Raw genomic sequence first — 115,343 nt, 5'->3', positions numbered from 1 at the left:
CAGCAGAGCTTTCTGCCCTGGCCATGGAAAAACTCGTGCAGCACTACGCTGAGCTGGGTGCCATGGGGGAGCGGGCATGAAAAGCCAGGACCGCGTCGCACTGATTGTCGGAGGCGGACGCGGGATCGCGGCCGCAACTATCCGGGCCTTGGCGGCGGACGGATTCCGGGTTGCCGCCATGTCCCCGTCCGGAAGTGCCATGGAACTGGCCCGCAGCCTGGGCGGGGTGGGGCTGGAAGGTTCCAACCGCTCCGTTGCGGATCTTGAGGCAATCACGGAGCTGGCGCTGTCCGCAGGTGGGCGTATCGACGTCGTCATCAACAGCTCCGGCCACGCTGCCAGGAAGCCGGTGCTGGAGATCAGCGATGACGAATGGACCGAAGGTTACGAGCTGTACCTTTTGAACGTCATTCGGATCGCGCGAATCGTGACTCCCCATTTGCTTGCTGCCGGCGGGGGATCGATTGTCAATGTCTCCACGAGTTCACCCTATGAACCGAACCCTAAATACCCGGTCTCCGGGACTTTTCGTGCCGCCCTGGGTTCCTTTACCAAGCTGTATGCGGACGAGTACGGGCCGTCCGGGATCCGGATGAACAACGTCCTCCCTGGCTTCACCAAGGAAGACCCCGATGCTGTGCCGTCTGAATGGACTTCCCGGATACCACTGCGCAGGGCTGCCGGCACCGAAGAAGTGGCCAGCGTCATCCGTTTCCTCGCCAGCGGGGAATCCAGCTACATCACAGGCCAGAACATCCGCGTGGATGGTGGCGCGTCACGCTCCGTCTAGGTGCCGGCACCTGAAAGAAAGGCTTTTTAAGGACTTCCCGGGTGGCGTTCTTCGGCTTCAAGGTTTCGGACGTCATCGGCCAGGATTTTGCATACGTCCTGCGGTGCCAACCGGACCATCATGGCATTGCCCCCATCAATGGTCGTGGTTCCCTGCACCACCACGCCTGGCAGGCGCAGTTTGTCGCGGGTCCTGGATGGCTGGGCGACAGGCTGTCGCACGGACCGCAGGCTGATCTGAGGCCCGGTGCGGCACGGCGCCGGGCATCACATCGCGGCTTATTACGTCGAGCCGAATGGCAGGGTGGTGGAGTTGTACACCGATCTGGAGCACATCCATGAGGTTGACCGTCCTCCCATCGGATGGGACCAGGGCGACCGGAGGTTCGACCGGTGGGGCGTCTGCAACGGCGAAGATTTTCGTTTCCACGGAGCCTTTCCCATCGCAGTGAAGTAGAACCGGACCGGGCTGCCCCTACTCCCTCGGCAGCCCGGCTTCGGGAGGCCGGATGGAGGCTTCGATGTGTCCCGGGACGGCTGGCCGGCTCAATGGCAAGAGTGAGGCCGTATTCCTCCACACTGCACGCAAGTGCGCCCCGACAGCGGAGTTCTTCCCGTGTCCGTAATCAGGAAGCCCGGGGGCCTGGAGCGGCACTTGGTGCAGTAAAAGTGCATACACACTTACCCTAGCTATACATTCATGGTTTAATAATGCATTATCAATCTTGATTCCAAATACAGGTACGGCCGGGAGGAATGACCCCGGTCGCAGAAAGGATAAACATGCGCTACGCGAGTTACCTCAATCAGGACGGACAGACCACGTGGGGCCTTGAAGCCGATGGAGAGCTTCTGGACCTGGGGCCCAGCGGTGCCAACCTCAGCCCGTCCCTGCAGACGGCGATCGTGGAAGGCTTGCTGTCGGCCCCCTTGGCGTCGGACAACGCGCCGTCGCAACCGGTTGAGGGGACCACATTCCTGCCGCTTCTGTCCACCCCCGGGAAGGTGATCTGCATCGGCGTCAACTACAGGAGCCACCAAGAAGAAACCGGACGCGACTCGGTCGGCAAGCCCACCGTCTTCGCACGTTTCTCAGATACCCTGGCTGCCCACGGCGCAGACCTGCCGATCCCCGCCGAAAGCTCCATGTACGACTACGAAGGCGAAGTCGCACTGGTAATCGGAGCCCACGCGGATCACGTCAAGCCGGAAGAGGCTTGGAACTACATTGCCGGCTACGCAGCGTTCAACGACTTCAGCGCCCGCGACTGGCAGCGCCACACGGGTCAGTGGACCCCTGGCAAGAACTTCCCGCTGAGCGGAGCCTTCGGCCCATACTTCATGTCCGCCGAGGAAGTCGGTGACGTCACCGAACTCGTGGTGGAAACCCGCGTCAACGGTGAGGTGAGGCAGCGTGCCGCCGTGGCCGACCTCATCTTCGACATCCCCGCCATCATGGAGTACGTCACCGCGTTCACTCCGCTGGCTCCGGGCGACGTCATTGTCACCGGTACGCCCGGCGGTGTGGGGCTGTTCATGGAGCCGCCAACATTCCTGGTCCCCGGTGACGTGGTTGAGGTCGAGGTCGGCAAGCTCGGCACCCTTCGCAACGTCCTCGTTGCTTAGGGATGCGTGGAGGTAACACCATGGAGGACTTCGAAGTTGCGGTCGTGGGGGCCGGTCCGGTGGGACTTACGGCGGCCCTGTTGCTTGCCGACGGCGGTGCACGCGTTGTGCTGCTCGAAACCGCCACGGCGCCGATGGATCTGCCGCGAGCTATCAGCATCGCTGACGAAACCTTCCGGACGATGGACCGCTTGGGCCTCGCGGACGCGCTGAAGGCGGAATCGCTGCTGGGAACCGGCAGCCGCTACTTTGGGCTGAATGACAGGCCACTTGCTTCGTCCACGCCCGTTCCCTCCCGTATCGGGCATCCTGCGAAGTCGCAGTTCGACCAGCCCGTGCTGGAAGAGCTGTTGTGGAACAAGGCCCGGAACCACCAAGGGATTGAGTTCCTCGCCGGTGCGCAGGTAACTTCCATCAACCGGAAATCCGACGGCGTGTGCCTCGGATTCGAATCCGACGCCGGCGCCGGCACCGTGACGGCCTCCTGGCTTGTTGGGGCAGATGGCGGTCGCAGCTTTGTCCGCGAGAGCCTGGGCATCGACCTGGTAGGTTCCACCCAGCAGGAACGATGGATTGTGGTGGACTTGATCAACGTCCCCGGGACACGCGAACCTTTCGCCGAGTTCCACGGCAACGGGACTCGTCCCTACGTCCTGGTTCCTGGAATCAAGGGCCGCCTGCGGCTTGAGTTCATGCTTTTCGATCACGAAGACGCGGATGAAATGACGTCCCCGGAAAAGATCCTGGAGCTGTCCAGACCCTTCCACCCGGAGCTCCGCACCGAAGACGTCCGGCGTGCTGTGGTTTATGTAGCGCACCAGCGCCTGGCACGCACATACCGTTCGGGGCGCGCTTTCCTGATCGGGGATGCGGCACACTTGATGCCTCCCTTTTCCGGACAAGGGTTGAACGCAGGCCTGCGTGATGCCCTCAACCTGAGTTGGAAGCTGCTTGAGGTGCTTCGCGGCGTTGGCACGGATCGGCTGCTGTCCACCTACGAATCTGAACGTCGCACCCACGCGGCGAAGATGGTCAGGGTTTCGCGCAGGACCGGCGCGGTGGTCATGGCAGTCGGTGCGTTCCGAACCAACCTCCGGGACATTGCCTTCCGTACGGTCAGCCTGATTCCCGCTGTCCACCGCTACCTGGGATCGATGCGGTTCATCACTCCACCGGACTACCGCAACGGCGTGGCGATCAAATCAGGTCGCGACGTTGACCGCCGAGTAGCGGCCTGGGTGGGCCGTGCCCTGAGTCAGCCTTCAGCAACCGATGAGGACGGCCTCACAGCCCCGCTGGACTCCCTTTTGGGTAGCGGCTGGGCACTCATCACCCTCGAAGCCGAAAGCACCCGAGCAGTTGTGGGAAACGAGTTCTGGTCCTTGCTCGGTGCCCGCCGGCTTCGACTGGTGGGACATCCCCCCGCATCACCCGGAAACGGCAACGAGCCACTCCTGATTGACAGCGGACGGGTCCTCGCATTACCGGGGCTGACGAAACCCCACACAGTCGTGGTTCGACCGGACCGTTACGTCGCTGCCGTGTTCACAGAGCATAGCGAGCAGGCTGTCATCAACAAACTGCGGTCGTACGTCGACCCGCTCGCGCCGCGCTGAACAACCAAGGAGGAAAGAATGCCCAGCATGCAGGGAACGAGGTCTGGAACAACGCGGTTTGACGACCTCTACTGGGAGGCAAACGCGGAGCCCATTGTCGACGACGACGGCGAACTGGAAAAGATCGTTGCGCAGGCCGAACTTCCCGTCCTGTTGGCCGCCATTGCGGCGGCACTGGGCGACACCTCGTTCCTCACGAGCGACTTGCAGCCTCCCCTGACCTTGGTGGATACCCAGCCTCATCCACATGGAGGCATGTCACCGGATCAGCAGGAACGCGCCAAGGCGCTGGCCTTGGAGGGCTTGCGCCAGCTGCGGGACAAGGCAATCACCAGCGTTGACATGCTGGAGGGCAACGCCGTGACGGACCTCCTCGGGTTCCTCACAGGTGGCCGCGAACACTGGCACCCGTCGCTGAAGCATGAGCTCGATCTCGCTCCTGACAAGGGCGGGGCCCCTGGCTGGCAGTTTGAGGAGGTGGCTGATGGTCGTGACTTTCCCGTCCTGATCATCGGCGCTGGGATTGCCGGAATTGCTGCAGCTTATCGCTATTCGCAGGCGGGCGTGCCTTTCACCGTGGTGGAAGACGCACCCGCCCTAGGCGGGACCTGGGCGAAGAACACCTACCCCGGTGTGCGCCTCGATACGCCCACGTTCGGCTATTCTTATTCCTTCGCCCAGCGAGGGGACTGGCCGCATCAGTTCGCCGAAGGCGGAGATGTCCTGGACTACGTCCGGGATGTGGCCGAGCGTGCAGGGCTGGTGGAATCCATCGAGTTAAACACCCGTCTTGTCCGCTTGGTGTGGGACGAAGAATCCCGCGCGTGGCAGGCGACCACCCGCCACGGCGGGCAGGAGCAGGTCCGGACTTTTGCCGCCGTAGTCAGCGCGCTTGGGCAACTGGACCGGCCCAACATTCCCGATTTCCCCGGCGTTGAGGTGTACCGCGGGGTGACCATGCATTCGCAGGAGTGGTCGCACGACGCCGACTACCGCGGCAAGCGCGTGGCGGTCATCGGCACCGGTGCCAGCGCGTATCAGATTGTGCCCGCGCTGGCGGACGAGGTCGACGGGCTGGTGCTGTTCCAGCGCAGCGCGCCGTGGATGCTGCCGGCTCCCAATTATCACGACACCGTCAGTGACACCTTTGACTGGTTGCGGCGCAAGGTGCCCCACTACGCCCAGTGGTACCGCCTGTGGGTGACACTTCAGGGCATCCCGGGCCGCATGCACACCGTGACGGCCGAGGATGGGTGGCAAGGGGCGCCCTTGAGTGTCTCCGCCAAGAACCAGGACGTTCGGGAGGTGCTGATCGAGCGCCTCAAGGAGCAGTTCGCAGACCGCCCTGAACTGCTGGAGAACGCTATTCCCAACTACCCGCCCGGTGCCAAGCGGATGCTGCGTGACAACGGTGTGTGGGCTGCGGCCCTTAAGTCCGAGCGCACCACGGTGATCACCGCGGGGATCGACCGGTTCACTGAAAGCGGCATTGTTGACAACGACGGCGTTGACCACGAGGTGGACATCGTGGTTTTCGCCACTGGGTTCAAACCCTCCGATTACCTCGACGAGGTGGAGGTTGTTGGCCGCGAGGGCGTGGAGATCCACGACTTCTGGAAGGGCGACGCCAGGGCCTACAACGGTGTCACTGTGCCCGGGTTCCCCAACTTCTTCCTGATCTATGGCCCCAACGTTGGAGGAGTGGTGGCGGGAAGCCTGCACTTCATGATCGAGCGGGCCGTTGAATTCTCCCTGAAGGCGGTCCACGAGGTCCTGCAGCGTGGCGCCTCCGCGATCGACGTCACGCCAGCCGCTCTGGACCGGTTTGTGGAATGGGTCGACGCCGGAAACCGCCGGATGGCTTGGGGGCAGCCTTACGTGCGCAGTTGGTATCAGAACTCGCACGGCCGGGTGTCGCAAGTATGGCCCTACACCAATGTTGAGTACTGGGAAGCGACGGAGACGGTCAAGGCCGACGATCACGAGTTCCTTGCGTAACGTCGCTGGCTTGCTTGGCACTGGCTGAGCGAACTTGTACAGCGTGAAGACGCGCTGACGGGGCGAGTCCAGGAGGCAGTCGGGTGCCCATGGATTCCCAGTACTTTTCTTCATCCCCAGAGGTTTTACGACCGTCCCGGACACGAGCCGCGCTGGCGGAAGGCCAGGGGGCCCGGTTGGCGCGAATATCACATCGACAGCGCGCCGCCCTCACCCTCGGCCGTAGAACCCCTAGTGACCCAGATAGGAGACAACCCTCCAATGCACAAAATTGCGGACATTGAAGTTCAGGAAAAAGCTGGGCTGAATGAAAAGCTCGACGCCGCAGTCGCAGCCGCTCATTCTGACCCACGGGCAAAGGGGGGAATGGGGGTTCTTATAACCCGTCATAAACTTCACCACTTCACCGTGACCCTGTCACCCGACGTCCCATTCGGCCTAACCCAAGAAAAAGATCAGGCGTGACGCGGAGTCTCGAAGGAGCAACCGATGGCTCCCGCTAAGGACAGCATCCCGACCACGGGAAACACTTCCGGATCCAAGGCTATGCATCCACTGCTGGCCTGGACCAACATCCGCACCGGAGCTGCCATTGCTCTCCGGCTACGCGGGGGCCGGAAGCTGGTGGGCGTAGTGGAAACAGGAACAGCCGACGGCCTCATCATCTGGATCAGAACCGACATGAACGAGCGCAAAATGGTTCACTTCCATGATTGCGAATCCGTACAGATCCTAGACGATGAATGGTAAAGGACGGCTCGACGCTTGGGCAGGATAACGAAGTGAACCTTCAGCTGAACCAGTCCGGCTTGTCATCCCAGGAACACGTAGTCGTCGGCCTCAATCCTGTCAGTGATCCGCCAATATTCGGTGGTTTTAAAAGGCCACACCTGGGAGACCCTGTTGAAGCGGTTCTTGTACCAGTTGGTCACATAGGGCTGCCCCCACGTCATGCGGCGGTTCTCGGCGTCCACCCACTCGATGTGCCGGTCAAGTGCTTCCTGTTTTAGGTCGAGCGCAGCCTTGTCCCGCAGGAGGAGCTGGTGGATTGCCTCGACGACGTACTCGGCGGCGCGCTCCATCATGATGTGCAGGCCGCCCGCCGCCACTCCTGTGGTGTTGGGTCCCAGCATCATGAACAGGTTGGGGAAATTGGGCACGGTGATTCCTGCAAATCCCTTTGCATCGCCCTGCCAGTAGTCGTGGATTTCAAGTCCTCCGCGTCCAACGATTTCAATGGGGTCCAGGTAGTCGGAGGGGCGGAACCCGGTCGCGTAGATCACCACGTCCACATCGATGTGTTTTCCGGCGCCGGTAACCAGTCCCGTCGGGGTGAACGATTCCAGCCCGTCGGAAATCACGGTGGTGACTGGTGCCATGAGCGCGGCCGCCCAGACGCCGTTGTCGCGGAGCATACGCTTGGCCGACGGTGGGTAGTTGGGGATTGCTTTTTCGAGGAGGTCCGGACGGCCTTCGTATTGGAGCTCCATGCGGCGGATGACCTCCTGGCGGAAGGCCTCGTTTCTGGGGCCGACGCTCAGGGGAGCCTTGTCCCAGCCCTCTGCGACAGTTGCGACGTTAATGCGTCCTTCGATGCCGAGGGCAGTGACCCAGAGACGGAACCACTTGCCGTAGTGGGGAACCTTCGAATGCAGCCAATTGGCGGTTTCCGACATCGGCTCGTGGTAGCTCTCGGCGGGCAGCATCCAGGGCGCGCTGCGCTGGAAGACGTGAAGGCTCTCGACCTGGTCAACGATTGCCGGGATGATTTGGTAGGCGCTTGCGCCAGTACCGATCACGGCCACCTTCTTGCCGAGAAGGTCCACGGAGTGGTCCCACTCCTGGGAGTGCATCTGCGCGCCCGTGAAGTGCTCCTGCCCGGGCCACGTTGGAATGTGGGGATGATCGAGCTGGCCTACGCAGGTGATGATGGCGTTGAAGCGGCGGGTTTGCCGGGTCCCGTCTGCGGATCCTGTGGTGGCTGCCCACGTTCTGGTTACCTCATCGAACTCGGCCTTCTCCAGCCACGTATGGAGTTCGAGTTCGTCGGCAAGCTCCGCGCGGGCCACCACCGTTTCCAGGTAGTCAAGGACTTCCTCGCCCTTGGCGTACTGATGAGGCCAATCGTCGCGCTGCGCGAAGGAAAAGCTGTAACCATAGGTTGGGGTGTCCAGTCGGACTCCGGGGTAGTGGTTCTTCCACCACGTTCCTCCAATCCGGTGGGAGGATTCAATCCAGGTGTAGGGGAGTCCGGCTTCCTTGAGTCTGTACGCTGCAGCGATGCCGGAGACACCCGCGCCCACAATCAGCGTCTCGAAGGTTCGTCCCTGGGAAAGCTCCTCGAAAGACCAGTTGGCCGAACCGTTCCTTTTGGGGCTGATGAGTAATTCATGCTGCATTTCTCCCGCCCAGCCAGGATCGGAGCTGGTGCGTCCGCCGGTGAACCAGTCGAGGATGTAGTCGGCCTGCTCCGCGGTAAGTTCGGCTACGGTCCGGATGTCTTCATCGCGTAGGCGCCTGAGCCCTTCGAAGGCAATCTGCCGTCCGCGGGCGATCTCGTCCTCGTTCAGGCCTCCGTGGGGCTGTGTGGTGGCGCCCATGGGTGGCAACGGTGGGGAGAGGTCCGGCTCCAGCAGGGACATATCCTTCAGCGCCGCGGCCAGCGCGACCATGAGGACCGGCAGTTCCGCACCTTCAACGAAGGTCCATAGCTCCTGGTCGGTCTCCGTCACCTGGGCGTAGGCGTCCCTGGCGTAGAGGTCTCCGAAGCGGACGGGCGAGGTCAGGTCGGCGGTGGTCGCGGGCGAGGTCAAGGCATTCATGAGTTTCCTCCTGCGCGCCTTTACGGCGCGGGTTATGACGACGTTGTCTTGGTCAGGAAATAGCGCGTTATCGGCGCGGTTACTCGGGAACTGAGAGAAGTACTGTCAGCCCCTGTGAAGGCGGAAATCGTCCGTGGCGGTCCGTACGGCTGCCACGATTTCCGTGATCCGCGGTCGCATACGCTCAGCCGGCCCGGAGACTGTCACAGCGCCCAGGACTTCCCCTTGACCGTCACGGACAACAGAACTGACGCCGATGACTCCCGGTTCGCTTTCTTCATTGTTCAGGGCCCAGCCCCGGTTGGAGATTTGGGCGAGTTCGGCAAGCAAGTGGTCGCGGTCGTGGATCGCCAGATCGGTGCCGGTGGTCCAGCTCCGTTCGCCGGAAAACATGCGATCCACTTCTTCCGGGGGAAGGGCTGCCAGAAGGCATTTCCCAGCGGAAGTTATGTGGGCCGGTAGGCGATGTCCCACCCGGGAGACGGCGCGGATGATGTGCGGGCTTTCTACGCACGCAAGGAACAACGCCTGGTCTTCCTTGAGCACCAGATAGTGGGCTGTCTCACCGGTCTGCTTCGCCAACCAGGCAAGGGTCGGCTCGATCTCGGTCCGGATGTCGCCCTTGTTGGTCAGGGCCTGCGCCAGTTGCATCAGCGCCGGACCCGCAACGAATGACTTGTCCGTCGGGTGGCGTTCCAGTAACCCGGCTTGGGCAAGGGTGGACACCATTCGATGCGCCGTTGATCGTGCCGCACCAAGTTCCTCAGCAACGTCGACGATGCGGATGCTGGCCCTTGAACGCAGCATGAGGAGGGTGCGGGCGGCGTTCTCAACCGACTCGATCGGATACCGGTAGGCCGGATCCGTCGAGGACTCCTCGGGGACGGTGACGTTCATGGCGCTCAGCCTCTTCGTATGCGGGTGGTCTGTAGCCAGCATAGACATACCGTGGACCGCGCCGGCACTACGCATGGGCAGAACCTCCCACCAGCATGGCGGCCTCTTCATCTCCGGCCAACATCCGTGCCTCCCGGGTTATGTACGCCCGAAGCTGGTCAATGGATTCCTCCAAAGCCCCTGCGCCCTTGCCGGCGTCGAACACGTAAGCATCCGGCCGGACCAGCACCCATTCGGCGTCAGCGGCACCCAACCAATCCGCGAAGCGGCTTCCTTGCTCAACAAAGCGTCTCGGGGTGGCGCCAGCCGGCCCCGCACAGATGGCGGCTACTGAGACGTCCAGCAGTTCCAGATGACTCTTGGCGGTGGCAGACAAGCTGTCCAACACCTCCGGCTGAACCGTCAGCAGCGTCAGGGAGGACCCGAGGAGATCGTCCAAAAGGACGTCCTGGGCACCTGCAATGCGCGGTTGAACGGCCAGTCGACCGCCCAGGGGACCGTCAACGAAACCGGCTCCGAGTCGGGGCTGGAACGGCGGTTTTGCCTCCGTTTGGGCCTCCAGTTTACGGTCCCGTTCGGCCGCTTTGGCCGGATCCGTCTCGCAGACCATCTGGCCCACGCGGACAGATTCGGCGATGTACTCCGTCACGTGGGGTCGTCGGCTGTCGGTATAGGCGTCCAGGAATTCGATCGGAGCGGTACCCGTTAGCACCTTGTTGAGCGTCCAGGACAGCGTCATGGCATCGCGCATTCCGCTGATCATCCCTTGGCCCATGAACGGCGGCATGAGGTGCGCAGCGTCGCCGGCCAGCAATACGCGGCCCCGGTTGAAGGTCGAGGCCACCAAGGACTGGAACGTGTACGTGGTGGACCGGAGGAGAGTGGCTGTCTCTGGAGTGATCCACCGACGCAGCTTGGACCAGACGTTCTCCGGCTTGGCTGCTTCCACGGGATCGTCGCCATCGACGATCATGAACTCCCAGCGGTAGTGGTCGCCACCCAGCCAGGCCATGTGCGAGGGCTGCGCGGGATCAAGCACCTGACCGGTGTCCGGGACCTTGGGGGCTTTGGCACCCGCTTTCATTTCCACGTCGATAACCACCCAGGTCGCCTCGAATCCGAGGTCATCCCTCGCTATCCCCGCCTGCTCACGGACCAGGCTGTTGGCACCGTCCGCCCCCACAACGAAACGCGCACGGATTGGTTCGGTCCCGCCGTCGACCTTTAACTCAATCCGGTCACCGAGGTCGGAAACGGTCCGCACGTTAGTGGCCTGGCGAACGGTCACGCCTGGCGTTGACTTGGCCGTCGCATCGAAGATGCCCTCGATGTCCGGCTGGTAGAAGTGGTACGAAGATTCCCAGCCGCTTGGAGTTTCCCAGCCACGTGGCAGGTTGGACAGGACGCTAAGGTCGGCGCGGAGCAACAGGTATTCGCGCGCAGGGACAATTGCGTCATTGATCTCCTTGGAGATCGCCATCGCCTGCAGGATCCGCATCGCCTCATGGTCCAGGTGGCAAGCGCGGGGGAGGGGATACAGGCCGGCTTGCTTGTCCAGGACCAATACCGACCATCCTTGACGTCCGAGCAGCGTGGCCAAAGTCTGGCCAACCGGGCCATAGCCGACGATCGCGACGTCATAGTTCGTGGCTGCTTCCATCTCCTACTCCAGCCCCTGGCGGCGGAAGGACGCCGGCTCCGGGGTCTTGGTCATTGTGGTGCGCTGGGTCCCGAGGCCCTCGATTTCGATCAGCACCTCGTCGCCGGCCTGCAGCCACGGAAACTCGCCTTCGCCGTGGGTGCGGCTCAGTTCAAGGATGCAGCCCGTGCCGCAGGTGCCTGAACCAAAGACGTCCCCCGGGCGGACTTCGGTGCCGCGGCTCGCGTAGGAAACCATCTCCCCGAACGAGTAGTGGACGTCAGCCCAGTTGGCCCGCGAGTATTCGACGCCGTTGACCTTAAGGGACATGGCGCGGTCAAAGCCCGTCACCGTCTTGTACGGCTCCAGTTCTTCCTTGGTGACCAGCCATGGGCCGAGCGAAGTGGCGGTATCCTTGCCCTTCACGGGGCCCATCGACAGGAGCATTTCCTCATGCTGGATGTCGCGGCCGCTCCAGTCGCACAGGATGCTGTAGCCGATGACGGCGTCTTCGCCCTCCTCGGCCGTGAGGTCCTGCCCGCCCTTGCCAAGAACAGCGGCAACCTCGAGCTCGAAGTCGAAGCGCTCCGAGCCCGGGGTCATGGGGATTTCGCCTTCGCCCTTGAAGTTGTAGGGGTTGGAGAAGTAGAACACCGGGATCTTGTACCAGAGCGGGTTCATCTCGAGGCCGCGCGATTCCCGGCCGGCCTTGACGTGCTGTTCGAAGGCATAGAAGTCGCGGAACGTGGGCGGCGTGGCAATCGGTGAGAGGTTACGGACCGTTGAAGGATCGACGACGGCGCCGTCACGGGTCGCTTGTTCGCCCGCCTCCCGCAGGGCTTCTTCGCCCTGCTGGATCAGGCCGAGCAGGTCATGGTGGCCCTCGATGACCCGGTAAGTGCCGTCGACAACGACGCCGACGCGGGGCAGTTCGCCTTCGCTGGTGAATCGAACGAACTTCATGGCTTAGCGTCCTCCCACAAGCAGGGTGTTCTGGCGGTACTTGGACGGGGTGGGGGCCAATCCCAGGGCGCGGAAGCCTTCGGGGAGGTAGTCGTTCCACTGGTTCCACCAGACTTCGCCGTCTTCCCACACCACTGGTTCGCGGTTGTCGTCATAAATCTGTTCGATGTCGGTGTAGAGCTCCACCACATTGCCGGAGTGCTCTTTGTAGTAGCAGGCGATGTTGTTGCCGGCGCCGTGCCGGACGGGACCCCACAGCAGTTCCCGGCCCAGGGCATGGAGCCGGTCTCCGGCTTTAGTAAGGTCGCTGACGCCCTGGACCTCCCAGGCGTGGTGGTGGAAGGTGCCGCGTCCCTGCAGGACGGCGATGCCGTGGTGTTCGGTGTTGCAGCGAAGGAAGTAGCCCCTTGAACCGCCGGTGCCAATCACATCTGAAACCCGGAAGTCCAGGACCTTGGTCAGGAATTGCACCATCCCGTAATGGTCCTGCGGATGGAAGTTGAAGTGGCCGTAACGGTTGGGGCCGAAACCCTTGGGGGCGATGCCGGCCTTTTGCAGGCCCAGGGAAATTTCGAAGGCGAAGCCTTCCGGGCCGATGAACGTGAAGCCGTCCTCTACGCCTTCTCCGGTGGGCTTCTCGGAGACGACCAGCAAGCCCTCGTCCTCTACCCGCCGTCGTATTTCCCTGAGCGCGTCACCGTTCGCGGCGATGAGTCCCAAGGCCTCCAGGCCGTCGACGTCGGACTCGACGTACGTCAGTTCGTGGTGCACGTCTGCGGCGGCCAAGTATGAGACGCCATCGGCTCGCTTGGTTTCGCGCAGTCCAAGAATCTGCGTGGCATCAAAGACGGACTGTTCAAGGTTGGAGGTCCGGATTGATACCGGTCCCATTTCGGAAATTGCGCCCCAGGACATTGGTACTCCACTTCTGGATGAGTTTGCATGTTCTGCTAAGTAGAACGTGTTCTGCTTTGCGGATGTTATGAGGACGCTAGCAGCTTTGGCTCAGCCCCCGCAACCCCCTTTTTCAGCTTAAACTTGGGGCTTGTGCTGCAACTCTCACCTCCAGTAGCGTGTGGTCATTCCCGCATAGCAGAACATGTTCTGGTATGCGAAACTGCAAATTTCCCCTCTACAAAGGTGTGACTTGGGAAAGGACATGACATGACAGAACGGACATTTACGCGGAGCCCGGAGTTGCGCAGCAGCTCCCGGGAACGCCGACGCGTGGTCTTTGCGACCGTCGCCGGCACCACCATCGAGTGGTACGACTTCTTCCTTTACGCCACCGCCGCGGGCCTGATCTTCACCAAGGTCTACTTCGAGCCCGCGGGATCAGCCGCCGCACCGCTTCTGGCATTCCTGACGGTTGGCATCAGCTTCCTATTCCGTCCGCTCGGTGCGTTCCTGGCCGGGCATTTCGGTGACCGATACGGCCGCCGCGTTGTTCTGATGGCCACCCTGGTGTTGATGGGTGCTTCGACCGCACTGATCGGCCTGTTGCCGACCTACGATTCCATCGGACTGGTGGCTCCGATCCTTCTGGTCGTGCTGAGGATCCTGCAGGGTATCTCGGCTGGAGGCGAGTGGGGAGGCGCCGCGCTCCTGGCCGTTGAACACGCCCCCACCCGCCGACGCGGAATCTTCGGAGCATCACCGCAAATCGGCACTCCACTGGGTCTGCTTCTCGCGTCGGGCATGTTGGCCACGATGACCATGATGGCACCTGGTGACGCCTTCCTTGAGTGGGGATGGCGCGTGCCGTTCATCCTTTCCGTAGCGCTGATCGTCATCGGCTACTACATTCGGCGGCGGGTGGACGAGAGCCCGGTGTTCAGTGAACTGGCCGAACGCAAGAAGGAAGCCCGCGCGCCGATCGTCGAGCTTTTCCGGAAGCACTGGCGCCTCGTGCTGCTGGCGGCTTTGATTCCTTCCGCAAGCCAGGCTGCCGGGTACATGACTACCGGCGGCTACATCCAGCGCTACGCCACCGATCCCGCGGGCCCTGTTGGTTTGAACGCCGGGGAAGTCCTCTGGGTGGTCACTGCCTCGGCCGTTTCCTGGCTGATATTCACCCTTGTTGGCGGATGGCTCTCTGACAAGTTCGGACGCCAAAAGACGATGCTCCTCGGATGGTTGCTGCTCTCCGCGGCGCTGCTTGGGCTCTTCCCGCTGGTGAACACCGCGTCGATCGCCGGCCTGTTCGCCGGACTGACCCTGGTCACCGTTGGCCTTGGAATGGTCATTGGCCCGTTGTCGGCGCACTACACAGAGATATTCCCTGCGACAGTGCGCTTCTCCGGGGTTTCGATTGCCTACGCACTGGGCGCAATCGTTGGTGGTGCTTTCGCTCCGACTATTGCCCAGGCCTTGGTTCAAGCCACTGGCTCCACCGGCGCCGTGACTGTCTACCTGGAAGTGATGGTGGTGGTGTCCATCGTCGCCACCCTCCTGGTCCGCGACCGCACGGGCGTGCCGCTGGGCGCAGAAGCGGCGGAACGGGTTGAAAGCCCCATCCACGGAGTCAACGCTTGACATGCTGCGGCGCACGGACAGCCCGCGGCCGGATCAGATGGAGCCGGACCAGAAGAAACTGTACGAAGCTATCACGCAAGGCGCCCGGGCCCAAGGCCCGCAGCACTTTGCCCTGACGGATCAGCAAGGCCGTCTCAACGGGCCGTTCGGCGACTTCCTGTTGTCGCCGTCGGTCGGGATGGCGCTCCAAGGGCTTGGTTCCGCGCTGCGCTACGAAACCAAATTGACCGGGCGGGCGCGTGAACTCGCCATTCTCCTCGTCGCGGCCCGCCATCACTCAACCTTCGAGCGGGAGTCGCATGAGGCCATAGCGCGGGCCCTCGGGTTCACCCGGGATGAGTTGGAAGCCATACGGCGGGAAGATGTGACCTCTTTCGAGGGCGTTGAGTCCCTGGTCGGCCGGACGGTCCTGGCGCTGCTCGACGGAGACCTCGGTGATTGGGCTTGGAGCGAGGCGCAGGATGTCCTCGGCCAGCGCACGGTCTTCGAACTGGTGACTTTGGTGGGTTACTACTCAACCCTGGCATTGCAGCTCCGCGTGTTCCGGGTGGATCCCCATGGGCCTGCCGGAACGCCATCGAGGGGGCTGACGCCGGCCACTGACTGAGCATCACCGGCTGCCCTTGAGCGTTTCGTTCAGGTATCGAAGCTGACGGACCCAGTGGTGCTCTTGACCACCCTCATGGTTGCTAAAGGGATAAACGTCAATGGATTTGGCTGACCCTTTTTCTAACTTCGAGACGCTTCTGGCTCCGTAGCTGTTGTACGAGGCGAAGACTGTCGATGGCGGGCAGACATCGTCAAGCAGGGCTACCGAGTACAAGGCGGGTGCGATAGCCCTGCTGGCGAGGTGGACTCCGTCGAAGTAGTTGAGGACCGCGAACGTTTGTTCGTGGCGGTCGCGGTGGCGGGCCAGGAAGGCGGTGATTTCCGGGTAGGGACCCCGTTGTGCGAGGTTGATCGCGCGGGGGAAGTCTTGGAGGAAGGGCACATCTGCGAGCACCGCCCGAATCCCATCGAGCCTGCCGGCTGCAAGCCCGGCGGCCGCGAGGGCGAGCCCGCCGCCTTGGCTTATCCCTGTCAGGATGATGTTGCTTGGATCCACCTCCGGGAGGTTTTGAACTGTCTCTATCGCCCGGAACGCATCCACATACAGCCTGCGGTAGTAGTAGTCCTCCTTTGAGCCGAGCCCCCGCGTCATGAGGCCGGGGTAGGCAACTCCTCCGGCCGAGGGGTGGGGGTCCGGGGTGTCGCCGGTGATCCCGCCGTAGCCCTGGCCACGTGTGTCCATGATGAAGTGCGCATATCCTGCCTGCGCCCACTTTGTGTCCTGTTGCACCAGGCCTCTGCCACCGGAGTATCCGATGTACTGGACCACTGCGGGCAGCTGCCGGTCACGCGCCCGGCGAGCTGGCAGGTGCAACCAACCATTGATCCGTGCCCCTCCATAACCCGAGAAGGAAACGTTGTAGCTGTCGATGACTGGCAGCAGATTATCAACGGGTGTTACGAGCGGTGCCAGTGGGAGTGTCCTGGCCTCAGCGAGGGTGTCCTTCCAGAACCGGTCGAAGTCCTCCGGCTCAGTTGCTGCTGACTTATAACTGCGCAATTGCTCAAGCGGTATATCGGCGGTCGGCATACGGGATCTCCACTATCTGGGCTTGTCTCTCCACCTCTGGAAGCGGCGGATTGTAGGATCTGGAAATGATTCACTAGAAATAGGACAGAGGACGTCCCATCTCCTGTATCATCAGTGTAAACGAATGGTCGCCGCCGGAGTGTGACCGAAGGAGATGACGTGACAGCAACACCCGCCTCGGTATCGTCTGCAAGGTTCAGCGCGCAGATCCGCTCCCAGGCTTTGCAGACAAGGATCATGGATCTGATCCTGGAGAGGGGCCTTGACGTTGGCGATGCGCTTCCGACCGAGAGCGAGCTGTCCGCTGAACTGGGTGTAGGCCGAAATACGGTCCGCGAGTCATTAAAGGTCCTGCAGGCCTTGGGCGTCATTGAGATCCGTCATGGTTTCGGCATGTTTGTTGCGCCGAATAACTTCAGCGCCTTGGTGTCGGGACTGACATTCCGCGGCCGCCTCTCACTCCGCCATAAGGGCGAGGAGGCGCGGGAGCTGATTGATGTGCGTCAGGCCCTGGAATCGGGCCTGATCGGATCGGCCATTGATCTTCTGACGGACGAACACCTTGCTGATCTTCGCGCCACCATGGAAGCAATGGAGGCCGCGGCGGGGCAGAGTGAACCCCTTGCCCAGCATGATGCGGAGTTTCACCGCCGTCTTTACGCACCCCTGAACAACGACCTGCTGATCAACCTGATGGACGTGTTTTGGCAGGTGTACCGCCAAATCCATGAGGCGCTGGGTTCAGGCCCGGTCAACCTTAAGGAACAAGTTCAGATTCATTGGGACATTTACGACGCCGTCGCCAAAAGGGATAAGGCTTTGGCTTCGGAACGCCTCCAGCGCCACTTCGACGGGATCCGCCGGAAGCTCAAAGAAGTCGCGTCCTCCTAGCCTCACGGCACCGGGGTGGAAGAAAAACGCCCTGCCGTCCCGAATCGGCGTGTTGATTGTTCCGCGCCTTTTTCGTTTCCAGCATCTGCCGCAGAACGGCCCGATGCCGCCACCTTAGTAGAGAGCGCCCTTTTGCAATGGAAATTTATGTCGTTCCTGATGCCCCCGCGACAGGAGTCGTTGCCGCCGGTATCCTCGCTGCCGTCGTGCGCAGCAAACCGAATGCAATCCTGGGTGTCGCAACCGGCAGCTCACCTATTCCGGTCTATGAGGCGTTGGCCGCCCATGACCTGGACATGTCACAGCTACGGACGTTCGCCTTGGATGAATACGTCGGCCTCCCGGCGGGGCATCCGCAAAGCTACGCGGAAGTAGTCCGGCGTGAAGTGACCGAACGCCTGGGCTTGGACCCGGCACGTGTTGCCGTCCCTGATGGCGGTGCCGGCGATCCGCATGAGGCGGCAGTCAATTACGATTCAGCGATCCGGGAGGCGGGGGGCATTGACGTGCAGCTGCTGGGGATAGGTCATAACGGCCACATCGCGTTCAATGAGCCGGGCTCGGAGCTGGATTCGCGAACGCGGGTGGAGGTCCTGGCGGACCGAACCCGGCAGGCCAACGCTCGTTACTTTCGTTCCCTTGATGACGTCCCGACCAGGTGCATCACCCAAGGGCTGGGAACGATCCTGGAAGCCCGGCAGCTGTTGATGGTGGTCCGTGGGGCCGACAAGGCCGAGGTTCTGGCCGCGGCGCTGTCTGGTCCGGTTTCGCCCGAGTGCCCCGGGTCCGTGCTGCAGCTGCACCCGCACGTGACCGTGGTGGCGGACCAAGCTGCAGCAACTCACTTGGATGCGTTTAGGCAGGTGACCCTGCAGGTCGCCACTCCCAGCGCCTGACTAAGAGGAAAGACCCCCAGCAGCAAGCTGCAGGGGGTCTCGCTCTTAATGGCGAAATGACAGATCGTCAGCCATGCCGAGGACTGTCCGCGAAAGCGGACGGCCACGGCGGAACACTTTGATGGGGCGGAAGTCATGGTCCACGACGACGATGTCGGCCTGCAGCCCGGAACGGAGGCTTCCGACGTCGTCGTTGAGGCCAAGGATCATGGCGGGGACAGCCGTGGCCGACAGCACGGCCGCCGCGGGGTCCGCACCGGACGTAATCGTCCTCCGTACAACGTCAAGCAGCGTAGCTGTACCGCCAGCGAGTGAACCGTTACTGCGAAGCCGGGCCTCACCACTGGTGACGACGACCTGCGCGGGCCCGAGGTCGTAGTCGCCATCGGGCAGGCCGGTGGCAGCCATCGAATCGGTCACCAGAAGGATGTTCGCGCTGCCCACCGATGCGAAGACCATCCGGACGGTTTCCGGGTCCAGATGTACGCCATCGGCCACCAGTTCCACCGCCACCGTGCCCGCTGCTGCCAGGCGCAGACACGCGGCAACGGGCCCGGGCTGGCGGTGGTGCAGCGGCGGCATCCCATTGAACAAGTGGGTGACGGTGGGCCGGGCGCCGGCTCCACGCGGGGATGAGCCGAGCAGGTCGGCTGCTTGTGACAGTGACTCCGCTGTTATTTGGGCACTCGCGTCGGTGTGGCCAAGGGATGGGGTGACGCCGAGTTCCGCCATTGTTTGCACCAGGGCTTGGGCGCCTGGAAGTTCGGGTGCGTAGGTCATGGTCCTCAGGTGGCCCCCGGACCTGGCGGTAAGGTCACGGAGCAGCGGGAGGTCCGGTTCGAGGAGGAACCTCGGGTCTTGGGCGCCGCAGCGGGCGTGGGACAGGAAGGGGCCCTCGGCATGGATGCCTGCGATGAGTCCCTCATCTGCGAGGACTCGTAGGGCTGCCGCGGCCCCAAGCAGGTCCTCGCGTGACCCTGTGACCAGACTGGCCAGAAGGGTGGTGGTGCCGCTTGCGTGCAGGAAGTCCACAGCAGAACGGGCCAATGCCGGATCGCCGCCGGGGAAGTCACCTCCTGCCGCGCCGTGGCAGTGCAGATCGACCATGCCGGGAAGGAGCATGCTGCCGGGCGGCAGCAGCACCTCCTCCAACTTCGAAAGCGTGTCGGGATCGAAGCCGGTTCGCGGCCCGGCGTAGGTGATGCGTTCCCCGGAAACGGCGACCACCCCATCCTCAAGAACGAGCCCGTCGCTGATTATGGTGCCGGAAAGCAGGTATGGGGACTGTGCCTGGGTCATCACTTTAGGGCGTCCGTGAACCAGCCGGTGATGGTGGCGGGGTGGGTGATGGCCGTTCCCACCACTACTGCATAGGCGCCGGCGTCCAGTGCCTGGCGGGCTTGGGCAGGGGTGCGCAGCCGTCCTTCGGCGATGAGCGGAACACCGAAGCCTGCTGCGGCTATCTGCTCGAGAAGTTCCAGGTCCGGGCCATGGGTCTTGGGCCGTTCGCCGGTGTAGCCGGCCAACGTGGTTCCGATCAGGTCTGCGCCGGCTGCGGCTGCGGCAGCGGCGTCTTCAAGTGAGCCGCAGTCAGCCATGACCAGTGCGTGGGCATTAGCGTGGATTCCCTTTACGGTCTCGGCGAGGGTGAGCCCATCAGGGCGGGCCCGCCGGGTCCCGTCGATTGCCACGATGTGCGCGCCGGCATTGGCTACAGCCAGTGCGTGCCGGAGGGTGGGAGTGATGAAGACGCCCTCGTGTCCGTCTTTCCACAGGCCGATGACCGGGACCTCCACCGCGGAACGCGTGTGCTGGATGTCCGCCAGACCCTGGACCCGGACGGCCACGGCGCCCCCGAGGACCGCGGATGCCGCGACCTGGGCAGTGGTGCGGGGATCGCGCATCGGCTCGCCCGGGTACGCCTGGCAGGACACGATGAGCCGGCCCCGAAGGGATTCGAGGGCTTCGGAGGTCAGGAGCATGGCCAAATCCTTTGGGACGTTTGGGCGGATTCGTGAACGGCGGATTCAAAGGCGAACCGGGCGGCGCCGGTAATGGCGGCGGCATTGCCCAAGGCAGCGGGCCGAACCGGAAGACCGTCCAGGGCCGGAAGGAGTTCGGCGCGCAGTGCTGCCTCCATGGGCCTCCACCAGCGGTCCCCGGCGTCGGCCAGCCCGCCGGACACCAGCACCACCTCGGGGTCCAGGATGTTGGCGAGGCCCCCGACAGCCTGACCGGCAGCGGCAGCGGCAATACGTACGGCTTCGGCGGCGGTGGCATCGCCGGCTTCGGCCAAAGCAAAGACAGCCCGGGTGTCAGGCACGGAAGACTGTCCGGTCCGGCGGACGTAGGACTCCAGGATGGCAGGACCGGACGCGACGGCCTCCACGTGCCCGGAGCGGCCGCAGACACAAGGGAGGGGTGTGCCGCCGTCGTAGGCGTACGGGGAGGCGAAATGCCCAACGTGCCCACCGGCATGGCGGTGTCCCAGTACGGGTCTGCCGTTTACCACGAAACTGCCCCCAACGCCGGTTCCGAACGCCACCAACAGCGAGCTTGAGCTCGCCTCTGCGGCTCCGATCCATGCCTCGCCGAGCGAATGGGCATGGACATCGTTGACCGCCCGGACGGACGACGGCGGAAGGTCCAGCCGCGCGGCCAAGCCTGCAGTGAGTGCAGTGCCGGCCCAGCCGCGGATGGCATCAGTTGCGGAAACCACCACGCCGCGGGCGGCATCGATGACCCCGGCTGAGCCGACGCCTACCCCGGCAAGGTCCAGGCCCTCTGCATGTGCCCGGGACATAAGGGAAGAGACCAGTGCGGCCGTGGCATCGAGGATGGCCTCGCCGCCGTCGCGGTTCAGCGTGGGGATGGTCTCCGAGAAGAGCACCTGACCGTCCGCGGAAACAACCCCGGCAGCCGTCTTGGTTCCGCCGAGATCAACACCAACGGCATACACGCGGGCCTAGACCAGCCCATTGCGTTCGAGGATGACCTTGATGGCGGTCGTTTCCTCCTCGTTCAGCGCCGGCATGGGGAGACTCATGGTGTTGGATTCGATGATGCCCATGATTTGCAGCGCGGTCTTGAACGCACCCAACCCGGCCGCCCCCCCGGAAACCCGTCCGTTGGGGGTGTAGACGATCTCGAAGAGGTCGGCCAGGCGGTCTTGCTCGGCGGCGGCCTTCGCCCAGTCACCGGCGGCGGCAGCATCCACCAGGTTGCGGTAGCCGCGCGGGTCCACGTTGCCCAGCCCCGGGACCACGCCCTGCGCGCCGCCGAGCAGCGCGCCGTCCACCACCACTTCGTGGCCGGTGAAGATATCGAAGTCCTCGATGTCCTTGGCGGCGAGCAACAGCTGGCGGAAGGAGACGTCGTCGCCGGAGGAGTCCTTGACACCGGCAATCACGCCATCGCGGCCCAGGCGGACCAGCAGGTCGGTGGGGAGCTTGTAGTGGGTGCGGACGGGAACATCGTAGGCGAAGACCGGCACATCAACCGCTGCGTGGATGTTGCGGAAGTGGGTCTCGGTTTCCGCTGTGTTGCCGATCGCGTAGTACATGGAGGTCACCACGATGGCGTCTGCGCCCTGGTCGATGACCTTCCTTGCCTCGTTGATGACGCGGTTGGTGGTCTGCTCGTTGGCGCCAACGATCAAAGGCACTGCCCCTGCGTTGGCGTCAGCGATGGTGCTGACCACCTGGGCACGTTCGGCATCGGTCATGTACGGCACTTCGCCGGAGGAACCCAGGACGAAAAGACCGGACACACCGCCGTCGAGCAGGTGCTTGGTCAGGTTCCGCAGCGAGGCAGTGTCAATGCTGCCGTCTGCGTGGCGGGGTGTGACAACGGGCGGGATGACGCCCGAGAACTGGGAAGACACGGAAAACTCCAATGTGAAGGTTGAAAGGTGGGTGGAAAAATCAGGTGTGAAGCAAGCTTGGAGCGGCGCCGAGGAGTTTGCGGGTGTAGTCGTTCCGGGGGTTGTCGAACACCTGGGCAGCCGGTCCTTCCTCCACGATTTCGCCGAAGTACATGACGCAGATGCGGTCGGAGACATAGCGGACGGTCTGGATGTCATGGGAGATGAACACCATGCCGAGGTTCAGCTGGGTCTTCAGGTCCGAAAGCAGGTTCAGGACCTGTGCGCGGACGGAAACGTCCAGGGCGGAGGTGGGTTCGTCCGCAACGATGATGTCCGGGTCGAGTGCCAGGGCCCTGGCGATGGCCACGCGCTGGCGCTGGCCGCCGGAAACCTGCGACGGCGTCACTTCGGTTGCGGAGGCCGGCAGGCCAACCAGCGCAAGGAGTTCCTTGACCTTGGCGGCCCTGGTGGTGGCGTTGCCGATACCGTGTATCTGCAGCGGGTCGGTGAGGATGTCCTGGATGGTCATGCGCGGGTTCAGGGCGGTGGCGGGGTCCTGGAACACCACGGAGACGGCCCGGCCGAATTCCTTGCGCATGGTTGCGTTCCGCTTGATGGCGGGTTTGCCGTGGAAGAGCACCTGGCCGGAGGTTGGGGTCTGCAGGCCGACCAGCACGGAGGCGAGGGTGGATTTGCCGCAGCCGGATTCGCCCACGATGCCCACGGTTTCGCCGCGGCTGATGGTGAAGTCCACGCCGTTGACGGCCTTGACGATGTTCGGCCGGAAGAGGCCGCCGGTCCTGGCCCGGTGGTGGACTTTCACGTTCTTGAGTTCAATGACCGGCTTGCCGGTGGATACGCTCACTTGGCGTCCTCCTCAAGGTGGCTGGCCCAGTAGTGGTCCGCGCCGCCGCCCACGGCGGTGAGGACCAGTCGCTGGTTGGGGTCGGCGTCAGCGCGGAGGGACCGGGGCGCGAAGCGGTCACCGGGGGCAAAATCCTGCGGTGACGGCACGGTCCCCGGGATCTGGTGCAGCCGTGTTGCGTCCGCTTCGATGGACAGCACGGCGCCCAGCAGGCCCCTGGTGTATTCGTGCTTCGGGTTCTGCAGCAGTTCGGAAGCCTGGGCCGATTCCACCACTTGGCCGGCGTACATCACCGTGATCCGGTGGGCCAGTGATGCCACCAGGGCGAGGTCGTGGCTGACGAACACCATGGCGAAACCCAGCTCCTCGCGCAGTTCGTTGAGCAGGTCCACCACCTGTTTCTGCACGGTGACGTCCAGGGCTGTGGTGGGCTCGTCCGCCACCACGATCTTGGGCGAACGGGACAGTGCCATGGCGATCAGGACGCGCTGGCGCTGGCCGCCGGAAAGTTCGTGCGGGTAGCTGGCCAGGGTCCGGACCGGGTCCAGCTTCACCATTTCCAGCAGCTCTCCCGGCGTTTTGCGGCCGCCGCGGCGGGTCAGCTGGAGCATCTGGTCCTTGATCTTCATGGACGGGTTCAGCGAACTGAGGGCGTCCTGGTAGACCATGGCAATCTGCTCACCGCGAAGGCCCTGGTAGGCCTTGATGTTGCTGTGGCTGGTGTTCGGGTCAAGGAGCTCCTTGCTGTCGAACCGGATGGAGCCGGTGATCCGTGCCGTCTTGGGCAGCAGGCCCATGATGGCGAGTGAAGTGATGGACTTGCCGCAGCCGGATTCGCCCACCAGGCCCATGGTCTCGCCTTCGCGGACCGTGAATGAGACGTTGTCCACGATGGCCGTCTCGCCGAAGCGGCCGGGGAAGCGGATGGACAGGTTCTTCACTTCCAGCACCGTCCGGGCACCCGCGGGCACCTGCGGGAGCCGGTCAGTGCGCTGGGCTTCGACGGCGGCGAGCAGTTCCAGCTCGCGGTCCAGCAGGGCATGCGGATTGGCTGCGGTCTGAACATCGGTGAGCAGGGCTGAAGTGTCCTGCCGGCTTTCGGTGGGGGTTGTTCCGGAGGCTGGCAGGACGCCGTCGAGCTCGTGCTGTTCTACGACCGACGGCTGGGCAACCGAGGTGGCCACTTCCGTGTCCACCGCGGAGCCGGTGACAGCGGCGCCGGCTACGGAGGCGGCAGCACCGTCGTCGTCCTTCACTGCCGGTGCGCGGCGCAGCCGGGGGTTGACCATGGCGTCGGTGAGTCCCTCAGCGAGGATGTTCAGCGCCAGGACGGTGAGGAGGATGGTGAGGCCGGCGAAGGTGGTGGCCCACCAGCCGCCGGACAAAACGAGGTTGCGGCCGTAGGAGATCACATTGCCCCAGGACGGCGCGGGGTCCTGGACGCCGGCGCCGAGGAAGGAGAGCGAAGCCTCAAGGATGATTGCGTCCGCCACCATCACGGTGGCGAACACCAGGACGGGGGCGGCGGTGTTGCGCACGATGTGCTTGGCCAGGATGTAGAAGCGGCCGGCGCCGATGACGCGTTCGGCACGGACGTAGTCCTCGCCGTACTGCGCCAGCACGTTGGCCCGGACCACCCGGGCCAGCTGCGGGGTGTAGATGATTGCGATCGCGACGATGATGGTGGGCACCGAGTTGCCGAAGGCGGCAAGCAGCACCGCTGCCAGGGCGATGCCGGGGAAGGCCATCAGGATGTCCATGATCCGCATGATGAGCTCGTTCACGGGCTTGCTGGACGTTGCCGCCAGCGAGCCTAGGAGGGCGCCCGCCAGGACGGCCAGTCCGACGGCGCCGAGGCCGATCATCAGGGAGGACTGCGATCCGTACAGGAGACGGGAGAAGATGTCCCGGCCAAGGCGGTCGGTGCCGAAGAAGTGCTCGGCGCCGGGCGGGGTGGCCGGCATGAAGGTTTCCAGAGGGTCGTGCGGCGCCAGCGTCGGGGCGAACACGGCGGCGAAGGCGATCAACGCCAGGAAGGCGAGGGCCAGCCGGGAGCCCCAGGGCAGGGCCTTGAAGCGGAGTCCGGGGGCGCTCAGACGTTCAGCGAGTTTGCTGCGCATGGTCACACGGTCCTGATTCGGGGGTTGATGAGCAGGTAGAGAAGGTCCACGGCGATGTTCACCAGGACGAAGGTGACGGAGATGGTCAGCACCACGCCCTGCACCAAGTTCACGTCCAGGTTGGTGATGCCGTTGAGGATCAGTTGGCCCATGCCGGGCAGCGCGAAGATCATTTCAATCACGACGGCGCCGCCCAGCAGGTAGCCGATCCGCAGTCCAAGGACGGTTACCGGGGTAACCAGCGCGTTGCGGAGCACGTTCTTGGAGACCACTTCACGGTAGGGGACACCGTTGCCGATGGCTGTCCGCACGTAGTCCCGGTCCAGCTCCTCGACCATGGAGGTGCGCACCACCCTGATGAGGGAAGCCGAGACCGGGATGCCGAGTGCCAGTGCGGGCAGGGCCATGGAGTTGAGCCAGCCGCCAAAGCCGGACTCGGGGGTGGCGATGCCGCCGGACGGGAACATCGGTGCCGGGCCCAGTGCGAACCATTGGATCAGCAGGATGCCTAGCCAGAATGACGGCGTCGCCACTGCGGCGATGGAGAAAACCCGCACCAGCTGGTCCTGCCACTTGTCCCGGTACAGTGCGCCGATGATGCCGAAGACCAAGGAGACCACGACGGCGATGATGACGCCCAGGAACGTCAGCTGCAGCGTCAGGGGGAACGCTGAGCCGATCATGCTTGCCACGGACTTGGCCGGGGGAGTAGTAACCCCCAAGTCGAACTGGAGGAGCTTGCCGAGGAAGCGGAAGTACTGCAGCAGCAGGGGATCGTTCAGGCCGTTGGCCTGGCGGTACTGCTCTTTGGCTTCCTCGCTTGCCCCTTCGCCCAGGGCGCTGCTCGCCTGGTCTCCGGGGGCGGCCTGCAGCACGAGGAACACGAGCAAGGTAATGCCCAGGACCATCAGTGGCAGGGCTGCCAGCCTCCGGCCCAGGAGGCGCAAAATCGTGGTCAATGTAGTCTCCGGTTGGTGTGGCTAAGCGGTACGGCCCACACCAACGAAGGACACTCCGGTGGTGGGAAGGGGCTTGAAGCCGCTGAGCTTCTTGGCATCCCAGGCGCTGGGAAGCTGGCGGTGGAACAACGGGTAGAGGGGGACTTCCTCGGAGACGAGATCCACGATCTCGCCCGTGAGCTTCTTGGCCTCTTCCCTTGTGGCCTGGCCCGCCTTGGCCATCAAGTCCACCAGCTGTGCCCGTTCCGGGGTGTCGCCCCAAAAGGCACGGTTCTTCATCCAGGTGTCACCGGCGTAGAACCAGCTCAGCAGCAGGTCAGCGTCATTGCCGAAGACGGAAGGATCGCCCGGAGCGGCAACAACCGTGTAGTCACCCTTACCCACGCGGTCCGTGTACAAGGCGCCGGACTGCAGGTTCTTCAGGGTCACCTTGACGCCGGGGATCTTGTTCCAGGACTCGAGCATCAGGGGTGCCACGTCCTTGACCCAGGCGGTGTCCGTGGTGAGGAGTTCAAACTCGAGGCTGGTCACGCCGGCCTGCTTGAGGAGGTCGGCTGCCTTGTTGGGATCGTAGGTGTAGACGTTCTTGGCCTTGACGTAGTCCGGGTGGCCTTCCTGGAAGTACGAACTGGCTGGCTTGGCGTTGCCGAACAGGGCCTTCTTGATAATGGAGTCCTTGTCCAGGCCGTAGTGCAGGGCCTGGCGGACCAGCTTGTTGTTGAAGGGGGCGGCGTTGCAGTTGAACATCAGGAACAGCAAGCCGAAGGACTGCACGGATTCAACGGTGGCAGCGGACTTAAGCCCCTGCATGTCCAGGTAGGGGACGTCTTCGATGGCCTGGACGCGGCCGGACTGCATGGCGGTGACCCGGGCGGCGGCGTCCGATAGAAGGAGCCAGGTCATGCCTTTGGCCAGTGCCGGCATGGGTCCGTTGTAGGCCTGGTTGGCCTCGAAGATGATCTTGTCGTCCTTGACGGCCGAGATCAGTTTGTAGGGGCCGGTTCCAACAGGCTTGGCATCGAAGGACTTCAGCTGGTCTGAGCCCACCGGGAAGTTGGTGAGGGCCTTCGGTACTACCTTTACTACGGAGATGCGCGGTCCGAAGCCGGGGAAGGCGTACTTGAGGATGAACTCCACCGTCTTGGCATCGAGCGCCTTGACTTCCTTGATGAACGGGATGAACTGCGAGAACAGGGACTTATTTGCGGGGTCCATGACGCGGGTGAACGAAAACACCACATCGTCAGCGGTCACCGGGCTCCCGTCATGGAACGTCGCTCCGTCCCTAATGGCCACCTGGTAAGTGGTGTCATTGACCATCTTGGGGTCGGCAGCGGCCAGGGCGTTGTAGGGCTCGCGGGTTGCCGGATGCAGCTCGATCAGGCCCTCGAAGATGTGCAGGTTAGCGGCCATGGGGGTGGCGCCGGAGGAGGAGATGGGGTCGAAACCTGTGGAGAGGGCGTAGGAGATGCCGGCCTCAATAGTGAGGTCCTTGTTGATGGGGGAGGTGTTCTCAGCTGCGCCGGTGGTGGTGGCCGCGGGTCCCCCACAGGCGGACAGGGAGCTGGCGAAGGCTGCAGCAAGGCCCATGGCCCCGCCGAGCTTCAGGAAGTTCCGGCGGCTGGCGTCATTGACCAGCGGCAGGTTCTTGATGTTGTTCATATGCCTCACCGTTCAGAAGATGTTTATCGGATGTAGGATGTCCTAGCTCGTAGTGAAAACTGTAAGTGCGATCACAGCGAGCGTCAAGTGGACTAAAACACCTCAGCGGCGTGCGTCTGCCAAGTACCTCTTTTTCGAATGGAGTTCCAATGTCTTTGATCATCGGTGCCTACGCCGCCCAGCCAAGTGAACTGCGGGAGCAGTTCTACGAAGGCCTCGGAGCGCTTCCCTCGATCCGCGGGCTGGAGCTCCCCTTTGGTCCCTACGGTGGCGGGGGATGGCCGGCGGGGGCGCCGCGGGGCTGGTCCGCGGTGGTGACCTCCATCCCCGGCACCATGCAGCGGCTGGGTGGGTCGCCAACCTTCGGCCTGGCTTCCCCGGACGCCGCTGGCAGGCGGGAAGCCCTCGACTTCGTGGCCGGAATCCATGCATACGTACGGAGCCTCGAAGGTGAGGGACATGCGGTGGAGGCCGTCGAGTTGCACTCGGCGCCGTATCCCGGGGCGTCCGCACCGATGTTCAGGGAGTCCCTCAAGGAGGTCCTCGACTGGGACTGGGGCTCCACACGGGTGCTGGTGGAGCACTGCGACGCGCCCAGGTCCGACAGCAGGCCGGAGAAAGGGTTCCTCGCCTTCGCCGAAGAGGTGGATGTGCTTCATTCCCTCCAGCTCGATGCAGCGGTCCCGGCTGGCCTGGTCGTCAACTGGGCCCGGTCGGTCATTGAAACCCGGAATCCCGGCACTGCCGCGGAGCACATCGCGCAGGCCCGTGCGGCGGGCGTCCTGGCAGGGGTCATGTTTTCGGGGTGTTCATCCGTAGAGACGGAGTTCGGCTATCCGTGGATCGACGCGCACCTCCCGCCGGTGGAGGTGGACGGCACGCCGCAGAGCTCACTGCTCAACCGCGCTGAGATCCAGCGGTGCCTCGCGGCTGCCGGTCCGGTTCCCGTGCTTGGTTTCAAGATCGGCCTGCCGCCCGTTGGGCTTACCGCCAGCCAGCGGGTGGACCGCCTCAGGCAGATGTGCACCCTGGTGGAGGGGAATCAACCACGGTGACGTCACCGGTGGCGACGTCGAACCGGAAGATCCGCGACAGCCGCACCAGGGAACCGGTGCACTGCCACTCCATCGCGTAGACGAGTTCCAGGACGTCCTTCTCCATGTCCGCAGCCGTGACTGTGTACGAGGGGTTGAAGTAGAGTGCCTCTCCGCCCGGTGGCAGATCGGTGGCGGGAAAAGCCTCGGCCCCGGGCCCGGCGAGCCGGACCTGCGTGACTGCTGTGCCGCCGTCGTTCCTCGCCCTGCCGGTGAACGCCAGGATGTCGCCCGCCTTGTAGCCCGGGACGATAGGACCGTAGTTGAGGTCCTGCGCCTCCCGGGTGCCAAGGACCTGGACCTGCCCGGCTGAGTAGCCCTGGCCGATCTCCTTCGACGCCGGCCCCCAGTCGCCCCCATCTTCTGCCATGACATGGAACTCGCCCACGTTCTGCCATTCGGACGGCAGGCCCGGCGTGACGGAGCGGAGTTCCATGTCGAACGCGAGGCCGCGCTCCGGCTCTGTGTCTGCCTGGACGGGGACTGCGGCAAGCTGTTCCGTCAACTGCCCCGGCGGAACCGAGGCAAACACGATCTCCCGGTATCCCTGGCGCTCGTACAGTACGCCGATGTTGCCGTCCGGCAATCGGGTGGCCGTGGAGTAGGCGGAACTGCCCGCGCACAGGACCAGCCCGGCGCGCCAGGTCTTGCCGTTGTCGGTGGAGAGACTGAGCACCGTGTTCCGCCGGAGGGCGGTGTCCTGGTTGTTGGTGGCCACCAGCCACCCGTCCGTGGGCGGTATGGCGAGGCCCTTCACCGCCGGCAAGCCGTCAAAACGGGCTAGCGATCCATTGTCACTCGGGTCCGGGAGGTCCGCAACGGGAACCAACGCGCTCCAGCTCTGCCCGCCGTCGCTGGAGGTGGCAGCTAGCCGGCGCGGCATGGCCCGGCTGTGCAGGAGCAGGCTCCCGTCGGCCAGGGCCGCCACCTTGTTCTCGTTCGGCGCGGCGCCATGGGTCCCGGCGCCGATGAGCTCCCCGAACCTCCAGCTGTCCCCGTGGTCGTCGCTGTAGGCGGAGGCGGCCATGATTTTGCCCCCGCACAGCAGCACGAACTGCTGGACCAGGCGGCCCCGGAGCGGGCCGGTGTGGATCTGGATCCCCTGCCCGGCTGCGGCGAACATGCCAGTGATGTCCCGACCCGCGGGGATGCTGCCCTTCAGCTCCGCGGTGAGCCGCCGGTGATGCCAGGTGACTCCGTCGTCGTCGGACCAGCTGAGGTCGCAGTGCTGGACGGACTCGTCGTCTGCGTCCATTCCCGTGGTCGACTCGAAGAACCCGGCGCGGGTGCCGGCGGCATGGAACAGGAAGATGCAGCCTGTTTCGGCGTCCACCAGCAGGCTGGGATCGCCGAAACCTTCCAAACCGGTCCCGCGCCGGACCACCTCCTGGCCGCCCCAGGTGGCTCCGCTGTCCGTGCTGCGCCGGACCAGCAGGTCGATGGGGCTGGGCAGGTCGTCCAGATTGGGCCTGCCGTCATAGGCGGCAAGGAGCGTTCCCTCTGCGGTGACGGCGAGCGCCGGAATGCGGTATTGCCGGTATCCGCCGCGGCCTCGGGTGGCCAGGACGTGCTCAACAGTGGGGCGGGCAGGGGCTAACCGGGGTGATAGGTAGGACGTCACATCTTCAGTCTAGCTTTCCTGAGGAGTGTGCCATATGGTCGTAGGACGTCGTATGTAGCAAGAATCACAGTGCGGACATCCGCGGCGGCGTTCACCTCCACTTGAGCCGCACTGCGGCGTCCAGAAAGGGCATGGGTTTGCGAATCAGCACCAAGAGAACCAGGAAAAGATCAGTGGGACAGGCAACGGGCACAGGCGCCCTGGTCCTGGCCCTACTCGCTGGAACCGGGCTGCCGGCCCAGGCGGCCCCCATCCCGTCCACGAGCCCGACCGCGCCGCCGGGCAGCTTCCAGGAGACCAACCTCGCAGCGGACCGAACCGCCGCCAATTTCTTCTACCGGATCCCCGCCCTGGCATACCTGGGCAATGGCGTGGTCCTCGCCGCATGGGACGGCAGGCCAGGCAGCGCGGCCGACGCCCCCAACCCCAACTCGATCGTGCAGCGCCGCAGCACCGATGGCGGCCGGACCTGGGGACCCGTGCAGGTCATCGCCGCCGGGCACGTGGCCGATGCCACCGGCCCGAAATACGGCTACAGCGATCCGTCCTACATTTACGACGCCGAGGCCGGGAAGGTCTTCGCGTTCTTCGTCTACTCGAAAGACCAGGGCTTCGGCGGCAGCCAGTTCGGAAATGGTGATGCGGACAGGAACGTCATTTCGTCCCCAGTCATTGAATCGTCCGACGGCGGCGCCACCTGGAGCCAGCCCCGCCTGATCACCGAGGTCACCAAGCCGGGCACCAGCAAGACCAGTCCCGTGGCGGGCGACGTCCGCTCCAACTTCGCCTCCTCCGGCGAAGGGATCCAGCTCAAGTACGGTCCCTACAAGGGCCGCCTGATCCAGCAGTACGCCGGCGACGTCCGCCAGGCTGACGGCAGCAACCTCATCCAGGCCTACAGCGTCTACTCCGACGACCACGGCGCCACCTGGCACAAGGGCGCCAACGTGGGCGACCGGATGGATGAGAACAAGACCGTGGAACTTTCCGACGGGCGGGTCCTGCTCAACTCCCGGGACAACGCCAACCAGGGCTACCGGAAGGTGGCGGTTTCCACCGACGGCGGCGCCACCTACGGGCCGGTAACGCAGGACACCGAACTGCCGGACCCCGCCAACAACGGTTCCATCGCCCGGATGTTCCCCCACGCCCCGCAGGGATCGGCAGACGCCAAGAAACTGATCTTCACCAACGCCAACTCCAAGACCGCGCGGGAGAACGTCTCCGCCCGGGTGTCCTGCGACGACGGCGCCACCTGGCCGGGCGTGCGCACCATCCGCTCCGGCTTCTCCGCTTACTCCACAGTGACCCGGCTCGACGACGGCCGGTTCGGCGTCCTGTACGAAGCCAACTACACGGACAACATGCCCTTCGCCACGTTCGACGACGCATGGCTGAACTACGCCTGCGCCCCGCTAAGCGTTCCCGCAGTCACCACCGCACCCGGGGCCACCAAACAGGTGGCCGTCACCCCAGTGCCAGCGGCCCGCAAAACCTCAACGCCGCATTCACGACGGCGGACGGCCGGGTTTCGCAGGCCACCTTCACGGCCACCGTCCCGGTCGCACCGCAGGTGGGCCTCACCATCAGCGGTTCCGCACAGGACCGCGACGTCGCGGCCAGCCCGTACCAGGTTGGCGACGTGCTCAGCTACACCTTCAACGTCAAGAGCACGGCCAACGTCACCGCAAACTCCGTGCCCATATCCGGTACCTTCGACGCCGGGTTCCTGCCGCCGTCGGCCCCCAACTGCCGGTACAGCAACCTGGCCGCCGGCGCCTCCTATACCTGCACCACAGCCAGGCACACGGTGACGGCCGAGGACATCTCCCGCGGCTACTTCGTGCCCCAGGCAACTTTCAGCATCACGGCCAGCGCCACGCCGTCGCTCACCACGATGGTCACCTTCACCGGCGCCGCCGTGGCACTGCGCGACGGCCTGGTGGCCGCGAACATCATGGGCAGCCGCAACGACGCCGGCCGTGACCTGGCCGCGCAGCCGTACAGCGCGGGGGAAGCCTTCCCCTATAAGTTCGATGTCACCAACACCAGCCCCCTGGTGGAGAAGGTGATGCCCACCTCGGGCAACTTCAGCCCGTTCGTGCCGGACGGTCCCGGGAACTGCCGGTACAGCGTACTGCCCGCCGGCCAGTCGTATACCTGCGCGACGCCCCGCCATACCGTCACCGCCGAGGAAGCAGCACAGGGCTTCTTCGTCCCGGACACCTCGTGGGAGGTCAGCGCCGCAGGCCAGACCACCCGGACCTATGCCGTCAACGGCGGAGAGGTGGACCTGAAGATCCGCGACGCCAGGCTCGAAGGCACCGTCGCGGTAAAATGGACCGACAACGACGCCGACCGATACGCCTCCGTAGGTGACACCGTTACCTACACCTACACCCTGGGCAATGCCGGCAACGTGGCCCTGACCGGAGTAACCTCCCCGGACGCCGGCATCAGCGAAGCCCTCCTCGCCGCCGGCAGCAGCGTAACCACCACCCGGGACCACGTACTCACCGGGCCCGACATCGCAGCCGGACAACTGGGGCCCGTCAGCTTCGAGGCCGCCGCGGACAACGGCTCCAAGCACGTAACGGTCACTGTGACGGGCGCCGGCATCCAGCTCGACCTCCAGCCCGCCCAGCCCGACACCATGCCGGCTTTGACGGTGCAGGACTTCGACGGCCAGACGCCGCCGTCCGATCTCGGAACCCTGGACAAGTACCGGAACGGCCAGAAGGTGGTCCTCAAGGGACTCGACTACGGGCAGTGGTACTACGTCTACCTCAACAAGCACAGCTATCGGCTCGGCTGGATCTTCCCCACCACCGACAACACGCTGGAATTCATCCTGCCCGCCGACGTCCAAAACGGCCGCGACGACGTCGTGGTCCTGAACAAGAACGGCGAACAGGTCTCTTTCGGCCGGCTCCAGGTGACGCCGAAAGGATAAGGACAAGAAGTAGAGGCTCAATCACTACCCTCAGTCGAGGGTTCAAGAGACAGCATTGCAGGAACGGCCGGTGAAACACCGGCCGTTCCTCGTTGCATTAGCCAAGGGCCGTATGGACGTCGGCATTGCTGTCGGGCAACACACCAGGCAGCATCCCGAACACACTCACGTCCAGCATCCCGTCACCGGCGGGCGACTCGCCGCTTCGACGTCGCTGGGGCGCCGATAATGGTGATTCCGTCGGCCTCAACAGGGCGTCACCGGCAAAAATAAGAGTGTGGACATTGTCCACACTCTCGGCTCTGGATCGGCTCTTACTGGCTTCGTACTGGTCCGGATTCCGGATGTTTCTGAGGGTTCCCAGTGTTTTCAAGGACTGGAATGTAGTTCGAGTCCCACCTCGGGCACGAGAGACTCCCTCATCCGAGGCGATTTTGCTCCGACGCGTTGACAAAGCTTGTGGTCTCGTGGCTCTGGCGATTGGTGTGCGGGCTGTGGCGTCCGCGGAGCGTATTAAGGTGTGTGGGTAGCGGGAGCAGGCCCCTGACCGGCGGGCTTTCTCCTGCTGGGAGTGGGTTTCGACGGTGGCCCAGGCGAGGGCCGCAGAACGTTGCTCGGTCCTGATCCATGTGCCGGCGGTACCTTGCGGTCCAAGCCAACTGTTTCCCCTGTGGACTACAACTGTCAGCTGGTTGACAGTCGCTCCCGCTATCGAGCCGTTTAGGTGCATTAAGCGTCTTGTTCGCCCATTCCGGAGGCAGCTGCAGTGCGTTGTTTGGCCGCGGAAGGCTGCCGGTTGTGCCGGCACCTGGCCTATACTTCAGCAACTGGACCGATGGGGCGGGCGGGTTCGGGCTGGGGAGGACGCAGGGGAGCGATGGTTGAGGAAGAACGGGATGATCTCCTGACGCAGTCGCTGCTGCTCGACGAGATCGGCCAGTCCGTGATTGGGATGGACAGCAAGTGGCGGGTGACGTACTGGAACCGCGCTTCGGAGCGTTTGTATGGTTTCGACGCCACTGAGGTGCTGGGCAGGACGCCCCGCGATTTGGGAATCGTCACGGACCTCCAGGCCGCCGGGCCGGGGCCGACGGGGGAAGAAATCGCGGAACTTATCGCGCACGGACACGACTGGGCGGGTGAGTTGTGGATCCGTGATCGCGACGGTCGGCACTTCCCGGTGCATGCAACGATCAGCCCGATCAGGGGCAGGCACACCGTGCCCGTGGACATTGTGGCCATCTCAAAGGACATCACGGACAGGAAACGCAAGGAAGCGGTCCTGCGCCGCCTCTCCGCGATGGTGGAGTCCTCCGGAGACGCCATCATCGGCGCGGACATGGACGGGAAAATCACCACGTGGAACGCGGGGGCCATCAGTATGTTCGGGTGGAGCCGGCCCGAGGCCATGGGGAAAACCCACGAGTTGTTCACGACGGCAGACTCCGAAGACCTGGACCATCGTGTTGCCGAGCGGATCCGTAGCGGGGCATTCGTCACCGGAGTGGAAGCCCGGTGGCGGCGCAAGGACGGCTCAATCATCGATGTTGAACTGACGGTGTCACCGGTATACGGGCAGGACGGCAAGCTCGCCGGTGCCTCGGCCATCGCCCGCGACATCACGGAAATCAAGGCACTCCGGGCCGAAGCCGACGCGGAGCGGCGACGGCTGCTGGCCGCCCAGGAGATGGCCCAGGTGGGAAGCATCGAGTATTCGGCCGACGACACGGCGACCTGGCACTCGGAGGAATTCGGCCGCATTGTGGGGGCGAAGGGCGGTGATTCCTTATCGCGGGCATGGATGCTGAAAAGGACCCACCCGGAGGATCGCGGGCGGGTAAGGCAAGTTTGGCACAGCCTGCACGCGGGTTCGGGATATGCCGATATCGAGTACCGCATCATCCGGCCCGACGGCGGTCAACGCTGGCTGCATTCACGGATCCGGACCGTGCACGGCCCGGATGGCAGGCCGGTGCAGTTTCTGGACACGGTGCTGGACGTGACCGAGCGCAAGGACGCGGAACAGGTCCTGCAGTGGCAGGCGCGCCACGACGCCCTGACCGGCCTGCCGAACCGCTACCTGATCACCGAGGTACTCCAGGGATTCCTTGACCGCGGCTCGCGGCCGGCGGTGATGTTCATTGATATTGACAGGTTCAAACTGGTCAATGACGGCATCGGCCACCGTGGGGGTGACCGGATCCTGATGCTCCTGGGTGAGCGGCTGATGGAGGCTGTCCGGGAAGGCGATACCGTGGGTCGTTTCGGTGGTGATGAATTCATCATCGTCTGCGAAAACCTGGGGGTGCGTGCTGCCAAGGTCCTGGCTTCGCAGATTCGCGAATGCCTCAGGGCCCCTTTTGAAGTTGAGGATCGCCAGGTGTTCCTCAATGTCAGCGTCGGCATTTCATTGGCCGGTCCGAAGGAGACGGCCGAATCCATGCTCGGCGGCGCCGACACCGCCATGTACCGGGCTAAATCGGCCGGCGGGGACGCATCGGTGGTCTACCACTCCAGAATGACCCAGCGGGCGAGTGGGCGGCTTGATCTGGAGTCAGACCTGCGGCTGGCCCTGGACCGGGAGGAACTTTGCCTGTACTACCAGCCGATCATGGACCTCGAGGCGGGCGTACCGCTCGGATTCGAGGAATTGCTCCGCTGGCAGCACCCCGTCCATGGGTTGCTGACTCCGGACAGGTTTGTCCCCATCGCCGAAGAAACCGGCCTGATTGTCCCGATCGGGACCTGGCTGTTGAAGGAAACACTGAACCAGGTCCAGCAGTGGCGCACGGACCTGGCGGAAGGGGCTGACCTCACCGCCGCAGTGAACATCTCAGGACGCCAGCTCGTCGCCGAAGATTTCCCTGACATCGTGGAGACAGCGATCCTGGAAACCGGCATCGATCCTTCCGCCGTAAACCTCGAAATCACCGAAACAGTCCTCATGGACGAACCCGACCTGCCAAAGGAAACGCTGCAGCGCCTGTACCACATGGGGGTCGGCCTCTCCATCGATGATTTCGGTACCGGCTACTCGTCGCTGAGTTACCTCAAATGGCTCTCCGCGCGGACCCTGAAGATCGACCGTACCTTCGTTCAGGAACTGGCCGTGGACCCCCGCGCAGGAACAGTGATCGAACTCGTCGTCGGGATGGCGAACAGCCTCAAACTGGACGTCATCGCGGAAGGTGTGGAAACCGAAAACCAGCTACGTGAATTGCGCCGCCTGGGCGTCACGCGGGCCCAAGGGTTCATCTGGAGCAAACCAATACCGGCCAAACAAGTGCCCGCCTTCCTCAGCGGCTTCCCCGCCCTCAAGAAACGCCAGGCGCCAGCACGTTAACACGGCATCCCTCCTGCGCAGGAACGGCGGCTGTTACCTCGGGTGGCCGGATACCAACGGGTCGAGTATGGCTGCAAGCTCCCCGTTGCCGGGTCCGCCGCGAACTCGCCGCAAAGTAGTCCGGGAGCCAGCCCTGCGGCGACTGGCTCCAGCCCGTTGCCTCGTTGATTCAGCACTCGTCAATGATTTTTCCGACCACGCTTCCTATCGCCGCGCCCAGGGCAGCGCCACCGGAGCCGCCGAAGTAGCCACCAATCACTCCACCCGCGCCGGCGAGAGTGCCCTGCCAGTTGCTACCCGATTTCTTGTAGACCACCGCAGTTGATCCATCGCCTCCGTCGCCGGACACGTAGGACCCGACGGCGCCGGAGGCGTAGGCCAGAGCGACAGGGCTGGCGTTGCCTTTGACCAGCAGTTCCTCGTACGCCTTCTTGACTTCCTGGTAAGCCTTACCGGCGTCGTGCTTACCGCCCGTCGCCGCGTGGCCGAGTTCGCAAATATGGCTCAGGACGGGCAGCTCCGACTCGGTGATGAAGCTAAGCTCGTGGAGTTTGGCGAGCACGATCTTGTCGGCTTTCAGCCGGTCGCCTCCGGCTTCAGCCATGATGCGCTTCACTTCCCTGGCCGCCGCGCTTTGCATCTCGTAGACGCCGATCCCGCTAAAGGATTCGAAGCTGGTCATTGGAACGCCCTCCTGTTCGATGGTCAAGGCGCGGGAACCGCGCAGTCGCAGTTTGCTCCCGTCGCGGAGGTAATGGAATACCCCAAAATTTAGGGATCCGGTGCCTTAATGGAAGTCGTACCACTCGATTGTTCTGGCGCCCTCGATCTGCGGGTTTGCATTTTTGCGGTAGTACCTCAGGCAACCCTCATGGACATCGTTGCCCGGGGGAGGTAAATGCACCCTTACGCTTGTTCCTGGGATTGCTCCGGAGCGGCATGTTGGTTTGTTTGTTGTCGAAAGTGAGTGCCGGGGGCGCCGCCGGGTGCGCGCGCGAGGATGGCTTCGGCGGTCACATGCATGCGCGAGCCTCCTTGCTGTGAGGCTCTGGCGAGGATGCGGGTTGCTTCCTCGTATGAACACCTGTTCCGGCCCATGATGACTCCGCAGGCGACGTCGATTGAGGTGCGGCGCGCCAGTACCGAACTCAGTTGTTCTGCAACCGACCGGGCCGCCCTTAGCTGGTCGGCCAATTGAAAGCCATTGCCCGCAGCCAGGACAAAGTCGTCGACTGCAAGGACAGCGGCTGGAGTGAAAACGTTGTCGAGGGCGCAGAGGAATGTCAGGGCCGCGGTACGGTCGGCACCGAGGAGCAGCGGGGTGGACAGGACCGAACGGTAGCCGGCTTCCGCAAAGGAGTGCCAGTGTGCGGACCAACGGGGGCTGGCCGCGTGGTGCTGGCCGAGGATTGTCAGTTTGCCTGCGAGGGCTTGGGGCGCGGCGCCGTCTTCGGTGTCCTGGTCGGCTTGGGCGGCGCACAGGGCGCGGTGGCTGGTACCCAGGAGCAGGGGCCGCTGGTAGGGGTTTGGAAATGACACCGTACAGTCCATGGCGTGTCCGGTCGCATTGGCCAGCCTCGATGCCGCCAGTTGAGTCAGGAGGGTAAGCGACGCGTCGGTGCTGTCCGCCCGCATGTCCAGAACAAACTTCGCCGCTCCTGAAGCGCCGGCCCCCGGGAGCAAGTCCTCCGGGGGCGGGAGCTGCGGCACGCTGCTCTTCCTCGTCCAGGCGGCGCCTACGCGCCACGGACGGGGTCACTCCCTGCTGCAGGCCCGGTTCGCTGCCCCCGTCGTCCACGTGATGTCGGACCCTGTCACCAGGCCACGTCGCGTCCATGAGATGCCCCGTTCATTCATCATGAATGGCAGAACATGGCCGAGCCAGCCATGAACCCGCTGGATCACGGTTTGGAGGGGGCTGCGCTGTCCCCTCCGAACCCTTTCACCCCACCCAACCCCGAGAGATGATCTCTGCGGCTCCTGATGCGTTCTCACCGGACAGCACATGAGACGGGACCGTGCTGGTGCGGTACCAAACACATAGACAACTACAACTCTTGTCAATTCCCTGCCTGAAGTGTGGACTGCGCTGCCTGGCCCGTCAAGGGCACACAGGGGCTTCCCGTAAGGCGCGGTAGCACGACAGCGGAACCTGGCTGGAGCTTCCCCTCGGGGCAGAACCGGCCGCGCCCGCCGTGCGGAGCAGGGCCCGAAGCTAATGTTGAGGGACGGGGCGGCTTCGCACCGTTCAACACCTGGTGAGAAGAGCCGAGCATGAGTGTCAACGAGTACGAGGCGTCCGTGGTCATCAAATCCGGCGCGGAACTGCTGTTATCAGCGTCATCCGACCCGCGGTCCGATGAGGGCTATGCCGGGGTCAAAGCCAATATGGCGGCAGCACTGGAACTAATGGCACAAGCGCTTGAGAACTTCGAAGCCGGAGTGAGTGGGCCAAACCGCTCGACCGGCTGGGTTCAGGACCTCCGAAGGGTGGCAGATGATTTAGGGGAAAAGTAGTCCGTTGCCGCCAGATGGCGTCAATACCTGGAAGGCATCATCTTCTTGCCCTCCCGGTACATCGCCGAGGACACAAGCGGAGGTCTGGTGGCACTGCTGACCCCTGAATCTGCACCGGGCCGTGATTCGTTGGGGCTGCGCGCCCGGCCATCCGCATATGCTCTTCACAGACCCCGAACGATTGGATGGATATGAGCCGCCGTTATGTCATCGATGCGATTCCCGGCGACGGCATTGGCGTGGATGTCACCGACGTCGCGATGCAGTGCGTCAACGCCGTCGCCGGACTCTACGACTTCGACGTCCAGTGGCGGGTCCGCGACTGGAACAGCGATCTGTACCGCAAGGCGGGCCGCATGATGCCCGTCGACGGGATAGAGCAGCTGAGCAGCGGCGATGGCATCTACCTGGGAGCCGTCGGGACACCGGACGTGCCCGACGACGTGACCCTCTGGGGGCTCCTCATTCCCATCCGCCGGGAGTTCGACCAGTACATCAACCTCCGGCCCATGCGGTTGCTGCCCGGCGTCGTCGCTGCCATGCCCGGCATTGAGGACCTGGACATCGTGGTGGTGCGGGAGAACGTTGAAGGCGAGTACTCCCAGATCGGGGGAAGATTCGGCAGCGGAACCGACGGCGAGTTCGCCGTTCAGGAAAGCGTCTTCACCAGGCGCGGTATCGCACGGGCCGCGCGCTATGCCGCCAACATCGCAACGGAGCGCGGAGGCCGGCTCGTCTCCGCAACAAAATCGAACGGCATCATCCACACCATGCCGTTCTGGGACGAGGTGGTGGCGGAGACGGTCAAGGCGTTCCCCGGCGTCGTCGTCGAAAAGGTGCTCATTGATGCCCTGGCGGCACGGCTGGTGATGAAGCCGACGAGTATCCGGACCATCGTTGCGTCGAACCTGTTTGGGGACATTCTCTCGGACCTGGTGGCTGGTATTGCCGGCTCCATTGGCATTGCCCCCAGCGCCAACCTCAACCCGGAGCGCCGGCACCCGTCGATGTTCGAACCTGTGCACGGCTCCGCTCCGGACATTGCGGGCAAGGGAATCGCCAATCCGGTCGGCGCTCTGTGGGCCGCGGCGATGATGCTGAACCATCTCGGTGAGGCGGACGCCGCCCGGTCCCTGACCCTGGCCTTTGAGGGCACGCTCGCTGACGGCACTGCGACACCGGACCTGAAGGGAACCGCTACCACAGCGGAGTTCGCCGCCGCGGTGCTGTCGCGACTGTCCTAAACAATTAACTGGTGCGCAGACGCTTTTCCAGACGGAACGCGACCAGCGAGGCCGCCGCCCCGGCTGCTGCGACCACCGCTGCCAGGGTCCATCCAACGGCCGGACTGAACTGGGAGAAAACGATCCCGAACAATAAGGGCCCCAGCGTCCCGCCGATGTAGGTTCCGCTCTGGGTAATCCCTGTGGCCTGGATGGTGAACGGATGCGCCGTCCGCGAGACCACGTAATGGGCCAGGCCGTTCCACCCCCAGCCCAACCCGAAAGCGATAACGGCTCCCGTTCCGTAGGCGATCGGGGAGCCGGAGGCCATGCTGAGCAGCCCCAGGCTTCCGGCCCCCATCATCAGGGACACGGTGGCCATCGAACCGCCGATTCCCCGGTCGGCAGCGATACCCACGAGCGGGCGCGCCAGAATCCCGGCCACGCTTGCGGCGCCCAGCAACAGGCCCGCCCCTGCGGCGGAGAATCCCGCCTGGACAGCCATGGCCACCGTGAATGCACCCACCACATTGGCCTGCCCCGCTCCCAGCGCGCTGGCCACGGCGGTAGCGAAAAGGAATTGTTTCAGCCTCCGGGGGAGCGGCTCCCTGGCGGCTTTAGCGGAGCGCCGATGGAACGGGGCAGTCCGTGGGAGGGCGCCGAGGAGCGCCGGGACCAGGGCGGCCGCCAGCAGTGCTGCGAGCGCAAAGGTCCAGTTCCACCCCACGGTAAGAGCGAATATCGGGACCGACAGGCCGGCGGTGAGCGTCGCTGTCGGAATGGCGGCCTGCTTGAGGCCGAATGAGAAGGCGCGGTTGCGTACCGCCACCTGGTCCACGATCAGGCCGTTGGACAGCGGGTGGATGAGGGCGTTCGCGGCACCGGCGAAACTGAGCCAGACGATCAGCCATGCCCAGTGCGGCGTGACAAACGCGATGCCGGCCAGTGCAACGAAGCCCAGCCCGACGGCGAGCGGGACCCCGCGGCGGAGCCCGAGTTCGCTCGCGACATATCCGGCGGGGGCAGACAGCAGCGCAGAGACAGCCCAAAAGGTGGCCACGGCCGCTCCGAGGGCTGACGCCGTCATGCCCAGGTCCTGCTCAAGCTGGACAGCCAGCCCGCCCACGAGGAAGACAGGCAGCACCGCCACCACCGTTGTCAGCGCCGCGATGGCCGTGGCACGCTGTCCCGGTCGGCGCGCAGGTGTTGGAACGGCTTCGACGGCTGCCGGCTTCATCGTGCGGATCGGCTCTGTGAAACGCCTGCCGCGTCGTCCTGTACGACGGCGGCGCCGGCCAACGTGGAGCGACCACCGGACCGCACCTGGGCCAGCAGGCCGCCGGCAGTGAGGACGGCACGTTCGGCAGGCGAGAAGTCGAGCCCGAGCGTCAGCTCGGTGCCTCCGTCCACACGGGCGGTGACGGAGCGGCGACCACCGGCCAAAGAGTCGGCAAGCCCTTCGATGACCCATCGCTGCCCGGTTGAACTTTGCGTGCCGGCGGGGAGTATCAGCGGCACGATGCCGGCGGCGATGAGGTTGCGGCGGTGGATCCGGGCGAAGCTGCGGGCAGCGACCACCCGGACCCCCAGGTACAGCGGGATCAGGGCGGCATGCTCCCGCGACGAACCCTGCCCGTAGTTTTCCCCGCCCACGATGATCCCGCCACCCCATTCAAGGGCGCGGTCGTGGAAACCGGGGTCCAGGCGGCGGAACATGAAGCGCGCGCAGACGGCGATGTTGGACCATACAGACATGGCGATGGCGCCGTCGGGAGCCATGTCACCGGTGGAAATGTCATCCCCGACGGCGATCAGCACCCGGGCGTCCAGGCCAGCCGGCAGCGGTGTGGGCTGCGGCGGCGGGACGAGGTTGCTGCCCCGCTCGATCTCGATGGTTCGGCGCGCCTCAAGGGGCAGGACGCCGGCGATGTGCAGGTCGTGGACTTCCGGATGCGGGGGAGCCGCGGGGCGCAGCTCGCCCCGGCTGACGGTGGAGGCGTCGACGATGGCGCCTTCCAGCGCGCTGGCAGCAGCGGTGGACGGCGAACACAGGTACACGCAGTCCTCGGCTGTGCCGCTGCGGCCCGGGAAATTGCGGTTGAACGTGCGCAACGACGGCGCACCCTCCGTGGGTGCCTGCCCGATGCCCACGCAAGGGCCACATACCGGCTCAAGCATCCGCGCCCCGGCCGCCATCAGGTCTTCGTAAACACCGGAGGCGATGATCGTCTGGAGGATCTGCCGTGATCCCGGCGTGACCGTAAGCTGGACGGACGGATGGACGGTATGTCCCTTGAGGATGGCCGCCACAGTGGCCAGGTCCTCATAGGAACTGTTCACGGAAGAACCGACGCAGACCTGGACCACCTCGGTGCGCGGCAGTTCCGACACGGGACGGACGTTGCCTGGTGAATGCGGCAGCGCCACGAGCGGAACGAGGCTTGAGAGATCAATCTGCTCCTCCTCGTCGTACCTTGCCCCGGCGTCTGCGGCCAGCGGAACAAACTGGTCCTCGCGGTGCTGGGCCCTAAGCCACGCGAAGGTCTGGTCATCGGAGGGAAAGATGGCTGTGGCAGCACCTGTTTCGATGATCATGTTGCAGATGGTCGCGCGCGCTGAGACTGACAGGGAAGCCACGCCCTCGCCGTAGAACTCGAAAACCTTCCCGCGGCCGCCCCGCACGCCGTGGCGGCGCAGCAGCTCCAGCACCACGTCCTTCGCTTCTGCATTGGGTCCGGGCGTGCCCGTCAGTTCCACGCCCACGACGGCGGGGCACACAAAGTCGAACCCGTAGCCCGCCATCGCCACGGCCACCTCCAGCCCGCCGGCGCCGAGGGCGAACATGCCGAGGGCGCCCGCCGTGGAGGTGTGGGAGTCCGCGCCCACCAGGACCTGGCCCGGCCGGGAGAAGTGCTCCAGGTGGATGTAGTGGGAAATGCCGTGCCCGGCGGGGGAGTACCGCAGCCCGTAGCGGGCGGAGAACGTTCTGAGGTAGTGATGGTCCTGCATGTTCTTGTCATCGATCTGCAGGACGTTGTGATCGACATACATGACCGCCAGCGGCACAGCGATGGAATCCACGCCGAGCATTTCGAACTGCATGGCGGTCATGGTCCCTGTCGCGTCCTCGATGAGGACCTGGTCCACAGCGATGGTGATGTCGGCGCCGGGGGTCAACTCGCCGGACGCGAGGTGGCCGGCCAGGGTCTTGTGAGTCAGTGTCTCGGGCATTGCGGGTGGTCTCCTCAGACAAGGCGCGGTAACGGAACAGGCACGCCATCCGCGGTGGATGGCGTGCCTGTCTGTTTCGGGGCTACTTCACGAATTCGTTCGTGTAGGTGTCCGCCAGCTTGATGTCCTTATTGCCGACTTCGGGGTTGGCGACCTGCTGTGTCTTCAGGACTGCCTTGACGCCGTCCTCCGTGAAGGTGCCGTCCTTACTGAGGGTCTTCTTCAGATCCTCGATCACCTTTGCGTAAAGGTCCATGTCGCCGCCGGCGAACTTCTCAGGCATTTCCGCCGCGATCTCCTTGCCGGAATGGCTGTTGATGAACTCCAGCGTGCGCTTGATCGCCTTGGCGAGCTTGCCCGCGGTTTCCTTGTTCTGGTCCAGCCATTCGGTCTTGGCGTAGAGCGAGGCGGACGGCCACGCGTCGGTGTCAAAGACTTCCTTCAGCCCTTCCTCGGTCCGGACGTCCTCCAGGATGACCGGGTCGTGGCCGATCCGCTTGGTGAGCACGGAGATGTCCGGCTCCAGCATCACCGCGGCGTCCACCTGGTTCTGCTCCATGGCAGCCACGGCAGAAGATCCGGCGCCGATGGCCGATACGGCGGCATCCGTCTGCTGCATGCCGTTCTTGGCCAACAAATACTTCACGAACATGTCCGTGGACGACCCCGGTGAGGTCACGCCCACGTTCTTGCCCTTGAGATCCGCGATGGACTTGATCTGCCCCTCATTCTTGGGCGCCACCAGGAGGGCGAGCCCCGACGACCGGCCCATGTCAACGAACGCCTTGATGGGCTGGTTCTTTGCCTGCATCTGGATGGTGTGCTCGTAGTAGCCGCTGGTCACTTGGGTGCTGCCCCCGACCATCGCAGTGAGCGCCTTGGAGCCGCCCTGCAGGTCCTGGAGTTCGACGTTCAGGCCCTCATCCTTGTAGTAGCCCAGTTCCTGGGCCAGCGTGGTGGGAAGGTAGGTCAGGAGTGTCTGGCCTCCGACGCCGATAATCACCTTTGCGCCGTCCCCGCCGCCGGCGGCACCCGTGCCGCCCTGGCCGGGTGGTGCAGCCGCGGGGGCGCCGCAGGCGGAGAGTGCGAGGGCAACGGAGGCGAGAACGGTCAGCGGGCGGAAGAGGCCCCGGCGCCGGTGCCGGGTTTCGTTCGAAGTCATGGGGATTCCCTTTCAGGCGGTGATGTGTTGGGTTACGAGGAGCGGACCGGGCGCCACCTGAGGAGGTGCCGTTCGAGGCGGTTGACCAGGAGGTCGATGATGAGGACCACGAACATCAGGATGAACATGCCGGCGAAGACCCCCTTGGTATCGAAGACACCCTGGGCCTGGGCGATGGCATAGCCCACGCCGGCGGAGGCCCCGAGGTATTCACCCACCACTGCGCCGGTGATGGCGAAACCTACGCTGATGTGCAGGCTGGAGAAGATCCAGGTCAGGGCGCTGGGGATGAACACGTGGCGGAGCAGCTGCTTCTCGCTGGCTCCGAGCATTTTGGCGTTGTCCACCAGGACCCGGTCCACGCTCTTGACGCCCTCAAGGGTGTTGAAGAAGACGATGAAGAACACCAGGGTGAAGCCGAAGGCCACCTTGGACCAGATGCCCAGGCCGAACCACAGCAGGAAGATCGGCGCCAGCACCACGCGGGGAAGGGCGTTGAACATCTGCAGGAACGGGTCCAGGAGCCGCTCCAGGAAACGGACCCTGGCCAGCAGGAAGCCCAGCACCAGGCCGGCCGCGGCGCCCGTGAGGAAGGCGAGGACCGATTCCTGCAGGGTGATCCACAGGTGCGGGAAGACAAAGCCGCTGGAGATCCAGACCCAGACGGTCAGCAGGATGTCGGAGGGGAGCGGGAAGAAGAACGGGTCGATGACGCCGACGCGTCCCAGCAGCTCCCACGCGCCCAGGACGACGGCGGCGAGGGCCAGCTGCCCCATCCGGATGGAGAAGTTCGAGGCTTCGGACCGCTTGCGCTTGGGCCGCTGGGCCACCGCCGGATCCCGGTCCTTCCGGAGGGGAGAGCGTTGTGTGTTCTTGGAAGCTGGTGCCACTGTCATGCTGCGTCGCTCTCTTCCTCTTCCCGAGCTGATTCATAGGTTTTGGATACCTCGACCTTGAGGCGTCCCCAGATTTCCCTGTGGAGTTCGACGAATTTGGGATCGTCCCGGATGTCCAGGAGGTCGCGGGGGCGGGGGATGTCGATCTCGTAGCTGCCGACGACGGTGCTGCCCAGGCCGGCGCCGAGGATGACCACCTCGTCGGACAGGGCAATGGCCTCGTCCAGGTCGTGGGTAATGAAGACGACGGCCTTGTCAGATTCCTGCCAGAGCTGGAGGAGTTCGTTCTCCATAATCTGCCGGGTTTGGACGTCCAGCGCGGAGAACGGCTCGTCCATCAGCAGGATGTCCGGATTCACGATCCAGGCCTGGGCGACGGCGGTGCGCTTGCGCATGCCGCCGGAGAGCTGGTGCGGGTAGCGGTCAGCGAAGTTCTTCAAACCCACCTTCTCCAGCCAGCGGCGCGACTCGTCGTAGGCCTCGGCTTTGGAAACCCCGGCCATGGTGAGCCCGAGGCTGACGTTGTCGATCACCGACTTCCAGGGCAGCAGGGCGTCCTGCTGGAACATGTAGGAGGCGCGGCGGTTCACCCCGTGGACGGGTTCGCCGAAGCTGTGGACGGTTCCTTCGGATGGATTCAGGAGTCCGGCTGCCATGTTGAGGATGGTGGACTTGCCCGATCCCGTCGGCCCGACGATGGAGACAAAGCGCCCTGGCTCCACTTTGAGGTCGATGTCCCGCACAGCGAAGTACGAGCCGCCGCCCGGCGTTGCAAACTCCTTGGTGCATCCGTTGAGCTCGACCGCGTAATTCGAAGACTTAGGCTGAAAGGGGTGCGTCATTGCTGTTCTCCCGCTAACCACATTGTGAGTCGTTGGTCATATAGTGGGCACAAGGCTAACAGTAACGTCTGTCACACTACAAGGGGGGCCAATAGGGGCCCCTCCCGTATTGCGAGAAGAAGGAATCCGGAATCCATCCATGAGCGCAACCGAAAATGCTGCCCCGCTGCTGGTACTAAAGAAGATCACGGCCATCCTGGACGCCTTCTCGCTGGCGCGGCCTGAGATGAGCCTCGCCGAAATCCGGGCCGAGACGGGGTTGCCGCACTCCACGGTGCAGCGGCTTGTCACCAACCTGGTGCACGAGGGAATGCTGGACCGGCGCGGCGACCACTTCCGGATCGGGTTGCGGATGACCCACTGGGCGGCCCCGGCCCGGCAGGGCCTAGACTTCCTCGAACTGCTCACGCCCGTCATCCGGCGGCTGCGCGATGAACTGGGCGAAACGGTCTGCATCTTCCGGGAATCCCGGGGCAGCAGGGTCTGCATCGCGGTGGCCGAGACCCGGCGGGTCCTTCGCCGGGCGGTGGAGGTGGGCGACATCATGCCGCTCCACGCCGGCTCCGCGGGCCGGGTGCTGCTCGCCTGGAATACCGACCTGGCGGAGAAGGTCTACGGCTCGGGCCTGCAGTCCATGACGGACCGCACCATCACCGACGCGGCAAACCTTGATGCCGCGGTGGCCAAGACCCGCGCGGACGGTTTTGCCATCACTACCGGGGAGCGGGTATCCGGGGCCAGCGGCTTGTCCGCTCCGATCTTCGGACCCCAGGCTGAGCTCTACGGTGCACTGACTGTCATGGGGCCCACCATGCGGATGCCCTATGACGTGTGCGCTTCCTGGATCGAGCCTGTCATCGCCGCAGCTGCTGAGGGCACCCGGCTGATCGGGGGAAGTCTTCCCTCCGAAGAAATGCCCATATCGTGATTTTCTGTTCACAATATGACGAGGGGCGTGCATACTGGTTCGTGTAGGACGGTGCTCGACCGACCCTCCGGGCGTGTTCGGCGCCCACGGGTCCGCATCAGGAACCAGGAGTTGAGATTTGATGAAGGTTTTCGAAACCGGCACAGCTGAACAGGGCAAGGGCGCCGCCGACGGGGACCGCCCCGGAACCGTTGCCGACACATCGTGGGCCCCTGCACGCGCGACCCAGCCCGCCGGCGACGCTGCCGGACCCCTGTCCGGGTTGCGGGTCCTCGAACTGGGATCCCTGATCGCCGGGCCCTTCGCAGGACGGCAGATGGCGGACTTCGGAGCCGAAGTCATCAAGATCGAATCCCCGAACCGGCCAGACCCCATGCGCGAGTGGGGCCGGGCACAGGTCAACGACCACACCCTGTGGTGGTCGGTGCAGTCCCGCGGCAAGAAGTGCGTCACCCTGGACCTGAAAGCCCCGCGCGGGCGGGAGCTCTTTCTTGAGCTCTGCAAGGAAACCGACGTCATCCTGGAAAACTTCCGCCCGGGCACCATGGAAAAGCTTGGCCTCAGCCCGGAAGAGCTGTGGAAGGTCAACCCCGGACTCATCATCGCCCGGGTCTCCGGCTACGGACAGACCGGCCCGGAAGCGTCAAAGCCAGGCTATGCCTCCGTGGCCGAGGCCCGGAGCGGGCTGCGGCACCTCAACGGCTACCCCGACCAGCCCCCGCCCCGCACCGGCATCTCCCTGGGGGACAGCCTCGGCTCGCTGTATGCCCTGCAGGGGATCCTGCTGGCGCTGTACTGGCGGGATGCGCGCGGGGGCACCGGCCAAGTGGTCGACGTCTCGCTCGTCGAGGCGTGCTTTTCGCTCCTGGAGAGCGCCGTGCCCGACTATGCCGCTACCGGCATTGTCCCGGGGCCCAGCGGTTCGGGACTGAAGGGAATCGCGCCGTCGAACATCTTCCGGTCCAGCGACGGCAAGTGGGTTGTCATCGCGGCCAACCAGGACTCGGTCTTCGTGCGCCTGGCCAACGCGATGGGAATGCCCGGCCTGGCGGCGGATCCGAAATACCGCGACCATGCGCAGCGGGGCCACAACCAGGAGGAACTGGAAGGTCTCATCGCCGACTGGGCGGTGCACTACACCGCCGGCGAGCTGGTCAGCCTGCTTGACCAACACGGTGTTCCGAACAGCACGGTGAGCACCGTTGAAGATATCTTCGAGGACCCGCAGCTCAAAGCCCGGGACATGCTCGTGGAAGTGGCTGACGACGAGCTGGGCGCCGTGGTCCAGCCGGGAATCGTCCCCAAGCTCACGCGCTCGGCCGGCCGGATTGGCTGGAACGGACCTCTGGTGCATGGATCCCACAATGCCGACGTGTACCAGGGCCTCCTGAACCTCACCGACGAAGAGCTGCAGAAGGCGCGTAGCGAAGGAGCAATCTGATGGCGTTTGCGTATGGAACCAGGCCGGTCTCGATCGTGGACGTCAGCCCGCGCGACGGCTTGCAGAACGAGAAGACCCCCGTAAGTACGGAAGACAAGGTCCGGCTCATCAACGAGCTGATCCGGATGGGTGCACAGCGGATCGAAGCTGTCAGCTTTGTGAACCCCAAAGCCGTTCCCCAGATGGCCGATGCCGACGCCGTGATGGCGGCGGTCCCGCGCACCGATGCCGTGAGCTACATCGGTCTGGTGCTCAACACCAGGGGTGCCCTCCGGGCTGTCGATGCCGGGGTGGACGAAATGAACTATGTGCTCCCTGTGACCGACGCATTCGCCAGGGCCAACCAGAACACCACGGTCGCTGCAGCGCTCACGGCGCTGGAGGAAGTGTCGCGGATCGCTGAGTCTGCATCCATTCCCCTCAGCGTCACGGCGGCTGTCGCTTTTGGCTGCCCCTACCAGGGTGATGTCCCGATCGGGCAGACCCTCGAAGTTGTCCGCAGTGCAATTGGCCGCGCGAACCTGGCGGAAGTGGCCTTGGCCGATACGATTGGCTGCGCCGTGCCGTGGCAGGTGGGCGAGGCTTTCGCCAGGCTGCGCGAGGAGACCGACCTGCAGTTGCGGGCCCACCTTCACGAGACCCGCCATACTGCGCTGGCTAACACTTATGCGGCGATGGCATCGGGTGTGGATGTGTTCGACAGCAGCGTCGGTGGTCTCGGAGGATGCCCCTTCGCTCCCGGCGCAGCCGGAAATATCTCCACGGAGGATCTCGCGTGGATGCTCGGGCGTGCCGGCTTCCAGACAGGCATCGACGTGCAGAAAGCAACGGAATTGGGCCGCTGGATCTGCGGCCTGGTCGGTACGAATCCGCGTTCGGGACTGGCAGGGGCCGGAGTGTTCCCTGCGGCAGCGTAAGCCGGAATACTTTGCCTCCGCCCCGCATCGGCTGACTGAGTTCAGTGATGTTCTGCATCCCGCTGCCACCATCTTCCCGGCCGCGGAGGGGTCAGGTCAGTGGAGTGAGGGGAGTCACGGAGAAGGGGACCGACAGCAGACGCTCCACCCCAATGACGAATTCCTTGACGTGCGTTTCCCCGTTGTGTGCCGTGAGGTCCTCGCGGCGGGCCCATCCTTCGATGAGGACGAAGGTGCCGGGCCTTTGGTCATCGGAGAAAACGCTGTACTCCAAACATCCCGGATCTTTCCGGCTTATCGTCTGCAGCGTCCCGAGCGCTTCCTGGAGGTCGGCTTCATGTCCGGCTTTGGCGACAAAAACCGGCATGAGCCAGACTTCATCGGTGCTGGGGCGGGTGGGAAGTGGTTCGGTCATCGACGGTCCTTGGGGGTGCTGGGGGAGGGGCGGTCCGTACCGCCCCTCCCGGGGCTGATGGGTCAGGCGCCGACTTGTGGGACCTCGACCCAGGATTCCTTGGCAGCGGATTCAACGATCGCGTCGTCGATCAGGGCGACCTGGTAGCCGTCCGCGAAGCTGGGGCTTACGCTGCCGCCTTCCGCGATGGCCTTGAAGAAGTCATGGGCTTCGATGATCTTCGTTTCGCCGTACCCGATCCCCAGTGCCGGGATGGGCCAGAGTCCTTCTCCATACGGGTGGGCCGGCCCGGTGTAGACAGTGCGGAACCCGCGCCGGTCGGCTTGGTCGGAAGCGAAACAGACCTGCAGTTCGTCGCGTCGTTCGTAGTTGAAGACGATGCTGCCTTCGGTTCCGTGGATTTCGAAGGTGATGTAGTTGTTCCTGCCGTGCGCGTTTCGTGTCGCTTCTATGGAACCCACGGCTCCGTTGGCGAAGCGGATCATGGTCATGACTTCGTCATCGACGTCGACGTGCCCCTTGGGACCTTCTCCGCCTCGCACGTTACCCAGGGCGTCGGCTCCCCCTGTCTGCAGCGGGCGCTCCGGGATCCAGGTGGAGAGAAGAGCGTTTACGGCGCTGAATTCGCCGACGAGGTAGCGGGCCATATCGACGACGTGCGTTGCGATGTCGCCGAGGGCGCCGGAACCTGCGATGGACTTTTGGAAGCGCCAGGACAGTGGGGAGTTGGGGTCGGCGCTCCAGTCCTGCAGATAGGTTCCGCGGAAGCTCAGGACGCGGCCGATGGCACCTTCTTCGATGTACTTCTTTGCCAGCGCGACCGCGGGCGTCCGGCGGTAGTTGAATGCAACCATATGGACGATGTTCTTGTCTTTGACTGCGTCGTACATGGCCTTGGATTCCTCGCCGGTGCGGGCCAGGGGCTTTTCGCAGATGATGTGCTTGCCTGCTTCTGCGGCTGCGATGGCAATTTCGGCGTGGAGGTGGTTGGGAGTGGCGATGTCTACGACGTGGATGTCCGGGTCGTCGATGATGCTGCGCCAGTCCGAGGTGGAATTTTCGAAGCCGAAGCGGCGTGCCGCCTCGGCAGCGAGATCCGCGTTGGCTTCTGCGATGACTTTGCGGACCGGCAGCGCCGGTGCCGGCCAGAAGAACATAGGCATGGCGGCGTACGCCAGGGAGTGGGCCTTGCCCATGAATCCGCCTCCGATGAGGCCGACGTTGAGGTTTTGCATGTGAATCCTGTTCCTTCCGGAATTTACGGGCGCCGAGTGGCTTCCCATGGGTCAAAAAGTGAGGTCAGAGGAGTTTTTCGAGGTACTTCTTGCTGATTTCGGCAGCGGCTTTCGGGTCGCCGTCGTAGCCGTCGAGCTCGACCATGAGCCAGCTGTCATATCCGCTTTCGCGGATCGCGGCGATAATGTCCGGGAAATCGAGTTCGCCTTCGCCGAGGGGGAGGAAATTGAACGGGTCGTGCTGGAAGTCCTTGAGGTGGACGTGCCGGATCCTGTCGGGGTACTTCCGGATGACAGCGGCCGGATCTGCACCCCCGGCTGCAAGGTGCGCGGTGTCCGGGCAGAAGCCGATCCGGGTCAGTGGCATGAGCTTGTCCAGCTCGTCCGGGCTTTCGACGATGGTGCTCAGGTGTGGGTGGTAGCTCGCGGACAGGCCGAAGCCCTCTGCGATCTCCGTGACCTGGTCCAGCGCCTGGCCCAGGCGGTGGTAGTCGTCCTCGGTGGTTCCGGCCGCACGGCGTGCTCCGCCGCCCACGACGAGCCGTTCGGCGCCGAAGCCCGCAGCCAGCTCCGCGGCCCGGTGGATCCGGTGCATTTCGTCCGGGAGGATGTCGGCGTAGATGAAGTTCGCCCCGGTGTAGACGCTGGTCAGCTCGATGCCGTTGCCGCTGAGGATCTCTTTGAGTTCTTCGGGCTTGTCGGCGTATTCGGCGAGGTTTCCGTCGAACATCTCCACGCCCTGGTAGCCGACCGAGGCGATGTCCTGAACGGCGTCACGCATCGACCCGTGGGTCATGTAGAAGAGGTCCTTGACGCTTGTCACGCCTTGGGGGTGGCCGACGACGCCGCCCCAGGTGATGGAACAGTATCCGAGTTTCATTGCTTTTGCCTTTCAACTGCAGGGGAAGATGTGAGGGATCGGTTGCCGGTTGTGGGGACGGTGACCCATGACTGTTGCGCTGCGGAGGCGACGACTGCATCGGTCAGAAGTGCCGCCCGGAGCCCGTCGCGGAAGGTGGGCAGACCTTCGGGTTCCTGGCCCCGGACAGCCGCGTAAGTGTCTGCGACGAATGCGTTGAAGCTGTCCTGGTAGCCCTGCGGATGACCTGGCGGGAGCATGGCGTATCGCCTGCCACCGGGGGTGGAGAGGGTTTGCGGGCCCACGGGAACGTCGGTGCTGGCATCGGTGCGTCCGATGTGCAGGGTCCCAGGCCGCTCCTGGTTGAAGCTGAAGGACGCCTCAGTTCCGTCGAACGAAAACCACAGGCGGTTCTTCCTGCCGGGGCTGACCTGGCTGACAACCAGTGAACCTGCGGCGCCGTTGTCGGTTTCGAACAGGATCGTCGCGCCATCCTCGGTGGCCACAGAGGACAAAGTGCCGCCGGTTTCGCGCTGCCCGTAGGCCCGGCTTGTGCTGGCCATGATCCTGGTGATTTTGTGGCCCGTGGTGAACTCCATCAGGTCACACCAGTGCACTCCAATGTCACCGAAAGCCCTGGAAGCCCCTCCGAGTTTCGAATCAACCCGCCAGTTGGACGCTTCTGCACCTGCCAGCCAGTCCTGGAGGTAGGAGCCGTGCAGCAGCCAGAGTCGCCCTGCCTCTCCGGCCCGGATACGGTCGCGTGCCTCTCGGACCGCTGGATAGAACCGGTAGACGAAGGGCACGGCGGCGGTGACGCCTGCCTGCCGGGCGAGATCAGTCAGTTCGGCGGCGTCATCCACGCTGGTGGCCAGGGGTTTTTCGCAGATGACGGCTTTGCCTGCTGCGATGGCCTTGCGTGCCAGGTCGGCGTGCGTTGCATTCGGGGTGCAGATGTGGACAACGTCCACATCGTCTCGTGCGATCAGCGCCTCGGGTGTGGCTGCGGCGGCCTGGGCACCCAATCCTGCCCTGGCCGCCTCGGCCGATGCCTGGCTGCTTCCAGCGACGGCGCTGACGGTGCTGCCGGCTGCGCGCACTGCGTGGGAGTGGACGGCGCCCATGAATCCTGTGCCGATGATCCCGGCCCGTAGTGTGGCAGTCATGGACCCGTTACTTCTTCCGGGCGAGGGCGACTGCCAGGATGATGATGGCACCACGAACCACCTGCTGCTGGCTGCTGTCGAGTCCGGCAAGGATCAGTCCGTTGTTGATCAAGCCGATCAGCAGGGCGCCGAAAAGGGTTCCGATGATGGATCCGAATCCGCCGAAGAGGCTGGTGCCGCCGAGGATGACAGCGGCAATGGCGGAGAGCTCATCGCCGGCCCCCCACTGGAACCGGCCGGACTGCAGACGCCCGGCGTAGAGCATGCCGGCGACGCTCGCGACCGCACCAGAGATGAGCAGAACCTGGAACTTGATGCGTTTGGTGTTAATGCCGGTGAACTCTGCTGCGTTGCGGTTGCCGCCGGTCGCCAGAACCTGCCGGCCGAACCGGGTGCGGTTCAGGACGACGGCGCCGATGGCGACGAAGACGGCACTCCAGACGACCAGACCGGGGATGGGACCGAAGTCGCCGGATCCGAAGAGCATATTGAAGGTGTCGTTAAGGATCGGTTGCGGGGCGGATGCCGTAATCCACTGCGCAACACCAGCGGCGATGCCGAGCATGCCCAGGGTAACCAGGAATGAGGGGATGCCCAGCAGGCTGACCAGTGCACCGTTGATGGATCCCACCACGAGCCCGACGGCAAGGCCGGCGAGGATGCCTGGGATCAGGCCCCACTGTGACAGGGCCATGGCCGTGCAGACGCTGGACAGGCCTGCAACCGATCCGACGCTGAGGTCGATTTCGGCGCAGGAGATGACGTAGGTCATGCCCACGGCGATGACGGTGATGGTGGCCGTCTGGCGGAAGATGTTCAGCAGGTTTTGCGGGGACAGGAAGCCCTGGTCGCGCAGCAGAACTGCGAAGAAGAGGAAGACGACGACGAAGCCGATGTAGATGACATAGCGTCGCCAGTCGAGGTCCTTCAGCATGGTGCCGAAGTTTCGGGGTGCGGTGCCGCTGGGGGTTATGGTGTTTGCCTTGCTCACTGTTCAGACTCCCTGGACTGCAAGTTGAAGATGTTCCTCGTCAGCGATGTCGCTGCGGGGGATGTCACGGATGACGGAGCCGTCCTTGAGGACGAGGACGCGGTCGCTGACCGCGAGGAGTTCGGGGTATTCCGAGGAGATGACGATGACGGCTTTGCCGGCGCTGGCGAGTTCCCGGATCATGTCGAGGATTTCGCTTTTGGTGCCGATGTCGACGCCGGCTGTCGGCTCGTCGAGGATCAGGATTTCGGGGTCGGTGCCGAGCCATTTGGCGATGACCACTTTTTGCTGGTTACCGCCCGACAGCAGGCGCACGGGCCGGTGGGGGTGGGCAACCTTGACCGCGAACTTCTTGATGAGGGACGAGGACAGTTCCTTGCCTTTGGCGTTGTCGAGAAGAGGGCCCCGCGTGATTTGGCCGAGCAGCGGCAGCAGCAGGTTGTCACGGACGGAGTGGTCCAGGACGAGGCCCTGGGCACGCCGGTCTTCGGGGATGAGCGCAATGCCTGCGTTGATGGCCTGCTGGGGCGAGTTTAGATTGACTTTCTCGCCCCTGATGAGGATGTCCCCGCTGTCCCTGCGGTCGATGCCAAAAAGCGTACGTGCGAGTTCGGTCCGGCCGCTGCCCATGAGGCCGGCCAGGCCCAGGATCTCTCCGGGACGGAGTGAGAAGGACACATCCTTCACCCGCTTGCCCGCGTTCAGGCTCCGGACTTCGAGGAGGGGCGCACCTTCGTGGTCCACCCGGCCCCGTTCGCGGTAGGCCAGTTCCCCCTCGATCTTTTTGCCGACGATCCCTTCCACGATTTGTTCGGGGGTTACGTTCGTCAGGGGTTCCGTGAGGAGCCGGCGGCCGTCGCGAAGGATGGTGATCCGGTCGGCAAGCCGGTAGACCTCGTCCATCCGGTGTGAGATATAGATGATGGAGATGCCGCGCTGTTTGAGGCGATCGATGAGTTCAAAGAGGGCTTCGGACTCATGCCGCGCCAGACTGGCGGTGGGTTCGTCCATGATCAGCACCTGGGCGTTTTGCGACAGTGCCTTCGCGATCTCCGTCAGCTGCCAGTAGGCCGTTCCAAGGCGGGAGACTTCGGCGTGCGGGTCGACGCGGACCTCCATCTCAGCAAAGATTTCCTGGGCCCGGCGCGCGGCCGCACGATCATCAATGAGCTTTCCGACGCCGAGTGGTTCAGCGGCGAGGAAGATATTTTGAGCGACCGTCAAGCTGGGGACGAGGCTGAATTCCTGGAAAACCATCCCGATGCCCGCTGCCTTCGCATCGTGGATCGAGTTGATGGCAGTGGGTTGACCGCCAATGAGGATTTCGCCTTCATCTGCTTGGTAGACACCCTGGAGGATCTTCATCAGCGTTGACTTGCCTGCGCCGTTGCCTCCTGCGAGGGCGTGGACTTCACCCTTCCGGACATCAAAGCTGACGTCCTTCAGAACGGAAACGCCGTTGAAGCCCTTGGAGATCGAGCGCATCTCGACGACATTGTCTGCGGTGTTCATGGTTGCCCTTTCGGCATGGTGCGAGGCCGGGAGCCCCGCACCATCGGGTCTGGCTACTTCTTGTAGGAGTCCTGGATGTCCTTCGGGGCGTCCTCGTGGTAGACCTGCTTCCAGGCCTCCAAGACGTTGGAGTGATCAACCGGCAGTGCGCTGAGCGCTACATACGCCGGAGCCTGCTTGCCAATCAGGGCTCCTGCGGCCAGCCGCGCCTCGGTCACGCCCTGGTCGAACGGGACCTGGGCTCCGAGTCCGATGACGAGCTGGTCTTTGGCCAAGGCGATGGCGACGTTCTTGCCGAGGTCCTCAGTGGCGATCTTCAGGTCCGGCCGGCCGGCGGCACGGGCAGCGGCCATGACACCTTCGGCGGGCACATCCCAGACTGCCCAGATGCCTGACAAGTCGGCATACTTACTCAGCATCGCGTTCGCGGCGGCCTGCGCGTCACCGGCGAAGTCAGGACCGGCGATGCCCTTTTCCTCGACGATCTGGATGTCGGGGTATTCCTTGGTGATCGTCTCCTTGAAGCCCTCGTAGCGCTGCTTGGTGACAAAGAAGTCGGCCTGGTGGAAGATCACGCCGATCTTGCCCTTACCGCCAAGGGCCTTCGCCATCTGGTGGGCCGACACAACCCCGTTGCCGTAGTTGTCAGCGGAAACGACCGACACGTAATCCTTTCCGGCGGTCAGTCCTTGCGGGATGTTGTCCATGAAGACGAGCTTGGTTCCTGCCTCCGCTGCCTTTTTGTAAGCTCCGGCCGTGGCTATGGGGTCGGTGGGAATGGAGACGATGATGTTCGGCTTCTGCGTCATGACGGTCTCGATGTCCGATACCTGCTTGTCAGGCTTGAAATTAGCGTCGGTCGTGGCGATGACCTTGATGCCGAGCTTTTCAAATTCACTCTTGAGTCCGTTGGTCTGGGCCGTTGCCCAGTCGTTGCCGCCGTAGTGCATCACGATCGCTGCGGTTGCGTTAAGGCCCTTGACCTTGGTGATGTCCTCGGGAGTCAGATCAGCCGCGGACGCAGGCGAGGGCGTCTCGCCGTTGGGACCCTTACTCAAAACCTGGCCTTTGATTTTGTCGAGGGCCTGCTGCGCCTTGTCAGACACCCCGGCGTTCGGTGCGTTAGAGCCAGCTGTCGTGGAACTGCTGCAGGAAGCGACGGAAAGGGACAGGGCTGCGGCCAGGGCCACGAAGGAAAGCCTGCGGATCATCGTTGTTCTCCAGTGCTTATAGTGATGAATGGTTGGGGAGGGGGTCATGCCAGGGCCAGCGCCAAGGCAGGGGGGACCGGTGACAGGATGAGCCCACCGGCGGCGGAAGCAGCCCGGATAGCAGCAGCCTTGTCGGAGGCGCCGAGGATGGTTTCTGCATGCGTCTTCTGGACAAAGAAACCCAAGGAGCAATGCCCGAAGCGCGTTTGAACCCATGCCACGGCGTCCCGAGCAGCCTCGGTCAGACTGCCTCGCGTCTCAGCAAGTGAATGCTCAAGCATGGATACTGGGGTGAGGCCACCCTCGTGATCGACGGACAGGACCAGGCTGGTCCACAGGAGGCCGCCATTGAAGACGCCGACAACGGCCCAGGTTGCGGGGGGCACGAATTTACGGGCGGCTGCCGTGAGGTCACCACGGTCTGCATTCGTCAGAAGTACTTCCAGATGGGTCCACTGGTCAGGGTCCTCAACTTGAAGCTCAATGCCCGGCATGAGTGCCTTGGGGTTTTCGACGCCCACTGCCCAGCACCTCTTCCTTGAAGTCGTTCCGTAATCGTTTACGATTGGTACCGTGAACGTTTACGGAAGAGCGTAAACGTTCACGGCGCTTGGTGTCAATGGTCACACTCGGGCAACAGCGTAATGATCTTCGAATGGGTTCCACGGCGTAAGATCGAGCGGTACGAAAACGCTGTCGGCTCGGCCTGGGACTGGCAGGACAGGAGAGAGCATGACGGGCAAAATCATCACCTCAAAGGCAGCCGGCGGGATTCCGGAAAGATCGCCCCGCCGGAAACCGACGATTAACGACGTGGCGCGGGTGGCAGGAGTTTCCTTTGGCACGGTCTCCCGCGTGCTCAATAACGCCCCTGATGTCAGCGCCTCCACTCGCGAGCGGGTCCTGCAGGTCATCCAGGACATCGGGTACCGCCGGAATCGCGCCGCGACCGCGCTGGTGACCAACCGGTCGACCTCGATCGGGATAGTCACTGATGGGTCGCCACGGTTCGGCCCCGTCGGGACACTGATGGCCCTTGAAAACGTTGCCCGGAAGAAGGGCTATGCGATAACAGTCATCAGTGCCGAAAGGCCCTACGATGACTCCGTGCAGGCTGCCCTCGACACTCTCGACGACATCGGCGTAGGGGGAATTATCGTTATCGCACCTGTGGTCGATATGGCGGCAGCTGTTTGGAATGCGTCCTGCCGCGTGCCTGTGGAGATGATTGCCGCAGGAGCGTCGTCGACTCCGAACGTCTTCACATACTCGGAAAACCAGGAGCTTGGAGCCAGGCTCGCCACCCAACACCTCATCGACCTCGGCCACACAGACATCGCCCATATCGCCGGTTCAATGGACTGGTTCGATGGACGTGTCCGCAAACGCGGCTGGGAGGCCGCGCTCCGTGCTGCAGGGCTTCCACCAGGGCTCTGCCTCGAAGGCGACTGGAGCCCCCGCTGGGCCTACGAAACCGGCCTCCAGCTCGTGCGCGAGGGCAGCGTTCCCCAGGCGATCTTCGCCGCCAGCGACCACACCGCCCTCGGCCTCATTCGGGCCTTCACGGAGAATGGTGTCCGCGTCCCGGACGACGTGAGTGTCGTTGGCTTCGACGATATCGAAGGCTCGGACTACTTCCTGCCGCCGCTGACCACCGTCCGCCAGGACTTCACCGCATTGGCACTTATGAGCATGGAAGTGCTGATCGGCGCAATGGAGGGGCGGGAGGTGGACCGTACGCCGATCCCACCGACACTTGTTGTACGCAACAGCTCCACCCGTGCCACACCCCGCAAGGGGCAGCCAGCCAAGGGCGTGTGACACCGTTCTACGTCCTGGCAGGTCAGTTGTCAGGCTGTGCAGGGCTTTAGAAGCATCCGCGGCGCTCCGAAAAGTGCCAGTGCGCACTCGTCCTACCCCTGGGGTGCTCCCGGGGGTAGGAAGGACCGCTCGGCCGGGTTGAGGTCAGCGCCCCATCCTGGGATCCCGGCCGGCAAGTCCTCCGCGGACTTGCCGGCGGGGCTGGCCGCCGTCGTGCCGTCGCGCCGGCGCTTGGCCACGGTCACCAGCAAGGTCAGTACTGTGCCGGTCCAGGCCAGCACAGTGAGGAACACCAGTCCGATCGCCACCAAGGGGTGCATGGCCAGAGTCTAGGCTGGCCGGGCTTGGAGGGCATTACGCCACTCCGCACCATGGGAACCGAATCCGCACTGGCTGCTCCCGTGCGTGAAATACCTGCGCTCCGTTCGCTGGGCGCACCTTTCAATGCCCTCGCAGCGTCGAGGACGGGAGTATCTGTCAGCAGCCCCTGCCGGGAGATGGAAATTCCCGGCTTCTGACAATCGCCAGGAGCCGGGAATTGGACAAAGGGTGCTAGTTTTTGCGTCCCGGGAGTACGAGGAGGGCGTCGCCGACAGGACGCTCGCCAGCGGCGTCCGAGGGCGAGTTTACGACGTGTCCGTCCTGGACCATGGTGGTGGATCCGCCGCCGTCGAGGTTGATGGCGTTGACCATGCCCAGGGACCGGGCGACGTCGGCTGATTCCTTGATGCTCAAGCCAAGGCTGGATGTCTGGCGGCCATCGGCGGTGACCAGTAGGGTGCGCCCCTGGGCGTCGGTGCCGGCGATGGTGCGGGGGTTCCGCTTGTGAACCCAGCCGTAGAAGAAGCTGTTGCTGTCGTTGGTGCGGACCATGCCGTCGCGCTTGGCCGTGACGTTCAGCTGTCCGTTGTGGACCAGGGTTGGGCCGCCGTTGACCACGTCCGTACTGAGGCCGGTCTTCAGGGTCTTGCCGCTTTCGTCAAGCAGGTCCGTGCCGACTTTCAGCGTGGTACCCGGGGCAGCCAGGGTTGCGAGCTTGTCGGCGTCCGCTCCGATGGCCTGCAGGGTCCGGCCGCCGGCCGGCACCGCGGTGCCGCGGGTGTGGTTGACCGCGGTGACGGTGCCATTGCCATCAAGCACCACTTCGAGTCCCGGTCCGGCAGGGGTGGTGGGACCGTATTCGGGCGTGAAGGCGATAATCTCATCGGCGTCAGTGCAGGTGAAGTCGTGCAGCGGCAGGTTGGTCGGGGTGTCGTCCGTGCCGCCGCAGTTGCGGATGAGCCCGGGCACCCGGTTGATCCCGTCCAAGGAAAGGTCTTCGGCCTGGCCCGGGCCGGTGACTGAGCCGTGCCAGTGCAGGCGCTGAATGGAGGTGCCGTTCTTGTCGATGACCAGGGAGGGCCGGTCACCGACGGGCTCGCTGAGGACCTTTCCATCGTGTACTGCAGCGCCCGCGGGATCACCGGGGGCACCGGCGGCGGGGTCCATGACGAAGTAGCCCCCGTTCGTTGCAGCCAATGCACCGGCAGCGGCGGCGAGTGAGCTGGTGGTTTCGCGGTCTTCGAGGTTCGCGCCGAAGGACGAGGTGAGGTTGCCGCGGAATTCCTTCGGGTCGATGGTCAGTACCTGCAGGTTCCACGGGCCGCGGTCATCTTCGCTGGTGCCCGCGTCGCCGTCCCAGCCGGTGTAGATGACGGAGGATTTGTAGCCGGCGGCCTTGATCTGGTCGACGGTCGCCGCGCCGTCGGCCTTCGCGGTGAACTGTCCCGCCCGTACGCGGTATCCGAGGTCTCCGCCGGCGTCGGCCAGCTGGGGTGACTGGACGTGCTCGACGCGGGCAGCAACTCCGGCCGCGATGAGCTTGTCGGCAACCTGCTGCGCCTGTGCCTGGGTGGACAGCGCCGTGGCGGGAGCGTCGGGGTCCGGGGAGGTGGACGGGACGGCCACCTCGGCGGTCCAGAAGAAGTCCTGGTTGGGAGTGCCGCGGGTGATGGCCGTCCTGGTCAGGCCCGGGGCGAGGGTGGTGACTGTGCGGGTCTCGGGCTGATCTGCCGCACCAAGATCCAGATGGGCCGGCTGTGGCGGTGTGGCAGTCGGCTGGTCCTGTGCCGGAGCCATGGGTGCCGCGGTGGAGGCGCCGGCCGGGGCAAGGAAGGCGACGGGAAGGGACACTGCCAGCGCGGCGATGACCGCACGGTGCCGGCCCGCGGTCACGGGGGCGCATCGGTTGCTTTTGGAGCTCAATGTGGGCCTCTAAGGTTGGGGTCTCAACAGGAGTCCTCAAGTTACTAGTCGGTAATTAACCGGAAGTGGCGCGCTGATGAACTCCGCCTGTCGGTGATCCTGGGCTGGTCGAATCCTGCCACGACCTTGTTCCGGGTGATGCGGGCGAAGCATCTCCCGGCCGCTGCCACCGGGCAATCCGCCTTCTTAGCCGACGCGGTCGTTGCACCATCCGTACGCTGCGGGTGGTGCAACGACCGCTTTGGCCCTTGTGGAAGGACCGGCCAATGGCCTAGTTGCTCAGGTAGCCGTTCGGGTCCAGAACGTACTTCGTGGCGGCGCCGGCGTCGAATTCCGCGTACCCACGCGGCGCGTCCTGGAGCGATATGGCGGTGGCGTTGACAGCCTTGGCGATCTGGATCCTGTCATGCAGGATCGCCATCATGAGTTGCCGGTTGTACTTCATCACGGGGCACTGCCCGGTTGTGAAGGACAGGGACTTCGCCCAGCCGGTTCCCAGGGACAGGGACAGGCTGCCCTTCCGGGCGGCCTCGTCCGCGGCACCCGGGTCCCCGGTGACGTAAAGGCCGGGAATGCCCACGGAGCCGCCGGCGGCGGTGAGGTCCATCAGCGAATTGAGTACGGTGGCGGGCGCCTCCTGGGCGCCGTGACCGTGTCCGCGGGCCTCGAACCCGACCGCGTCGATACCGGCATCGACTTCCCGGACGCCGAGAATCTGTTCGATCTGGTCGGCCGGGTCGCCGTTGGCTACGTTAACGGTTTCGCAGCCGAAGGACCGGGCCTGCGCCAGGCGGTCCTCATTGAGGTCACCCACGATGACCACCGCGGCCCCCAACAGTTGGGCGCTGGCCGCCGCGGCAAGCCCCACGGGGCCTGCCCCTGCAACATAGACGGTGGATCCGACGCCGACACCTGCTGTGACTGCGCCGTGGAAACCGGTCGGGAGGATGTCCGAGAGCATGGTCAGATCCATGATCTTCTCCAGGGCCTGGTCCCGGTCGGGGAACCGCAGCAGGTTCCAGTCCGCGTAGGGGACCAGGACGTACTCGGCCTGGCCGCCGACCCATCCACCCATGTCGACGTAACCGTAGGCGGACCCGGGCCGGTCCGGGTTCACGTTCAGGCAGATCCCGGTCTTGCCCTCCTTGCAGTTCCGGCAGCGTCCGCACGAGATGTTAAAGGGGACCGAGACGATGTCACCCACCTTGATGAACTCGACGTCGGGCCCCGTCTCGATGACTTCGCCGGTGATCTCGTGACCCAGGACGAGACCGGCCGGGGCGGTCGTGCGGCCACGGACCATGTGCTGGTCCGACCCGCAGATGTTGGTGCTGACGGTGCGCAGGATGACCCCGTGCGGGACCTTGCGCCCAACGTTGACCGGATTGACGCCAGGGCCGGCCTTCAGTTCAAAGGAGGGGTAAGGGGTATCGATGATTTCAACGATCCCCGGGGCCTTGTACGCAACGGCTTTGTTACCTGACATGGATTGGCTCCTAGGGTTGGCGATCGAATGTCGAATGCCCGCAGAAGGTCTGATGCTGGCCGCATCAGACCTTCTGAAAGGCAGTTGTTATCAGTTGTCGTGAAGCAAATGGATCAGGGGCAGCTGCAGCGACTAGGCATCGATCACCAAGTCAGTCTGCGCTGTAGAGCAGCAGGGCAGGAACTTGCCTGCATCGATCTCACGTTTCCGGATACCGCCCTGGTGGTTCATGTCGACCTCCCCGGAAAGCTTGACGACCTTGCAGGAGCCGCACATGCCTTCCTGGCAGTTCGCGCCAATCCGGACGCCCGCACGCTGGGCCGCCCCGAGGATGTGTTCGGTCGGGTCGATCCGTACATTGATGCCGGTGCGCATGAAGGACATGGTGAGGCTGCCCGTTCCCACGGTGTCGAAGCTCGAGGCGTCGGGGGAAGCGGCCTCCGGAGCCGCATCCGGGGTGCCTCCGGAGGACGGCGCCTCCGGCTCCACCGTTTCCAGCGGAAGCCCCGTGGCCGGCAAGGTTCCCTCGGCGTCGTAACCCGGTTCGTAGAGCCCGAACGCGCTGGGCTGGCTTTCGAAGTAGTCCTCGGCGGAATCGGCGATTTCCTCCGCGATCTCCTCAGCAATGTCCGACGCGAGCGCGATCTCTGCCTGGTATTCAAGGAGCGTCTTGCGGTCCCCCGAGAAGAATTCCATGTAGATGGACGTGTCATCGACGCCGACCTTCTTCAGGAGCTCCGTGGCACTGTTCAGGTAACCTTCGGGTCCGCAGGCATAGACCTGGCGGCCATTGGCATCGGGAGCAACCTGGTCGAGCATGGCTGCCGTCAGCCTTCCGCTGAGCCCTTCCCACCCATCGGGCTTGCTGCGGTCGCCCAGGGAGTAGAAGACCTTGACCCGCGAGTCCACGGAAGCGATGTAGGCCAGCTCCCGGTGGAAGGCAAAGCCTCCAGCCTCGGCTCCGTGGTAGAGCACCACAACGTCTGCGTGTCCGGGCAGGGAGTGGATGGTCCGCACCATGGACATGATGGGCGTGATACCTGCGCCGGCGGCCAGCAGGAGGTAACGCGCCCGCCGGTCGGCATCGGGCAGGTGGAACGCCCCCACCGGTCCCAGCATCTCGAGCACAGTGCCGGGTTTGACGTTCTCATGCACCCAGGGTGAGACCAGGCCCGTAGCATCGCGCTTGACGCTGATGCTGAACGTCCACGGCTGCGTGGGCGAACTGGACAGCGAGTAGCTGCGATCCACCGGATCCTGGTCGTCGCCGTTCACGGGAAAGGCGACGTTGACGTACTGGCCCGCACGGAACGCCAAGGGCGCACCGTCGCAGCGGCGGAACACGAAGGTCATGATGCCGCCGGCCTCGGGAATGGTTTCCACGCATTCGGCCATGAACTCCTGCGGGTGCCAAGGGCCCAGTGCACGGGCAGCGCGCGCGGGTGCCTCGGTGCTGCCCATCACCCTGTTCCATGGCATTTCAAGACCGCGGATGCGCTGTGGTTCCTCGATCACCGTTTCAATGAGGAGTTCAGTCATGCCAAGTGCTCCTGCACCCGCTGCACGTACCAGTTGATGAAGGCCTCCACCTGGTATTCGCTCTTCATGTACGGGCCTGGCTCGTAGGCGGGGCTGGCAGCGCCCTGCTGGCACAGCTCCACGAACGCCTTGTCCTGGAGGTTGGTCTGCTTCCAGGTGTAGGTCAGCTTCTCCAGGTCGTAGTCCACGCCTTCCTCGGCGTCGTCAGCCACCAGCCAGGTGGTGCGGACCAGCGACTGGTGCTCATTGATCGGGAAGACGCCGAACGTGATGACGTGGTCGCCAAGGAAGTGGAACCAGCTGTTGGGCTGCAGGTGCATGGAGCAGCGGCCCAGGCGGAAGTCCGGCAGGTCGCCGAGCAGCTTCTTGGACAGCCGGCGCCCGTCGGCCGAGAACGACTCGCCTTCGCCGTCCAGGGATTCGCGTGAGATGCGGATTCCGGCGATGCGGGTGTCAAGCTCCTCGACCACCTCGTAGGGCAGGCCGTAGCGGCGGCAACGCTCTTCAAGGGAGGACTGGGCTTCCTTGTTGCGGTCCCATACTTCCTCAAGGTGCGGAGGGATCAGGCCCTCGGTCAGGCCCCACGTGGGGAAGAGCGAGCAGGCGAGTTCCGGGTGTCCGTCGCAGTGGTAGCACTCACGGTTGTTCTCCATGACGAGCTTCCAGTTGCCCTCTTCGATGATGTTCTGCTGGTAGGCAATCTTCGTCTTGGAGAGGTCGTGCGGGGCCAGGTAGGGCTCGAAGATCTTCGAGGTCTCGTCGAAGTCTGTGGGCGGTTCGTCAGCGATGCAGACGAAGATGAGTCCGGCAACCTCGCGGCTGTGGGCGCGCTTGAGGGCGAAGCAGTTCTTGTCGAACTTGGCTTCGCCGGGAGCGGAGGCGTGGATCAGGTTGCCCTCGGGGGAGTAGGTCCAGGAGTGGTAGCCGCAGACGAGGTTTCCGGTGGAACCGGCTGCTTCGGTCAGGACGCGCGCGCCGCGGTGGCGGCAGACGTTGTGCAGGACGTTGACATCGCCCTCGTCGGTGCGCAGCACGATCAGGGAGTAGGGGCCATAGTCGACCGTGATGTAGTCGCCCGGCTCCGGCAGCTCGGCAACGCTGCCGGCAAAGATCCAGTGCTGGCCGAAGATGGCCTCCATGTCGATCTTGAAGATCGTCCGGTCGGTGTAGAAGGGGGCGTCAAGGGAGTAGCCCGTGCGCCGGAACTCGAACAGCGCGGCGATCTCTGCCTGCTGGTCTGCAGGCAAAGTCGAAGCGAGTTTTCCGCGTGAGTTGAGGGGCACGTTCACTGGAGCAGTCATTTTTTCTCCCGGAGGGCTGTGTAGTAGGCGAGACGTAAGGGACCACGGAGTCGGTGGCGGCAACCGGCGTCGTCGAAACGTTGTGGTTCTGAGATCAGGGAGGATCGACCTGCGCCAGCGCGTCCGATGAGCACCTCGCCGAACGCGCTGTACGCAACATCGATCACCATATGCAACAGTGTGACTCGTGCCACCCTTGGTGTCAATCTATTAACGGAAGGGGATTAAAACTGCGGAAATGCAGGGAAATGGAGGCTCGCGGGCACCTCGACAGCCAATCCTTCCGAACTGACTGTCGCCTCTCGTCTGAAGCTGCGGCGGAGCCCGCGTGATGCGCAGGCCCGGCCTCAGATGTGAGCACGACGACGGCGCCCGCTTTGAGGAGCTTCGACCAGTGATCTCTGGCTCACTTGCGGCCAAGCAGGAATAGGAACGCCCATCTGTGCCTTGTTCCTGATGAGGCGCCGACCGCTGGTTGCCTCACTCGAAAGGACCCTCTTGCCTGTAGCTTTCATTCCATTCACCATGCGCGCTTCCGTCCGCGACGGCCACCGCCGCACCTTCCGCACCGACATCGAGCGGCTGACCGACGGCCACCTCCGGTGGACGCCCCTGGATATGTTGAAGTCAACCAGCACCCAGGCCGAGTTCCGGGGCGCGGTCCCCAAGGGGCCGCACACCGCCAGCGACGTGAGCCTCGCACGGTACCTCGAAGACCGCTTGGCAACGGACGACATCCACTTGGATCTCAGCGTCAGAATCGAGCAGTAAGGACTTCGGGCAAGCCCCGGACCGTCTGCGGTCCGGGGCTTTTCGGTGCCTAGGGGCGAGCGAAGCCCAGAGGGATACCCGGGAAAGACACGCCAACCCTGTCCTGTTGCTCCCGGCGAGGTCTGGGATATGCTCCAGAAATGGCACCGCGAAGTTTTCTTCAATGGCCGGTTGTCCGTCAGCTAAGCACGGGCGACCTGCTGGGCCGTGGCCCGGCGGTCACCTCGGCCCGGACCAAGGCCATAACCCCCCGGACGGCCACTGCCGACAGGGTGGTGCAGAGCGTGTGCCCATACTGCGCAGTTGGATGCGGCCAGCGGGTCTACGTCAAGGACGAGAAGGTCATCCAGATCGAAGGCGATCCGGACTCACCCATTTCCCGCGGCCGGCTCTGCCCCAAGGGTTCCGCCAGTGAGCAGCTGGTCAACTCACCGGGCCGGCAAACCAAAGTCCTCTACCGTGCTCCCCGCTCCACCGAATGGGAGCACCTGGACCTGGACACGGCCATCGACATGGTCGCGGACCGGTTCATCGAGTCCCGCCGCAGGACGTGGCAGCAGGAAGACGACCAGGGCCGGCTGCTCCGCCGCACCATGGGCATCGCCTCGCTGGGCGGAGCAACCCTGGACAACGAGGAAAACTACCTCATCAAGAAGCTCTTCACGGCTGCGGGGGCGGTGCAGACCGAGAACCAGGCCCGTATATGACACTCCGCCACGGTTCCCAGTTTGGGAGCCTCGTTTGGACGCGGTGGTGCAACGCAATCACTGCAGGACATGGCCAACGCCGACTGCATCGTCATCCAGGGTTCCAACATGGCCGAGTGCCATCCCGTGGGGTACCAGTGGGTCGCTGAGGCCAAGGCCCGCGGCGCGAAGGTCATTCACGTCGATCCCCGGTTCACCCGGACCTCTGCGGTGTCGGACAAGCACATCCCCATCCGGGCCGGCTCCGACGTTGTCCTCCTTGGCGCCCTCATCAACTACGTCATCGCCAACGACCTCTGGTTCGAGGAGTACGTCACGGCGTACACGAATGCTGCCACGCTGGTCCATGACGACTACCGCGATGCAGAGGACCTTGGCGGGTTGTTCTCCGGCTTTGATCCGGAGAAGGGTGCCTATGACACGTCGTCGTGGGCCTATGCCGAAAAGGACGACGGCAAGATCGAAGAACCGGGCCCGGGATCCGAACACGGCGCGGAGGCCTCGGAGCGCGCTGCCGGCGATACCCTGGGCAGCGGCGGACCGGCACTGGAACACCCGCATGTCCAGCGGGACGAGACGCTGCAGGATCCGCGGACCGTCTTCCAGATCGTGAAGCGGCACTACGCCAGGTACACGGCGGAGATGGTGCAGGACATGTGCGGCATCAGTATTGCTGACTTCGAGTATCTGGCCCGGACCATCACGGAAAACTCCGGCCGCGACCGGACCACGTGCTTTGCGTACGCGGTGGGCTGGACCCAGCACTCCCTCGGAACGCAGTTCATCCGGGCTGCGGCCATCCTTCAGCTGTTGCTCGGCAACGTCGGGCGCCCCGGCGGTGGCATCATGGCCCTGCGCGGCCACGCCAGCATCCAGGGCTCCACCGACATCCCCACCCTGTTCAACCTGCTGCCCGGGTACCTGCCGGTGCCCAGCGCAGGCCGCCACGACACGCTCAAGGATTACCTGGACATTATCGGGTCCAAAAAGCAGAAGGGGTTCTGGGCCAATGCCGACGCCTACACCATCAGCCTGCTAAAAGCCTGGTGGGGCGACGCGGCGACGGCGAACAACGACTGGGCCTACGATTACCTGCCCAGGCTGACGGGAGCCCACGGGACCTACGAGACCGTGATGGCCATGCTTAGGGACGAGGTGGAGGGGTACTTCCTGCTGGGCCAGAACCCCGCGGTGGGTTCGGCCCACGGCCGGATGCAGCGGATGGGCATGTCCCACCTGAAGTGGCTGGTGGTGCGGGACCTGAACCTCATCGAGTCCGCCACCTGGTGGAAGGATGGCCCGGAGATCGACTCGGGGGAGCTGCGCACGGAGGACATCGAGACCGAAGTGTTCTTCATGCCCGCGGCCACCCACGTGGAGAAGGCCGGTTCCTTCACGCAGACCCAGCGGCTGCTGCAGTGGCGGCACCAGGCCGTGGCGCCCCCGGGCGAATGCCAAAGCGAACTGCAGTTCTTCCATGAACTGGGGAAGCGGATCCGGGCGAAGCTGGCCGGCTCGCAGGACGAACGCGACCGCCCGCTGCTGGACCTGACCTGGGACTATCCCGTGGATGAACACGGTGATCCGGATGCCGAGGCAGTGCTTGCCGAGATCAACGGCCGCCATCTTGATGGCCCTGATGCCGGCAAGCCGCTCTCGGCCTACACCGAAATGCGCGCTGACGGCTCCACCGCCGCCGGCTGCTGGATCTACACCGGCGTGTACGCCGGCGGCATCAACCACGCCGCCAACCGCAAACCGGGTCAGGAGCAAGGGCCGGCCGCTTCCGAATGGGGCTGGGCATGGCCGGCCAACCGCCGGATCCTCTACAACCGCGCCTCCGCCGACCCCGCCGGCAAGCCATGGAGCGAGCGGAAGAAATACATTTGGTGGGACCAGGAACAGGGCAAGTGGGTCGGCGACGACGTTCCCGACTTCCCGGAGGACCGTGCGCCGGGCAGCCAACCCGACCCATCTGTCGGCGGTCCCGCAGCGCTCACTGGGGATGACCCCTTCATCATGCAGGCGGATGGGAAGGGCTGGCTGTTCGCACCGAGGGGCGTCATGGACGGCCCCCTCCCCACCCACTACGAAGCGCAGGAATCCCCGGTGGCCAACGCGCTGTACCCCCAGCAGCAGAACCCTGCCCGGCTGGTGTTTCCCCGCGCTGACAACCTGAGCGCGCCCAGCGCGGGGACCCCGGGCGCAGAGGTCTACCCCTTCGTCTTCACCACGTACCGCCTCACGGAGCACCACACCGCCGGCGGGATGAGCCGCTGGCTCCCGTATCTGTCGGAACTGCAGCCGGAGATGTTCTGCGAGGTCTCGCCCGAACTGGCCGCTGAACGCGGCCTTGAGCCTTACGGGTGGGCCACCATCATTTCGCCGCGCTCCGCCATTGAGGCCAAGGTCCTTGTCACCGACCGGATGGCTCCGCTCAAGGTCGGCGGCCACACCGTGCACCAGATCGGCCTGCCCTACCACTGGGGCGTCGGCAACAGCGCCGTCGTCAGTGGCGATGCGGCCAACGACCTGCTCGGTGTGACGCTCGATCCCAACGTCCAGATCCAGGAATCCAAGGTGGCGTCCTGCGACATCCGCCCAGGGCGCCGGCCGCGGGGCAAGGAACTGCAGGCCTTGGTCGCTGAGTACCAGGACCGTGCCGGCCTGACCGTCGAGACCGGTAACCGCGCCGTCACCGATCCTGCGGCGGAAGGGATCGAAGCCGGCCCGCGCGGGGACGGCTCCACCGACGGCGGGCCGAACTGATGCACTTGACCGCTACTGCCATAACCCAGGCACACATTGCCCCGCCCGGACTGCCGATGACTGCCGGCGGCGCCCCGGGCACCGACCCGACGTTGGAGGACTAGATGGGCCAGCTGTCCGGACCGACCGACCCCACCGCCGATGCCCACTGGGAACACATCCATCCGCGCAAGGGGTTCTTCACCGACACCTCGATCTGTATCGGCTGCAAGGCGTGTGAAGTTGCCTGCAAGGAGTGGAACCACAACCCGCAGGACGGAAACTTGGAGCTGCTCGGGTCCTCGTACGACAACACCGGAGAGTTGGGCGCCAGCACCTGGCGTCATGTCGCGTTCATCGAGCAGGGCCAGGAACGCATTGCCGAGGCGCGGGAATCAGGCCGTGCCCTCGTCAGCCTCGGCATGCCGCGCATTGGTCCTCCGGCCCCGGCGGCGCCTGCCGTGACAGACCTGGCAGGAGCAGATACCACCCCGCCGGATACGGCGGACTTCCGGTGGCTGATGTCCTCCGATGTCTGCAAGCATTGCACGCACGCCGGCTGCCTCGATGTGTGCCCCACCGGGGCGCTGTTCCGCACCGAGTTCGGCACCGTGGTGGTGCAGGATGACGTCTGCAACGGCTGCGGGACCTGCGTGGCCGGGTGCCCCTTCGGCGTGATCGAGCGCCGCAGCAATGGCACGGTCAAGGTGGCCACCAGCAGGGACGAGCACGCCAAGCATCCCGCCGTCCCCAACGTGGGCATCGCCCAGAAGTGCACGCTGTGCTACGACCGGCTGCTCGACGACCAGACCCCCGCCTGCGCCAAGGCATGCCCGACGACGTCCATCAAGTTCGGCGACCACGACGACATGGTGGAGACCGCCAGGGAACGGGTCGCCGACCTGCACGCGCAGGGCATGACGGAAGCGCGGCTTTACGGCGCGAACGAAAACGACGGCGTCGGCGGAACCGGATCGGTCTTCCTGCTGCTTGACGAGCCCGAGGTGTACGGGCTCCCGCCGGACCCACGGGTGCCCACAGCGGACCTGCCGAAGATGTACCGGCGGGCAGGCATGGCGGTAGCGGGCATGGCCGCCGCAGCTGCACTTGCTTTCCTGGGAGGACGGGCGTGACCCTTTCGGAGTTCGACAGCTTCCGGCCATCGGAGCCTGCCCGCCGGCGCCGGCAGGGCGGCCAGCGTGGCACAGGCCGCCGCCGGGACAACGGTGACGGCTCGCGTGAGATGCCCATGGTGCCGGAGCCGGAGTTCGCCTCCTACTACGGCCGTCCCGTGGTCAAGCCGGCTCCATGGGGCGACGACGTCGCCATCTACCTTTTCCTGGGTGGCGTAGCAGCCGGTTCCGCACTCCTTGGCCTGGGCGGCCAGCTGACCGGACGGCCCATGCTGCGCCGCAATGCCCGGTTGGGCGCCTTGACCGCCGTCAGCGCCGGTGCCGTTGCCTTGGTGAAGGACCTGGGCCGGCCGGAGCGTTTCCTGCATATGCTGCGGACCTTCAAGGTGACCTCGCCGATGAGTGTGGGATCGTGGATCCTCAGCGCGTTCAGCGCCGGCACGGGCGTCGCGGCGGTGGCGGAGATCGACCGGATGAGTGGGAGCAGGCTTCCGCTGGGTCCGTTGCGGAAGGTGCTGCAGGCTGTCGAGGGACCGGCCGGCGTTGAGGCCGCGTTATTCGCAGGCCCGCTGGCGGCGTACACGGCGGTCCTGCTGGGCGATACTGCCACGCCGACGTGGAACGCTGCCCACGAGGAGCTGCCTTTCGTTTTCGTCAGTTCGGCCTGCCTCGCCTCTGCCGGGCTGGCCATGGTCACCACGCCAGTCCATGAGACGGGTCCCGCCCGGAAACTCGCCGTACTCGGCGTCGTGGGTGACATGGCTGCCATGAAGGTGATGGAGCACCGGATGGACCCCGTCGTGGCTGAGCCCCTGCACCAGGGCAAGGCAGGCGCCATGCTGAAATGGAGCGAGCGGTTGGCGGTGGCCGGCGGTTTGGGGACACTGCTGGGCGGCCGCAACCGCGTGGTGGCCGCGGCGTCAGGAGTGGCTTTGCTGGCTGCTTCGGCACTGACCCGCTTCGGTGTCTTTGAGGCGGGCCTCGCCTCTGCAAGAGATCCGCGCTACACCATCGAGCCGCAAAAGAACCGGCTCGCGGCCCGCCGGGCCGCCGGTGTCACCGGCGACGCGATCACCACCGGCAGCTGAGCGGGCTACCCGTTCGGCGGGCAGGGATCAGCGGATCTCGATGCCCTGCCCTGCGGTGGTGTGGCCGATCACGGGATAGCCAGGCAACTCGCCGACCACCAGCAGGCCGCCGGAGGTCTGGGCATCAGCCAGGAGCAGCAGGTCGTCTTCCGTGACGCCGGCACCGGGGCGCACGTGCGGCCGCACCCAGTCGAGGTTGCGCCGGGTCCCCCCGGAGACGAAGCCGTCGCGGAGCGCCTCCCGGGCTCCACCGATCAGCGGTACTGCCTTCCGATCGATCACGGCGCCCACTTCCGACGCGCGGACCATCTTGTGAAGGTGTCCCAGCAGGCCGAAGCCCGTGACGTCCGTTGCTGCCTGGACGCCGGCGGCCACCGCGGCGTCGGCCGCGTCCCGGTTGAGGGCCGCCATGCTCTCCACGGCTTCGGCGAACACCTCGCCGGTCTGCTTGTGCCGGTTGTTGAGAAGTCCGACGCCGAGTGGCTTGGTGAGCGTGATGGGCAGCCCGGGCCGGGCGGCGTCGTTGCGGAGCAGGCGGTCCGGATGGGCCACCCCGGTGACCGCCATGCCGTACTTCGGCTCCGGGTCGTCAATGGAGTGCCCGCCGAGCACCGGACACCCCGCCTGGGCCGCCACGTTCAGGCCGCCGCGGAGGACTTCAGTCATCAATTCCATCGGCAGGACACCGCGCGGCCAGCCGACCAGGTTGATCGCCGTGACCGGCCGGCCGCCCATCGCGTAGATGTCCGAGAGGGCGTTGGCGGCCGCAATCCGGCCCCAGTCGAAGGCATCATTGACGACCGGAGTGAAGAAGTCGGCGGTGGTAAGGACCGCAAGGTCGTCGCGCACCAGGACCGCTGCGGCGTCGTCGCCACTGTCGAGTCCAACCAGCACCTCCGCGCCCGGCTGCCCGATCAGGCCGCGGACCGCATCTTCGAGCTCGCCCGGCGGAATCTTGCAGGCGCAGCCTCCGCCATGCGCATAGTCGGTGAGCCGGAAAGCGCCGGCGGCACCATCATCGAGTTGCTGGACTGACGTCTGTGCCTCATTCACCCGCCCAGCCTACCCCTCAAGGCAACCCTGCTATATTGAGGCGCGGTGGCGTCCGGGTCCTGGTGGGCCCCCCGGTCTTCAAAACCGGTGAGGCTGAGCATCTCGGCCTGGCGGGTTCGATTCCCGTCCGCCACCGCCAACCACCGGCGTGAATGCCGCGAAAAGAGGAGGGCTGTGGACCAGGTCGATCCCCGGCGCCTGATTCCCCGCACGAATGACCTGCTGGCACTCCCGGCCGTCAGGGATGCCCGGACACGGCTGAACGAGCGCGTGATCCGTGAACTTGTCAGGAACGTCCAGGACCAGGCCCGGCGCGGTGAGCTCCCGCCCGGCCAGGTGGAACCGGCCCTGCTGGCGGCCGTTGCGTCACGTTCGGCAACAAGCCTGCGCCCGGTGCTCAACGCAACCGGCGTGATCGTCCACACCAACCTTGGCCGGGCACCCCTTTCCCCAGCCGCGGTAGAGGCCCTTGTCGCCGCCAGCGGCTACGTTGACGTGGAGCTGGACCTGGCGGACGGCAGCCGCTCGCGCCGGGGCGCCGGCGCCCGGGCTGCACTGCTCGCCGCCTGCCCCGCCGCAGAGGACGCCCTGGTGGTCAACAACGGAGCAGCGGCGTTGGTACTGGCCACAACAGCCCTCGCCGCCGGCCGGGAGGTGGTGGTGAGCCGCGGTGAACTTGTCGAAATCGGTGCGGGCTTCAGGTTGACCGACCTGATGGAGTCAACGGGGGCGAAGCTGCACGAGGTGGGCACCACCAACCGCACGCACCTGCATGACTATGCGGGGGCCCTCGGGCCGGACACGGGCTGCGTGCTCAAGGTCCACCCCAGCAACTTCCGCGTGGACGGATTCACGTCCGCCGTTCCACTGCACGAACTCAGCCGGCTGACGGCGGACCAAGGTGTCCCGCTCGTGGCCGACCTGGGCAGCGGGCTGCTGGCCCACGACCCCCACCTGCCGGATGAACCCGATGTTGCCTCCGCCCTGGCGAGCGGGGCCGACGTCGTGATCGCCAGCGGTGACAAGCTCCTGGGTGGCCCCCAGGCTGGTCTGCTGCTCGGCCGCAAGGAGATCATCACCCGCCTGGCCCGCCACCCCCTCGCCCGTGCCGTCCGCGCGGACAAACTCGCCCTCGCCGCCCTGGAAGCGACTGTCGCGGGTGGACCGCCGCCGGTGGTCCAATCGCTGCACGCCGACGAGGGGCAGTTACGGCGTCGCACCGAAAGGCTCGCCCAAGCCCTCGGGGCACCTGTTGTGGCCCATGACGGGCGCGTTGGCGGCGGCGGTGCCCCCGGTGTTCCCCTGCCGGGATGGGCGCTCCTGCTGCCCGAGGGACTGGCCCGCCAGCTGCGCGCCGGCGACCCCGCCGTGCTGCCGCGGGTCCACGACGGCTCCTGCCTGGTGGACCTCCGCTGCGTGCCCGAGCCTGACGATCACCGCATACTGGACGCGGTCCGGCAGGCGCTGGCAAGCCTGCAGGCCGCGAATGCAGGCAGGGCAGGCTGAACCGTGCACGTCGTTGCCACGGCCGGACACGTCGATTCCGGTAAAAGCACCCTGGTCCGCGCCCTCACCGGCATGGAGCCGGACCGCTGGGAGGAAGAGCGGCGCCGCGGGCTGACCATTGACCTCGGCTATGCCTGGACCACCTTGCCATCAGGCCAGGACGTTGCCTTCGTGGATGTGCCGGGCCACGAACGCTTCCTCGGCAATATGCTTGCCGGGATCGGTCCCGCTCCCGTGGTCTGCTTCGTCGTAGCCGCCGATGAGGGCTGGCAGGCACAGTCAGGCGATCACAGGGATGCCGTGGCCGCGCTGGGAATCGAGCACGGCGTGGTGGTGCTTAGCCGGGCGGACCGGGCCTCCGCGCAGCGGGTCGCCGATGTGCTGTCACGGACCCGAACGGAGCTGGGCGGGACCGGCCTGAAGGATGCACCCGCAGTAGCTGTGTCGGCCATCGACGGAACGGGCCTGGCTGACTTGCGTGCAACGCTCGACGACGTTTTGGCCCAGGTGCCTGCACCCACCGCCACCGGGAGGGTCCGGTTGTGGGTGGACCGCTCGTTCACGATCACCGGTTCCGGAACCGTGGTCACCGGAACACTGGCAGCAGGCACGCTTGCCCAGGGTGACCGGCTGGAGCTGCTCGGCCACTCCGGTTCCAGGCCCGTCGTGGTCCGGGGCCTGCAAAGCCGCGACACTGCATACGACTCGGTGGAGCCGGTTAGCCGGGTGGCGTTGAACCTGCGGGACGTTTCAGCCACGGACATCCGGCGCGGGGATGCGCTGGTTACTCCCGATGCATGGCCCACCACCGACGTCGTCGGCATCCAGCGGACCACCGGGGTGGCCTATACGGAGGTGCCCGGCCAACTCATGGTGCACGTTGGCACGGCTTCCGTTCCAGCCCGGCTGCGTCCTTTCGGTGCCGACCACGCCCGGCTCGTCCTGGACAGGCACCTGCCGCTGGTTCTCGGGGACCGGCTGGTGCTGAGAGATCCCGGAAGCCGCTCGGTGCTCGGTGGCGCGCGCATCCTCGACGCCGACCCGCCGGCACTGCGACGGCGCGGAGACGGTGCCCACTGGGCGGAGCGGCTTGCCGGCATGGACCCGGCGGGAGACGTGCTGGCGGAAGTTGCAGCCCGCGGGGCGGTGCAGGCAGGCCATCTTCGCCGGCTCGGGCTGCTGTCCGGGCATGACACGGACGCGCCCCCGGGCGTCCGGGTTTTCGGTGACTGGTGGGTGCATGCCCCTGTCCTTGAGGCATGGCAGCATCGGCTGCGCGCTGCGGCCGAGGCGCTGCAGGAGCGGGATCCCCTGGCCCCTGGCCTGTCAATGGGGGCCGCCCGGGACCTGCTCAGGTTGCCCGATGAAAGGTTGCTTTCCCACGTCATCCTTGGGGCGGCCCTGGAACAGGACGGCGGCCACATCCGGTTCCCCGGCAGCCAGGGCAACCTTGGTCCCATCGAGCCGGCCATCGCGGAGTTGGAACGCCGGCTTGGCGCCCGCCCGTTCCAGGCACCGGAAGCCGATGACTTGTCGGCACTGGGGCTGGGCGCCCGGGAACTTGCTGCCGGAGAACGGGCGGGTCGCATACTGCGGCTGCGCGACGGGGTGGTCCTGCTGCCTACTGCTCCGGCCCTTGCGATGCGCACCCTCGCCCGCCTTGACCAGCCGTTCACCACCAGCCAGGCGCGCCAGGCGCTCGACACAACACGCCGGATCGCGGTTCCGCTCCTGGAACACCTCGATTCACGCGGGTGGACCCAGCGCCTGGACGCCGGCCACCGCAACGTGGTGCGCTGACGGCCGCTGCTGCCGTGGAGTGCGTGGTGATCCCCTGAAACCTACGGGTTTTTGCCTAAGGTGGAGGATCATGCGGGCAATTGTCATGGATCGGATAGCTGGACCCCTGGTGGTCCAGGAGGTAGCTGCACCGGAGGTGCCGGCAGGCGGTGTGGTGGTCACGGTCGTTGCCACCGGGTTGTGCCGCAGCGATTGGCACGCCTGGGCCGGGCACGAGGACATCGCTCTGCCGCATGTCCCGGGCCACGAGTTCGCCGGGAGAATCGCGGCCGTAGGTCCGGGAGTCACCAAGTGGTCAGTCGGTGACAGGGTCACGGCGCCCTTCGTCGAAGGCTGCGGGGCGTGCGGCTGGTGCCGGGCGGGCAACGCGCAGGTCTGCCCGGATCAGCAACAACCCGGATTCACCCACTGGGGCTCCTTCGCGGGGCAGGTCGCGATCCACGCTGCCGACACAAACCTGGTGGCCATCCCCGAAGGCGTCAGCTTCGAAGCTGCGGCAAGCCTGGGGTGCCGTTTTGCCACCGCGTACCGTGCCCTCACGGGCCGCGCACGCCTGGCCAGTGACGAGTGGGTCACTGTCGTTGGGGTGGGCGGCGTGGGCCTCAGCACCGTCATGATCGCCAAGGCACTCGGCGGAAAGGTGGTCGCCGTCGACCGCAACCGGGAGGCCCTTGCCGCGGCGTCTTCGCTGGGCGCCGACCACGTCCTGGCTGCAGACGGCTCAGACATCCCGGCGCAGGTGCACTCCATCACGGGAGGCAGCCACGTGTCCATTGACGCCGTGGGCAGTGAGCAGACGTGCGCCGACGCGCTGCTCAGCCTCCGCCGCCGCGGCCGGCACGTCCAGATTGGACTGCTCCCGCCTGTTGATGGGCACCCCCGCGTGCCCATGGCCCGCGTGATCGCCTGGGAACTGGACGTCTTCGGCAGCCACGGCATGGCGGCGGCAGACTACCCCGGAATGCTCGCCCTGATTGAGTCAGGGGCCTTGGAACCGCAGAAGCTCATTGAACGGGTTATCGGACTGGACGAAGCCGCGGACATGCTGGCCCGGTTCGACACCGCAAACGTCGCGGGCATGACGATGATCGACCCCACACGGTGACGCTTTCCGGGTGGGCTTCGGCTGGTGGGGTTGGCCAGTGCTCCGGGTAAAGCGCTTTTTGGTCTTTAGCCTGTTCGTAGGGTGTGCCAGCGCAGCCTTCGCGTTTTGGGTCATGGGGCAACCCCGTGCCGATGTCCGTGCCGCCGTGGCTCCGCCGCCGCGTGCGGGATTCAAGGCCGAACCGGGGGCTGGCGGCATTGCCACCGCGGTGAACGTCACCAGGACCCCGGACGGGCAGTGGCTGGCGCAGGCAGCTGCCCGGACACGGATACCTGCCCGGACCCTGCGGGCCTACGTTGCTGCGGCCGCCTCGGCGAATGAAGCCACGCCCACGTGCGGAGTCGGCTGGAATACCGTAGCGGCCGTCGGCTTCGTCGAATCCGCACACGGGTCCTACGGGGGCGGCACGCTCGACACCGCAGGGCAGGCGAGCGGCCCCATTGTGGGTCCCAGCCTCAACGGCCATGGATTTGCTGCCATCGCGGACACCGACGGCGGGACGCTGGACGGCGACGGCACGTGGGACCACGCCGTCGGGCCCATGCAGTTCATTCCCTCCACCTGGCGCCTTGTTGGACGGGACGGGAACGGGGATGGGACAGCAGACCCGTTCAACATCGACGACGCCGCCCTCAGCGCTGCCACCTACCTGTGCGGACATGGCCGCGACCTCACCACCCCACAGGGCTGGACGGACGCCATCTACTCCTATAACCAGTCCGACGCCTATATCCGCCAGGTGCGGGACCAAGCCATTGCCTACGCAGGGCAGGCGTAGGAGCCGACGACGTCAGGGGGCCGGCTCCCAGCTGACGGGGAGTGCCTTCAGCCCGTAGACGATAGTGCTTTCCATGCGCTCAAGGCGGGCGCCGGGAGTCACGGCAAGTCCGGGCAACCTGGACAGCAAAGCCTCCAGCACAATCCTTGCTTCGAGGCGGGCCAGCGGTGCGCCGAGGCAGAAATGGATGCCGTGGCCGAATGCGACATGCCGGTTCGGGTTCCGGTCGACGTCGAACCGGGCCGGATGCTCGAACTGCTGCTCGTCCCGGTTGGCTGAGCCGATCCAGGCCACGACGGGTGCGCCGGCAGGCATCAGCTTGCCGCCAAGGGTTGTCTCCGTGGCGGTGACCCGGTACATGGACTGGACCGGCGACCGGAAGCGCAATACCTCTTCGAGGGCCTGGGGGATCAAAGCGGGCTCCTGCAGGAGGCGTTCGGTGGTGCCCGGCGACTCCTGCAGGCACAGCACGGCATTGCCGATCAGGTTGGTGGTGGTCTCATTGCCGGCGACAAGCAGCAAACTGCAGAAACCGAGCAGTTCGGGCACCGTCAGTTTTTGGCCGTCTATCTCGGCGAAAAGCAGGCTGCTGATCAGGTCATTACCCGGCCGGCTCCTGCGCTGCCCGATCAGGGCCAGGAAATACTCCACCATCTCTGCTGTAGTGGCGTCCTGCATCCCGCTGGCAGGAACAGCCCGCGTTTGGCCGACAATCGCGTCCGACCATCGCTTGAAGCGCTCGCGGTCCTCCACGGGGATGCCCATGAGCTCGGAGATCACTATGACCGGCAACGGGTAGGCCAGCTCCTTGATCAGGTCTGCGCTGCCCCGGGTGGCGATGCCCTCCAGCAGCTCGTCGGTGAGTCCGGCGATCCGGGGAGCCAGCGCGTCAACGGCCTTTGGCGTGAATGCCTGCGTCACGAGGGAACGCAGCTGCCGGTGCCTTGGGGGATCTGCGGTGATGAGGCTCGATGCGAACAGTTGTCCGGAACCGGAGGGATTGTCGCCCCCCATCCTCGATGAGAACGTTGCGTGCTCGGACAGAACCCGCTGGACATCGTCGTACCTGAACACATGCCAGCTCCCCGACTGGTCGTCCTGGAAGACGGGGGCCGCCGCACGCATCCGCTCGTAGTAGGGAAACGGATCAAGCGGATATTCAGGGGAGTGGGTGAGGTCCATCGTCGCCTCTCTATCCGCACGGAACTTTCGCCGTCTGACCGTTGCCGCCGACTCTACTGCAGGCCCCCGCGCGGGGGCATCAGGAAACTCTTTCCCAGCGGGGGCGCCACAGCCGCCTATGAAGTGGCAGCCCCTTCAGCGGTATCGGGCGGTGCGGCTTCCGCTGGAACCGACTGTTCCGGTCCTGCTTTGGCTTGCAGCACAACTGGCGGCTGTTCCGGGACGGCAGGTGCCACAGCCTGGGCGACGGCGGGCTTGATGTTCTGGTTGATGTGGAAGAAGTTGTCAGGGTCGTATTTGGCCTTGAGTTCGGCCAGCCGCGCGTAGTTGGACCCGAGCGTGTCCTCGATCCGGGACTGGTCGTCGGCATCCTGGAAGTTGAGGTAGCCGCCCGGTTCGGAGAATTCGTGGAGGGCAGCCCAGTAATCCCGGACCCAGGCGATGTTTCGCGCGTTCTCGGACGGTTCGGGCCACTGCGCCGCGATGACCGGCGCAAAATTCACCGTGCGGTGAGCGAAGGCTGTCGCCTCCGGGGCTACCCGCTGCACCGCCCCGTCGATCGGGTAGAAGTGGTTGGCCGAGTGGACGGTCGGGATGCCGGATGAATATTCGACGGCGGTGCGCAGCGCCTCGTCGCTGAGCGTCTGCAGGAAGTCTGCCTTCCAGTACCCCTGAAGTCCTGGGACACCGCTGAGGCCATCGAACATGATGTTGAGGGCGGGGTACGGCATGGGTGCGAAGAAGCTGCCCAGGACCTGCCCGGCGTCGAGCATTGGCTGCCAATGCGCAGGACCGGCATCGAGGTCGCCGGTCCACATGCCGGCGATGACTGCGACGGGCCGTCCGTGCCACTCTTCGGGCAGGAATGGAACGGGCGGGCCCTGGTGGAATCCCAGGAAGGCGCCCATTTCTTCGGGCTCGGAAGCGATCCACTCTCGGTAGGCGGCTCCGACTTCGGCGCCGGCGGCGGCATCAAAGAACATGATGCCAACGTGGACCATGTCCACCGGGTGCAGGCGGAATTCCATCGACGTGACCACGCCGAAGTTGCCGCTTCCGCCGCGAAGCGCCCAGAACAGGTCAACGTTCTCGGCCTCACTGGCTGTGACGAACGTTCCGTCGGCAAGGACGACGTCGGCGGCAGCCAGATTGTCGCAGGAGAGGCCGTACTTGCGCGCCAAGTACCCGATACCGCCGCCCAGCGTCAGGCCGCTGACGCCCGTGGAACCGATGATGCCGCCGGTGCTCGCCAGCCCGAAGGCGTGGGTCGCATGGTTGAAGTCTGCCCACGTGGCGCCGGACTCCACCCGGGCAGTCCTGGCCACCGGGTCTACCCGAACGCCGCGCCGGGCCGAGAAGTCAAGGACCAGGCCGCCGTCGACCGTTCCAAAGCCCGGTGCGCTGTGGCCGCCGCCGCGCACTGCAACGTCAATGCCAAGGCCCCGCGCGAAGCGGACCGCAGCCATGACGTCCGCCACTTGGGAGACCCGCAGGACAGCCGCCGGATGGCGGTCGACCATGCCGTTGTACACGGCGCGCGCGGCGTCGTATTCGGCGTCATCCTCTTCGATGACCAGTCCACGGACCTGTTCACGAAGCACGTTGAAGCGGTCGGTACCCATCACAACTCCAGATTCATCTCCGAGACCAGAGGGCAGCCGGCTCCATTCAAGGCCCAGCGGGCGCCAGCGTGATGACAGTTCCCGGTATACGCTCGGCACTGAACGTGGTCAAGAGTCAGCGCAAAGCGCGGCCAGGAGGGCGGCGGCTGGAGGAATCGCGGCCGGCACGCCTGTCAAGGGCATCACGCCCGGTTTTGTGCTAGCCGTTTTGGGCCCCCTAAGGTTGATGCTCGATGAAAGCCCCTGAGAAGACTTCCGACCAGCCGCGCCCCGTTCCGACGCGCGGACCCGTGTTTGTAGATGCCTCAGGCAGGCGCCTCAGGCGGGTCCAGCTGATCGGCCTGGGGGTTCTCGGGCTTGTGGCAGGCTACGTCGTCCTGGTGCTGGCCGCATTCATCGGCGGGTCCGGCGTCTCCGCACCTTTCCTGCCAGTACCTGCCGCGGCGCCTGCCCACGATCTTCCGACAGCTCCGCCGGTTTCACCCGAGGCCGACCCTCATCCTGCGGACCGACTGTCCGGGCCCGCCGTGCCGGCAGTCATCGAGTCGCCGGCGGCTGTTGCGGTGGCTGTTCCGGCCGCACCGCCGGTGGACAGCGCCGCCGCCGCGCCTCCTGTTCCTGCCGCCCCTGTTGCCGCTCCCGTTGCCACTGCCGTGCCCGCGGAACCCGGCATGAGCGGGACCGCACCCGGCTCGAGCGGGACCGCCCAGGGTGGCAGGGACACGGCCCCGGGCCAGACAACGCGCCCCTCGGTCCCCGGGCACCAGTAGCATGGGCCGCCGGAACACCAGAGCCGCCAAAAGCAACGTCCCCGCCAACGTCCGGGCGCACTGGCTTGTCCTCCTGGCCACCCTGATGGCGCTGGGCCTCGCCCTGGCGGTCCAGGGGTACCTCCACCACCTGGGCGGAGTCGGCAAGGACTCCGTGCCCGCGGACCCGTCTGCGGGCAGCGTTCCCCATGCCGTGTCCCACGGCGGCCCGGTGGTGGATTCGCGCGGCGGGACGGTACAGGCCGTCAGCCCACCGGACCGGACGGTCGCCCTGACGTTCGACGACGGCCCCGACCCCGAGTGGACGCCCCGCATCCTCGACGTCCTTCGGGAACACCATGTCCACGCGACCTTCTTCGTCGTGGGGTCGGCGGCGGTGGACCACCCGGACCTGCTGCGCCGGATGGTGGCGGAGGGCCACGAAATCGGAGTCCACACGCTGACCCACGCGGACCTCGGCCGGGCTCCCGAATGGCGCCGCGACCTTGAGGTGCAGGGCGGCCAGGACGCGATCGTCGGGGTCACCGGCCAGGCCGCCTCCCTGCTGCGTCCGCCCTATACCTCCGGGAACGAGGCGCTCACCAACGGCATGTGGTCCGCGCTGCACGGAATTGCCGATGAGGGGTACCTCACCGTGCTGAGCAGCATGGACAGCAAGGACTGGCAGACGCCAGGTGTGGGGGCGATTGAGCGCAACCTCACGCCGTCCGGGCCGCAGGGACAGGTGGTCCTGATGCACGACGGCGGCGGTGACAGGGCGCAAACGGTCGCCGCGCTGGACACCGCCCTTTCGCGGTTCTCCGACCAGGGCTACCGCGTCACCACGGTCGGTGACGCCGTGGGCGTCGACAGCATGCGCCCCGCCTCCGGCATCGAACAGATCCGCGGCTCCGCATTCGTCTGGGGCATCCGCCTCAGCGATTTCGTCGTCACAGCCATCTCATGGGGCCTCGTTGCCGCCGGCGTTGTGACCTTCGTCCGCGCCATCCTGGTGATGTTCTTCGCCGCGCGCCACAGCCGCGCCGCACGGCGCCTCCCCGGGACCGGGCGGGCCCGGCGGAGGGCCGACGTGATGGTGGGGCCGGCGGTGACCGGGCCGGCGACGGTCATCGTCCCCGCCTACAACGAGTCCGCCGGCATTGAAGCCGCGGTCCGCTCCATCGTGGCCTCCTCGCACCCGGTCGAAGTCATCGTGGTCGACGACGGTTCCACCGACGGGACAGCGGACATCGTGGAGGCCCTGGGCCTGCCCGGCGTCACGGTCATCAGGAAGGAAAACGGCGGCAAGCCGTCCGCTTTGAACGCCGGGATACGGGCTGCCAGCCACGATCTCGTGGTGATGGTCGACGGCGACACCGTTTTCGAGCCCGACACGGTCCGCGCCCTGATCCAGCCCTTCGCCGACCCACGCGTGGGTGCCATTTCGGGGAATACGAAGGTGGCCAACCGGGGCGGCATCCTGGGCGCCTGGCAGCACATCGAATATGTGGTGGGCTTCAACCTGGACCGCCGGCTGTTCGACGTCGCCGAATGCATGCCCACCGTCCCCGGCGCCATCGGTGCCTTCCGCCTCGGCGCCCTCATCAGGGTGGGCGGCGTCAGCGACGACACGCTCGCCGAGGACACCGATCTGACCATGGCATTGTGCCGGGACGGTTGGCGCGTCGTCTACCAGGAGGACGCCCGGGCCTGGACGGAGGCTCCGGCGACCCTCGGCGCGCTGTGGCGCCAGCGGTACCGCTGGTGCTACGGCACCCTGCAGGCGATGTGGAAGCACCGGGGCGCGGTGGTGCAGGGCGGCGCGGCCGGCAAGCTTGGCCGGCGCGGACTCGGCTACCTGCTTGTCCTGCAGGTGCTGCTTCCCCTCTTCGCACCCGTCGTCGACGTCTTTGCCCTGTATGGCCTGATCTTCCTCGACCCGCTGCGGATCGCCGCGCTCTGGCTGGTCTTCCTGGCGGTGCAGTTGCTGATGGCTGCCTACGCCTTCCGGCTCGACAGGGAACGGTTCGGACCGCTCTGGACCCTTCCCCTGCAGCAGTTCGTCTACCGCCAGCTCATGTACCTGGTCGTCATCCAGGCTGTTGTCACTGCGGTGGCCGGCGTGCACCTGCGGTGGCACCGGATGGAAAGGTATGGCAGCCTGCGCGTCCCGCAGGCCCACAAACAGGCCTAGGGTAAGTTCGGACGCAGCGGCACGGCAACAAAGCAAAGGGGCTCCGATGGGTGACACGTTGACGGTCGGCGGCCTCGAGCGCCTCTACACGGGCTCCATCTGGGCGGAGGGCCCGGTATGGGTGCCTTCATCACAGACTGTGCGGTGGAGCGACATCCCCAACAACCGCATCCTCGAGTTTGACCCGGCCACCGGGACAACGCAGGAATACGCCGGGGGAGTGGAGTACACCAATGGCCGGACGCTCGACGCCGATGGCAGCGTCGTGCAGTGCAGCCACGGCCGCCGCCGGGTGGAGCGTGACAGGGACGGCCGTGTGACGGCACTGGTTGACTCATTCCAGGGCTGCCGGCTGAACTCGCCCAACGACGTCGTCATTGCCAGCGACGGCAGCGTCTGGTTCACGGACCCGCCCTACGGAATTCTTCCGGGCACCAGGGAAGGGCACGAGGGAGACCAGGAGTACGGCGGCTGCTATGTCTTCCGGTTCGAACCCGGGCCGGAGACACTGACCGCCATGATCACGGACCTCGTGCATCCCAACGGGCTGGCCTTTTCGCCGGACGAATCGGTCCTCTACGTCGCGGACACGGCTGGCCCAGGCTACGGTGTGCCGCTGCGGATCGTTGCCTACGACGTGCGCGACGGGCAGTGCAGTCCGGCAGGAACCGGCGTCGAGCTGGAGGAGGGGTGTGCTGCCGACGGCTTGCGCGTAGACGTCCAGGGAAGGATCTGGACCTCCGCCGGCCCGGCGGTCCGCATCTATACGCCCGCCTTCGAACTCCTGGACAGCATCGCGGTACCGGAGACGGTCTCCAACGTGTGCTTCGGTGGTCCCGACGGCCGGGACCTTTACATCACCGCGACCACCAGCCTGTACCGCATCCGCACCGCCACCCGGGACACGGCGTCCCGGAACCCTGCCCCCAACCACGACTGATCGCGAGGACCCCATGCAGCACCGAACACTTGGCCACAGCGGCACCATCGTTACCAGTTACGCACTGGGCACCATGACGTTTGGTGCGGAAGCCACGGAGGAGGCTTCCCACGCCATCCTGGACGCCTACTTTGCCGCCGGCGGAAACTTCATCGACACCGCAGATGTCTACAGCTCCGGTGTCTCCGAAGAGATCATCGGCCGCTGGCTGGCCAAACGGCCCGGGCTGAGGGACGAGGCCGTCATTGCCACCAAGGGGCGTTTTCCCATGGGAACGGCACCGAACGACGTCGGGACCTCCCGGCGGCGTTTGACGCGCGCCCTGGATGATTCCCTCCGGCGCCTCGGAGTGGAACAGATCGACCTGTACCAGCTGCACGCCTGGGATCCGATCACGCCCCTGGAAGAGACCCTGCGCTTCCTGGACGACGCCGTGGGCCGCGGCAAGATCGCGTACTACGGCTTCTCCAACTTCCTGGGCTGGCAGCTGACCAAGGCCGTCCACACTGCACGCGCCCACGGCTGGAATCCGCCGGTCAGCCTGCAGCCCCAGTACAGCCTGCTGGTACGGGACATTGAATTCGAGATTGTCCCGGCGGCGCTGGACGCCGGAGTCGGCCTGCTGCCGTGGTCCCCGCTCGGTGGTGGCTGGCTGTCCGGCAAGTACAAGCGCGACAAGCGTCCTGCGGGGGCCACGCGCCTCGGTGAGAATCCCGAACGCGGCATGGAGGCATGGAAGGCACGCAATGAAAACCCCAACACCTGGCGGGTCATCGAAGCGGTCGAGGACATTGCCACTGCGCATGGTGTCAGCCAGTCACAGGTAGCGCTGGCCTGGCTGGCGGACAGGCCCGCCGTAACCTCGGTGATCCTGGGCGCCAGGACTGCCGAGCAGCTGGCGGATAACCTCGCTGCGGCCGAACTGCAGCTCAGCACCGACGAAATCCGCAGGCTGAGCCAGACCAGCCGCCCCCACACCGGGGTCTACCCCTACGGACCGATGGCGCAGGAGCAGCGCAGCCGGAAGATGGAGGGCGGGCGCTAGCAGCGCTTTCAGTCCCTGTGCCGCAGCACGTCCGGGAGGGCGTCGACGAAGACTGTTTGGGGCGGTTCGAAGTAGATCACCAGCACCTCCTCACCCACGGCGAAGCCGCTGGCCTTGTCGAACGGGTGGGCGTGGAAGGCCATGGTGCCGCCAAGGTAGGGGAGCATGACCTCCCCGATGGTGCCCGGACCGATGCGCCCGGTCACCCTCCCGATCCTGCCTGTCAGGCTCCGGTCCACCTCCCTGTGCATGCGGCGTTCCTAAGCCTCCGGAGACGCGGGCTGCCGTTTGGTTCCCCTGCCGTTCCCGAGAGCGGAAGCGATGGCGGGGAGGTAGTGCCCCGCCTGCGCCAGGATGCCGCCCAGCATCTTGTTGACGCCGTCGCCGCCGTTGAGGACGGTCATCTGGCCCACATGCGAGAACGGCTCGGCTGCGGCCGCGACGATAGCCGGCAGGTTTTCGGCCAGCTGCTGGGAGATGACGGCGTCCTGGTTCGTTCCCAACGCTTCCGCCCGTGCCTTGATGCCTTCCGCTTCGGCGAGCGCCTTGGCCTTGATCGCGGACGCCGCGGCATCACCCTTGGCCCTGGTGGCTGCGGCTTCGGCCTCGCCGGTGACCTTGGTGGCTCCGGCGGTGGCGGCCGCGGCCGTGGCGTTCGCCTGCGCCTGCAGTTCCGTGCGGCGCGCGGTGGCCTGTGCTTCCAGCTCCGTCCGGCGGGCCAGTGCTTCAGCGGCGCTGATGTCCGCCGCCTTCTGCCCTTCGGCTTCGGTGCGCTTGGCGTAGGCTTTCGCGTCCGCCGGTTTCCGGATGGTGGTCTGCAGCTTCTGCTCTTCCCGGTCCGCCTCGAGCTTGGCCACTTCGGTTTCCTGGACCACCACCTGCTGCCGGGCTGTTGCGTCGGCCAGCGGACCGGCCTGGGCGGCGTTGGCCCGGGCGCGCTCGGCGTTGGCCTGCGCCACGGACTGCCTGATTGCTGAGACGCTCTGTGCGTCAGCGATCAGGGCCGCCGCCTCCGCTTCCTTTTCCGCTGCCTCACGGTTACGGGTAGCCTCAGCGATCCGGGCCTCCATCTTCACCTGGGCAATGTGCGGCTTGGCGATGTTCTCGATGTACCCGGTTGGGTCCTGCAGGTCCTTGATCTGCAGCGAATCCACCACGAGCCCCAGTTTTTCCATCTCCACGCCGCTGGCACTGCGGACCTGCGAGCCAAGCTTGTCCCGCTCGCGGATGATTTCCTCCACGGTCATGCTGCCGATGATGGAGCGGAGGTGCCCCTCAAAGACGTTGTACACCTGGCTTTGCATTTTGGGCTGCTGGCCCAGGAAGCGCCGGGCCGCATTGGCAATGAACGGCGGGGCGTCGCCGATCTTGTAGATGACCACACCTTCCACGATCACCTGGATGCCCTGCGAGGTGACGCAGGAGACTTTGAGCTCGGTTTCATTCAGGGTCAGCGACAACGCCCGCACCGTCTGGAGGCCGGGAAGGACAAGGGCACCCTTGCCCGTGACGATCTTGAAATCCATGCCTGCACGCGTTTCAAGGGTTCCACGTGTGAGGCCGGAAATGATGAGCGCCTCGTTGGGTTCGGCCACCTTCCACATCAGCCTCGTTGCCATCCAGATGAAGCCGATGGCAACGACGACTCCCACGATGATGGCAAGCAGCGGGAAGAATGCTGAGAAGTCAGGCATGGCCGGGTCCTTTCGGGGGCTCTCTTGCGTTAGGGGTTCGGATCCAGGACCTTGACGTCCAGTGGCATGCGGTTTGCGCGGCGAAGGTGTCCGGTGAGGATATTGCGGAGTCCGTGGGTGACCAGCCTCCGTGCGGTCAGGAAGCGGAATTCGGCGGCGTCGGAAGTCACCAGGCGCACCACGGGGCGGGCGGCCTCCTCCGGCGACTGTCCCCACAGCCCTACGACGGCCTGCAGGGCACCCAACCGGTGCCCGTAGCCGGCCTGGGCCGTGACGTGTCCGAGCAGGTCGGTTTCCACCAGGCCAGGGTTCATCCCGTGGACACGGACGCCGGATCCCCTGGTTTCCAGCCGCAGCGTCCGGGTGAACTGGCGCACCCAGCACTTGGACGAGGCGTAGGCGTTCTGCAGCGCCACGGGACCCCGGTCACCCTGCCCGTAGATGTTGACCAGGTCGCCGTGGCCCTGGCCGAGGAACACCGGCAAGGCCGTCCTCGACCCATGGAACGTGCCCAGGATGTTCGTGCGGACCACACGCGTGAAGTCCTCGACCGGCGTGGACGCTGTGGGCCCGTACACACCGGGCGTTCCAGCGTTGTTGATCCAGATGTCAAGGGTTCCGTGGCTGAGGGCCTCATCCCGCAGCGCCTCCACGTCGCTGAATTCGCCGGTGTCGCAGCGGCGCCCGGCCGCCGCGATCCCTTCGGCCTGCAGGCGTTCGACGGCGGCTGCCACCGCCGGGGCGGACCTGGCGGCGAGCACCACCACCGCGCCCTGCCGGCCCAGTTCCCGGGCCATGGCGTATCCCAGGCCGCGCGTGGAACCGGTCACCACCGCCACCCGTCCGCGAAGGAGGGCTCCTTGGGGAAGCATGTTTCTGTCATACGCGCCGCCTTCCGGGAGGGCAAGGGCACAGAGTCCTGCCTGTTGCTTCAGGCAAGCGTGCCGGCGGTGGGTGTGCCGGCGGCAAGCCGGAGGTGCCAGGCCGGCGCTAAAATATGGCTGGGGACGACGGCGGTGCCGCCACGATGCCTGGCCGGGCCCGGCGCCGCATACGGCCAGGTTCCTTGCCACCCCATCCATTGACCGGCGGCCCGCATGGGTTCGAAGAACCGTATCTGGCAGCGGGCGGCCCTTGCCGCCGCCCTCGCCGTCTCCGGCTGCACTTACACGGACGACACCATCCCGCAGCCTGCAGAACCGGCAGCCCTGGAACCCCTGGTGCAGCAGGTCCAGCTGTTCATGGACCAAGGCGCCGTGTCAGCCGTCGTCCAGGTCCGCTGGCCCGGCGGGGAGTGGTCCCGGGCGTTCGGGGTGCGGGACCTTGACTCCCTGGCCCCTGCCCAGCCCACGGACCGGGTGCAGATTGCCAGCGTCACCACGTCGATGACCGCCGTCGCGGTACTCAAGCTTGTCGATGACCACCTGATCGGCCTCGACGATCCGGTCAACGGCATTATTCCCGGATTCAGTACCCTCCTGCAGCCGCCCGGTCCGATCACAGTGCGGCAACTGCTCAGCCACACCTCCGGCCTGCCGGAAGTCAACGATGCACTGCCGCGTGAAGCCGGCGTCCGCGACGAACTCTCCCGGACGCCCACCATGGAGGAAGGACTCGGGGCCGCGGGGAGCCTGCCCTGGCCCGCCTTCAATGTTGGATTGTTCCACTACTCGAACACGAACTACCTCGCCCTCGGCCTGCTGGTGGAAGCCCTGCGGCACAAGCCGTTTCCGCAGGCCATGCGTGATGAGGTGTTCGCTCCGCTGGGGCTGAAGAACACCAGCCTTGACCGCGTGGATGTTCGGGCGCCCGGTCTGCTGCACGGCTACGTCACGCTGCGCGGCGAACGCATAGACACCACCGACAACACCTTCGCGGCAGGGTCCCCGGCGTCAGGGGCGGTGTCCACGGTGGCGGACATGAACCTCTTCATGGCCGGCCTCCTGCAGGGCCGGGCCGTGTCGGCGTCGTCCCTGCGCGAGATGAAGACCAGCCCCGGGTTCGGGCCGTACGGCCTGGGGCTGTGGCGTTTCGCGGACTCGTGCTCGGCGGCCAGCCGCCAGGAAGGCCTGGGGTCCCTCCGGGACTTCCAGACGGTGGTGGTCAGCAGTGACGACGGACGCTACCAGGCGGCGATGACAGTCACTGCGCCGCCCATGCCCGGCGAGGTCGAGGACCCGTCGACGGCGGACAGGCGCGACCTCCTCAACGGCCAGATCGAGTCAACGCTCAATGAGGCCCTGGACCGGCTCTGCGAACCCGCGCAGTAAGGAAAAGCCCCGAGGCCATGGCACTGTCGGGATGGCCCGCACGGATCTACACTGAAGCCATTCCGAGGCGACCATGGGCACGGGAAGCTCACCGGGGAACAGAACATCCGCAGCAACCGGGAAGGGCCGGCCATGGGCAACGCGTCGCAGGGAGCCAACCGGGCGGTATCCGAGGCGGCGTCGGCAGGCCGCAGCCCCGCAGTACGGGTCCTGGCCCGCGCCGGATTCGTCTTTATCGGCCTGGTCCACATCCTGGTCGGTGCCATCGCACTGCAGATCGACAGGGGACAGGGCGGCGAAGCGGACCAGTCGGGTGCCATCGGGACCCTGGCGTCCAAGCCGGGTGGCGGCCTGCTGCTGTGGGCCGGGGCTGCCGCGTGCGCGGCGCTCGCCTTGTGGATGGTCAGCGAGGCCGTCTTCGGGGCCCGTTCCGGAACGGAGAGCCGGAAGAAATGGAGGAAGGCGGCGTCCGCTGCCGGCAAGGCCGTCATCTTTGCCTTCCTGACATACACGTTTGCGGTTTTCGCTGCCGGCGGCAGCAAGAATTCGAGCCAGTCGGCCAGTGACTTCACGGCCAGACTGATGGGCGTGCCTGCAGGGACCGTGCTGCTCGTCGTGATCGGGCTCGCCATCATCGGCGCGGGCGCGTACTACGCCTACCGGGGCGTCAGCCGTAAGTTCCTGAAGGACCTGCAGGTCGCAGGCACGGCCCGCACGGTTGTCCAGTGGCTCGGGACCATTGGCTATGCCGCCAAGGGCGTTGTGCTCGCCGTCGTCGGTGTCCTGATCATCGTCGCCGCCGCCACCGCAGACCCGTCCAGATCCTCGGGCCTGGACGGCGGCCTGAAGACCCTCGGAGCCCAGCCATACGGCGTCTTCCTCCTCGCCGCCAGCGCCGCAGGGCTGGTCTGCTACGGCGTGTACTCGATGGCGCGGGCGCGCTACGGCAAGTTCTGACCGTCCTGGACGCCTGGCCGTCCTGCCTGCTCCGGCATGAACAGCCCGGAAAGGGCGCAGGCTAGGTCCGGGCCGCCGCGACCGCGCCGGGCAGGGCAGTGCGGAGCGCCGGGCCATGGCCCGGCAGGATGACCTCCGCTTCCGTGCCGGCAAGGCTGTCCAGTGCGGCCAGCGCCCCCCGCGGGATCGGAATGGTACATCGGGTGGAGCATCTGCGGTCCCGTGGTCCGGCTGAGCGGGTGGCCGGAGACGAATGAGTCCCCGACCGCGATGGCGCCGGCACTGGGGAGGAGGATTGCCGCGTTGCCCGGAGTGTGTCCCGGCAACAGGACCGCTTCCGGGCTGCCGGGCAGGTCACGAAGCCTTGCGGCATCCCATGCCTCGGCCCGGGGAACGGGTTTGGCTGCCAGGGCGCCGGCCCGGATGGCGTGCACCATCCAGCGGAAGACGCGCGGCCGCCAGGCCCGGGCCAACACCTGCCCGAGGGTGACCTGGTGTTTCTCGCTGCCCCGGACATGCGCCACTTCTTCCGGCGCACACAGGACAGGGGTGCCGAATGACTCCGAGAAGTATGCGGCAGAACCGGTGTGGTCCACGTGCCCGTGCGTGAGCAGCAGCGCCCGCGCGTCCGCCGGTTCCAGGCCCAGGTGACGGAGGCAAGCGAGGACATGCCCGCGGTCGCCGGGGTACCCGCTGTCAATGATGATGAAGCCAGTCCCGTCCCGGACCACTATCCAGTTGGAGGCGGGCCCCACGGCAAAGTAGACGCCGGGAGCCTGCTCACTGAGTCCGGCCGCGGGGTTCCATTCGGTTTTCTGGCGCTGCACGGGCTAAATACTAGCCGCCGCAAACCTGTGGAGTTGCTGTGCATACTGTCGCAAACGGGCCGCAAGGCCTAAAGTGTCTCTCCTGTTGCCTACCATGGAACACTGACACAGTAACGAGTCGGCGGCCCGGCGCTGGGGGCGCCCGCGGATTCCAGGCAGGAGGGCGTCGGCATGCACCCCATTCTGCCGGACCGTGCGCACCGCGGCCGGATGATCAAGGCCGCAACGGCCGCCCTGCTGCTCGTGGCGGCCACATCGGCGCTCGCGGGGAGACCGCAGCCTGTCGATCCCGCCGTGCACCCCACACGGGTGGTCGTGGTCGGTGACTCCCTGAGCACAGGGCATGGAACATCGCCGGAAGACGCATGGCCTGCGCTGATGCGCAAGGACCCGCTGGGCGCGGGATTCGAACTGTTCAACGCCGCCGAAAACGGCAGCGGCTACCTGAGCCCCGGCGACTACGACGGCACCTTCGGCACCCAGGTGGAAGACTTTGTCACTCCGGACACCGGGGTGGTGGTGTTCTTCGGCTCGGAAAACGACCTCGGCTACGCCGCCCCTGACATTGGTGATGCCGCCCTGGCCGCGGTCACCCGCGCGGAGGAACTCGCACCGGCCGCGAAGATCATCGTGGTGGGCCCGCCGTCGTACACCGCCACCCCCGATCCTGCGCTCGTGGACATCAGCACCGCGCTCAAATCAGCTGCCCGTGAGGCGGGCGGGGAGTTCGTTGACCCCATCGAAGAGGGCTGGATCAGCGACGACTTTGACGACCTGATCGGCCCGGACGGGGATCACCCCACGGTGGCCGGGCAGCATTACCTGCTGGAGCACATCGGCGCCCGCATCGACCAAGCCTCGCCCGCGGCGGCGGGGATGCAAGGGCACTCCCAGCCGCAGTAGGCCCGTTGCGGGGATCGGCCGGACACCTCAGACCAGGGGCCACGGATAACGCATCCCCGTGTGGTCGGTGGGCAGCACCCCTTCCAGCATGATGCGCCGGACCCGGCGCTGGAGGGCTGCGACTTCCGCCCCGTCAAGCAGCGCAGCCACCTCGTCCGGCACGGCCGTTGCCAGCGGCCCGATGTCCGCCAGCCGCGCATCCGGAATCGGGTCACCGGCAAAGTCCCAGATGACGGTACGCAGCTTGAACACGGCAGAGAAGCACAGGCCGTGGTCGATGCCCCATACGTGCCCATCCGTGCCGCGCAGGACGTGCCCGCTTTTCCGGTCCGCATTGTTGGCAACGTAGTCGAACAGGGCGATCTGTGCGAGCGCGTGGTGGGTTTCCGGGGAATTGGCATGCAGGGTGAAGTAATGCTCCCGCAGGTCGCCCTCAATGAACCATTGCAGCGATCCCACTCCCAGCGGTGCATCGGCGCGGACCACTGTTGGCGGCACGATTCCCCACCCCAGTGCCTCGCTGAGCAGGTAGGCGGCCCGTTCCCTGCGGTACAGGCCGGGGTTGAAATCGGCGAGCGGGCGCTCGCCGGTTTCCGGCTTGTACACGGCCCACGCGGAGTCGTCCCCGCACGTCAGTTCGGCGAGGAACGTCGCGTTGCTGCCGGCCGGGATGCGCCCCAGCAGCCCGACGCGGCCTTCGGTGAGGAGGGTCAGCTCCCGGCCGGACACCGTGCGCCCCGCGCCAGTCCCTTGACAGTCACTGCGCCCTCAGACCGCTGAGGGGCTCCGACGTCGAATTCACCGTAAGCACTGCCGGCGCCATTCCGTCCGCATAGGAGATGGCGGAGACCGACGCCGGGCTGATCACCAGCCGCTGGAAGAGGTCCAGGTGGGTGCCCAGGGCGTGGGCCACGGCGGCCTTGATCGGGTCGGCGTGCGAGAAACAGACGACGACGCGTCCCGGGTGGGCGGCGCGCAAAGCTTCCAGCGTGCCCACCATCCGGGCCTGCATCCCGGCGAAGCCCTCGCCGTTCGGGAAGCGGAAAGCCGAGGGATGGTGCTGGACCGTCTGCCACTCCGGCCGGCCTGCCAGGGCGGTGAGCGCCGAGCCCGTCCAGTCGCCGAAGTCGCATTCCAGCAGCCCGGCCTCCTCCCGCACTTCCTGTCCGCTGCGCAGCGCCGTCGGCTCCGCCGTCTCACGCGCCCGCTCCAGGGGAGAGGAGTAGACGGCGTCAAGGGCAAGGCCGGTGAGGCGCTCCGCGACGTCCTCCGCCTGGGCGCGCCCGCGCCCGGAAAGATGCAGCCCGGGCGCACGCCCCGGCAGCACGGTGCCTGTGGTGGGTGTTTCCCCGTGGCGAACCAAAAGGATCAATGTGCTCTCGGTCATTGGGTCTAAGCGTAGCCGCGAGGGGGCCCCGTGCCGAGCTTGCGGGGCATGGGGAGCGGCGAAGCGGTAGCCGCGAGGGGGCCGGGAATCTGGAGGAATCTATCGATTAGCCGCAGGACGGGGATTACCGTAGAGGGGTGACTGATCGCCCCGAGATCTATACCGCCGGTGAACTGCGTGCAGCAGGGTACGTCCACAAGGACCTGCGCCACGAAATCCGGGACAACCTCCTCGCCGCCCTCGCCGCAGGCCGCGACCCATGGCCGGGCCTGTACGGGTTCAGCCGGACCGTCATTCCCCAGCTGGAGCGTGCCCTGATTGCCGGGCACGACGTCGTCCTGCTGGGCGAGCGCGGCCAGGGCAAGACCCGCCTGCTCCGCACCCTCGCCGGCCTGCTGGACGAGTGGTCGCCGGTGATCGAGGATTCGGAGCTGAACGAGCACCCCTTCGATCCCATCACGGAGCAGTCCCGGGCCCGGGCCCTGACGGAGGGGGACCGGCTGCGCGTTGCGTGGCGCCACCGGTCGGAGCGGTACGTCGAGAAACTCGCAACGCCGGACACGTCCGTGGCAGACCTCATCGGCGACGTGGACCCCATGCGCGTGGCCGAGGGCCGCCGGCTGGGGGACCCGGAGACCATCCATTACGGCCTGGTGCCGCGCTCCAACCGCGGCATCATCGCCATCAACGAGCTCCCGGACCTCGCCGAACGCATCCAGGTGGCCATGCTGAACGTCATGGAGGAGAGGGACATCCAGATCCGCGGCTACGTCCTGCGGCTGCCGCTTGACGTGCTCGTCGTCGCGTCTGCCAACCCGGAGGACTACACCAACCGCGGCCGCATCATCACGCCGTTGAAGGACCGGTTCGGCGCCGAAATCCGTACGCACTACCCGATCGAACTCGAGGACGAAGTGGCGGTGATCCGGCAGGAGGGCCGGCTCGTGGCCGACGTTCCGCCCGTCATCCTCGAGATCCTGGCCCGCTATACCCGGGCACTGCGGCAGTCCCCGGCCATCAACCAGACCTCCGGGGTTTCGGCGCGCTTCGCCATCGCGGGCGCCGAAACCGTGGCTGCCGCGGCCCTGCGCCGGGCGCGCATCCGGGGCGAGGCGGAGGCCGTGGCGCGCATCATCGACCTGGAGCCGGCGGTGGAAGTGCTGGGCGGCAAGATCGAGTTCGAATCCGGCGAGGAAGGGCGTGAACAGGGGGTCCTGGACCACCTCCTGCGCACTGCCACCGCCGAGGCCGTCAGGGCCCATTTCCAGGGGCTGGACATGGGCCCGCTGGTGGCGGCGCTGGACGGGCACCGGACGGTCACCACCGGCGAACAGGTCACCGCCCAGGAATTCCTGGACAACCTCCCGTCCCTGAACGGCTCCGGCCTCTACGACGAAATCAGCCGCCGCCTCGGTGCGGCGAACGACGGACAGCGGGCTGCCGCCGTCGAACTCGCCCTGGAAGGGCTCTACCTCGGCCGGCGGATCTCGAAGGAATCCGACGACGAGGAAACGATCTACGGCTAGGCACAGGAGGCACCATGGCCATCCACAAGCGGTCCGCGAAGTACGGCCGGTACACCGGTGGCCCGGACCCGCTCGCGCCACCCGTTGACCTGGCCGAGGCACTGGACGCCGTCGCGGAGGATGTGATGGCCGGATACTCGCCGCGGCACGCCCTCCAGGAATTCCTGCGGCGCGGCGGCCGGAACCGGGACGGGCTGGACGACCTCGCACGCCGCGTCCAGCAGCGGCGGCGCGAACTGCTGGGCCGCCACCGCCTGGACGGCACACTGGACGAGGTCCGGAAGCTGCTGGACACGGCCGTGCTGGAGGAACGCAAGCAGCTGGCCCGCGACGCCATGATGGACAACACCGACCGCGCCTTCCGGGAGATGCAGCTCCAGAACCTGCCTCCGTCAACAGCGGCGGCCGTCAACGAGCTGTCCTCCTACGACTGGCAGTCCAGCACCGCACGGGAGGCGTACGACAAGATCAAGGACCTGCTGGGCCGGGAGGTCCTTGAGCAGCGGTTCGCCGGCATGAAGCAGGCGCTGGAAAGTGCCACCGACGAGGACCGCGAGGCAGTCAACGCCATGCTCAAGGACCTCAACGGGCTGCTGGGCAAGCACCGCCGCGGCGAAGACACGGAGGCCGACTTCCGGGAGTTCATGGCCAGGCACGGCCACTTCTTCCCCGAAAACCCGCAGTCGGTCGAGGAACTGGTGGACGCCCTCGCCCGGCGCGCCGCGGCAGCCCAGCGGCTCCTGCAGTCCATGTCCGCCGAGCAGCGTGATGAACTGATGCGGCTGTCCGCCCAGGCCTTCGGCTCGCCCGAACTGATGGCCCAGCTCAGCGAACTCGACGCCACGCTGCAGGCACTGCGCCCGGGCGAGGACTGGACGGGGTCGGAGCGTTTCGAAGGGCAGGAAGGACTCGGCCTGGGGGACGGCACCGGCGTGCTCCAGGACCTGGCCGAGCTTGATGAACTGTCCGAGCAGCTCTCGCAGTCCTACAACGGATCCCGGCTCGATGACCTGGACCTGGACGCACTCGCCCGGCAGCTCGGCGAGAACGCAGCCGTCAGCGCCCGTACCCTGGCGGAGATCGAGCGGGCCATGCAGGACGGCGGCTACCTGCGCCGCGGGGCCGACGGCGACCTCCGGCTCTCACCCCAGGCCATGCGGCGGCTGGGGAAATCGCTGCTCCGCGACACCGCCAGGCAGCTGTCCGGCCGGCAGGGGAACCGGGACACCCGGGCGGCAGGGGCAGCCGGCGAACAAACTGGCTCCAGCCGGCAATGGGAGTTCGGCGACGCCGAGCCCTGGGATGTCACGCGCACCATGACCAACGCCATCCGCCGGACCATGGCCGACGGCGGCAACCCCGCCCGGGGTCTGCGCCTCGCCGTCGGGGACATCGAGGTGGCGGAAACCGAAGCCCGGACGCAGGCCGCGGTGGCCCTGCTGGTTGACGTGTCCTTCTCCATGGCCGCCGAAGGACGGTGGGTGCCCATGAAACGCACCGCCCTCGCCCTGCACCACCTCATCTCCACGCGCTTCCGCGGGGACCGGCTCCAGCTGGTTACGTTCGGCCGCTACGCCCAGTCGATGGACATCGGCGAGCTCACGGCCCTGCCCGCACTGCGGGAACAGGGCACCAACCTGCACCACGGCTTGCTGCTGGCGGGCCGGTTCTTCCGCCGGCATCCGTCCATGCAGCCGGTGCTCCTGGTGGTGACCGACGGCGAACCCACCGCGCACCTGCTGCCGGACGGTGACTCCTGGTTCAACTGGCCTCCGGACGCTGAGACCATCCGGGCCACCGTTGCCGAACTGGACCGGCTGGGCCGGGCGGGCGCCCAGACCACGTTCTTCCGACTCGGCAACGACCCGGGCCTGGAGCGGTTCATCCAGCGGATGGCGCGGCGGGTGGACGGCCGCGTCGTGGCGCCCGAAGTGGGCGACCTTGGCGCCGCGGTGGTGGGGGAGTACCTGCGCGCCCACGTCCGGAGCACGTACGCCGACGGCGACTGGTTCTGAGCGGCCGGTCCCTGCCGGGCGGGCCGCGCCGGCGGCGTCATGCACCCCTTGATCACCCTGCCGGCCCGGAATAGCATGTCCGGCATGGGCCAGCTGATGGTGGATCTGATCGTCACCCTGGACGGATGCGCTTCCGGGGAGGGATGGCCGGGCTGGTGGGGCCTGGAGGGACCGGAATACCTGGCCTGGCTCCAGCAGGAGGCGGAAAAGAACTACACCTTCCTGCTGGGAGCCAACACCTACCGCCTGATGTCGGGGATGTCGCAGGAGGCCTCCGCCGGCGGCGGGGAGTTCTCGGCGGATGAGGGAGCGGCCCTGACGGGCCTGGCGGCCGTGCCCAAGGTGGTCTTTTCCTCCACGCTCAAAGCTCCGCTCGCCTGGCCGAACTCCGAATTGGTGGCGGGAGACGCCGTCGGGGCCGTACGGGAAATGAAACGTGCAGCCTCCGGCCCCCTCAGCACCATGGGCAGCTTGAGCCTCGGCCGCTCCCTGCTGGCAGCCGGCCTCGTGGACCGGTTCCGCCTGGTTGTCTTTCCCCTGATCACTGGCCGTACCGGGAGTGAACGGATCTACGACGGCTATCCGGACGTCGCCCTGGAGGTGGTGGAGAGCAGGACGTTCGACCGGGGCCTGCAGCTCCTCGAATACATCCCCCGCGTCATCGACGGTCCGCCCGGCAGCAACGCGCTGTAACGCCGGCGCCTAGGGATTCGGCGTGACGGTGTCCCCGTCCCGCAGCACCACCACCTCCGTCCGATAGGCCTGCGACGAACGCATGCTGCCGCGGAACCAGCACACGGCGTGGACGGAGGCGTCGCCGGGCGGAACGATGGGCCGGAGGTTGTCCACCGCGGAACCGGCGGTGACGGCAGTCCACTCCCAGCTGGCGCCCGCGTCCCTGGTCCGGCCGCAGTAAACCTCGTAATGCGGTGTGGTTTCGCCGGTCAGCGGGCTGACCGGGGTGGAGATGTAGACGCGGTCCAGGTCGTGGGGGTCCACCGCGCCGAGGCCGGTGTAGTCCTGCTCATGGGGGAGCAGGGCCGGTCCCGCGGCTGCCAGCGGATGCAATTCCCAGCCCGTTCCGTCAAAGCGGGCATACAGGAGGCGGTGGTCATCGACGTCGAGCGCCTGCCCATGCTGCAGCACGCCGTTGACGTCGTTCGCGCGGCAGCTGAGGATGGCGGCCAGTTGCGTCCCCTCGCCGCGCAGGTCCACCGTCCAGCCGTGCGTGAGGACATCGCCACCCATCGCCACCCCGGCCTCGAAAACGGTGGTGAGGGTGTCCTGGTTGACGCCGGGCGATCCGGGTACGGGCTTGCTGACCACCGTGCCCTGCGCATCGTGCAGCGCGCCGTCCTGGATGTAGCCGTGGTAGATGCTGTTGTTGTAGTCCCGGGGGTGGTGGTCCGTGGTTATGAGGTCGATGCGGTTGGTGCCGTTGCCGAAGTACCGCGTGTAGCCGTTGACGTAGCCGATCTTGGGCCGGGTGAAGAGCTTGCCGCCGAAGTGCCAGGTGCCGCCGTCGTCGTCGGAGACCATCAGGGTGGGGTCATCGTTGATGGCCCGGACGAAGTTGTACACCCGTGACTCTGCGTCCAGCCGGTGCAGGTTCGAGTAGGTGGCGCCGCGGCCGCCGGCCAGCCGGGTCCAGTCAAAGCATTGTTCCGGTCCCCACTCGGATGCGTCGTGCGGCCGGATGGAGATCCGCCAGCGAGAGTAGTTGTCCGTCTTGTGCTTGGCATACATCGCCAGGTAGCGCCCGTCCGGCCTGATCAGCAGTGCCGGCGCGTCATGGTCGTCCGGCTCCAGTCGCTGGTGCAGGACGTGGATCTTGCTTTGTCCGGTGGCCAGGTCAAGGACCGCCACCTCGATGTTGCCGCCGCGTCCTTCTCCGCCGGGGCCTTCGGAGGCAGCCACCGAGCCGACCAGCAAGGTCTTGTTCGCGGGGTCCACCAGCGCACGTTCGTCCTGGAACCAGCACCAGGCCCCGTTGTCGTTGATGGTGAGGGGTGTGCGGGGCATGGGTCTCCTGCTTCCGGGAAGGGATGTCACCCTGACGTGCGGGACGGCGGGCGGGCAGGTCCGGCCGGTGTGGTCGGACCACTTGGAAGTATTCGGGGAGCGCCACTGCGGCGTCAAGGGGGCAGGAGTGACAGCCATGTCCCCATCGGCCATCGCCCGTTGTGGCCAGGAGGCCGGCTGCTGACCTTCGGCGCGTTTCCGTGTCAGGATCAGGTATGCCCCAGCGCCTGATGCTGCTCGACACCGCCTCGCTGTACTTCCGCGCCTTCTACGGGCTGCCTGACAGCATCCGGCGCCCGGACGGCACGCCGGTCAACGCCGTCCGCGGACTGCTGGACATGATTGCCAGGCTCACCACCGACTATCCGGCCACGGACCTCGTGGCGTGCTGGGACGATGACTGGCGCCCCCAGTGGCGGGTTGACCTTCTTCCCACCTACAAAGCGCACCGGGTGGCGGAAGTGGTACCGGATGCCCCGGATGTCGAGGTGGTCCCCGAGGGCCTCCAGGCGCAGCTGCCCTTGATCCGCCACGTGCTGGAGCTCGCCGGCATCGCGGTTGTCGGAGCGCCGGGGTATGAGGCCGACGATGTGGTGGGCACCTATGCCAGCACTGCGGACTGTCCGGTGGACGTGGTCACCGGGGACCGCGACCTCTTCCAGGTGTGCGACGACGGACGCCGGGTCAGGGTGATCTACACCGCCCGAGGGATGAGGAACCTCGAAGTCATCACCGAGGAGGCCGTGGTGGCCAAGTACCGGGTCCTGCCCCAGCAGTACGCGGACTATGCCACCCTGCGCGGTGACGCCTCCGACGGCCTGCCCGGCGTGGCTGGAATCGGCGAGAAGACCGCAGCGTCACTCTTGCTGAAGCACGGCACCCTGGAAGCTCTGTTGGAAGCTGCGGAAAAGCCCGACGGCGGCGTGTCCGGCCCCGTCCGGGCCAGGCTCTCCGCGGCGGCCAAGTACCTTGAAGCAGCCCCCGCCGTCGTCCGGCTGGTGCGGAACCTGGAGCTGCCCACCCTGGACGAGGCGGGTGCCCGGCTGCGCCCCGTGACCGGTGACCGGCGCTCGCAGCTGGAGCAGCTGGCCACCGACTGGAACCTGGGCGGATCGGTGCGGCGCATCCTGGCTGCGCTGGACCTGAGGGAGTAGATCCCCGCTCCCCGCAGGCTTCGCGAAGGCCAGTCCCTCGCCTTCCTCGGACCGCCGCTGCTCTTCTGTGGCGATACGCCGGTATTTCGGCAGCGGAATCGCTGCTGAAGACCCCAGCCTGACCCAGCCTGCGTGGCGCGCACCTTGCGCCAGATCCTTTAGGTAGTAAGCTTGCTGAGCATTACTAGTAAGCTTGCTGATGAGTTCGGACGATGGGAGCAGGAGCCATGGGCGCAATACTCGGTACGGCCCTTTCGCTGACGCTGACGATAACCGGCGCGGCGGTGGCCGCAGGGGGCGGCCCGGCAGCCGCGAGAAACCATCTGGCCGGCCACGTGCTCCTGGGCGTGGGCATCGGATTGTTGATCGCCACCGCACTCCGCCTCGCCGCGCGCATCGTGATCGCCCGGATTCCCGCACCCGGTCCGGAGCCTGAGGCCAGGCCCGCCCCCGCAGGCCCGACCGTCGTGACCCTCCTGCCGGCCCGCCCTGCGCCGGTGGCTCCGCTGCGGGGCAGGCATGCCGCTTAAGGACGTCCCGCAGACCGCCCAAGGGGCCAGCGCCGCCGAAGGTGGCGCAGCTCCTGTGGCACACCGCAACCCTGCGGTCCGTGCGGCCATCCTTTTCTGCGTCGCCGCCCTTGCAGCCGCCCTGGTGGCCGGTGCGGCGGCGGTCCGGCCGCCGGACGCGGACGCCACTACGCTGCGCGGCTTCCAGGTCCGCGTGCTGAGCATCAGCCAGGCGGTGGCTGAGAGCCGGACGGACGGCGCCCTGGCGGCTTTGCAGGGGCTGGAAAAGGACCTTAATGATGCCGCCGCAACGGGCCGGCTTTCAGCCGCACGGTACCGCGGCATCGCTTCCGCCCTGGAGGCAGTCAGGGCGGACCTGGCCACACAGGTGGCGGCTGCAGCCCCGGTGGCGGAGGCGGGCGCACCAGCTCCCGCCCAGGCAGCAGACACCTCCCCGCAGGAGCCCCAACCGCAGGAGGCCGCCGTTCCCGCCGTCGCGCCCGCTCCTGCCCAGGCGCCCGCTGAATCATCGGAACCCGGTTCTTCCCTCCCTGGCAAGGCCAGGGAGGGCAAAGGCAAGGGCAGGGGCCAGGGCAAGCCCTGACGCAAGCGGAAAAGTCGGCGGTTGCGGGCACAATGGACCGATGACTCCTCCTGCCCGCCCCGCCCTCGAAGACGCCTTCGATCTCGAAGCCATCGGCAGCGGGCTGGCCTTTGCCGGTTCCCTGTCCGCCCTGGCGGACGCCCTGCGGCGTGGGACGGTTCCCGGCGCAGCCGTGGTGCAGGCGCCGCCCGGCACCGGCAAGACCACCCTTGTTCCGCCGTTGCTCGCCAACGTCTTTGGCCGCACCGGGCGCGTCGTCGTCACCCAGCCTCGGCGCGTCGCCGCCCGGGCCGCCGCCCGCCGCCTCTCAGCCCTGGACGGCAGCGGGCCCGCCGGCCGGGTGGGCTACACGGTGCGCGGCGAACGCCACGCCGGTACCGGAACCCGCGTCGAGTTCGTTACACCGGGCATCCTGCTGCACCGGCTGCTGGCAGATCCAGGCCTCGACGGGACGGCCGCCGTCGTCCTGGACGAAGTGCACGAACGCGGCCTGGAAACCGACCTCCTCGTCGGCATGCTCGCCGAGGTCCGGCAGCTGCGCGGGGACCTCGCCGTCGTGGCCATGTCCGCCACCCTGGACGCCCCGCGGTTCGCCGCCCTGCTGGGTGATCCCGACGGCGGGACACCGGCACCGGTGGTCGACTGCCCTTCCGTGCTCCACCCGTTGGAGGTGGCGTGGCGCCCGGCGCCAGGGCCGCGCCTCGATGACCGGGGCGTGACGCCGATGTTCCTGGACCATGTGGCCGCCACCGCCGCCGAAGCCCACGCCCGCGCCCTGGCCTCCGACGCTGCCATCGACGCGCTGGTGTTCCTGCCGGGCGCCAGGGAGGTGGGCCAGGCAGCCGCAGCGCTGCGGTCCCGGCTGCCCTCCGGCGTGGACGTGCTCGAACTGCACGGGCAGGTGGGCGCGGCCGAACAGGACCGGGCGGTATCCGGCCGCGGCCCCGGGGACGGTCCGCGGATCATCGTCTCAACTGACCTCGCCGAGTCCTCGCTGACGGTGCCCGGCGTCCGGCTGGTCATCGACTCCGGGTTGACCAGGGAGCCGCGCCGCGATGCCGCCCGCGGAATGAGCGGACTGGTCACGGTGTCCTGCTCCCGGGCGTCCGCGGACCAGCGCGCGGGCCGGGCGGCACGGCAGGGACCCGGCAAGGCCATCAGGTGCTACAGCCAGCAGGCCTATGGCGCGGCTCCCGCCCACGTGACCCCGGAAATCACCGTTTCGGACCTCACGGGTGCCGCCCTGGTCCTTGCCTGCTGGGGTTCACCCGGGGGTGGCGGGCTGGCCCTCCCGGATCCGCCGCCCCGCCAGGCCATGGCGGACGCCGTCGAGGTCCTCCGGGAACTGGGCGCCGTGTCCGGCGACGGCCACGTCACCGCAACGGGACGGACCCTCGCCGCCATCCCGGCCGACCCGCGGCTGGCCCGTGCGCTGCTCGACGGCGCGGCGTCCGTGGGAGTGGAACTGGCGGCCGACGCCGTGGCCGCCCTCTCGGGTGACCACCGCGCACCGGGATCCGACCTGCCCCGCCTCCTGGCCCAGCTCCGTGCAGACAAGGGTCCTGCGGGCGCCCGCTGGGCCCGGGAAGCGCGGCGCTTCGCCGCACTTGCCGGGCGGCAACGCCGCGGTCCTGTCCCTTCGGCTGCGTCCGGCGGCGCGGAGGCGGTGGGGGCCGTCGTCGCCCTCGCCTTCCCAGACCGGGTGGCACGCCGCGTGCCCGGCAGCCGCGAACAATACCTGCTCACCTCCGGAACCCGCGCCGGCCTGCCCGCCGGCAGCACCCTCTCCGGGCACGAATGGCTGGCCGTTGCCGAAGTGGCGCGGGCGGGCGGCCGGGACGCGGCAGGAACCGGGGCCGTCATCCGGGCCGCGGCTCCCCTGGCGGAAAGCACGGCGGAAACCGCCGCGTCCCATCTTCTGGCCCACACCGTGGAAGCACAGTTCAGCGACGGCAGGGTCACGGCGCGCAGGATCAAACGGCTGGGCGGCATCGTGCTTTCCGCAACGCCTGTCCGGCCCACCGCGGAGCAGGGCAGGGCGGCAGTGGGTGCCGCCTTGCAGTCGGCGGGGCTTGAAGTCCTGCCGTGGTCGACGGCGGCGGCAGGCTTCCGCCGCAGGCTGGGGTTCCTGCGCCGCGAGCTGGGCGATCCGTGGCCGGACGTTTCCGACCGAGCCTTGCTCGAGCGGCTGGAGGAGTGGCTCGGGCCCGAGCTGGAGCGGCTGGCGGAGGGAGCGGCGGTCAGTTCGATTGACCTCGCCGAGCCGCTGCGCCGCCTGCTGCCGTGGCCCGAGGCGTCCAGGCTCGACCAGCTGGCCCCGGAGTGGCTGGACGTCCCCAGCGGTTCACGGGTCCGGATCGACTATCCGGAGCTGTCCGGCGACGGCGGCGCACCTGTGGTGGCCGTAAAGCTCCAGGAGTGTTTCGGGCTGGCCGAGTCGCCGCGGCTGGTGGAAGGGCGCGTTCCCGTGCTGTTCCACCTGTTGTCCCCGGCGCGCCGGCCGCTCGCCGTGACCGATGACCTGACGTCCTTCTGGTCGGGTCCGTATGCGCAGGTCCGCGCCGAGATGCGGGGCCGCTACCCCAAACATCCCTGGCCCGAGGATCCTTGGACCGCGCCCGCCGCCGCACGGGCGAAGCCGCGCAGGTAACGCCTGTTCCGGGCAGCGTGCCGGCCGCCAAACCGGCACGTGAAAACTCCGATACACGGCCGAAACCTTGCGTCGACCTGTTGAAACAACTCCTGTCTAGGCTCTTTCCTACGTGGACGGCGTTGTCCATACACCCTCTCGGAAGGACGGAACCATGTTTCTCTTGAACATCACGAACCTGCTGCTCGACGGCCGCCGCGCGGAAGACGGACGCGCCCAGGAAGACGCTGCCCGGGACGCTTTCCCCGCCGGACAGCTGACGTCGGCCGCCTGGGAGGGCTGGTGGCACGAAGAGGCCGCCTAGCGGCCCCCGGCCTCAGTGCAGCAGCCCGGTTTCCGCCATGAGCTCCGTCAGCCACGGCCGGTGTTCACGGTGGAAGGTGATTCCCTCCGGCAGTCCCTGGACGGTGGGTTCAGACCCGACAATGTCAATGGTCATCCGGCTTCCCGCGATCGGCGCATTGGTCAGGTGTACGTCACCGTAGGATTCCGGCAGCACGGGATCCATCCAGAAACCGCCGCGGGACACGTGTGCGTCATACCGCATGAGGCTGGTGATCAGCATGATCGGAGTGGTGGCAGCCCAGGCCTGCGGCGAACAAGCGGTGGGATAGGGTACGGGCTCCGCAACCTGCTCCCGGCTGAAACCGCAAAAGAGCTCCGGCAGCCGGCCGTTGGAAAAATCGGCGGCCTCCAGCAGGGCAGTGGAGATCCGCTGTGCCTCCTCGACGAAGCCGTAGCGCAGCAGGCCAGCTGCAATGATGGCATTGTCGTGGGGCCAGACTGAACCGTTGTGGTAACTGGCCGGGTTGTAGGCGCCCATGTCGGTGCCGAGGGTCCGGACGCCCCAGCCGCTGAACATCTCCGGCGACAGCAGCCGCTCCGCAACCGCGGGCGCCTTGTCGTCGTCGACGATGCCATGCCACAGGCATTGCCCCATGTTGGAGGCGCAGGCATCGACCGGCCTCTTGTCGCGGTCCAGGGCGACGGCGAAATACCCCCTCTCCGGCAGCCAGAATTCCTCGTTGAACTTCTTCTTCAGCCGCCCTGCCTCATCGGTGAGCTGCGCAGCCAGCGGTGCGTCCCCGGCGTCGTACGCCATCCACGCGCGGGACAGCAGCGCGCTGTAGACCAAAGCCTGTACCTCGCAAAGCGCAATCGGCGGCTCGGCTATGGTTCCGTCGGCGAAATTGATGCCGTCCCAGGAATCCTTCCAGCCCTGGTTGATCAGGCCCTGGTCGTTCAGGCGTGAGTACTCGACGAACCCGTCCCCGTCCTTGTCGCCAAACTCACGGACCCAGTCCAGGGCCCGGTCGGCGTGGGGGAGCAGGGCAGCGATGGTGTCCTTGGCGAACCCCCAGCGGCTGACGGACCCGAGGGCCATGACGAACTGTGGAGTGGCGTCCACGCTGCCGTAATACACCGATTTCCCGCCCAGGGCCAGGCCGCTGGAGACGCCGAGCCGGACTTCGTGCAGGATCTTGCCGGGTTCCTCCTCGCTCATTGGGTCGACCACTTTGCCCTGCCGGTCAGCCAGTGTCTGCAGCGTGCCCAGCGCCAGGGAAGGATCCACGGGGAGGGCCATTTCCGAGGCCCAGAGCGAATCGCGGCCGAACAGGGTCATGAACCACGGCGCGCCTGCGGCCACCACGATCCGCTCCGGATGGGCAGGATCCTGGATGCGGAGCGCACCCAGGTCGTCATAGCTGCGCCGCAGTGTCCTTTCGATCGAGCGGTTGCCCATGTGGAGTTTGGGGATCTTCGCCACCCATTCCTTCCGGCGGCGGTCGCTGGGAGACATGTCGGGTGCAATGGGATGGCGGTGCTCCGGGGCCGGGGCAGGTTGATCACCGCTGACCGGGATCACGCTCAGTTGCGTGCTCCACTGCCCGTGCGCCGGGACCAGCGCCTGGTACGTCAGGACGTCGGGGGTGGAGGCGGCGCCCTCCCCGTGCACGACCACCCGTTTGAGGACATCGTGCCAGACGGCGCTGATGGTCAATGAGTCGCCGTCGTGGCTGCGGGATTCCTCCCAGGTTCTTTGGACCCGGGCCTCTTTCACCTCAAAGAGATCGGCGAAGTCGGACTCAGCCCGGACCGACACAGTGCATTCGGCGGGCTGTGAGGAATAGTTCCGGATGGTGACCCCCTCCAGGACCCCGGCGGCAACCTCCCGCAGGCGTTCCACCACCAGCGGGCTGTCCGCGTATCCGTCCGAGCGGGGGACCCGGCCGATGAACAGGGCACGGTATGGCTCCTTCACCTCCGCCGCCAGCGGCTCGAGCGCCATCCCGTTGACCCTCAAGTCCCAGCGGGAGAGGATGCGGGTGTCTTCATGGAAGACGCCGTGGGGATGGTCGGGACGGATATCCCCGTTGGCCAGGGAAATGCAGAAGCACGAACCCTCCACGAGCGTGATGTTTCCGGCTCCGACAGGTCCGGCAGCAGTGTCGGCATTCCAACCAGCCATCCCCGTTCCTCCATCTCCTTGGATGTTTCCGCGGCCCGCGGGTCCGGGGTGGGGGAAGCGCCACGGTATCCCGCTCAATCAACGCTACGCCGTTGGCCGCCGCGGTGTAAGGGTGCCGGACTCCCGGCAGCCCGGCCGTTGCCGGGAATCAGGCGGCCACGGCAGTCAACCGTTCCGGGCGCTCAGCCCCCGGCCCCGATGAAACGCGCCACCGTACCGGCCAGCGCGGCGCCGGTTTCCTCCGCGGACCGCTTTTGCCCCGCCACCGCAAAGGAATGGTCGCCGCCTTGCACCCACTCCAGCACGGCGGACGGGCCAATCCGGGAGACAACGTCCGCGAGGATCTCCGGGGTGGCGAACGGGTCCCTGGTTCCCTGCAGGAACAGCATGGGCACGGTGATCCCGTACAGGTGTTCGTCACGGAGTTTCTCCGGCTTGCCGGGCGGGTGGAGGGGGTAGCCGAGGTACACCAGCCCGGCGGCCTCCATTCCTTCCGCCACGGCCATGGACGCCATCCTGCCGCCAAAGGATTTGCCTGCCGCCCACAGCGGCCCGTTGTCGCCATGGGCGGCGGCCTGCGCAGCGGCGGCGGCCATCGCGGCGCGCCAGGTGGCAACCGCCAGCGGTGGCCGGTCGGGGAATTTGCGTCCCGCTTCCCGGTAGGGGAAGTTGAAACGGAGGGTGGCCACGCCGAGGTCATTAAGGGCGTCCGTGAATCCCCGCATGAACGGGTGCTCCATGCCGGCCCCTGCCCCGTGGGCGAGCACCAGGGTTGCCCCGGGCTGGTCGGGACGCGCGTAGACGGCGGTCACCGCGGAGTCGCCGACGGTGACGGAGAGCTGCTGTTCGAGTGCGGGCATGGGTCCATCATGCCGGAGTGCCCGCCATTCGGCGGCCCGTTCACCGGCCGGTCCCATCGCTGGGTGTACGTTGTCCCCATGGCGAGTGAACAGACCACCATCACGGTGCCGGGCCCGCACGGGGACCGCGAGATGCGCATTTCCAGTCCCAGCCGCGTCCTCTGGCCGGAGCCCGGCATCACCAAGCTGGACCTGGTCAACTACATCTGCGCGGTGGGGGAGGCATTCATCGCCGCGAACGGGGACCGTCCCGTGGCGCTGCAGCGGTTTTCCGGCAACATCGACGGTGAGCAGTTCTTTTCGAAGAACCCGCCCAAGGGCACCCCGGACTTCATCCGGTCCGTCAAGGTGGTGTACCCGAGTGCACGGTCCCACCCGCAGCTGGTTCTCGACGAGCCCGCGGCCGCTGTCTGGGCCGTGCAGATGAATACTGTGGTGTTCCATCCCTGGCCTTCACGGGCGGAAAACACGGACAACCCGGACCAGCTCCGGATCGACCTCGACCCCCAGCCAGGAACCGACTTCGCAGACGCCATCCCGGCGGCCCTGGTCCTGAAGGAAGTGCTCGCCGAAGCGGGCCTGACTACCTTCATCAAGACCTCCGGGAACCGCGGCCTGCACGTCTACGCGCCCATCGAGCCAGTCCGCGAGTTCCTGGATGTCCGGCACGCCGTCATCGCCGCTGCCCGGGAGGTGGAACGCCGCATCCCGGACAAGGTGACCACCGCATGGTGGAAGGAGGAAAGGGGCAGGCGCGTGTTCCTGGACTTCAACCAGGCCAACCGGGACCGGACCATCGCCGGCGCCTACAGCCCCCGCGCCCTTGCCCACGCACCTGTTTCCTGCCCCCTCACCTGGGATGAACTGGAGCATGCCGACCCCAGGGACTTCACCATCCTCACCGTACCGGAGCGGCTGAAGACCGTGGGTGATCCGTGGGCGGACTTCAGCGCCAAACCCGGCAGCATTGACACCCTCCTCGGGTGGTGGGAACGCGACTGCAAGGCGGGCCTGGGCGAACTGCCCTTCCCGCCCGACTACCCCAAAATGCCCGGTGAACCGCCGCGGGTCCAACCCAGCAGGGCGCGCAAGCAGGACTGAACCTTGACGCCGTAAAGGGGCACTTTGGCACGGACACGCCGTCCGCCGTCGTAAATTACGACGGCGGACGGCGGCAAAGTGCCCCACAATGGCCGGCGGTCCGCATGGCGGGCGGCCCGGCTGATTACTCGAAGCGGGACGGATCGCCCATGCCGCGGCGGATGACCTCGGCCACTCCACTAGAAAAGTCCACCACGGTGGTGGGCTCGGCCCCGCAGTCCCCGGCATCGATCACGGCGTCCACCTGGTGGTCCAGCCGCTCCTTGATGTCCCAGCCCACCGTCATCGGTTCCTCCTCGTCCGGCAGCAGCAGCGTGCTGGACAGCAGCGGTTCGCCCAGTTCGTCAAGCAACGCCTGCACCACCCGGTTGTCCGGAATGCGCACCCCCACGGTCTTCTTCTTGGGATGGAGCAGCCGCTTGGGCACCTCCTTGGTGGCGGGCAGGATGAAGGTGTAGCTGCCCGGCGTGACGGCTTTAATGCTGCGGAACACGTCGTTGCCGATATTCACGAACTGCCCCAGCTGCGCGAAGTCCCGGCAGACCAGCGTGAAGTGGTGCTTGTCGTCCAGGTGCCGGATGCTCCTGATCCGGTCCAGGGCCTCCCGGTTGCCCATCTGGGCGCCCAGGGCGTAGCAGGAGTCCGTGGGGTAGGCGATCAGGCCGCCGTCACGGATGATCTTCACTGCCTGCGCGATGGCGCGGGGCTGGGGGTCTTGGGGATGCACATCAAAGAATCGGGCCATCCCCTGAGCCTACGTTCCCTCCAGCTTTGCTGCATCAGGTCCGGCCAGGGGAGTTTCCCCCTACCGGCCGCCGAAGGCATGGGGCAGGATGTTGTCTGGCCCAGTTCGCAGCCCACGTGAAGGAGATCCCGTCATGCCGACCATCCTTAACCCCTACCTGAGCTTCCGGGACAATGCCCGGGAAGCGATGAACTTCTACCAGTCCGTGTTCGGCGGCGAGCTCACCATGAGCACCTTCGGCGACTTCCAGGCCAGCGACGATCCCGCGGAGTCGGAAAAGATCATGCACGGCATGCTGACCACCACCAAGGGCATGGTGCTGATGGGGGCGGACACCCCCAACAACATGGAGTACCACCCGGGCTCATCCATCTCCGTTTCCCTCAGCGGCGACGACGAAGTTGAGCTCCGGGGCTACTACGAAAAGCTCAGCGGCGACGGGGGAACGGTGACCGTTCCCATGGAGAAGGCACCGTGGGGCGACATCTTTGGCATGTGCACCGACCGGTTCGGCGTGGCCTGGCTGGTCAATGTCAGCAGCGGGCAGCCGGCGACAGCCGCGCCCTGACGGTCCACCAACCGGGGGCGGCCAAGGCGCACCCCAGCGTACTTTGGCAGCACTGCTGAAACCTGCCGCACAGCCTTGAGGCCACCGCGGCGGGCTGCGAGGATTAAGGGGTGAGGTCCATCCTGGAGTTCCTGGCGGACAAGTGGTGGCTGGTATTTCCGTTGAGTGCGCTTGCCGGCCGCTGGACGCACGGCTGGCGGCGTGCCGGCGAACGCCGGCACCAGCGCCGGGTCGAGCTGTACAAGCTCAAGAACGAAGCCCGGGTGGCGGAAGAGGCGTCCGTGGCGGGGGTGCAGTCCCTGATGGCGGCCCACGACGCCACCAACCGCCGCTGGCTCGACTACGAGCTCGACGTCGGCAGGCTCATCGACTTCCCGATGATGACGGATGTGCGCGAACCGCTGACGGTGGCCTTCCTCCGCGCCAAAAGGGAAGCCGACGGCTTACGGCCGGCCTCTGCAGGGGACCTGGTGCAGGGACCTGGACTCGAAGCCTACCGGGAGGCGGTGAACAACTTCGCGCTTGCCCTCGACGTGGCGGAGCGGGAAGCCCGCCGCATCAGGGACAGCCGGTTCAGCGGACCGGAACGCCAACGGCTTGCCACCGCGCGGAAGCTGCTCATGATCGCCGAGAACGAGGCCGCGACCCCCGCCGAACGCCAATCCGCCTACAAACGGGCCCGCCATGAGCTGGACGGCCTCATCGTCCTGCCGGACGTGACCCTCGCTGCCCTGGAAAAGAACATCGCACCCCAGCTGGACAGTGGACCCCGGCTGGACACAAGACCCCGGCCGCCGCAGCTCCACCAGGGCTGAAACCCCAGGCAGGCGCGGCGTGAAACGCACGCTCTACCTCGACGTCGACGGCGTCATCTGCCCCTTCGGTCCCACGGGACCCACTGCCTGGGGCTCCGCGTGGCGGCGGACTGACGCCGGCCTGCTGCCTGTCGCCTTCGCCGCCGAGCTGGTGGCGGGGCTGAACACGCTCGCCCGCACACCCGGGCTGCGGTGCGTCTGGCTCACCAGCTGGGAGGAACTTGCGCCGCAGTACCTGTGCCCCGCCGTCGGCCTGGACGGAACCCGCTGGCCCTTCCTGGCCGCGGACGGCACAGCCGGCGGCAATGGCTGGTGGAAGCTGTCCGCCATCCAGGAGGACGTCGAGGAAACGCGCCCCGACGCCGTGGCCTGGATCGATGACCAGCTGGCGTTCGAAGCCGAAGCGCAGCACTGGGCGAGGTTCCTTGGCCGGCGGATCCTCACGGTGTCGCCGGATCCGAGGCACGGAATATCGCCCACTGAGCTGGCACGGGTGGCGGACTTCCTGGCGGGGCCGTTGTTTTGACCTCATGCCCCGGACGCGTACGATCGATAAGGTTTTACCGCCGGTCCGCCGCCACCGCAATCCATTCCCCAGCAAACAGTTGGTGAATTATGCTGTGCAAGGCAGCCTGGTAAGAGAAACTGCTGAACGTCGACTCTGCAGATTGGGCAACAGGTGGATATCACCTTCATGGTGGCGCTGGTCATCGCACTGGCACTATTTTTCGACTTCACGAACGGGTTCCACGACACCGCCAACGCCATGGCCACGCCCATCGCGACGGGTGCCATCAAGCCGAAAACGGCTGTGGCACTGGCAGCCGTACTGAACCTCGTGGGCGCCTTCCTGTCCACCGAGGTGGCCAAGACGGTGTCCGGCGGGATCATCCGTGAAGGGTCCGGCGGGGTGCAGATCACTCCGGAAATCATTTTCGCCGGCTTGATGGGCGCCGTTCTCTGGAACATGATCACCTGGCTGAAAGGCCTGCCGTCCAGTTCGTCGCACGCCCTCTTCGGCGGCCTCATCGGTGCTGCAGTGATCGGCGCGGGATTCAACTCCGTCAATCTGGAAACCTTGCTGCAGAAGGTCATCCTTCCCGCCGTGTTCGCCCCGCTGATCGCCGGGCTCGCCGCCTACGTCTGCACCCGCCTCGCATACGCCCTCACGGCGCGCCACGATCCCGAGACGGGCTCCAAGCTCACCCAGAAGCGCGGCGGCTTCCGCACCGGCCAGATCTTCACCTCCAGCCTCGTGGCCCTCGCGCACGGAACGAATGACGCCCAGAAGACGATGGGCATCATCACGCTGGTCCTGATCGCCGCCGGAACCCAGGCCCCCGGCTCCGGCCCCCAGCTGTGGGTCATTGCCGCCTGTGCCTTCGCGATCGCCATCGGCACCTACGCCGGCGGCTGGCGCATCATCCGCACCATGGGTTCGGGCCTGACCGAGGTCAAGCCCGCCCAGGGGTTCGCCGCCGAGACCAGTACCGCGTCCGCCATCCTCGCCTCCTCGCACCTTGGCTTCGCGCTGTCCACCACCCAGGTTGCCTCCGGCTCCGTCATCGGGTCGGGCATGGGCCGCCGCGGTACCACCGTCCGCTGGGGCATGGTGGGCAAGATCGCGCTGGGCTGGCTGTTCACCTTGCCGGCGGCCGCCATCGTCGGCGCGCTGACGGCGCTGCTGGTGAAGACCGGCGTCGTGGGCGTGCTCATCGCCGCGATCGCCGGCAGCGGGGCCGTGCTCTTCATGTTCTTCTACTCGCGCAAGTCCGCAGTGAGCCACCAGAACGCAGTCGAGGTCGAGGAAGCGGGCCAGGCCGTCCGGTTCGCCAAGAAGAAGGCCATGGCACGTGCCCGGGCCAAGGCAAAAGCCAAGGCGGAGGCCGACGCCGCCGCCAACAACCCCAAGGCCGCCGCTGAAGCTCCCACAGCCGCCGCCAACAACCCCAAGGAGAGTCAGCGATGAAGTGGTTGGAACTCCTGACCGTTGGCGGTGCCACGCTCGTCTCAGCCGCCGTAGTGGTGACCCTCTACTCGCTCGGCGTCCGGCTGACCGCCATCGCCGGTGATGCCGACCAGCCATCACCCGGCACCAAGCGGTCCCTGGCCTACGCCTGCTTCGGCCTCTGCGGACTCGCCGTCCTCTTCGGGCTGTACCTGATCATCCCGTACTTCTCTAAGTAGCCCCGGGCAACTCCAGCCAGCGCTGGGCAGCGCGGGTGCGGTTGGCTAGGCTGGGCGCATGCCGCGCATCCAGTATTTCGTTGCAGCGTCCCTTGACGGCTTCATTGCCACACCCACGGACGACCTCGGCTGGCTCCTGCAGTTCGACGGGTTCGAAGGCGGAGCGGACAGCTACAACGCCTTCCTGGCCGGTGTGGGCTGCATCGTCATGGGCGGCGAAACCTATGCCTGGCTCATGCAGCATGAACCGGGCAGGTGGCCATACATTGGCACGCCCAGCTACGTCTTCACCCGGCACGAACACCAGGCACCCGAGGGCGCCGACATCACCTTTGTCCGCGGGGACGTGCGCGAGTTCATTGGCGATCTGCAACGGGACGCCCAGGGCAGGAACATCTGGCTGGTGGGCGGCGGAAACCTCGCAGCCCAGTTCGCCGACGCCGGCCTCCTGGACGAGATCATCCTCTCGGTCATCCCCGTGGTGCTGGGGGACGGCAAGCGGTTGCTGCCATTGAAGGGCCCGACGCCGCCACTTGAGCTGGCCGCTTCCCGCACCCTGGGCAGGGGAGTGGTTGAGTTGCGGTACCTGCTGCCGGCAGGAACCGCGTCCCCGGACTGACGGGCGCCGGCCCAGGGCTGGCTGCGGTCAGCCGGCGTCGTCCCTGAGCATGTTCGTGATCCGGGCGGTGGAAAGCCGCCGTCCTTGGTCATCGGTCATGACGATCTCGTGGGTGGCCAGCGTCCGGCCGAGATGGACCGCTGTGCAGGTGCCCGTCACCAGGCCGGCGGTGATGGACCGGTGATGGGTGGCGTTGACTTCGATGCCCACGGCATGGCGTCCCGGGCCCGCATGCATGCCTGCCGAAAAGGAGCCGAGGGTCTCGGCCAGCACCACGTGCGCGCCCCCGTGCAGGATCCCGGCCACCTGCGTGTTGCCCTCCACCGGCATGGTGGCCACGCTCCGTTCCGGGCTCATTTCCAGGAAACGGATCCCCATTTTCACAACGAGGGCGCCGATGCCGAACCGGCCCAGCCAGTCATGCAGGTGGTCCGGAATTCCGGCGGCTGCCAGCTCCCCGGCAAAGGGGCCCGGCGTGAAATTGTCAGTCATGCCAACTAGGCTGGCACCTGTGAGTGAAACAACCAAACCGGCCCCTTTCCCGTCCCAGGCAACCGATGGGGAGGCCGCGGCCCAGGACGCGTCGTCCGCCCGCAGGCCCGCCGCCCGCGCCGCCAAGCCCGCTGCCGTTCGGTCTGTTTCTGCTACCGAAGCGCCCGTCATTCCCATCACCGACCAGCCCCGACTGCTGGTGCTTGACGGCCACTCCATGGCTTTCCGTGCCTTCTTCGCCCTCCCGGCGGACAAGTTCTCCACCTCCAACGGCCAGCACACCAACGCCATCCACGGTTTCACGTCCATGCTGATCAACCTCATCAAGGAACAGCAGCCCACGCACATCGCCGTCGCCTTCGATGTCTCGGACGAATCAACCCACCGGAAAACCGAGTACAGCGACTACAAGGGCGGGCGCAACGAAACCCCGCGCGAAATGAGCGGGCAGATCGACCTCATCGCCCAGGTCATGGAAGCCTGGGGCATCAAGACCATCAAGATGCCCGGATACGAGGCCGATGACATCCTCGCCACGCTCGCCACCATGGGCGAGAAGGCAGGGTTCGAGGTCCTCCTTGTCTCCGGCGACCGGGACGCCTTCCAGCTCGTCACGGACAACGTCTTCGTGCTCTACCCGAAGAAGGGCGTCAGCGACATCCCCCGGATGGACGCCGCGGCCATTGAAGCAAAGTACTTCGTCAGCCCCGACCGTTACTCCGACCTCGCTGCGCTTGTCGGTGAAACCGCGGACAACCTGCCCGGTGTCCCTGGCGTCGGACCCAAGACCGCCGCGAAGTGGATCAACCTCTACGGC

101 protein-coding genes, 1 tRNA gene and 1 pseudogene (2 of these 103 cut by a window edge) are annotated in these 115,343 nt (G+C 66.0%); 53 read left to right on the top strand and 50 right to left on the bottom strand.

The annotated features are described in order from the left end of the window. Nucleotides 1-80: the final stretch of a TetR/AcrR family transcriptional regulator gene (locus K4G53_RS11060; protein ID WP_221385762.1), read on the top strand. It extends 616 nt beyond the left edge of the window; the window shows 80 of its 696 coding nt (coding positions 617-696); its start codon lies beyond the left edge, outside the window; its stop codon occupies nt 78-80. Next, nucleotides 77-790: an SDR family oxidoreductase gene (locus K4G53_RS11055; protein WP_221385761.1), complete on the top strand. Its 714-nt coding sequence runs from the start codon at nt 77-79 to the stop codon at nt 788-790. Before K4G53_RS11060 ends, K4G53_RS11055 begins: the two co-directional genes overlap by 4 nt. 26 nt (nt 791-816) lie before the next feature. On the opposite strand, the gene K4G53_RS11050 is transcribed toward K4G53_RS11055, so the two are convergent. Further along, nucleotides 817-1,011: a hypothetical protein gene (locus K4G53_RS11050; RefSeq protein WP_221385760.1), complete on the bottom strand. Its 195-nt coding sequence runs from the start codon at nt 1,009-1,011 to the stop codon at nt 817-819. 91 nt (nt 1,012-1,102) lie between these two features. On the opposite strand from K4G53_RS11050, the gene K4G53_RS11045 reads away from it, so the two are divergent. The 6 genes from K4G53_RS11045 (at nt 1,103) to K4G53_RS11020 (ending at nt 6,779) form a co-directional block, all read left to right on the top strand. Then, nucleotides 1,103-1,246: a hypothetical protein gene (locus K4G53_RS11045; RefSeq protein ID WP_221385759.1), complete on the top strand. Its 144-nt coding sequence runs from the start codon at nt 1,103-1,105 to the stop codon at nt 1,244-1,246. A 326-nt stretch (nt 1,247-1,572) separates the two neighbouring features. After that, entirely contained in the window at nt 1,573-2,415 is an 843-nt protein-coding gene (locus K4G53_RS11040; protein WP_221385758.1) for a fumarylacetoacetate hydrolase family protein, read from the top strand. 2 nt (nt 2,416-2,417) lie between these two features. After that, on the top strand, nt 2,418-4,031 hold the full coding sequence (locus K4G53_RS11035; RefSeq protein WP_374226160.1) for an FAD-dependent monooxygenase: 1,614 nt from the start codon (nt 2,418-2,420) through the stop codon (nt 4,029-4,031). 18 nt (nt 4,032-4,049) lie between these two features. Next, nucleotides 4,050-6,029, top strand: coding sequence for an NAD(P)/FAD-dependent oxidoreductase (locus tag K4G53_RS11030; RefSeq protein ID WP_221385756.1), 1,980 nt, complete (start codon nt 4,050-4,052; stop codon nt 6,027-6,029). 261 nt (nt 6,030-6,290) lie between these two features. Further along, entirely contained in the window at nt 6,291-6,494 is a 204-nt protein-coding gene (locus K4G53_RS11025) for a hypothetical protein (RefSeq protein ID WP_221385755.1), read from the top strand. 24 nt (nt 6,495-6,518) lie between these two features. Continuing rightward, nucleotides 6,519-6,779 (top strand): hypothetical protein, encoded by a 261-nt coding sequence (locus tag K4G53_RS11020; RefSeq protein WP_221385754.1) that lies wholly within the window; start codon nt 6,519-6,521, stop codon nt 6,777-6,779. A 62-nt stretch (nt 6,780-6,841) separates the two neighbouring features. Here K4G53_RS11020 and K4G53_RS11015 read toward each other — a convergent pair whose 3' ends face one another. From K4G53_RS11015 to K4G53_RS10995, 5 genes are all read right to left on the bottom strand, one after another. Then, nucleotides 6,842-8,851, bottom strand: coding sequence for an NAD(P)/FAD-dependent oxidoreductase (locus tag K4G53_RS11015; protein WP_221385753.1), 2,010 nt, complete (start codon nt 8,849-8,851; stop codon nt 6,842-6,844). A gap of 105 nt (nt 8,852-8,956) precedes the next feature. Next, complete coding sequence (locus K4G53_RS11010) at nt 8,957-9,748, bottom strand: IclR family transcriptional regulator (RefSeq protein ID WP_221385752.1); 792 nt, start codon at nt 9,746-9,748, stop codon at nt 8,957-8,959. 67 nt (nt 9,749-9,815) lie between these two features. Continuing rightward, complete coding sequence (locus K4G53_RS11005; RefSeq protein WP_221385751.1) at nt 9,816-11,408, bottom strand: bifunctional 3-(3-hydroxy-phenyl)propionate/3-hydroxycinnamic acid hydroxylase; 1,593 nt, start codon at nt 11,406-11,408, stop codon at nt 9,816-9,818. Between the two features lie 3 nt (nt 11,409-11,411). Beyond that, nucleotides 11,412-12,350 (bottom strand): fumarylacetoacetate hydrolase family protein, encoded by a 939-nt coding sequence (locus tag K4G53_RS11000; protein ID WP_221385750.1) that lies wholly within the window; start codon nt 12,348-12,350, stop codon nt 11,412-11,414. A gap of 3 nt (nt 12,351-12,353) precedes the next feature. Further along, nucleotides 12,354-13,241 carry a VOC family protein gene (locus tag K4G53_RS10995; protein ID WP_221385749.1) on the bottom strand — a complete coding sequence of 296 codons (888 nt, stop codon included), beginning with the start codon at nt 13,239-13,241 and terminating at the stop codon, nt 12,354-12,356. Between the two features lie 273 nt (nt 13,242-13,514). Here K4G53_RS10995 and K4G53_RS10990 point away from each other — a divergent pair, with 273 nt between their 5' ends. Next, nucleotides 13,515-14,885: an MFS transporter gene (locus tag K4G53_RS10990; protein ID WP_221385748.1), complete on the top strand. Its 1,371-nt coding sequence runs from the start codon at nt 13,515-13,517 to the stop codon at nt 14,883-14,885. Nucleotide 14,886: 1 nt separating this feature from the next. Continuing rightward, nucleotides 14,887-15,492 carry a carboxymuconolactone decarboxylase family protein gene (locus K4G53_RS10985; protein WP_221385747.1) on the top strand — a complete coding sequence of 202 codons (606 nt, stop codon included), beginning with the start codon at nt 14,887-14,889 and terminating at the stop codon, nt 15,490-15,492. 3 nt (nt 15,493-15,495) lie between these two features. On the opposite strand, the gene K4G53_RS10980 is transcribed toward K4G53_RS10985, so the two are convergent. Next, complete coding sequence (locus K4G53_RS10980; RefSeq protein ID WP_221385746.1) at nt 15,496-16,524, bottom strand: acetylxylan esterase; 1,029 nt, start codon at nt 16,522-16,524, stop codon at nt 15,496-15,498. Between the two features lie 159 nt (nt 16,525-16,683). Between K4G53_RS10980 and K4G53_RS10975 the strand changes: the two genes are divergently transcribed. Beyond that, the gene (locus K4G53_RS10975; protein WP_221385745.1) at nt 16,684-17,415 is read left to right on the top strand and encodes a FadR/GntR family transcriptional regulator; all 732 of its coding nucleotides are present in this window, start codon (nt 16,684-16,686) and stop codon (nt 17,413-17,415) included. A gap of 137 nt (nt 17,416-17,552) precedes the next feature. After that, complete coding sequence (locus K4G53_RS10970) at nt 17,553-18,311, top strand: glucosamine-6-phosphate deaminase (protein WP_221385744.1); 759 nt, start codon at nt 17,553-17,555, stop codon at nt 18,309-18,311. Between the two features lie 45 nt (nt 18,312-18,356). On the opposite strand, the gene K4G53_RS10965 is transcribed toward K4G53_RS10970, so the two are convergent. From K4G53_RS10965 to K4G53_RS10930, 8 genes are read right to left on the bottom strand one after another with little or no spacing between them, the layout of a single operon-like run. Then, entirely contained in the window at nt 18,357-19,610 is a 1,254-nt protein-coding gene (locus tag K4G53_RS10965) for an N-acetylglucosamine-6-phosphate deacetylase (protein WP_221385743.1), read from the bottom strand. Further along, nucleotides 19,610-20,293, bottom strand: a complete 684-nt coding sequence (locus K4G53_RS10960) for an N-acetylmannosamine-6-phosphate 2-epimerase (protein ID WP_221385742.1) — start codon at nt 20,291-20,293, stop codon at nt 19,610-19,612. The genes K4G53_RS10965 and K4G53_RS10960 overlap by 1 nt, the downstream gene beginning before the upstream one ends. Beyond that, entirely contained in the window at nt 20,284-21,270 is a 987-nt protein-coding gene (locus K4G53_RS10955; protein ID WP_221385741.1) for an ROK family protein, read from the bottom strand. Before K4G53_RS10955 ends, K4G53_RS10960 begins: the two co-directional genes overlap by 10 nt. A gap of 6 nt (nt 21,271-21,276) precedes the next feature. Beyond that, the gene (locus K4G53_RS10950) at nt 21,277-22,194 is read right to left on the bottom strand and encodes a dihydrodipicolinate synthase family protein (protein ID WP_221385740.1); all 918 of its coding nucleotides are present in this window, start codon (nt 22,192-22,194) and stop codon (nt 21,277-21,279) included. Between the two features lie 40 nt (nt 22,195-22,234). Next, the gene (locus K4G53_RS10945; RefSeq protein WP_221385739.1) at nt 22,235-23,041 is read right to left on the bottom strand and encodes an ATP-binding cassette domain-containing protein; all 807 of its coding nucleotides are present in this window, start codon (nt 23,039-23,041) and stop codon (nt 22,235-22,237) included. Then, nucleotides 23,038-25,161, bottom strand: a complete 2,124-nt coding sequence (locus K4G53_RS10940; RefSeq protein ID WP_221385738.1) for a dipeptide/oligopeptide/nickel ABC transporter permease/ATP-binding protein — start codon at nt 25,159-25,161, stop codon at nt 23,038-23,040. Before K4G53_RS10940 ends, K4G53_RS10945 begins: the two co-directional genes overlap by 4 nt. A gap of 2 nt (nt 25,162-25,163) precedes the next feature. After that, a complete protein-coding gene (locus tag K4G53_RS10935; protein WP_221385737.1) occupies nt 25,164-26,120 on the bottom strand; it encodes an ABC transporter permease in 957 nt (318 codons plus the stop codon). Nucleotides 26,121-26,141: 21 nt separating this feature from the next. Further along, the gene (locus K4G53_RS10930) at nt 26,142-27,782 is read right to left on the bottom strand and encodes an ABC transporter substrate-binding protein (protein WP_221385736.1); all 1,641 of its coding nucleotides are present in this window, start codon (nt 27,780-27,782) and stop codon (nt 26,142-26,144) included. A 149-nt stretch (nt 27,783-27,931) separates the two neighbouring features. Here K4G53_RS10930 and K4G53_RS10925 point away from each other — a divergent pair, with 149 nt between their 5' ends. Beyond that, nucleotides 27,932-28,837: a DUF4862 family protein gene (locus K4G53_RS10925; protein ID WP_221385735.1), complete on the top strand. Its 906-nt coding sequence runs from the start codon at nt 27,932-27,934 to the stop codon at nt 28,835-28,837. Here the strand turns inward: K4G53_RS10925 and K4G53_RS10920 are convergent. After that, nucleotides 28,794-30,497 (bottom strand): exo-alpha-sialidase, encoded by a 1,704-nt coding sequence (locus K4G53_RS10920; RefSeq protein ID WP_221385734.1) that lies wholly within the window; start codon nt 30,495-30,497, stop codon nt 28,794-28,796. The two genes, K4G53_RS10925 and K4G53_RS10920, sit on opposite strands and share 44 nt — an antisense overlap. 131 nt (nt 30,498-30,628) lie before the next feature. Between K4G53_RS10920 and K4G53_RS10915 the strand changes: the two are divergent. Then, nucleotides 30,629-33,450, top strand: a pseudogene (locus K4G53_RS10915) (exo-alpha-sialidase). An 877-nt stretch (nt 33,451-34,327) separates the two neighbouring features. Continuing rightward, nucleotides 34,328-36,793, top strand: coding sequence for an EAL domain-containing protein (locus tag K4G53_RS10910; RefSeq protein WP_221385733.1), 2,466 nt, complete (start codon nt 34,328-34,330; stop codon nt 36,791-36,793). A 169-nt stretch (nt 36,794-36,962) separates the two neighbouring features. Here K4G53_RS10910 and K4G53_RS10905 read toward each other — a convergent pair whose 3' ends face one another. Then, nucleotides 36,963-37,475: a hypothetical protein gene (locus K4G53_RS10905; protein WP_221385732.1), complete on the bottom strand. Its 513-nt coding sequence runs from the start codon at nt 37,473-37,475 to the stop codon at nt 36,963-36,965. A gap of 224 nt (nt 37,476-37,699) precedes the next feature. After that, nucleotides 37,700-38,332 carry an ANTAR domain-containing protein gene (locus K4G53_RS10900; protein ID WP_221385731.1) on the bottom strand — a complete coding sequence of 211 codons (633 nt, stop codon included), beginning with the start codon at nt 38,330-38,332 and terminating at the stop codon, nt 37,700-37,702. Between the two features lie 735 nt (nt 38,333-39,067). Here K4G53_RS10900 and K4G53_RS10895 point away from each other — a divergent pair. Further along, nucleotides 39,068-39,310, top strand: a complete 243-nt coding sequence (locus K4G53_RS10895) for a hypothetical protein (protein WP_221385730.1) — start codon at nt 39,068-39,070, stop codon at nt 39,308-39,310. A gap of 191 nt (nt 39,311-39,501) precedes the next feature. Further along, on the top strand, nt 39,502-40,554 hold the full coding sequence (locus tag K4G53_RS10890; RefSeq protein ID WP_221385729.1) for an isocitrate/isopropylmalate family dehydrogenase: 1,053 nt from the start codon (nt 39,502-39,504) through the stop codon (nt 40,552-40,554). A 4-nt stretch (nt 40,555-40,558) separates the two neighbouring features. Here K4G53_RS10890 and K4G53_RS10885 read toward each other — a convergent pair whose 3' ends face one another. The 5 genes from K4G53_RS10885 to K4G53_RS10865 all read right to left on the bottom strand — a co-directional run bounded on the left by K4G53_RS10885 (nt 40,559) and on the right by K4G53_RS10865 (nt 46,664). After that, on the bottom strand, nt 40,559-41,770 hold the full coding sequence (locus K4G53_RS10885; RefSeq protein WP_221385728.1) for an MFS transporter: 1,212 nt from the start codon (nt 41,768-41,770) through the stop codon (nt 40,559-40,561). After that, the gene (locus K4G53_RS10880) at nt 41,767-43,764 is read right to left on the bottom strand and encodes an aconitate hydratase (protein ID WP_221385727.1); all 1,998 of its coding nucleotides are present in this window, start codon (nt 43,762-43,764) and stop codon (nt 41,767-41,769) included. The genes K4G53_RS10885 and K4G53_RS10880 overlap by 4 nt, the downstream gene beginning before the upstream one ends. Nucleotides 43,765-43,846: 82 nt before the next feature. After that, nucleotides 43,847-44,926, bottom strand: a complete 1,080-nt coding sequence (locus K4G53_RS10875) for an ABC transporter substrate-binding protein (protein ID WP_221385726.1) — start codon at nt 44,924-44,926, stop codon at nt 43,847-43,849. Between the two features lie 32 nt (nt 44,927-44,958). Further along, complete coding sequence (locus K4G53_RS10870) at nt 44,959-45,822, bottom strand: ABC transporter permease (protein WP_221385725.1); 864 nt, start codon at nt 45,820-45,822, stop codon at nt 44,959-44,961. Next, entirely contained in the window at nt 45,819-46,664 is an 846-nt protein-coding gene (locus tag K4G53_RS10865) for an ABC transporter ATP-binding protein (RefSeq protein WP_221385724.1), read from the bottom strand. The genes K4G53_RS10870 and K4G53_RS10865 overlap by 4 nt, the downstream gene beginning before the upstream one ends. Nucleotides 46,665-46,803: 139 nt before the next feature. On the opposite strand from K4G53_RS10865, the gene K4G53_RS10860 reads away from it, so the two are divergent. From K4G53_RS10860 to K4G53_RS10850, 3 genes are all read left to right on the top strand, one after another. Continuing rightward, a complete protein-coding gene (locus tag K4G53_RS10860; protein ID WP_221385723.1) occupies nt 46,804-47,592 on the top strand; it encodes an IclR family transcriptional regulator in 789 nt (262 codons plus the stop codon). 121 nt (nt 47,593-47,713) lie between these two features. Continuing rightward, nucleotides 47,714-49,033 carry a CaiB/BaiF CoA-transferase family protein gene (locus K4G53_RS10855; protein ID WP_221385722.1) on the top strand — a complete coding sequence of 440 codons (1,320 nt, stop codon included), beginning with the start codon at nt 47,714-47,716 and terminating at the stop codon, nt 49,031-49,033. Then, nucleotides 49,033-49,950 carry a hydroxymethylglutaryl-CoA lyase gene (locus K4G53_RS10850; protein WP_221385721.1) on the top strand — a complete coding sequence of 306 codons (918 nt, stop codon included), beginning with the start codon at nt 49,033-49,035 and terminating at the stop codon, nt 49,948-49,950. The genes K4G53_RS10855 and K4G53_RS10850 overlap by 1 nt, the downstream gene beginning before the upstream one ends. A 91-nt stretch (nt 49,951-50,041) precedes the next feature. Here K4G53_RS10850 and K4G53_RS10845 read toward each other — a convergent pair whose 3' ends face one another. The 8 genes from K4G53_RS10845 to K4G53_RS10810 form a co-directional block, all read right to left on the bottom strand. Continuing rightward, nucleotides 50,042-50,365 carry a putative quinol monooxygenase gene (locus tag K4G53_RS10845; protein ID WP_260323513.1) on the bottom strand — a complete coding sequence of 108 codons (324 nt, stop codon included), beginning with the start codon at nt 50,363-50,365 and terminating at the stop codon, nt 50,042-50,044. A gap of 62 nt (nt 50,366-50,427) precedes the next feature. Further along, a complete protein-coding gene (locus K4G53_RS10840; protein WP_221385720.1) occupies nt 50,428-51,600 on the bottom strand; it encodes a Gfo/Idh/MocA family protein in 1,173 nt (390 codons plus the stop codon). A 64-nt stretch (nt 51,601-51,664) separates the two neighbouring features. Beyond that, on the bottom strand, nt 51,665-52,480 hold the full coding sequence (locus tag K4G53_RS10835) for a sugar phosphate isomerase/epimerase (protein ID WP_221385719.1): 816 nt from the start codon (nt 52,478-52,480) through the stop codon (nt 51,665-51,667). Beyond that, entirely contained in the window at nt 52,477-53,625 is a 1,149-nt protein-coding gene (locus K4G53_RS10830) for a Gfo/Idh/MocA family protein (protein WP_221385718.1), read from the bottom strand. Before K4G53_RS10830 ends, K4G53_RS10835 begins: the two co-directional genes overlap by 4 nt. Before the next feature lie 7 nt (nt 53,626-53,632). Then, the gene (locus tag K4G53_RS10825; protein WP_221385717.1) at nt 53,633-54,616 is read right to left on the bottom strand and encodes an ABC transporter permease; all 984 of its coding nucleotides are present in this window, start codon (nt 54,614-54,616) and stop codon (nt 53,633-53,635) included. A gap of 3 nt (nt 54,617-54,619) precedes the next feature. Next, entirely contained in the window at nt 54,620-56,128 is a 1,509-nt protein-coding gene (locus K4G53_RS10820; protein WP_221385716.1) for a sugar ABC transporter ATP-binding protein, read from the bottom strand. A gap of 53 nt (nt 56,129-56,181) precedes the next feature. After that, nucleotides 56,182-57,339 carry a substrate-binding domain-containing protein gene (locus tag K4G53_RS10815; RefSeq protein WP_221385715.1) on the bottom strand — a complete coding sequence of 386 codons (1,158 nt, stop codon included), beginning with the start codon at nt 57,337-57,339 and terminating at the stop codon, nt 56,182-56,184. Nucleotides 57,340-57,383: 44 nt separating this feature from the next. After that, entirely contained in the window at nt 57,384-57,860 is a 477-nt protein-coding gene (locus K4G53_RS10810) for a hypothetical protein (RefSeq protein WP_308287864.1), read from the bottom strand. 211 nt (nt 57,861-58,071) lie between these two features. On the opposite strand from K4G53_RS10810, the gene K4G53_RS10805 reads away from it, so the two are divergent. After that, nucleotides 58,072-59,160 (top strand): LacI family DNA-binding transcriptional regulator, encoded by a 1,089-nt coding sequence (locus K4G53_RS10805; RefSeq protein ID WP_221385714.1) that lies wholly within the window; start codon nt 58,072-58,074, stop codon nt 59,158-59,160. A gap of 92 nt (nt 59,161-59,252) precedes the next feature. On the opposite strand, the gene K4G53_RS10800 is transcribed toward K4G53_RS10805, so the two are convergent. From K4G53_RS10800 to K4G53_RS10780, 5 genes are all read right to left on the bottom strand, one after another. Continuing rightward, nucleotides 59,253-59,480: a hypothetical protein gene (locus tag K4G53_RS10800; protein WP_221385713.1), complete on the bottom strand. Its 228-nt coding sequence runs from the start codon at nt 59,478-59,480 to the stop codon at nt 59,253-59,255. 232 nt (nt 59,481-59,712) lie between these two features. Further along, entirely contained in the window at nt 59,713-61,404 is a 1,692-nt protein-coding gene (locus K4G53_RS10795; RefSeq protein WP_260323512.1) for a phosphodiester glycosidase family protein, read from the bottom strand. Between the two features lie 271 nt (nt 61,405-61,675). Next, a complete protein-coding gene (fdhA, locus tag K4G53_RS10790) occupies nt 61,676-62,890 on the bottom strand; it encodes a formaldehyde dehydrogenase, glutathione-independent (protein WP_221385712.1) in 1,215 nt (404 codons plus the stop codon). A gap of 132 nt (nt 62,891-63,022) precedes the next feature. After that, nucleotides 63,023-64,429 carry a ferredoxin reductase gene (locus K4G53_RS10785; protein ID WP_221385711.1) on the bottom strand — a complete coding sequence of 469 codons (1,407 nt, stop codon included), beginning with the start codon at nt 64,427-64,429 and terminating at the stop codon, nt 63,023-63,025. Next, the gene (locus K4G53_RS10780) at nt 64,426-65,730 is read right to left on the bottom strand and encodes an SRPBCC family protein (RefSeq protein WP_221385710.1); all 1,305 of its coding nucleotides are present in this window, start codon (nt 65,728-65,730) and stop codon (nt 64,426-64,428) included. The genes K4G53_RS10785 and K4G53_RS10780 overlap by 4 nt, the downstream gene beginning before the upstream one ends. Nucleotides 65,731-66,255: 525 nt before the next feature. Between K4G53_RS10780 and K4G53_RS10775 the strand changes: the two genes are divergently transcribed. From K4G53_RS10775 to nrfD, 4 genes are all read left to right on the top strand, one after another. Beyond that, nucleotides 66,256-66,501: a hypothetical protein gene (locus tag K4G53_RS10775; protein ID WP_221385709.1), complete on the top strand. Its 246-nt coding sequence runs from the start codon at nt 66,256-66,258 to the stop codon at nt 66,499-66,501. A 140-nt stretch (nt 66,502-66,641) separates the two neighbouring features. Continuing rightward, the gene (gene fdh, locus K4G53_RS10765; protein ID WP_260323511.1) at nt 66,642-69,977 is read left to right on the top strand and encodes a formate dehydrogenase; all 3,336 of its coding nucleotides are present in this window, start codon (nt 66,642-66,644) and stop codon (nt 69,975-69,977) included. A 104-nt stretch (nt 69,978-70,081) separates the two neighbouring features. Then, nucleotides 70,082-71,089, top strand: a complete 1,008-nt coding sequence (locus tag K4G53_RS10760) for a 4Fe-4S dicluster domain-containing protein (RefSeq protein WP_221385706.1) — start codon at nt 70,082-70,084, stop codon at nt 71,087-71,089. Continuing rightward, on the top strand, nt 71,086-72,177 hold the full coding sequence (nrfD, locus tag K4G53_RS10755; protein ID WP_221385705.1) for an NrfD/PsrC family molybdoenzyme membrane anchor subunit: 1,092 nt from the start codon (nt 71,086-71,088) through the stop codon (nt 72,175-72,177). The genes K4G53_RS10760 and nrfD overlap by 4 nt, the downstream gene beginning before the upstream one ends. Nucleotides 72,178-72,204: 27 nt before the next feature. Here the strand turns inward: nrfD and selD are convergent, their stop codons facing one another. Further along, a complete protein-coding gene (selD, locus tag K4G53_RS10750) occupies nt 72,205-73,230 on the bottom strand; it encodes a selenide, water dikinase SelD (RefSeq protein WP_221385704.1) in 1,026 nt (341 codons plus the stop codon). Nucleotides 73,231-73,274: 44 nt separating this feature from the next. On the opposite strand from selD, the gene K4G53_RS10745 reads away from it, so the two are divergent. The 5 genes from K4G53_RS10745 (at nt 73,275) to K4G53_RS10725 (ending at nt 78,419) form a co-directional block, all read left to right on the top strand. After that, nucleotides 73,275-73,369 (top strand) — tRNA-Sec (locus tag K4G53_RS10745). 35 nt (nt 73,370-73,404) lie between these two features. After that, entirely contained in the window at nt 73,405-74,736 is a 1,332-nt protein-coding gene (gene selA, locus K4G53_RS10740) for an L-seryl-tRNA(Sec) selenium transferase (protein WP_221385703.1), read from the top strand. Between the two features lie 3 nt (nt 74,737-74,739). Next, a complete protein-coding gene (gene selB / locus K4G53_RS10735; RefSeq protein ID WP_221385702.1) occupies nt 74,740-76,536 on the top strand; it encodes a selenocysteine-specific translation elongation factor in 1,797 nt (598 codons plus the stop codon). Nucleotides 76,537-76,606: 70 nt separating this feature from the next. After that, nucleotides 76,607-77,641, top strand: a complete 1,035-nt coding sequence (locus tag K4G53_RS10730; RefSeq protein WP_221385701.1) for a zinc-binding dehydrogenase — start codon at nt 76,607-76,609, stop codon at nt 77,639-77,641. 37 nt (nt 77,642-77,678) lie between these two features. Then, the gene (locus tag K4G53_RS10725) at nt 77,679-78,419 is read left to right on the top strand and encodes a lytic transglycosylase domain-containing protein (RefSeq protein ID WP_221385700.1); all 741 of its coding nucleotides are present in this window, start codon (nt 77,679-77,681) and stop codon (nt 78,417-78,419) included. A gap of 12 nt (nt 78,420-78,431) precedes the next feature. Here K4G53_RS10725 and K4G53_RS10720 read toward each other — a convergent pair whose 3' ends face one another. After that, entirely contained in the window at nt 78,432-79,601 is a 1,170-nt protein-coding gene (locus tag K4G53_RS10720; RefSeq protein ID WP_221385699.1) for a cytochrome P450, read from the bottom strand. 116 nt (nt 79,602-79,717) lie between these two features. After that, nucleotides 79,718-81,223, bottom strand: a complete 1,506-nt coding sequence (locus K4G53_RS10715; protein ID WP_221385698.1) for an FAD-binding oxidoreductase — start codon at nt 81,221-81,223, stop codon at nt 79,718-79,720. 233 nt (nt 81,224-81,456) lie between these two features. On the opposite strand from K4G53_RS10715, the gene K4G53_RS10710 reads away from it, so the two are divergent. Genes K4G53_RS10710 through K4G53_RS10695 form a run of 4 tightly spaced genes read left to right on the top strand, consistent with a single transcriptional unit; the run spans nt 81,457 to nt 86,151 of the window. Continuing rightward, nucleotides 81,457-81,993 carry a hypothetical protein gene (locus K4G53_RS10710; RefSeq protein WP_221385697.1) on the top strand — a complete coding sequence of 179 codons (537 nt, stop codon included), beginning with the start codon at nt 81,457-81,459 and terminating at the stop codon, nt 81,991-81,993. Nucleotide 81,994: 1 nt separating this feature from the next. Then, the gene (locus K4G53_RS10705; RefSeq protein ID WP_221385696.1) at nt 81,995-84,166 is read left to right on the top strand and encodes a bifunctional polysaccharide deacetylase/glycosyltransferase family 2 protein; all 2,172 of its coding nucleotides are present in this window, start codon (nt 81,995-81,997) and stop codon (nt 84,164-84,166) included. 46 nt (nt 84,167-84,212) lie between these two features. Continuing rightward, nucleotides 84,213-85,106 (top strand): SMP-30/gluconolactonase/LRE family protein, encoded by an 894-nt coding sequence (locus K4G53_RS10700; protein WP_221385695.1) that lies wholly within the window; start codon nt 84,213-84,215, stop codon nt 85,104-85,106. 13 nt (nt 85,107-85,119) lie between these two features. Then, nucleotides 85,120-86,151: an aldo/keto reductase gene (locus tag K4G53_RS10695; protein ID WP_221385694.1), complete on the top strand. Its 1,032-nt coding sequence runs from the start codon at nt 85,120-85,122 to the stop codon at nt 86,149-86,151. Nucleotides 86,152-86,159: 8 nt separating this feature from the next. Here K4G53_RS10695 and K4G53_RS10690 read toward each other — a convergent pair whose 3' ends face one another. From K4G53_RS10690 to K4G53_RS10680, 3 genes are read right to left on the bottom strand one after another with little or no spacing between them, the layout of a single operon-like run. After that, entirely contained in the window at nt 86,160-86,402 is a 243-nt protein-coding gene (locus K4G53_RS10690) for a hypothetical protein (RefSeq protein ID WP_221385693.1), read from the bottom strand. A 9-nt stretch (nt 86,403-86,411) separates the two neighbouring features. Beyond that, on the bottom strand, nt 86,412-87,845 hold the full coding sequence (locus tag K4G53_RS10685) for a flotillin family protein (RefSeq protein WP_221385692.1): 1,434 nt from the start codon (nt 87,843-87,845) through the stop codon (nt 86,412-86,414). Between the two features lie 29 nt (nt 87,846-87,874). Continuing rightward, a complete protein-coding gene (locus tag K4G53_RS10680; RefSeq protein WP_221385691.1) occupies nt 87,875-88,717 on the bottom strand; it encodes an SDR family NAD(P)-dependent oxidoreductase in 843 nt (280 codons plus the stop codon). A 225-nt stretch (nt 88,718-88,942) separates the two neighbouring features. On the opposite strand from K4G53_RS10680, the gene K4G53_RS10675 reads away from it, so the two are divergent. Continuing rightward, nucleotides 88,943-90,115, top strand: a complete 1,173-nt coding sequence (locus tag K4G53_RS10675; RefSeq protein WP_221385690.1) for a serine hydrolase — start codon at nt 88,943-88,945, stop codon at nt 90,113-90,115. A 132-nt stretch (nt 90,116-90,247) separates the two neighbouring features. Then, a complete protein-coding gene (locus K4G53_RS10670) occupies nt 90,248-91,072 on the top strand; it encodes a DUF1206 domain-containing protein (RefSeq protein ID WP_221385689.1) in 825 nt (274 codons plus the stop codon). Here the strand turns inward: K4G53_RS10670 and K4G53_RS10665 are convergent. Then, the gene (locus tag K4G53_RS10665) at nt 91,057-91,899 is read right to left on the bottom strand and encodes an MBL fold metallo-hydrolase (protein ID WP_308287863.1); all 843 of its coding nucleotides are present in this window, start codon (nt 91,897-91,899) and stop codon (nt 91,057-91,059) included. The genes K4G53_RS10670 and K4G53_RS10665 overlap by 16 nt on opposite strands. Before the next feature lie 171 nt (nt 91,900-92,070). Here K4G53_RS10665 and K4G53_RS10660 point away from each other — a divergent pair, with 171 nt between their 5' ends. Further along, the gene (locus K4G53_RS10660; protein ID WP_221385688.1) at nt 92,071-92,802 is read left to right on the top strand and encodes an SGNH/GDSL hydrolase family protein; all 732 of its coding nucleotides are present in this window, start codon (nt 92,071-92,073) and stop codon (nt 92,800-92,802) included. A gap of 27 nt (nt 92,803-92,829) precedes the next feature. Here K4G53_RS10660 and K4G53_RS10655 read toward each other — a convergent pair whose 3' ends face one another. Together K4G53_RS10655 and K4G53_RS10650 are read right to left on the bottom strand one after the other, a co-directional pair. After that, nucleotides 92,830-93,531, bottom strand: coding sequence for an SCO1664 family protein (locus K4G53_RS10655; RefSeq protein WP_221385687.1), 702 nt, complete (start codon nt 93,529-93,531; stop codon nt 92,830-92,832). A gap of 28 nt (nt 93,532-93,559) precedes the next feature. Then, nucleotides 93,560-94,189 carry an MSMEG_4193 family putative phosphomutase gene (locus K4G53_RS10650; RefSeq protein ID WP_221385686.1) on the bottom strand — a complete coding sequence of 210 codons (630 nt, stop codon included), beginning with the start codon at nt 94,187-94,189 and terminating at the stop codon, nt 93,560-93,562. Nucleotides 94,190-94,326: 137 nt separating this feature from the next. On the opposite strand from K4G53_RS10650, the gene K4G53_RS10645 reads away from it, so the two are divergent. The 3 genes from K4G53_RS10645 (at nt 94,327) to K4G53_RS10635 (ending at nt 98,423) form a co-directional block, all read left to right on the top strand. After that, a complete protein-coding gene (locus tag K4G53_RS10645) occupies nt 94,327-95,715 on the top strand; it encodes a sigma 54-interacting transcriptional regulator (protein WP_221385685.1) in 1,389 nt (462 codons plus the stop codon). Nucleotides 95,716-95,729: 14 nt separating this feature from the next. After that, a complete protein-coding gene (locus K4G53_RS10640; RefSeq protein ID WP_221385684.1) occupies nt 95,730-97,730 on the top strand; it encodes a VWA domain-containing protein in 2,001 nt (666 codons plus the stop codon). Nucleotides 97,731-97,814: 84 nt separating this feature from the next. After that, nucleotides 97,815-98,423, top strand: coding sequence for a dihydrofolate reductase family protein (locus K4G53_RS10635; protein WP_260323509.1), 609 nt, complete (start codon nt 97,815-97,817; stop codon nt 98,421-98,423). A 9-nt stretch (nt 98,424-98,432) separates the two neighbouring features. Here K4G53_RS10635 and K4G53_RS10630 read toward each other — a convergent pair whose 3' ends face one another. Beyond that, nucleotides 98,433-99,752, bottom strand: coding sequence for a BNR-4 repeat-containing protein (locus K4G53_RS10630; protein WP_221385683.1), 1,320 nt, complete (start codon nt 99,750-99,752; stop codon nt 98,433-98,435). Nucleotides 99,753-99,967: 215 nt separating this feature from the next. Here K4G53_RS10630 and K4G53_RS10625 point away from each other — a divergent pair, with 215 nt between their 5' ends. The 5 genes from K4G53_RS10625 to K4G53_RS10605 all read left to right on the top strand — a co-directional run bounded on the left by K4G53_RS10625 (nt 99,968) and on the right by K4G53_RS10605 (nt 104,973). After that, nucleotides 99,968-100,906, top strand: a complete 939-nt coding sequence (locus tag K4G53_RS10625) for a 5'-3' exonuclease (RefSeq protein WP_221385682.1) — start codon at nt 99,968-99,970, stop codon at nt 100,904-100,906. Between the two features lie 227 nt (nt 100,907-101,133). After that, a complete protein-coding gene (locus K4G53_RS10620; protein WP_221385681.1) occupies nt 101,134-101,436 on the top strand; it encodes a hypothetical protein in 303 nt (100 codons plus the stop codon). After that, on the top strand, nt 101,426-102,019 hold the full coding sequence (locus K4G53_RS10615; protein ID WP_221385680.1) for a hypothetical protein: 594 nt from the start codon (nt 101,426-101,428) through the stop codon (nt 102,017-102,019). Before K4G53_RS10620 ends, K4G53_RS10615 begins: the two co-directional genes overlap by 11 nt. Before the next feature lie 40 nt (nt 102,020-102,059). Beyond that, nucleotides 102,060-104,669 carry an ATP-dependent helicase HrpB gene (hrpB, locus tag K4G53_RS10610; protein WP_221385679.1) on the top strand — a complete coding sequence of 870 codons (2,610 nt, stop codon included), beginning with the start codon at nt 102,060-102,062 and terminating at the stop codon, nt 104,667-104,669. 154 nt (nt 104,670-104,823) lie between these two features. Further along, nucleotides 104,824-104,973, top strand: coding sequence for a hypothetical protein (locus tag K4G53_RS10605; protein ID WP_221385678.1), 150 nt, complete (start codon nt 104,824-104,826; stop codon nt 104,971-104,973). 12 nt (nt 104,974-104,985) lie between these two features. Here the strand turns inward: K4G53_RS10605 and K4G53_RS10600 are convergent, their stop codons facing one another. Both K4G53_RS10600 and K4G53_RS10595 read right to left on the bottom strand, forming a co-directional pair. Next, a complete protein-coding gene (locus K4G53_RS10600; protein WP_221385677.1) occupies nt 104,986-107,139 on the bottom strand; it encodes a glycogen debranching N-terminal domain-containing protein in 2,154 nt (717 codons plus the stop codon). A gap of 182 nt (nt 107,140-107,321) precedes the next feature. Beyond that, nucleotides 107,322-107,999 carry an alpha/beta family hydrolase gene (locus K4G53_RS10595; RefSeq protein ID WP_221385676.1) on the bottom strand — a complete coding sequence of 226 codons (678 nt, stop codon included), beginning with the start codon at nt 107,997-107,999 and terminating at the stop codon, nt 107,322-107,324. A 78-nt stretch (nt 108,000-108,077) separates the two neighbouring features. On the opposite strand from K4G53_RS10595, the gene ligD reads away from it, so the two are divergent. Continuing rightward, on the top strand, nt 108,078-109,100 hold the full coding sequence (gene ligD, locus K4G53_RS10590; RefSeq protein WP_221385675.1) for a non-homologous end-joining DNA ligase: 1,023 nt from the start codon (nt 108,078-108,080) through the stop codon (nt 109,098-109,100). A gap of 124 nt (nt 109,101-109,224) precedes the next feature. Here the strand turns inward: ligD and K4G53_RS10585 are convergent, their stop codons facing one another. Further along, the gene (locus K4G53_RS10585) at nt 109,225-109,845 is read right to left on the bottom strand and encodes an L-threonylcarbamoyladenylate synthase (RefSeq protein WP_221385674.1); all 621 of its coding nucleotides are present in this window, start codon (nt 109,843-109,845) and stop codon (nt 109,225-109,227) included. 133 nt (nt 109,846-109,978) lie between these two features. On the opposite strand from K4G53_RS10585, the gene K4G53_RS10580 reads away from it, so the two are divergent. The 6 genes from K4G53_RS10580 (at nt 109,979) to K4G53_RS10555 (ending at nt 114,034) form a co-directional block, all read left to right on the top strand. After that, nucleotides 109,979-110,413 carry a VOC family protein gene (locus K4G53_RS10580; RefSeq protein WP_221385673.1) on the top strand — a complete coding sequence of 145 codons (435 nt, stop codon included), beginning with the start codon at nt 109,979-109,981 and terminating at the stop codon, nt 110,411-110,413. 110 nt (nt 110,414-110,523) lie between these two features. Then, nucleotides 110,524-111,228, top strand: a complete 705-nt coding sequence (locus tag K4G53_RS10575; RefSeq protein ID WP_221385672.1) for a hypothetical protein — start codon at nt 110,524-110,526, stop codon at nt 111,226-111,228. Nucleotides 111,229-111,247: 19 nt separating this feature from the next. Next, nucleotides 111,248-111,754 (top strand): HAD domain-containing protein, encoded by a 507-nt coding sequence (locus K4G53_RS10570; RefSeq protein WP_221385671.1) that lies wholly within the window; start codon nt 111,248-111,250, stop codon nt 111,752-111,754. A gap of 153 nt (nt 111,755-111,907) precedes the next feature. Continuing rightward, entirely contained in the window at nt 111,908-113,197 is a 1,290-nt protein-coding gene (locus tag K4G53_RS10565) for an inorganic phosphate transporter (RefSeq protein WP_221385670.1), read from the top strand. Then, entirely contained in the window at nt 113,194-113,415 is a 222-nt protein-coding gene (locus tag K4G53_RS10560) for a hypothetical protein (protein WP_221385669.1), read from the top strand. The genes K4G53_RS10565 and K4G53_RS10560 overlap by 4 nt, the downstream gene beginning before the upstream one ends. 58 nt (nt 113,416-113,473) lie before the next feature. Continuing rightward, nucleotides 113,474-114,034 carry a dihydrofolate reductase family protein gene (locus K4G53_RS10555; protein WP_221385668.1) on the top strand — a complete coding sequence of 187 codons (561 nt, stop codon included), beginning with the start codon at nt 113,474-113,476 and terminating at the stop codon, nt 114,032-114,034. 27 nt (nt 114,035-114,061) lie between these two features. Here the strand turns inward: K4G53_RS10555 and K4G53_RS10550 are convergent, their stop codons facing one another. Next, the gene (locus tag K4G53_RS10550; protein WP_221385667.1) at nt 114,062-114,526 is read right to left on the bottom strand and encodes a hotdog fold thioesterase; all 465 of its coding nucleotides are present in this window, start codon (nt 114,524-114,526) and stop codon (nt 114,062-114,064) included. Between the two features lie 217 nt (nt 114,527-114,743). Between K4G53_RS10550 and polA the strand changes: the two genes are divergently transcribed. Then, nucleotides 114,744-115,343: the beginning of a DNA polymerase I gene (gene polA, locus K4G53_RS10545; protein WP_260323526.1), read on the top strand. 2,043 nt of this gene lie beyond the right edge of the window; only the first 600 of its 2,643 coding nucleotides appear in the window; it begins with the start codon at nt 114,744-114,746; its stop codon lies off the right edge, out of view.

The sequence above is a fragment of the Arthrobacter sp. MAHUQ-56 genome (assembly GCF_019710585.1).
Classification (GTDB): domain Bacteria; phylum Actinomycetota; class Actinomycetes; order Actinomycetales; family Micrococcaceae; genus Arthrobacter.
This window is presented reverse-complemented; position numbering and strand designations above follow the sequence as displayed.

Bases quoted from the DNA above. Each gene is read 5' to 3' on its own strand.
- K4G53_RS11035 (WP_374226160.1), top strand. From the start codon at position 2,418: ATGCGTGGAGGTAACACCATGGAGGACTTCGAAGTTGCGGTCGTGGGG.
- K4G53_RS10860 (WP_221385723.1), top strand. From the start codon at position 46,804: ATGAGCGCAACCGAAAATGCTGCCCCGCTGCTGGTACTAAAGAAGATC.
- K4G53_RS10620 (WP_221385681.1), top strand. From the start codon at position 101,134: ATGGGCGCAATACTCGGTACGGCCCTTTCGCTGACGCTGACGATAACC.
- K4G53_RS10675 (WP_221385690.1), top strand. From the start codon at position 88,943: ATGGGTTCGAAGAACCGTATCTGGCAGCGGGCGGCCCTTGCCGCCGCC.
- K4G53_RS10865 (WP_221385724.1), bottom strand. From the start codon at position 46,664: ATGACGCACCCCTTTCAGCCTAAGTCTTCGAATTACGCGGTCGAGCTC.
- K4G53_RS10630 (WP_221385683.1), bottom strand. From the start codon at position 99,752: ATGCCCCGCACACCCCTCACCATCAACGACAACGGGGCCTGGTGCTGG.
- K4G53_RS10715 (WP_221385698.1), bottom strand. From the start codon at position 81,223: ATGGGTACCGACCGCTTCAACGTGCTTCGTGAACAGGTCCGTGGACTG.
- K4G53_RS11025 (WP_221385755.1), top strand. From the start codon at position 6,291: ATGCACAAAATTGCGGACATTGAAGTTCAGGAAAAAGCTGGGCTGAAT.
- K4G53_RS10600 (WP_221385677.1), bottom strand. From the start codon at position 107,139: ATGGCTGGTTGGAATGCCGACACTGCTGCCGGACCTGTCGGAGCCGGA.
- K4G53_RS10775 (WP_221385709.1), top strand. From the start codon at position 66,256: ATGCGCGCTTCCGTCCGCGACGGCCACCGCCGCACCTTCCGCACCGAC.
- K4G53_RS10615 (WP_221385680.1), top strand. From the start codon at position 101,426: ATGCCGCTTAAGGACGTCCCGCAGACCGCCCAAGGGGCCAGCGCCGCC.
- K4G53_RS10605 (WP_221385678.1), top strand. From the start codon at position 104,824: ATGTTTCTCTTGAACATCACGAACCTGCTGCTCGACGGCCGCCGCGCG.
- K4G53_RS10700 (WP_221385695.1), top strand. From the start codon at position 84,213: ATGGGTGACACGTTGACGGTCGGCGGCCTCGAGCGCCTCTACACGGGC.
- ligD (WP_221385675.1), top strand. From the start codon at position 108,078: ATGGCGAGTGAACAGACCACCATCACGGTGCCGGGCCCGCACGGGGAC.
- K4G53_RS10885 (WP_221385728.1), bottom strand. From the start codon at position 41,770: ATGAAGCCGGCAGCCGTCGAAGCCGTTCCAACACCTGCGCGCCGACCG.
- K4G53_RS10660 (WP_221385688.1), top strand. From the start codon at position 92,071: ATGCACCCCATTCTGCCGGACCGTGCGCACCGCGGCCGGATGATCAAG.
- K4G53_RS10550 (WP_221385667.1), bottom strand. From the start codon at position 114,526: ATGACTGACAATTTCACGCCGGGCCCCTTTGCCGGGGAGCTGGCAGCC.
- K4G53_RS10990 (WP_221385748.1), top strand. From the start codon at position 13,515: ATGACAGAACGGACATTTACGCGGAGCCCGGAGTTGCGCAGCAGCTCC.
- K4G53_RS11020 (WP_221385754.1), top strand. From the start codon at position 6,519: ATGGCTCCCGCTAAGGACAGCATCCCGACCACGGGAAACACTTCCGGA.
- K4G53_RS10985 (WP_221385747.1), top strand. From the start codon at position 14,887: ATGCTGCGGCGCACGGACAGCCCGCGGCCGGATCAGATGGAGCCGGAC.
- K4G53_RS10995 (WP_221385749.1), bottom strand. From the start codon at position 13,241: ATGGGACCGGTATCAATCCGGACCTCCAACCTTGAACAGTCCGTCTTT.
- K4G53_RS11010 (WP_221385752.1), bottom strand. From the start codon at position 9,748: ATGAACGTCACCGTCCCCGAGGAGTCCTCGACGGATCCGGCCTACCGG.
- K4G53_RS10845 (WP_260323513.1), bottom strand. From the start codon at position 50,365: ATGACCGAACCACTTCCCACCCGCCCCAGCACCGATGAAGTCTGGCTC.
- K4G53_RS10840 (WP_221385720.1), bottom strand. From the start codon at position 51,600: ATGCAAAACCTCAACGTCGGCCTCATCGGAGGCGGATTCATGGGCAAG.
- fdhA (WP_221385712.1), bottom strand. From the start codon at position 62,890: ATGTCAGGTAACAAAGCCGTTGCGTACAAGGCCCCGGGGATCGTTGAA.
- hrpB (WP_221385679.1), top strand. From the start codon at position 102,060: ATGACTCCTCCTGCCCGCCCCGCCCTCGAAGACGCCTTCGATCTCGAA.
- K4G53_RS11000 (WP_221385750.1), bottom strand. From the start codon at position 12,350: ATGAAGTTCGTTCGATTCACCAGCGAAGGCGAACTGCCCCGCGTCGGC.
- K4G53_RS11040 (WP_221385758.1), top strand. From the start codon at position 1,573: ATGCGCTACGCGAGTTACCTCAATCAGGACGGACAGACCACGTGGGGC.
- K4G53_RS10625 (WP_221385682.1), top strand. From the start codon at position 99,968: ATGCCCCAGCGCCTGATGCTGCTCGACACCGCCTCGCTGTACTTCCGC.
- K4G53_RS10970 (WP_221385744.1), top strand. From the start codon at position 17,553: ATGGAAATTTATGTCGTTCCTGATGCCCCCGCGACAGGAGTCGTTGCC.
- K4G53_RS10800 (WP_221385713.1), bottom strand. From the start codon at position 59,480: ATGCACCCCTTGGTGGCGATCGGACTGGTGTTCCTCACTGTGCTGGCC.
- K4G53_RS10940 (WP_221385738.1), bottom strand. From the start codon at position 25,161: ATGCGCAGCAAACTCGCTGAACGTCTGAGCGCCCCCGGACTCCGCTTC.
- K4G53_RS10685 (WP_221385692.1), bottom strand. From the start codon at position 87,845: ATGCCTGACTTCTCAGCATTCTTCCCGCTGCTTGCCATCATCGTGGGA.
- K4G53_RS10870 (WP_221385725.1), bottom strand. From the start codon at position 45,822: ATGACAGTGGCACCAGCTTCCAAGAACACACAACGCTCTCCCCTCCGG.
- K4G53_RS10690 (WP_221385693.1), bottom strand. From the start codon at position 86,402: ATGCACAGGGAGGTGGACCGGAGCCTGACAGGCAGGATCGGGAGGGTG.
- K4G53_RS10905 (WP_221385732.1), bottom strand. From the start codon at position 37,475: ATGACCAGCTTCGAATCCTTTAGCGGGATCGGCGTCTACGAGATGCAA.
- K4G53_RS11015 (WP_221385753.1), bottom strand. From the start codon at position 8,851: ATGAATGCCTTGACCTCGCCCGCGACCACCGCCGACCTGACCTCGCCC.
- K4G53_RS10650 (WP_221385686.1), bottom strand. From the start codon at position 94,189: ATGACCGAGAGCACATTGATCCTTTTGGTTCGCCACGGGGAAACACCC.
- K4G53_RS10890 (WP_221385729.1), top strand. From the start codon at position 39,502: ATGAGCCGCCGTTATGTCATCGATGCGATTCCCGGCGACGGCATTGGC.
- K4G53_RS10580 (WP_221385673.1), top strand. From the start codon at position 109,979: ATGCCGACCATCCTTAACCCCTACCTGAGCTTCCGGGACAATGCCCGG.
- K4G53_RS10695 (WP_221385694.1), top strand. From the start codon at position 85,120: ATGCAGCACCGAACACTTGGCCACAGCGGCACCATCGTTACCAGTTAC.
- K4G53_RS10635 (WP_260323509.1), top strand. From the start codon at position 97,815: ATGGGCCAGCTGATGGTGGATCTGATCGTCACCCTGGACGGATGCGCT.
- K4G53_RS10555 (WP_221385668.1), top strand. From the start codon at position 113,474: ATGCCGCGCATCCAGTATTTCGTTGCAGCGTCCCTTGACGGCTTCATT.
- K4G53_RS10855 (WP_221385722.1), top strand. From the start codon at position 47,714: ATGAAGGTTTTCGAAACCGGCACAGCTGAACAGGGCAAGGGCGCCGCC.
- K4G53_RS10670 (WP_221385689.1), top strand. From the start codon at position 90,248: ATGGGCAACGCGTCGCAGGGAGCCAACCGGGCGGTATCCGAGGCGGCG.
- K4G53_RS10785 (WP_221385711.1), bottom strand. From the start codon at position 64,429: ATGACTGAACTCCTCATTGAAACGGTGATCGAGGAACCACAGCGCATC.
- K4G53_RS10815 (WP_221385715.1), bottom strand. From the start codon at position 57,339: ATGATCCGCAGGCTTTCCTTCGTGGCCCTGGCCGCAGCCCTGTCCCTT.
- K4G53_RS10980 (WP_221385746.1), bottom strand. From the start codon at position 16,524: ATGCCGACCGCCGATATACCGCTTGAGCAATTGCGCAGTTATAAGTCA.
- K4G53_RS10680 (WP_221385691.1), bottom strand. From the start codon at position 88,717: ATGCTTCCCCAAGGAGCCCTCCTTCGCGGACGGGTGGCGGTGGTGACC.
- K4G53_RS10880 (WP_221385727.1), bottom strand. From the start codon at position 43,764: ATGCCCGAGACACTGACTCACAAGACCCTGGCCGGCCACCTCGCGTCC.
- K4G53_RS10850 (WP_221385721.1), top strand. From the start codon at position 49,033: ATGGCGTTTGCGTATGGAACCAGGCCGGTCTCGATCGTGGACGTCAGC.
- K4G53_RS10560 (WP_221385669.1), top strand. From the start codon at position 113,194: ATGAAGTGGTTGGAACTCCTGACCGTTGGCGGTGCCACGCTCGTCTCA.
- K4G53_RS10720 (WP_221385699.1), bottom strand. From the start codon at position 79,601: ATGGACCTCACCCACTCCCCTGAATATCCGCTTGATCCGTTTCCCTAC.
- K4G53_RS11055 (WP_221385761.1), top strand. From the start codon at position 77: ATGAAAAGCCAGGACCGCGTCGCACTGATTGTCGGAGGCGGACGCGGG.
- K4G53_RS10820 (WP_221385716.1), bottom strand. From the start codon at position 56,128: ATGAACACCGCAGACAATGTCGTCGAGATGCGCTCGATCTCCAAGGGC.
- K4G53_RS10595 (WP_221385676.1), bottom strand. From the start codon at position 107,999: ATGCCCGCACTCGAACAGCAGCTCTCCGTCACCGTCGGCGACTCCGCG.
- K4G53_RS10760 (WP_221385706.1), top strand. From the start codon at position 70,082: ATGGGCCAGCTGTCCGGACCGACCGACCCCACCGCCGATGCCCACTGG.
- K4G53_RS10705 (WP_221385696.1), top strand. From the start codon at position 81,995: ATGGGCCGCCGGAACACCAGAGCCGCCAAAAGCAACGTCCCCGCCAAC.
- K4G53_RS10930 (WP_221385736.1), bottom strand. From the start codon at position 27,782: ATGAACAACATCAAGAACCTGCCGCTGGTCAATGACGCCAGCCGCCGG.
- K4G53_RS10805 (WP_221385714.1), top strand. From the start codon at position 58,072: ATGACGGGCAAAATCATCACCTCAAAGGCAGCCGGCGGGATTCCGGAA.
- K4G53_RS10640 (WP_221385684.1), top strand. From the start codon at position 95,730: ATGGCCATCCACAAGCGGTCCGCGAAGTACGGCCGGTACACCGGTGGC.
- K4G53_RS11005 (WP_221385751.1), bottom strand. From the start codon at position 11,408: ATGGAAGCAGCCACGAACTATGACGTCGCGATCGTCGGCTATGGCCCG.
- K4G53_RS10965 (WP_221385743.1), bottom strand. From the start codon at position 19,610: ATGACCCAGGCACAGTCCCCATACCTGCTTTCCGGCACCATAATCAGC.
- K4G53_RS10910 (WP_221385733.1), top strand. From the start codon at position 34,328: ATGGTTGAGGAAGAACGGGATGATCTCCTGACGCAGTCGCTGCTGCTC.
- K4G53_RS10830 (WP_221385718.1), bottom strand. From the start codon at position 53,625: ATGACTGCCACACTACGGGCCGGGATCATCGGCACAGGATTCATGGGC.
- K4G53_RS10875 (WP_221385726.1), bottom strand. From the start codon at position 44,926: ATGACTTCGAACGAAACCCGGCACCGGCGCCGGGGCCTCTTCCGCCCG.
- K4G53_RS10925 (WP_221385735.1), top strand. From the start codon at position 27,932: ATGTCTTTGATCATCGGTGCCTACGCCGCCCAGCCAAGTGAACTGCGG.
- K4G53_RS10585 (WP_221385674.1), bottom strand. From the start codon at position 109,845: ATGGCCCGATTCTTTGATGTGCATCCCCAAGACCCCCAGCCCCGCGCC.
- K4G53_RS10780 (WP_221385710.1), bottom strand. From the start codon at position 65,730: ATGACTGCTCCAGTGAACGTGCCCCTCAACTCACGCGGAAAACTCGCT.
- K4G53_RS10710 (WP_221385697.1), top strand. From the start codon at position 81,457: ATGAAAGCCCCTGAGAAGACTTCCGACCAGCCGCGCCCCGTTCCGACG.
- K4G53_RS11030 (WP_221385756.1), top strand. From the start codon at position 4,050: ATGCCCAGCATGCAGGGAACGAGGTCTGGAACAACGCGGTTTGACGAC.
- K4G53_RS10730 (WP_221385701.1), top strand. From the start codon at position 76,607: ATGCGGGCAATTGTCATGGATCGGATAGCTGGACCCCTGGTGGTCCAG.
- K4G53_RS10960 (WP_221385742.1), bottom strand. From the start codon at position 20,293: ATGCTCCTGACCTCCGAAGCCCTCGAATCCCTTCGGGGCCGGCTCATC.
- K4G53_RS10835 (WP_221385719.1), bottom strand. From the start codon at position 52,480: ATGAAACTCGGATACTGTTCCATCACCTGGGGCGGCGTCGTCGGCCAC.
- K4G53_RS10895 (WP_221385730.1), top strand. From the start codon at position 39,068: ATGAGTGTCAACGAGTACGAGGCGTCCGTGGTCATCAAATCCGGCGCG.